This window comes from Streptomyces sp. NPDC101178, from assembly GCF_044767965.1.
GTDB lineage: Bacteria > Actinomycetota > Actinomycetes > Streptomycetales > Streptomycetaceae > Streptomyces.
The window spans coordinates 174,006-267,537 of the sequence record NZ_JBIWOZ010000004.1 but is presented as its reverse complement, the minus strand read 5'-3'; the positions used below and the strand labels follow the sequence as shown (position 1 = coordinate 267,537).

General features: G+C 73.0%; 87 protein-coding genes and 1 riboswitch (1 of these 88 running past the window's edge). Of the genes, 52 read left to right on the top strand and 35 right to left on the bottom strand.

Annotation, left to right across the window (positions count from 1 at the left end):
• Positions 1–196: 196 nt before the first annotated feature.
• Positions 197–1,462: a hypothetical protein gene (locus ACIRR8_RS13620; RefSeq protein ID WP_404063194.1), complete on the bottom strand. Its 1,266-nt coding sequence runs from the start codon at positions 1,460–1,462 to the stop codon at positions 197–199.
• A 173-nt stretch (positions 1,463–1,635) separates the two neighbouring features.
• On the opposite strand from ACIRR8_RS13620, the gene ACIRR8_RS13615 reads away from it, so the two are divergent.
• The 11 genes from ACIRR8_RS13615 to ACIRR8_RS13565 all read left to right on the top strand — a co-directional run bounded on the left by ACIRR8_RS13615 (position 1,636) and on the right by ACIRR8_RS13565 (position 14,817).
• Complete coding sequence (locus ACIRR8_RS13615; RefSeq protein WP_404063191.1) at positions 1,636–2,619, top strand: ABC transporter substrate-binding protein; 984 nt, start codon at positions 1,636–1,638, stop codon at positions 2,617–2,619.
• 65 nt (positions 2,620–2,684) lie between these two features.
• Entirely contained in the window at positions 2,685–3,740 is a 1,056-nt protein-coding gene (locus tag ACIRR8_RS13610; protein WP_404064304.1) for a FecCD family ABC transporter permease, read from the top strand.
• 59 nt (positions 3,741–3,799) lie between these two features.
• A complete protein-coding gene (locus ACIRR8_RS13605) occupies positions 3,800–4,795 on the top strand; it encodes a FecCD family ABC transporter permease (protein WP_404064301.1) in 996 nt (331 codons plus the stop codon).
• A 131-nt stretch (positions 4,796–4,926) separates the two neighbouring features.
• Positions 4,927–5,742: an ABC transporter ATP-binding protein gene (locus ACIRR8_RS13600; RefSeq protein ID WP_404064298.1), complete on the top strand. Its 816-nt coding sequence runs from the start codon at positions 4,927–4,929 to the stop codon at positions 5,740–5,742.
• 65 nt (positions 5,743–5,807) lie between these two features.
• Positions 5,808–5,942, top strand: coding sequence for a streptamidine family RiPP (gene amiA, locus ACIRR8_RS13595; RefSeq protein ID WP_018487574.1), 135 nt, complete (start codon positions 5,808–5,810; stop codon positions 5,940–5,942).
• 129 nt (positions 5,943–6,071) lie between these two features.
• Positions 6,072–6,911, top strand: a complete 840-nt coding sequence (locus ACIRR8_RS13590) for a hypothetical protein (RefSeq protein WP_404063188.1) — start codon at positions 6,072–6,074, stop codon at positions 6,909–6,911.
• Positions 6,912–7,024: 113 nt separating this feature from the next.
• On the top strand, positions 7,025–8,539 hold the full coding sequence (locus tag ACIRR8_RS13585) for a CocE/NonD family hydrolase (RefSeq protein WP_404064295.1): 1,515 nt from the start codon (positions 7,025–7,027) through the stop codon (positions 8,537–8,539).
• Complete coding sequence (locus ACIRR8_RS13580) at positions 8,536–9,903, top strand: YcaO-like family protein (RefSeq protein WP_404063185.1); 1,368 nt, start codon at positions 8,536–8,538, stop codon at positions 9,901–9,903. The genes ACIRR8_RS13585 and ACIRR8_RS13580 overlap by 4 nt, the downstream gene beginning before the upstream one ends.
• A gap of 14 nt (positions 9,904–9,917) precedes the next feature.
• Positions 9,918–11,270 (top strand): nitroreductase, encoded by a 1,353-nt coding sequence (locus ACIRR8_RS13575; protein WP_404063182.1) that lies wholly within the window; start codon positions 9,918–9,920, stop codon positions 11,268–11,270.
• The gene (locus ACIRR8_RS13570) at positions 11,267–13,006 is read left to right on the top strand and encodes an ABC transporter ATP-binding protein/permease (RefSeq protein ID WP_404063179.1); all 1,740 of its coding nucleotides are present in this window, start codon (positions 11,267–11,269) and stop codon (positions 13,004–13,006) included. Before ACIRR8_RS13575 ends, ACIRR8_RS13570 begins: the two co-directional genes overlap by 4 nt.
• Complete coding sequence (locus ACIRR8_RS13565; protein ID WP_404063176.1) at positions 13,003–14,817, top strand: ABC transporter ATP-binding protein; 1,815 nt, start codon at positions 13,003–13,005, stop codon at positions 14,815–14,817. The genes ACIRR8_RS13570 and ACIRR8_RS13565 overlap by 4 nt, the downstream gene beginning before the upstream one ends.
• On the opposite strand, the gene ACIRR8_RS13560 is transcribed toward ACIRR8_RS13565, so the two are convergent.
• The 3 genes from ACIRR8_RS13560 to ACIRR8_RS13550 form a co-directional block, all read right to left on the bottom strand.
• Positions 14,789–17,293, bottom strand: coding sequence for a SpoIIE family protein phosphatase (locus ACIRR8_RS13560; RefSeq protein ID WP_404063173.1), 2,505 nt, complete (start codon positions 17,291–17,293; stop codon positions 14,789–14,791). The genes ACIRR8_RS13565 and ACIRR8_RS13560 overlap by 29 nt on opposite strands.
• 241 nt (positions 17,294–17,534) lie before the next feature.
• Positions 17,535–18,785, bottom strand: coding sequence for a glycoside hydrolase family 26 protein (locus ACIRR8_RS13555; RefSeq protein ID WP_404063171.1), 1,251 nt, complete (start codon positions 18,783–18,785; stop codon positions 17,535–17,537).
• 123 nt (positions 18,786–18,908) lie between these two features.
• A complete protein-coding gene (locus ACIRR8_RS13550) occupies positions 18,909–20,189 on the bottom strand; it encodes a cytochrome P450 (RefSeq protein ID WP_404063169.1) in 1,281 nt (426 codons plus the stop codon).
• Between the two features lie 214 nt (positions 20,190–20,403).
• Here ACIRR8_RS13550 and ACIRR8_RS13545 point away from each other — a divergent pair, with 214 nt between their 5' ends.
• Positions 20,404–20,859: a tyrosinase family oxidase copper chaperone gene (locus ACIRR8_RS13545; protein WP_404063167.1), complete on the top strand. Its 456-nt coding sequence runs from the start codon at positions 20,404–20,406 to the stop codon at positions 20,857–20,859.
• Between the two features lie 55 nt (positions 20,860–20,914).
• Positions 20,915–21,778: a tyrosinase family protein gene (locus ACIRR8_RS13540; protein ID WP_404063164.1), complete on the top strand. Its 864-nt coding sequence runs from the start codon at positions 20,915–20,917 to the stop codon at positions 21,776–21,778.
• Positions 21,779–21,846: 68 nt separating this feature from the next.
• Here the strand turns inward: ACIRR8_RS13540 and ACIRR8_RS13535 are convergent, their stop codons facing one another.
• From ACIRR8_RS13535 to ACIRR8_RS13475, 13 genes are all read right to left on the bottom strand, one after another.
• The gene (locus ACIRR8_RS13535; RefSeq protein WP_237329165.1) at positions 21,847–22,128 is read right to left on the bottom strand and encodes a chaplin; all 282 of its coding nucleotides are present in this window, start codon (positions 22,126–22,128) and stop codon (positions 21,847–21,849) included.
• A 139-nt stretch (positions 22,129–22,267) separates the two neighbouring features.
• The gene (locus tag ACIRR8_RS13530) at positions 22,268–23,416 is read right to left on the bottom strand and encodes a GNAT family N-acetyltransferase (RefSeq protein ID WP_404063161.1); all 1,149 of its coding nucleotides are present in this window, start codon (positions 23,414–23,416) and stop codon (positions 22,268–22,270) included.
• Positions 23,413–24,111: a lipopolysaccharide biosynthesis protein gene (locus tag ACIRR8_RS13525; RefSeq protein ID WP_404063159.1), complete on the bottom strand. Its 699-nt coding sequence runs from the start codon at positions 24,109–24,111 to the stop codon at positions 23,413–23,415. The genes ACIRR8_RS13530 and ACIRR8_RS13525 overlap by 4 nt, the downstream gene beginning before the upstream one ends.
• Complete coding sequence (locus ACIRR8_RS13520; protein WP_404063156.1) at positions 24,108–25,244, bottom strand: glycosyltransferase; 1,137 nt, start codon at positions 25,242–25,244, stop codon at positions 24,108–24,110. Before ACIRR8_RS13520 ends, ACIRR8_RS13525 begins: the two co-directional genes overlap by 4 nt.
• Complete coding sequence (locus ACIRR8_RS13515; RefSeq protein ID WP_404063154.1) at positions 25,241–26,056, bottom strand: polysaccharide deacetylase family protein; 816 nt, start codon at positions 26,054–26,056, stop codon at positions 25,241–25,243. The genes ACIRR8_RS13520 and ACIRR8_RS13515 overlap by 4 nt, the downstream gene beginning before the upstream one ends.
• Positions 26,046–27,767 carry a murein biosynthesis integral membrane protein MurJ gene (murJ, locus tag ACIRR8_RS13510; RefSeq protein WP_404063152.1) on the bottom strand — a complete coding sequence of 574 codons (1,722 nt, stop codon included), beginning with the start codon at positions 27,765–27,767 and terminating at the stop codon, positions 26,046–26,048. The genes ACIRR8_RS13515 and murJ overlap by 11 nt, the downstream gene beginning before the upstream one ends.
• Positions 27,764–29,116, bottom strand: coding sequence for an O-antigen ligase family protein (locus tag ACIRR8_RS13505; RefSeq protein ID WP_404063149.1), 1,353 nt, complete (start codon positions 29,114–29,116; stop codon positions 27,764–27,766). The genes murJ and ACIRR8_RS13505 overlap by 4 nt, the downstream gene beginning before the upstream one ends.
• A gap of 2 nt (positions 29,117–29,118) precedes the next feature.
• A complete protein-coding gene (locus ACIRR8_RS13500; RefSeq protein ID WP_404063146.1) occupies positions 29,119–30,645 on the bottom strand; it encodes a sugar transferase in 1,527 nt (508 codons plus the stop codon).
• A complete protein-coding gene (locus ACIRR8_RS13495) occupies positions 30,642–31,817 on the bottom strand; it encodes a glycosyltransferase (protein ID WP_404063144.1) in 1,176 nt (391 codons plus the stop codon). Before ACIRR8_RS13495 ends, ACIRR8_RS13500 begins: the two co-directional genes overlap by 4 nt.
• A 307-nt stretch (positions 31,818–32,124) precedes the next feature.
• The gene (locus ACIRR8_RS13490) at positions 32,125–32,727 is read right to left on the bottom strand and encodes a cysteine hydrolase family protein (protein WP_404063141.1); all 603 of its coding nucleotides are present in this window, start codon (positions 32,725–32,727) and stop codon (positions 32,125–32,127) included.
• An 86-nt stretch (positions 32,728–32,813) separates the two neighbouring features.
• Positions 32,814–33,875, bottom strand: a complete 1,062-nt coding sequence (locus ACIRR8_RS13485; protein WP_404063138.1) for a polyprenyl synthetase family protein — start codon at positions 33,873–33,875, stop codon at positions 32,814–32,816.
• Positions 33,872–34,972, bottom strand: a complete 1,101-nt coding sequence (locus ACIRR8_RS13480) for a tetratricopeptide repeat protein (RefSeq protein WP_404063135.1) — start codon at positions 34,970–34,972, stop codon at positions 33,872–33,874. The genes ACIRR8_RS13485 and ACIRR8_RS13480 overlap by 4 nt, the downstream gene beginning before the upstream one ends.
• Before the next feature lie 246 nt (positions 34,973–35,218).
• Positions 35,219–35,584 (bottom strand): VOC family protein, encoded by a 366-nt coding sequence (locus tag ACIRR8_RS13475; RefSeq protein WP_404063132.1) that lies wholly within the window; start codon positions 35,582–35,584, stop codon positions 35,219–35,221.
• Positions 35,585–35,814: 230 nt separating this feature from the next.
• On the opposite strand from ACIRR8_RS13475, the gene ACIRR8_RS13470 reads away from it, so the two are divergent.
• Positions 35,815–36,933 carry a substrate-binding domain-containing protein gene (locus tag ACIRR8_RS13470; protein ID WP_404063129.1) on the top strand — a complete coding sequence of 373 codons (1,119 nt, stop codon included), beginning with the start codon at positions 35,815–35,817 and terminating at the stop codon, positions 36,931–36,933.
• On the opposite strand, the gene ACIRR8_RS13465 is transcribed toward ACIRR8_RS13470, so the two are convergent.
• Complete coding sequence (locus ACIRR8_RS13465) at positions 36,890–37,369, bottom strand: MarR family winged helix-turn-helix transcriptional regulator (protein ID WP_404063126.1); 480 nt, start codon at positions 37,367–37,369, stop codon at positions 36,890–36,892. The genes ACIRR8_RS13470 and ACIRR8_RS13465 overlap by 44 nt on opposite strands.
• 438 nt (positions 37,370–37,807) lie before the next feature.
• On the opposite strand from ACIRR8_RS13465, the gene urtA reads away from it, so the two are divergent.
• From urtA to ACIRR8_RS13425, 8 genes are all read left to right on the top strand, one after another.
• Positions 37,808–39,055: an urea ABC transporter substrate-binding protein gene (gene urtA, locus ACIRR8_RS13460; protein WP_404063124.1), complete on the top strand. Its 1,248-nt coding sequence runs from the start codon at positions 37,808–37,810 to the stop codon at positions 39,053–39,055.
• Positions 39,052–39,936, top strand: coding sequence for an urea ABC transporter permease subunit UrtB (urtB, locus tag ACIRR8_RS13455; RefSeq protein WP_404063121.1), 885 nt, complete (start codon positions 39,052–39,054; stop codon positions 39,934–39,936). The genes urtA and urtB overlap by 4 nt, the downstream gene beginning before the upstream one ends.
• Positions 39,933–41,069 (top strand): urea ABC transporter permease subunit UrtC, encoded by a 1,137-nt coding sequence (gene urtC, locus ACIRR8_RS13450; RefSeq protein ID WP_404063118.1) that lies wholly within the window; start codon positions 39,933–39,935, stop codon positions 41,067–41,069. Before urtB ends, urtC begins: the two co-directional genes overlap by 4 nt.
• Entirely contained in the window at positions 41,066–41,851 is a 786-nt protein-coding gene (urtD, locus tag ACIRR8_RS13445; RefSeq protein ID WP_404063116.1) for an urea ABC transporter ATP-binding protein UrtD, read from the top strand. Before urtC ends, urtD begins: the two co-directional genes overlap by 4 nt.
• A 5-nt stretch (positions 41,852–41,856) precedes the next feature.
• Positions 41,857–42,555 carry an urea ABC transporter ATP-binding subunit UrtE gene (gene urtE / locus ACIRR8_RS13440; protein WP_404063113.1) on the top strand — a complete coding sequence of 233 codons (699 nt, stop codon included), beginning with the start codon at positions 41,857–41,859 and terminating at the stop codon, positions 42,553–42,555.
• A gap of 84 nt (positions 42,556–42,639) precedes the next feature.
• On the top strand, positions 42,640–43,323 hold the full coding sequence (locus tag ACIRR8_RS13435; RefSeq protein WP_404063110.1) for an ABC transporter permease: 684 nt from the start codon (positions 42,640–42,642) through the stop codon (positions 43,321–43,323).
• Positions 43,320–43,991 (top strand): ABC transporter permease, encoded by a 672-nt coding sequence (locus ACIRR8_RS13430; RefSeq protein WP_404063108.1) that lies wholly within the window; start codon positions 43,320–43,322, stop codon positions 43,989–43,991. Before ACIRR8_RS13435 ends, ACIRR8_RS13430 begins: the two co-directional genes overlap by 4 nt.
• A complete protein-coding gene (locus ACIRR8_RS13425; protein ID WP_404063106.1) occupies positions 43,988–44,938 on the top strand; it encodes an ABC transporter substrate-binding protein in 951 nt (316 codons plus the stop codon). The genes ACIRR8_RS13430 and ACIRR8_RS13425 overlap by 4 nt, the downstream gene beginning before the upstream one ends.
• Positions 44,939–44,942: 4 nt before the next feature.
• On the opposite strand, the gene ACIRR8_RS13420 is transcribed toward ACIRR8_RS13425, so the two are convergent.
• Positions 44,943–45,839: a nitroreductase/quinone reductase family protein gene (locus ACIRR8_RS13420; RefSeq protein ID WP_404063104.1), complete on the bottom strand. Its 897-nt coding sequence runs from the start codon at positions 45,837–45,839 to the stop codon at positions 44,943–44,945.
• Positions 45,840–46,193: 354 nt separating this feature from the next.
• Between ACIRR8_RS13420 and ACIRR8_RS13415 the strand changes: the two genes are divergently transcribed.
• Both ACIRR8_RS13415 and ACIRR8_RS13410 read left to right on the top strand, forming a co-directional pair.
• Positions 46,194–46,490, top strand: a complete 297-nt coding sequence (locus ACIRR8_RS13415; protein WP_404063101.1) for a DUF2087 domain-containing protein — start codon at positions 46,194–46,196, stop codon at positions 46,488–46,490.
• Positions 46,491–46,528: 38 nt separating this feature from the next.
• Entirely contained in the window at positions 46,529–46,732 is a 204-nt protein-coding gene (locus ACIRR8_RS13410) for a hypothetical protein (RefSeq protein WP_404063099.1), read from the top strand.
• 105 nt (positions 46,733–46,837) lie between these two features.
• Here ACIRR8_RS13410 and ACIRR8_RS13405 read toward each other — a convergent pair whose 3' ends face one another.
• Positions 46,838–48,001: an ABC transporter ATP-binding protein gene (locus ACIRR8_RS13405; RefSeq protein ID WP_404063096.1), complete on the bottom strand. Its 1,164-nt coding sequence runs from the start codon at positions 47,999–48,001 to the stop codon at positions 46,838–46,840.
• Between the two features lie 143 nt (positions 48,002–48,144).
• Between ACIRR8_RS13405 and ACIRR8_RS13400 the strand changes: the two genes are divergently transcribed.
• Positions 48,145–49,440: an alpha/beta fold hydrolase gene (locus ACIRR8_RS13400; protein ID WP_404063094.1), complete on the top strand. Its 1,296-nt coding sequence runs from the start codon at positions 48,145–48,147 to the stop codon at positions 49,438–49,440.
• A 16-nt stretch (positions 49,441–49,456) separates the two neighbouring features.
• On the opposite strand, the gene ACIRR8_RS13395 is transcribed toward ACIRR8_RS13400, so the two are convergent.
• Positions 49,457–50,032: a rhodanese-like domain-containing protein gene (locus ACIRR8_RS13395; protein ID WP_404063091.1), complete on the bottom strand. Its 576-nt coding sequence runs from the start codon at positions 50,030–50,032 to the stop codon at positions 49,457–49,459.
• A 153-nt stretch (positions 50,033–50,185) separates the two neighbouring features.
• Here ACIRR8_RS13395 and ACIRR8_RS13390 point away from each other — a divergent pair, with 153 nt between their 5' ends.
• From ACIRR8_RS13390 to ACIRR8_RS13370, 5 genes are all read left to right on the top strand, one after another.
• Complete coding sequence (locus ACIRR8_RS13390) at positions 50,186–50,920, top strand: PIG-L deacetylase family protein (protein WP_404063088.1); 735 nt, start codon at positions 50,186–50,188, stop codon at positions 50,918–50,920.
• Between the two features lie 100 nt (positions 50,921–51,020).
• Entirely contained in the window at positions 51,021–51,620 is a 600-nt protein-coding gene (locus ACIRR8_RS13385; protein WP_404063086.1) for a helix-turn-helix domain-containing protein, read from the top strand.
• A 126-nt stretch (positions 51,621–51,746) separates the two neighbouring features.
• Positions 51,747–52,712, top strand: coding sequence for an NADPH:quinone oxidoreductase family protein (locus ACIRR8_RS13380; RefSeq protein WP_404063083.1), 966 nt, complete (start codon positions 51,747–51,749; stop codon positions 52,710–52,712).
• Positions 52,709–53,899, top strand: a complete 1,191-nt coding sequence (locus tag ACIRR8_RS13375; RefSeq protein ID WP_404063081.1) for an acyl-CoA dehydrogenase family protein — start codon at positions 52,709–52,711, stop codon at positions 53,897–53,899. Before ACIRR8_RS13380 ends, ACIRR8_RS13375 begins: the two co-directional genes overlap by 4 nt.
• Positions 53,896–55,038 (top strand): acyl-CoA dehydrogenase family protein, encoded by a 1,143-nt coding sequence (locus ACIRR8_RS13370; RefSeq protein ID WP_404063078.1) that lies wholly within the window; start codon positions 53,896–53,898, stop codon positions 55,036–55,038. The genes ACIRR8_RS13375 and ACIRR8_RS13370 overlap by 4 nt, the downstream gene beginning before the upstream one ends.
• 36 nt (positions 55,039–55,074) lie before the next feature.
• On the opposite strand, the gene ACIRR8_RS13365 is transcribed toward ACIRR8_RS13370, so the two are convergent.
• The 6 genes from ACIRR8_RS13365 to ACIRR8_RS13340 all read right to left on the bottom strand — a co-directional run bounded on the left by ACIRR8_RS13365 (position 55,075) and on the right by ACIRR8_RS13340 (position 61,403).
• Positions 55,075–56,001, bottom strand: coding sequence for a carbohydrate ABC transporter permease (locus ACIRR8_RS13365; RefSeq protein WP_404063075.1), 927 nt, complete (start codon positions 55,999–56,001; stop codon positions 55,075–55,077).
• On the bottom strand, positions 55,998–56,960 hold the full coding sequence (locus ACIRR8_RS13360) for a carbohydrate ABC transporter permease (protein ID WP_404063073.1): 963 nt from the start codon (positions 56,958–56,960) through the stop codon (positions 55,998–56,000). The genes ACIRR8_RS13365 and ACIRR8_RS13360 overlap by 4 nt, the downstream gene beginning before the upstream one ends.
• Positions 56,957–58,267 (bottom strand): ABC transporter substrate-binding protein, encoded by a 1,311-nt coding sequence (locus ACIRR8_RS13355; RefSeq protein ID WP_404063070.1) that lies wholly within the window; start codon positions 58,265–58,267, stop codon positions 56,957–56,959. The genes ACIRR8_RS13360 and ACIRR8_RS13355 overlap by 4 nt, the downstream gene beginning before the upstream one ends.
• 123 nt (positions 58,268–58,390) lie before the next feature.
• Positions 58,391–59,167, bottom strand: a complete 777-nt coding sequence (locus ACIRR8_RS13350) for a sugar phosphate isomerase/epimerase family protein (protein ID WP_404063068.1) — start codon at positions 59,165–59,167, stop codon at positions 58,391–58,393.
• Positions 59,164–60,186 carry a Gfo/Idh/MocA family protein gene (locus ACIRR8_RS13345; RefSeq protein ID WP_404063065.1) on the bottom strand — a complete coding sequence of 341 codons (1,023 nt, stop codon included), beginning with the start codon at positions 60,184–60,186 and terminating at the stop codon, positions 59,164–59,166. The genes ACIRR8_RS13350 and ACIRR8_RS13345 overlap by 4 nt, the downstream gene beginning before the upstream one ends.
• A gap of 86 nt (positions 60,187–60,272) precedes the next feature.
• Positions 60,273–61,403, bottom strand: coding sequence for a GntR family transcriptional regulator (locus ACIRR8_RS13340; RefSeq protein WP_404063062.1), 1,131 nt, complete (start codon positions 61,401–61,403; stop codon positions 60,273–60,275).
• Positions 61,404–61,524: 121 nt separating this feature from the next.
• Between ACIRR8_RS13340 and ACIRR8_RS13335 the strand changes: the two genes are divergently transcribed.
• From ACIRR8_RS13335 to ACIRR8_RS13290, 10 genes are all read left to right on the top strand, one after another.
• Positions 61,525–62,559, top strand: a complete 1,035-nt coding sequence (locus tag ACIRR8_RS13335) for an NAD-dependent epimerase/dehydratase family protein (protein WP_404063059.1) — start codon at positions 61,525–61,527, stop codon at positions 62,557–62,559.
• Positions 62,559–63,620: a dihydrodipicolinate synthase family protein gene (locus tag ACIRR8_RS13330; protein WP_404063056.1), complete on the top strand. Its 1,062-nt coding sequence runs from the start codon at positions 62,559–62,561 to the stop codon at positions 63,618–63,620. Before ACIRR8_RS13335 ends, ACIRR8_RS13330 begins: the two co-directional genes overlap by 1 nt.
• Before the next feature lie 36 nt (positions 63,621–63,656).
• Positions 63,657–64,562 (top strand): polysaccharide lyase, encoded by a 906-nt coding sequence (locus tag ACIRR8_RS13325; protein WP_404063054.1) that lies wholly within the window; start codon positions 63,657–63,659, stop codon positions 64,560–64,562.
• A gap of 83 nt (positions 64,563–64,645) precedes the next feature.
• Complete coding sequence (locus ACIRR8_RS13320) at positions 64,646–66,496, top strand: glycoside hydrolase (protein WP_404063052.1); 1,851 nt, start codon at positions 64,646–64,648, stop codon at positions 66,494–66,496.
• On the top strand, positions 66,493–67,605 hold the full coding sequence (locus ACIRR8_RS13315) for an acyltransferase domain-containing protein (RefSeq protein WP_404063050.1): 1,113 nt from the start codon (positions 66,493–66,495) through the stop codon (positions 67,603–67,605). The genes ACIRR8_RS13320 and ACIRR8_RS13315 overlap by 4 nt, the downstream gene beginning before the upstream one ends.
• A gap of 122 nt (positions 67,606–67,727) precedes the next feature.
• A complete protein-coding gene (locus ACIRR8_RS13310; protein WP_404063048.1) occupies positions 67,728–69,344 on the top strand; it encodes an ABC transporter substrate-binding protein in 1,617 nt (538 codons plus the stop codon).
• Positions 69,345–69,367: 23 nt separating this feature from the next.
• A complete protein-coding gene (locus ACIRR8_RS13305) occupies positions 69,368–70,333 on the top strand; it encodes an ABC transporter permease (RefSeq protein WP_404064292.1) in 966 nt (321 codons plus the stop codon).
• Positions 70,326–71,186 (top strand): ABC transporter permease, encoded by an 861-nt coding sequence (locus ACIRR8_RS13300; RefSeq protein WP_404063045.1) that lies wholly within the window; start codon positions 70,326–70,328, stop codon positions 71,184–71,186. Before ACIRR8_RS13305 ends, ACIRR8_RS13300 begins: the two co-directional genes overlap by 8 nt.
• 65 nt (positions 71,187–71,251) lie before the next feature.
• Positions 71,252–72,187, top strand: coding sequence for an ABC transporter ATP-binding protein (locus ACIRR8_RS13295; protein WP_404064290.1), 936 nt, complete (start codon positions 71,252–71,254; stop codon positions 72,185–72,187).
• Positions 72,180–72,854: an ABC transporter ATP-binding protein gene (locus ACIRR8_RS13290; RefSeq protein ID WP_404063042.1), complete on the top strand. Its 675-nt coding sequence runs from the start codon at positions 72,180–72,182 to the stop codon at positions 72,852–72,854. Before ACIRR8_RS13295 ends, ACIRR8_RS13290 begins: the two co-directional genes overlap by 8 nt.
• Positions 72,855–72,863: 9 nt before the next feature.
• Here the strand turns inward: ACIRR8_RS13290 and ACIRR8_RS13285 are convergent, their stop codons facing one another.
• Positions 72,864–73,382, bottom strand: a complete 519-nt coding sequence (locus tag ACIRR8_RS13285; RefSeq protein ID WP_404063039.1) for a GNAT family N-acetyltransferase — start codon at positions 73,380–73,382, stop codon at positions 72,864–72,866.
• A 193-nt stretch (positions 73,383–73,575) separates the two neighbouring features.
• Between ACIRR8_RS13285 and ACIRR8_RS13280 the strand changes: the two genes are divergently transcribed.
• The 6 genes from ACIRR8_RS13280 (at position 73,576) to ACIRR8_RS13255 (ending at position 76,603) form a co-directional block, all read left to right on the top strand.
• Entirely contained in the window at positions 73,576–74,484 is a 909-nt protein-coding gene (locus ACIRR8_RS13280) for a phosphatidylinositol-specific phospholipase C/glycerophosphodiester phosphodiesterase family protein (RefSeq protein WP_404063037.1), read from the top strand.
• Between the two features lie 117 nt (positions 74,485–74,601).
• Complete coding sequence (locus ACIRR8_RS13275) at positions 74,602–74,796, top strand: hypothetical protein (protein ID WP_015613051.1); 195 nt, start codon at positions 74,602–74,604, stop codon at positions 74,794–74,796.
• A gap of 80 nt (positions 74,797–74,876) precedes the next feature.
• Positions 74,877–75,623, top strand: a complete 747-nt coding sequence (locus tag ACIRR8_RS13270) for a hypothetical protein (RefSeq protein WP_404063034.1) — start codon at positions 74,877–74,879, stop codon at positions 75,621–75,623.
• Between the two features lie 47 nt (positions 75,624–75,670).
• Positions 75,671–75,889, top strand: a complete 219-nt coding sequence (locus ACIRR8_RS13265; RefSeq protein WP_404064360.1) for a hypothetical protein — start codon at positions 75,671–75,673, stop codon at positions 75,887–75,889.
• Positions 75,890–75,940: 51 nt separating this feature from the next.
• Positions 75,941–76,333 (top strand): hypothetical protein, encoded by a 393-nt coding sequence (locus ACIRR8_RS13260; protein ID WP_093687870.1) that lies wholly within the window; start codon positions 75,941–75,943, stop codon positions 76,331–76,333.
• 90 nt (positions 76,334–76,423) lie between these two features.
• Positions 76,424–76,603 (top strand): hypothetical protein, encoded by a 180-nt coding sequence (locus ACIRR8_RS13255; RefSeq protein ID WP_404063030.1) that lies wholly within the window; start codon positions 76,424–76,426, stop codon positions 76,601–76,603.
• Positions 76,604–76,813: 210 nt separating this feature from the next.
• On the opposite strand, the gene ACIRR8_RS13250 is transcribed toward ACIRR8_RS13255, so the two are convergent.
• A complete protein-coding gene (locus ACIRR8_RS13250) occupies positions 76,814–76,996 on the bottom strand; it encodes a DUF6480 family protein (protein WP_018512919.1) in 183 nt (60 codons plus the stop codon).
• A gap of 128 nt (positions 76,997–77,124) precedes the next feature.
• Between ACIRR8_RS13250 and ACIRR8_RS13245 the strand changes: the two genes are divergently transcribed.
• Together ACIRR8_RS13245 and ACIRR8_RS13240 are read left to right on the top strand one after the other, a co-directional pair.
• Complete coding sequence (locus tag ACIRR8_RS13245) at positions 77,125–78,330, top strand: aromatic acid exporter family protein (RefSeq protein WP_404063027.1); 1,206 nt, start codon at positions 77,125–77,127, stop codon at positions 78,328–78,330.
• Positions 78,331–78,417: 87 nt separating this feature from the next.
• Positions 78,418–78,609 carry a DUF6381 family protein gene (locus ACIRR8_RS13240; RefSeq protein ID WP_356753327.1) on the top strand — a complete coding sequence of 64 codons (192 nt, stop codon included), beginning with the start codon at positions 78,418–78,420 and terminating at the stop codon, positions 78,607–78,609.
• 87 nt (positions 78,610–78,696) lie between these two features.
• Here the strand turns inward: ACIRR8_RS13240 and ACIRR8_RS13235 are convergent, their stop codons facing one another.
• Together ACIRR8_RS13235 and ACIRR8_RS13230 are read right to left on the bottom strand one after the other, a co-directional pair.
• Positions 78,697–79,704, bottom strand: coding sequence for a PHP domain-containing protein (locus ACIRR8_RS13235; protein WP_404063024.1), 1,008 nt, complete (start codon positions 79,702–79,704; stop codon positions 78,697–78,699).
• A gap of 103 nt (positions 79,705–79,807) precedes the next feature.
• A complete protein-coding gene (locus ACIRR8_RS13230) occupies positions 79,808–81,106 on the bottom strand; it encodes a helix-turn-helix domain-containing protein (protein ID WP_404063021.1) in 1,299 nt (432 codons plus the stop codon).
• Positions 81,107–81,328: 222 nt separating this feature from the next.
• Between ACIRR8_RS13230 and ACIRR8_RS13225 the strand changes: the two genes are divergently transcribed.
• Both ACIRR8_RS13225 and ACIRR8_RS13220 read left to right on the top strand, forming a co-directional pair.
• Positions 81,329–81,943, top strand: coding sequence for a hypothetical protein (locus ACIRR8_RS13225; protein ID WP_404063019.1), 615 nt, complete (start codon positions 81,329–81,331; stop codon positions 81,941–81,943).
• Positions 81,944–82,229: 286 nt separating this feature from the next.
• Positions 82,230–84,836 carry a SpoIIE family protein phosphatase gene (locus tag ACIRR8_RS13220; RefSeq protein ID WP_404063016.1) on the top strand — a complete coding sequence of 869 codons (2,607 nt, stop codon included), beginning with the start codon at positions 82,230–82,232 and terminating at the stop codon, positions 84,834–84,836.
• Between the two features lie 45 nt (positions 84,837–84,881).
• Here ACIRR8_RS13220 and ACIRR8_RS13215 read toward each other — a convergent pair whose 3' ends face one another.
• Complete coding sequence (locus ACIRR8_RS13215) at positions 84,882–86,273, bottom strand: FAD-dependent oxidoreductase (RefSeq protein WP_404063013.1); 1,392 nt, start codon at positions 86,271–86,273, stop codon at positions 84,882–84,884.
• Between the two features lie 448 nt (positions 86,274–86,721).
• Positions 86,722–86,912: riboswitch (cyclic di-AMP (ydaO/yuaA leader) on the top strand.
• A 3-nt stretch (positions 86,913–86,915) separates the two neighbouring features.
• Here ACIRR8_RS13215 and ACIRR8_RS13210 point away from each other — a divergent pair.
• Together ACIRR8_RS13210 and ACIRR8_RS13205 are read left to right on the top strand one after the other, a co-directional pair.
• Positions 86,916–87,743: a transglycosylase SLT domain-containing protein gene (locus ACIRR8_RS13210; protein ID WP_404063010.1), complete on the top strand. Its 828-nt coding sequence runs from the start codon at positions 86,916–86,918 to the stop codon at positions 87,741–87,743.
• Between the two features lie 145 nt (positions 87,744–87,888).
• Positions 87,889–89,538, top strand: coding sequence for a GMC oxidoreductase (locus tag ACIRR8_RS13205; RefSeq protein ID WP_404063007.1), 1,650 nt, complete (start codon positions 87,889–87,891; stop codon positions 89,536–89,538).
• Between the two features lie 90 nt (positions 89,539–89,628).
• Here the strand turns inward: ACIRR8_RS13205 and ACIRR8_RS13200 are convergent, their stop codons facing one another.
• The 3 genes from ACIRR8_RS13200 to ACIRR8_RS13190 form a co-directional block, all read right to left on the bottom strand.
• The gene (locus ACIRR8_RS13200; RefSeq protein ID WP_404063004.1) at positions 89,629–90,108 is read right to left on the bottom strand and encodes a carboxymuconolactone decarboxylase family protein; all 480 of its coding nucleotides are present in this window, start codon (positions 90,106–90,108) and stop codon (positions 89,629–89,631) included.
• Positions 90,105–91,184: a dihydrodipicolinate reductase gene (locus ACIRR8_RS13195; RefSeq protein WP_404063001.1), complete on the bottom strand. Its 1,080-nt coding sequence runs from the start codon at positions 91,182–91,184 to the stop codon at positions 90,105–90,107. Before ACIRR8_RS13195 ends, ACIRR8_RS13200 begins: the two co-directional genes overlap by 4 nt.
• 111 nt (positions 91,185–91,295) lie before the next feature.
• Positions 91,296–93,532, bottom strand: the 3' portion of a protein-coding gene (locus ACIRR8_RS13190) for a CARDB domain-containing protein (RefSeq protein WP_404062998.1). The gene runs 715 nt beyond the window's last position; only the last 2,237 of its 2,952 coding nucleotides appear in the window; its start codon lies beyond the right edge, outside the window — the gene reads right to left on this strand; it ends in the stop codon at positions 91,296–91,298.

The following is a 93,532-nucleotide window of genomic DNA, read 5'->3' as shown; positions in this document are numbered from 1 at the left end:
CCCTGGGTTTCGGTTTGCGGTGGGGGGGGTGGGGGGGGGGGCCTTTTAAAACCCCGGCTCACGGGGGGGGTTTGGGGGGGGGCCCGGGGGGGGGGTGGGGGGGGTGGGGGGGGGGGGGGGGGGGGGGGGGGGCCGCCCCCCCCCCCCCCCCCACCACCCGCCCTTCTGTGTGCCCTGAGTGCCGTGGAGTGGCCGGTCACCGCCCCACCGGGTCGGCGTGCGCGCCGTCGCCCGGTGTGATCAGCGCCAGATGGCCGCCGTCGTCGAGCGGGGTCGGGAGGGCCAGGGTGGTGAGCTGCTCCGCCCGGTCGGCGTCGAAGACCTGCACCTCGCCGTGGCCGCCACGGCTGACCGCGACCAGCCCGGCGCCGGGGGAGGCGGCAATCGCCCGCCGCTGGACACCGTCCCACGGCGTGCCGCCACGCCGGGGCGCACCGGCCATCGCGGGCAGGGGGAGGCGGGCGGTGATGTGCGGCCGGGCCCCGGAGGCGGTCGGTGCGGCGAGCAGGATCAGCTCGTCGCCGTCCGGGTGGACCCGGGAGTACGCGATGTGCCGAGCGGTCACGGCGAGCCGGAACACCAGCCCGGGCCCCAGTTCCAGCCGCCCCGTGGTCTCCGTGTCGAGCTGGTGCCACCAGGCGTCGTTGGTCCACTCCGGCCACCGCCCCGGCGCGGTGGGCCCGCCGCGTACGCAGGACCAGAGGGTGCGCCGTACGGGGTCGAGCCGCAGGTAGTAGCCCCGGCCTCCCGTGCGTCCGTCGGCGGCCCACGGGAGCGGAGGCTCGGGCGTGAGTGCCTCGCCGTCGTGCCGGACGCGGTGCACGCCCGAGCCCGCCGCCGCGAACACCCGCCCGGTGAGCGGGTCGTAGGCGTCCCCGTGCCCGTCGTCGTCCGGCAGTCCGATGCGCCGGACGGGCTCCAGCGGCGGGCAGGAAGGCGGTGCGGCCATCAGGTCGCGGTGGCGGTGGACGAGGAGTTCGCCGGGCTCCCGGTGGCGCAGCACCACGAGCGACGACGGCCCGCCGAGGACCGTCACGCCCGGCTCGCCGGTGCGCCCCCGTACGCGTACGGCGACGGCTCCGTCCGGCGCGTCGAGGTCGATGGCTGTCAGCAGTCCGGTCCATGCCTCCTCGTTGCGCCCGAGACCGGTGGTCACCGCGAGGCGCCGGCCGTCCGGCGAGGCCGCCAGGTGTTCGGCGGGCGCGGCGACCGGTATGCGGCGCCGGATCAGCGGCCGGCCGGCGCCGGGGCCGTACGGATCGAGGACCAGCAGCTCGCCCGCCCGGTCGTCCACACAGGCGGCCAGGTCGTCCGGGAGGGCGAGGAAGCCGGCGTGCTCGGCGAGGTGCCGGTGGTGGAGGACCTCCCGTTCGTGGCCGTCCGGGAGGTCCAACAGGCTGATGGTTCCGGCGACTTGGTCGGCGACCAGGAGGCGAGGCGGCAGATGGGGAGGGTGAGGCACAGGAGGCTCCTGGGAGTGGTCGATGGATCCGGTGATGGAGCGGGCGGTCTTGGCGCACTTTATTGGAAATGATAATCATGTGTAAGGTTCCGCTCTGTGGCGGGGAGGGACCCGGGGCTCCGCCGTCGCACCTGTCTTCTCCCGGGGCCGTACAGAATCTGAGGGACGCGCCGATGCCACGCACCGCACTGAGAGTCCGCCGCTGGGCCGCGATCGCCGTACTGGGAGGGCTGCTGGCCGGCTGCGGTACGACGGGTGGCGGAGCAGAGCCCGACGCCGAACCGGCGGCCGGAGCCAAGGCCCGTACGAGCACCGAGGTGCGGCCCATCGAGGCCGCCACCCGGATCACCGACGCCAAGGGCGTCACGGTTTCGCCGGAGAAGCCGCCGCAGAAGATCGTCTGCCTGGTCGCCCTCTGCGACGACATCCTCGTCGAGCTGGGCATGGTCCCCGCCGCGACCAACTCCGCGGTGCTCGCGCACCCGGAGTTCCTGGGCAAGGAGAAGGCGGCGAGGGTGCCCGTCGTGCCCGGCGGCTTCCTCAGCCCCGAGGTCGAGGCGATCCTGTCCCACCGGCCCGACCTGGTGATCGGCCTGGAGGACACCCACGGCAAGCTCGCGCCCGCACTGAAGGGCGCCACCACCTTCTGGCCCGTCCAGCCCGGCTCCTGGCAGGACAGCGTCGGCTACCTGCGTGACCTGGCCGCGCTCACCGGCCGTACGGAGGAGGGCGAGAAGGCAGAGAAGACGTTCCGCGAGCGGCTGGCCAAGGCCGAGGAGGCCAGGAGCGACCAGACGTCGCTGATCATCTTCGGCAGCGACGAGAACTTCGGCGTGGCCGCTCCGGAGACCGATGTGGCTGCCGGACTCTTCCCGAAGATCTCCCACTACCCCTGGAAGAGCCGGGGAGTTGACGGCTCCTACAGCCTGGAGGAGATCCTCGCCCGGGACGTCGACGTCCTCTTCGTGGAGACGCTCTCCTTCGGTGCACCGGACGGCAGGCTCTCCGACAAACTCGCCGGGAACCCGCTCTGGTCGCGGATCCCGGCGGTGCGGAACGGCAAGGTCATCGAGGTCGACTCCGAGGTCTGGGCCAAGGGCCGCGGCACCCGGTCCCTGGGCGTCGTCCTCGGCGAGGCGACGGCCGCACTGCGGTGAGAGGACGCGTGATCAGCGGCCGCACCGCCAAGAGGGGGCACGGCACTGCGTCCGGACGGCCGGCCGTGGCGCCGGTCTGTCTGACGGTGGCGGCCGTGGCCGGCGCGGTGTGCGCGCTCAGCCTCGGTACGCCGTACGTCCCGCCGGCCCGGCTCCCCGCCACCCTCGGGTCCGACGGCCTCGCCGGTGTCGTCGTCACCGAACTGCGTCTGCCGCGCCTGGTGCTGGCCCTGGTCGCCGGTGCCTGCCTGGGCGCTGCGGGCCTGGTCCTCCAGGAGGCGCTACGCAATCCGCTCGCCGTCCCGGAGATGCTCGGCGTCTCCTCCGGGGCCGCGCTGGGGGTGGCGGCCCCTCTCGTGCTCGCCCTCTCCGTACCGCTCGGCCTCCAGCCCTTCCTGGCGCTGGCCGGGGCCGCGTTCGGCGGGCTGCTCACGCTGGTGGCCGCCGGATTCGGGCGCAGCCCGTCGTCCGTGCTGCTGACCGGGGCCGCCGTCGCCGCCGCGCTCCAGGCCGGACTGCTGGTGCTCATGGTCATGGCCGACCAGCTCGACCTCCAGCTCATCTACCGCTATCTGCTGGGCAGTCTGTCCGCCCGCACCTGGGACGACGTCACCGGTCTGCTGCCCTGGCTGGCCGTGGCGGTGCCCGCGCTCGTGCTCTGTGTGCCGGTGCTCGGCGTGCTGCGGCTCGGCGACGACGACGCCCGCGCCCTCGGCGTACGCGTCGAACGCGCCCGGGTCGCCGCGCTGGCCATCGCCGTCGTCCTGATCGCCCCGGTCGTGGCGGTCTGCGGACCGGTCGCCTGGGTCGGCTTCCTCGCACCCCACCTCGCCCGACGGCTCAAGCCGGACGGCGGGGCGGCCGCCTGGCTCGTCCGGTCCGCGTTGTGCGGGGCGGTCGTGGTGCTCTGCGCGGACCAGCCCGCGAGGCTGGCGCTCGCGCCGGTCGAGACGCCCGTCGGCGCGTGGACGGCCCTGGTCGGTGTGCCGGTCGGGGTGGTGCTGCTGAAGCGGGGGCGGCGGGTGGCTCGCCGGCAGGAGGTGGTGCCCGTGCCCGGCGTTCCCGACGTGCCGGTGCGGGGCGGGGAGTCCGTACCCCTTCCGCGGAAGGCGGAGCGATGAGCGTGTCGCAAGCGGTACGCGGAACGGCACGGCGGCCGTGGCGCTCACCCGGCCTCCGGATGGGCGCCCTGGCGGTGCTCGTGGCGGCCGTCGCCTGCGCGGACCTGTTCGCGGGGCGAGGGGTCACGGGCGAAGGAGTGCGGGCCGTACTCCTCGGCGGGGCCGACGATCCGATGGCCGAACACATCGTCCTCCAACTCCGTCTGCCCCGGCTGCTGGTGGCCCTGGTCGCCGGGGCGAGTCTGGGAGTCGCCGGGCTCGTCCTCCAGTCGGCCCTGCGCAATCCGCTGGCTGGACCCGAGGTCACCGGCGTCACCCCCGGCGCGGTCCTCGGCGCGGTCGCCGCCACCGGTCTCGGCCTGGCCGGCTGGGATTCGCCGGCGGCGGTCGTGGTGGCGGCCTGTCTCGGCGGCTTCGCGGGCGCGGGACTGCTGTGGCTGCTCGCCGGACGTGAGAAGAGCGACCCCGAGCAGACCGCCGTCTACGGCGTGCTGGTGTCGGCGGTCCTCGCCGGTCTCACCGCCGTCGTCCTCCTGGTGGCCCCGGGCGAACTCGGCAGCGTGGTGCAGTGGTTGATCGGCTCCACCGAAGGCCGGGTCTGGCCGCACTGGCATCTGCTGTGGCCGTGGGCGGCGGTGTGGGGTGCGGCCGCGTGGCTGCTCTCAACGCCACTGACCCTGCTGCGCTGCGGTGACGAGCAGGCGTCCGCCGCCGGCCTGGACGCCGGGCGGGGCCGGGCGGCCGCGCTCGTGTGTGCGGTGGCTCTGACGGCGGGGGCCGTCTCGGCCGTGGGGGCGCTCGGTTTCGTGGGACTGCTGGTGCCGCATCTGGCGCTGGCCGTCTTCGGGGCCGACCTGCGCATCGCCCTGCCCGGCGCCGCGCTGCTCGGCGCGGTGGTGGTGTGCGGTGCGGACGCGGCGGCCCAACTGCTCTCCCGGCTCCTGGTGGTGGCGCTGGAGGCGGACCGGCTGACCCTGCCGGTCGGCGCGCTGACCACGTTTGTCGGGGCCGGGCTGCTGCTGGTCGTGGCACGGCGACGGACGGACGAGAGATGACGGAGAGAGAGGGAGGGGCGAACATGGCAGCACGGACGAGGGCTCTCACGGCGGACACGGAGAACGCCGACGGAACCAACGGCGACGCGGCGAACGCCTGCGCGACGAACGGCACGGCGGATGCACCCGACATGGTCCGCGCGGAGCGGCTCAGCTTCGGCTATCCCGGGCGCGAAGTGCTCCGCGGGATCGACCTGAGCATCGGAGCGGGCGAGCTCGTCGCGCTCATCGGCCTGAACGGCTGCGGCAAGAGCACCTTCCTCAAGCTCGCCGCCGGCCTGCTCACCCCGAGCGAGGGCCGGGTCCTGCTCGACGGGGACGACGCGGCACGCCTGCCCCGACGGGCCGCCGCCCGCCGGGTGGCGCTGCTCCACCAGTCGGCACCGGCCGTACCGGCGCTGACCGTACGGCAGTTGGTCCGTCAGGGCCGTTACGCGACCCGGGGACCGATCGGGATGTTGCGGGACGGCGACGACGCGGTGACCGCCCGGGCCCTCGCCGATGTCGGTGTCACCGGCTGGGCGGACCGGCCGGTGGACGCGCTGTCGGGTGGCGAGCGCCAACGGGTGCGGCTGGCCATGGCGTTGGCCCAGGACGCCCCGCTCCTCCTCCTGGACGAGCCCACCACCTATCTCGATCTGCGGCACCAGCTGGAGGTGCTCCAGGCCGTCGTACGGCTGCGCACCGAACGGCGGCTCACCGTCGTGATGGTCCTGCACGACCTCAACCACGCCGCGCGGTTCGCCGACCGGATCGTCGCGCTGCGCGAGGGACGCATCGCCGCCGACGGCTCTCCCGGGGAGGTGGTCACGGCGGAGCTGCTGGCCGAAGTGCTCGGTGTGCGGGGGCGGGTGGGGACGGATTCCGAGGGCGGCTGGCCCGTCTGTTACCCAGATCACCCTCTCGACCCGCTCCAGCTATTGCGAAATGAAAACCATATTCATTAGTGTCTGTGGTGCGGCAAGGAACAGCGTCGCAACCAACCAACCGATCCGAATGGAGGCTTCAACTCATGGAGCAGAACAAGGTGTTCAGCCCGATCGCCGACCAGGGCCAGCTCGCCCACCTCTCCGCCACCCACTCGAACGCCCTCGTCGAGAACCCCTTCGACGACGCCGTCGAGGCCGACACCGCGGACGAGAAGTAAGCGGCACCTGCCGCTGAGGCAGGCTCCCGCTCCTCGCGTGGCGGGCCCGTCCGGGCGAACTCCCGGACGGGCCCGTCCCGTTCGCACCACCCGCTCACCCTCGTACCGCCACGTCCTCCGGAGGCCTCCGTGAACCGCAGTCGACTCGCTCCCGGTGCCGGGATCGTCACCGTCCCCGGTGCCCGGCCCGTACTCCGCACCACCGACGGGGAGTTCCTGCGCATCGACACCGGGAGCGTCGACCCGGTGGATCTGGTCGACCGGCTGACGGCGGGGGAGCGGCGGACGTCGTCGGAGGAACTCGACGCTCTGGTCTCGGCGTTCGAGCAGGCCGGACACGCGGTGGCCGAGCCCTGCCGCCCACCGCTCGCCGGACGGGCCGTCCACCTCCTGGGCGACCCCGTCCTCACGGAACCGCTCTCCCGGTTCGCCGCGGCGGAAGGGGCCGAGGTCCACGCCGCCACCGCCGACGACATGGCCGGGCTCGCGGGGGAACGGGACACCGCCGTGGTCTGGTGTCTCGACTCACCCGTCCCGACCGGCCTCTGGGACACCGCCGACCGGCTGCCCGACCGGCACACCGCCTGGCTCCGCTGCCACCGCGAAGGCGCCCACGCCTGGATCGAACCCCTCGCCTCGGCCCCCGGTGACGTCACCTCCGCCCACGTACGTCTGCGCAGACTCGCGGCGACGGCCGCCCACGGCGAACTCGCCGCCTACTGGGCCGGCCACCGCACCCCCGACACCGGACCGCACCCCACCGAGCCGTCCGCCGCCCTGATCGCCGCACTGCTCACCGCCGACCTGATCGCCTGGGCGGCCGGCGAGCCGCACCAAGCCCCCGGCCTCCCGCCCGGCCGCCGACTGCGCCGGATCGACCTGCGCCACCTCACGGTCACCGAACACCCCGTCCTCCCCGTACCGGAGGTCGCCCCGCTGCCCGTCCCCACCACGCGGACGGCGCCGTGAACACGGCGCCGAACGCGGCGGTGACCAGGGCCGCGAACGCGGCGGTGACCAGGGTGACGAACACGGCGACCGGCCCTGCGCCGAACACTCCGGCCGACACAGCGACCGTCCACATCCCCGCCCCCGACGGCACCCCACTCGCCACCGACCTCTGCCTCCCGGCCACACCGGGGCCCCATCCCGCGGTCGTCATCCGCACCCCCTACAGCCGTACCGCCCACCGCGCCGAGCTGCGCGGCTGGGCGGCCCACGGATTCGCCGCCCTCGCCCAGGACGTACGCGGCCGACACGGCTCGCCGGGCCCTTGGCGCCCCTACCGGGACCACGAGGAGAGCGACGGCGCCGCCACCATCGCCTGGGTGCGCGAGCAGGCGTGGAGCGGCGGCGGCCCGGTCGTCGCGGTCGGCTCCTCCTACGCCGCCCACTGCGCCCTCGTCGCCGCGCTCGGCCCACCCGGCGACGGCCGGCCGGACGCCGTCATCGCCGCCGTCCCCGCGCTCGGCCTCGCCGACACCGCACGCGAACCCGCAGGACCCGAACGGCTCCGGGCCCGCGCCGGCTGGTGGGCCGCGCACGGCGACCGCCCCGACTCCGCTCCCGACGCGCTGGCCCGCGCCCTCGCCGGCAACCCCCGGCTCCTGGAACACCTTCCGCTCACCCGGCTGCCCGACCACCTGGGCCGCCCCCTGCCTTCCTGGCCCGGACTCTGGGACCACCGCGTGCGGGGCAGGACCGTCCTGCGCGGCTCCGCCTCCCGCCTCCCGCTCCTCGCCGTCGGCGGCACCCGCGACCCGTTCGCCGAGGACACCGTGGAGCTGTGGCGCGGCTGGGGCGGACCGGCGCGCCTGCTGCTCGGCCCCTGGGGTCACCGCCTCACGGCGGACCGAACGGAGTTGGCCGCCGACCGCCTCAACCTCGGTGCGCTGTACGTACGGTGGTCCCGCGCCGCCCTCGCCGGACGGCTGGAGCAGGGTCGGCGCGGGGCCATAACCCTGGGTGGCAGCGGCCGTTGGCACGGCGTACGGCAAGGCGCCACCGGCGAAGGCTCGACGCGCGCCGCCACCTGGCCCTTCGACGCTCCGGCCGGTCTACGGCTGGTGCACGGCGCCGAGTTCACCGCAGACCCGGACCGCCCGGTGCGCTCCGACGACCTGAGCGTCCCGGCCCCGGCCCACGGGGTCCCCGCCGACCGCTGCCTCCTCCTCTCGCCGCCCCTGCCCCGCCCGCTCGACCTGGCCGGACCCGCCACCGCCCGCTTCCACGCCACCGCCGACACTCCCGCCGCCGACTGGGCCGTACGCCTCACCGCGCTCGACCCGGCGGGCCGCGCGGACCCGCTCGCGTTCGGCATCGTCCGGCGCAGCGGCCCGCCCGGCGAGGCCGTCGAGGTCTCCGTGCCGCTCGGCACGCTGGGCCGCCGGCTGCCCGCCGGGACCCGGCTGCGCGCGGAGATCGCCGGACACCACTTCCCCGCCCACGCCCGCAACCCGCACACCGGCGAGAACCCGGTGACCGCCACCCGCCTCGCCCCGTCCCGCAGAGCGGTCCGGGCCCCGGGAAGCGCCCTGCACCTGACCGTCGTCGCCCGGCGTCGCTACGTCGAGCCCGTACCGGAGATATGCCGTTGACCAGCACCTTGCCCATCGAAGCCCTGGTCGACCCCGTCTGCGGGTTGATCCGAGGTGTCGAGCCCGTCGAGCACCCGGCCGGGGCGCCGCCCCGGTACACCGCGATGACCGCCGAGGTCGCCGACGCCCGACGCCTCGGCGCCTGGCCCGCCGACCGGGTCTCGCTCGGCACCACCTTCGGCGACTCCCAGGGCGCCTGGATCGCCGCCGTCGCCGAGGCCGTGGAACGCTACTGCGGCAACCGCGTCCCGCCGCCCGGCCATCCCGCCGCACCGCGCCGGGCCACGGCCGCCGAGCTGGAGGCGGAAGGCCTGCGACTGTACGGACCCGGGGCGGTGCCCTCGTACGCCTCCTGGCAGCATCAGCGCCCCCGCTTCCCCTACGCCGAACTCACCGCGGAGACAACGGCCTTGTGGACGCGGGCCACCGAGAACGGGCGGCCCTGCTGGGCGCCCGTCGCCCTCACGCACCTCAACTGGCGCCAAGGCGAACTGCGTTCACTCCCGCGCACCCACCACCTCAACTACGCGGGGATAGCCACCGGTCAGGGCTTCGACGACGCCGTGGAGCGAGGGCTGCTCGAAGTCGTCGAGCGCGACGCGCTGGAGCTGTGGTGGCACCTGGACGGGCCGACCCGGGGCATCGACCCCGCGAGCGTTCCCGGCCTCACCGAAGACCTGGCCGGCGCCGAACTGGACGTCCATATCGTCGAGATGCCCTCCGAGTTCGCTCCCTGCGCGGCCGCGCTGGTCCACGATCCCCGGCGGGGCATCCACGCCGCCGGGTTCGCCTGCCGCTACGACCCGGCGGAGGCGGCGCGCAAAGCGGTGCTGGAGGCGGTGCACACCTGGGTGTTCACACAGGGCGCGGTGGAGGCCGACGGCTGGGTCCACCGCTCGGTGGAGGCGGGACTTTTCGCGCGGGGCCTGTACCTGGAGCACCGGGCCGACCGTCGCTATCTCGACGACTGCGGACCGCAGTTCGCCGCCGTACGCGATCTCGGCGCCCATGTGCAGGTCTGGCTCGACGACCGGATGACTCCGCTGGCCCGCCGCTTCACCGAACCGTCCGGCGGGGTCGTCCCCGTCACCGAGATCGCGTCCGGCAGCCGTTCCGCTCTGGACGCGGCGCTCGCCGCCGGCGGCCACCGGGTGATCACGGTCGACCTGACCACGGAGGACATCGCCGAAACCGCGCTGCGCGTCGCCCGCGTCCTGGTCTCCGGCCTCATCCCCAACGCCCCGGCCGCCTTCGGCTACTTCGGCTGCCCGCGCTTCACCGAGGCCGCGCTCGACCGGGGCTGGCGCACTCGACCCCCCATCGGACCGGCGGACTTCACCCTCGCGCCGCCGCCGCACATGTGAAGGAGCACGCCCTCATGACCCAGGCTCCTCCCGCCTCCTCGGGCCTGCTCTCCCGCGCCTTGGCGGAGGCCAGATCACCCCGTGTGCCGCGCACAGTTCCGTACGTACCGGAGCGTGCCTTCTCCTGGGGCGGCCCGGGGCTGCCCTTGGCCGGGCCGGGGGGAGCGGTGGACCTGGACCGGGCGCTGCGGCTGTCCCTTGCCGCGTCCTCTCCAGCAGGCGGCCGGCTGCGGCCCGCCCCTTCGGCAGGTGCGCTCCATCCCGTACGGGCGCACCTCCTCGTCGGCCCCGGCTGCTCCCTGCCGCCCGGACGGTACGCGTACGACCCGCGCGCCCACCGCGCCCACCCGCGCGGCCGGGCGCCCGCCGACGCCGCTGCGGGAGCCGTCGTGGTCCTCACCGTGGCCGCCGCCCGTACCGTCGCGCACTACGGACACCGCGCCTGGCCCCTGCTCCTGCTGGACGCGGGCCACGCGGCGGCCGCCTTGGCGCTCGCGGCGGACCCCATCGAGGCGCGGGTCTCGCTCGACGCGGACGGCGGTGAGCTGGCTGCGGCGGCGGGGCTGCCTCGTGCGGCGGATCGGCAGGGCCGCCTGCCCGGCTCGGAACCCGAACTCCCGCTCGTAGCGGTGTGGTTGCCTGCGGACGAGACGCCTTCGCGTCGGCGGGATCCACTGGCCGCGTGGGCCGACCTGCCCTGCGCCGTCAGCCCGGTCCCGCAGCCGGGTGCCGAGACCACTCCGCCGGGCGAACCAGCCGCTGCCCGGCACCTGTTGGAGTGCCTGACAAGAGATCCAGGCTCCACCTGGCAGCCCGCCCACCGCCCCGCCCCGGTGACCGACGACATCCTCCGTACGCGAAGAAGCGCGAACCCTTCCGACCTGACCCCGCCACCCGCTTCGGACCTGCTCGCCCGGGTCCTGGCCACCGCGCAGGACGCCCGGCCGGACGGCCCCGCCTGGGCCGCGGCCGTCGGCGGCGACACCCCGGGGCTCCGCACGACGGCCGGCCCTCTCGCCTCCGGCGACGCGCGCCCCACCCTCGCCCGCTGGGCGGCCGGCCAGCAGTGGATCGGCACAGCCGGCGCGATGCTGATCGCCCACGGCTGTCCCGCCGACGCGCCACCGGCCCTGATCCGCGGCAGCCACCTCGCCGCCGGTTACGCCGCCGGCGTCGCCCAGGCCCACGCCACCGCACTCGGCCTCGGCTCCCGCCCCATCGGCTCCTGGCAGCAGGCCGACCTCGGTGCCGCACTCGGCGACGCCCCGGAACAGGACTGGATCGTCCACGGCCTGGCCCTCGCCGGACCGGCCGACCCCACACGCCCCGCCCCACCGCCCCCGCAGGGCAAGGAAGAACGCTCATGATGCTCCACCCCGAACTCCTGCGCGCCGCCCGGACCGCCCGCCGCCCGCTCGGCGGCGCGACCGCGCTGCTCGCCGCGGTCACCCTCACCCACCTCGCCCAGGCCGTCCTGCTCGCCGTCGTCCTCTCCACCATCGCCCACGGAGACACGGACGGCCTGACCCCGCTCCTTCTCTCCGTGCTCGCCGTCGTCCTCCTCCGCGCCACGCTCGGCCGCGCGCAACGCCTGACCGCCGTCGCAGCGGGCGCCGCCGTCCGCATCCGGCTCCGCGACACCCTCCTGTCCCGCCTCGGTGAACTCGGCCCACCCGCCACCACAGGCGCGCGGGCCGGTGCCGTACGCGCGACGCTCGTGGACGGCGTCGAGGGCGTGGACGCGTACGTCTCCCGCTACCTGCCCCAGGCGCTCATCACCGCCGCCGTACCTCCTCTGCTGCTCGTCGCCGTCGCGTTCATCGAGCCCTACGCGGCCCTCGCCCTGGGCCTGGCCCTGCTGCTCGCGCTCTTCGGACCGCGCTGGTGGGACCGGCTGCTCGCCCGGCGCGGCAAGGAACACTGGGATTCCTACGAGGCCCTCGCCGCCGACTACCTGGAAGCCCTCCAGGGCATGGCCACGCTGCGCGCGGCCGGTGCGGTGGGCCGCGTACGGGAGCGGCTGGAGAAGCGGTCGGCGGCGCTCCACCGGGCCACCGTCGCCAAACTGCGGGTCTCGCTCGTCGACACCGGTCTCACCGACCTCGCCGTCCAGGGCGGCACCGCGGCCGCCGTCCTCGTGGCGTGCTCCTCGGCGGCCACCGGGCGCACCGCCACAACCGCGACGTACCTCCTGCTCATGCTCGCCTCCGAGTGCTTCCGCCCCATCCGTGACCTCTCCCGCGAATGGCACGCGGGCTACCTCGGCGTCTCCGCCGCCGACGGGATCGCCGCCCTGCGCACCGCAGAACCCGCCGTCGCGGACCGGGGCACGGTGCACGCGCGGTGGGCCACCGCTCCCGAAATCCGCTTCACGGACGTCCGGTTCACCCACCCGTCGAGCGAACGGCCCGCCGTGGACGGCGTCACCTTCACCGCGCCCGCCGGTCGCACCACGGCGATCGTGGGGCCCTCCGGCGCCGGGAAGTCGACCCTGCTCGGCCTGCTGCTGCGCCAGCGCGACCCGGACAGCGGCCGCGTCACCATCGCCGGTACGGAGACCGCCGCGTACAGCCTCGCCTCGCTGCGGCGCGGCATCGCCGTCGTCTCGCAGGAGACGTACCTCTTCCACGCCACGATCGCCGAGAACCTGCGCATCGCCCGTCCGGCCGCCACCGACGCCCAGCTCCACGACGCCGCCCGCGCGGCCGGCATCCACCAGGAGATCACCGCCTTCCCTCAGGGGTACGAGACCCTCGTCGGCGAACGCGGCGCCACGCTCTCCGGCGGCCAGCGCCAACGGCTCGCCCTCGCGCGCGCCCTCCTCGCCGACGCGCCGGTCCTGATCCTGGACGAGGCCACCAGCGCGGTGGACGAGCGCGGCGAGGCCCGGATCGTCCGGGAGCTGCCGGCGGTGAGCCGGGGCCGTACCTGCCTCGTCGTCGCCCACCGGCTCGACGCCGTACGCCACGCCGACCACATCGTCGTCCTCGACGGCGGCCGGGTCGAGGCGTCCGGCGACCACAGCGGCCTGCTGGCGGGCGGCGGCGTGTACGCCTCGCTCGTCGCGGCGGGCCGCACCGCCCAGGAGGAACACGCCGCATGACCCCGTCCACCGCTCCCGAGAGCGCCCCCACCCACGACACCGGCGCCCTCCGCTCCCTCCTCCCCGTCCTCGGCGCCCACCGCGCCACCGTCCTGCGCACCTGCCTCGCCGCCCTCGTCGACCAGGCGGCCCTCGTCGCCCTGGTCACCCTCGCCGCGCACACCGTCGGCACGGCGGTCATCGAGCAACGGGCCCCCTCGCCCGCCACCGTGGCTGTCCTCATCGGGCTCGTCCTGCTCCGGGCGCTCGCCACCTGGCGGGAGATGGACCTCTCGCACGACCTCGCCTACCGCGTCCTGGCCGAGCTGCGCGTACGGGTCTTCGACGGGCTCGCCCGTTCCGCACCCGCCCGGATCGCGGGCCGCCGCAGCGGAGACCTCGCCGCGACCGCGCTCGGCGATGTGGAGGCGCTGGAGTTCTTCTACGCGCACGCCATCGCCCAACTCCTCGCCTCCGGCGTCGTCTTCGCGGTGGCCGCCACCCTGCTCGGCCTCCTCGGGCCCTGGCTGCTCCTCGCCGTCGTCCCCGCCGCACTCCTGCTCCTGTGGTCGCCGCTGGTGGAGGCGCGCGGCCGGGCCGAGCGCGGGGCGCGGACCCGGGCCGCGCTCGCCGACCTCTCCGCGGAGAGCGTGGAGAGCGTGGACGGCCTCCGCGAGCTGCTGATGGCGGGCGCCCTGGACCGCACACGGGCCCGGCTGCGCTCCGGCGGGCGGCGCCTCGCCCGTGCCCAGCGCGCCGAGCAGTCCTGGGAGACGGGCGCCGGCGCGGCCCGCGACCTGCTCGTCGTCGCCGCCGTCATCGGGGTCGTCGCCGCGGCCGCGCACGCGGCGGGCGGCGGCCGGCTCGGCGGTGCCTGGGCCCCGGCGGGCATGGCCCTCGCCCTCGGTGCCCTGGCTCCGGTGGCCGAATCGGCGGCCGCACTGGGCCGGGCGGGCAGCCTGCGCGCCGCCGCCGCCCGGGTCCGCGCGGCGGTGCACGCGCCCGCCGGAGCCCCGGCCCCTGCCGCCCCCCAGCCCCTACCGCCCGGGCCACTGGGCCTGCGGCTGCGCGGCGTACGGTTCGGCTACGGCGCCGGGCCCGTCCTGGACGGCCTCGACCTGACCGTGCGACCGGGCGAGACGGTGGCCCTGGTGGGTGCGTCGGGTGCGGGCAAGAGCAGCGTCGCCCACCTCCTGGCCCGGTACTGGGACCCGCGGGAAGGCACGGTGGAGCTGGTGCCGCGGGCCCCGGCGGGAACCGCCCGTCTCGCAACCGCTGCCCACCCCGTCGGCCTGCGGGACCTCGCAGAGCATGACCTGCGGGCAGCCGTCTGCGTGGTCGGCCAGGAGGCGCCGCTCTTCCACGGCACCCTCGCCGAGAACCTCCGCCTCGCCGCCCCCCACGCCACCGACGAGGAGCTGGCCGCCACCGTCCGCACCTGCGGCCTCGCCCCCGTCGTCGAGGCCCTGCCGCACGGCCTGGACACCCCGGTCGGCGAACGCGGCGCCACCCTCTCCGGCGGCCAGCGCGCCCGGGTAGCCCTGGCCCGGGGGCTCCTCGGCCGGCCCCGGGTCCTCGTCCTGGACGAGACGACGGCCCACCTCGACCACCGGGGCGACGCGGAGGTGGCGCGGGCCCTCGCGGCGGACGCCCGGGCCCGTGCCCGTACGACGCTGATCATCGCCCACCGGCCCGCGACCGTCCGCCGGGCCGACCGCATCGCCGTCCTCGACGCCGGGCGCGTCGTGGAGGAGGGCACCTGGGACGAGCTGATCCGGGCGGGCGGCGCGCTGGCCCGGCTGCTCAGCCGGGAGGAGGCGCGAGAGGAGTGACCGACGGCAGATTCTGCTCCGCCCAGATGATCTTCCCCCGGTCCGTGTAGCGGGTGCCCCAGCGCCGGGCGAGCTGTGCGACGAGGAAGAGACCGCGCCCGCCCTCGTCCGTCGTCCGGGCGTGCCGCAGGCGCGGAGTGGTGCTGCTGGCGTCGGAGACCTCGCAGGTCAGCACGGACTGCAGCAGCAGCCGCAGCCGTACGGGACCGGAGGCGTACCGGATCGCGTTGGTCACCAGCTCGCTGACGATCAGCTCGGTCGTCATCGTCAGCTCGTCCAGACCCCACGCCTCCAGCTGGCGGGCCACGTTGCTCCGGGTGGCGCCGACGGCCGCCGGGTCCAGCGGCACCTCCCACGAGGCCACCCGGTCCGGGCGCAGCGCGTGGGTGCGGGCGAGGAGGAGGGCGATGTCGTCCGGCTGCGGGACGGGCAGCAGCTCCTTGACCACCGCCGCGCACAGCTCGGCCAGCGGCAGCCCGTCCCGCGAGACCGCCCGGCCGAGCCGGACCATGCCCTGCTCCCGGTCCTTGTCGGTGCCCTCGATGAGGCCGTCGGTGTAGAGGCCGAGCAGGCTTCCTTCGGGCAGCTCGACCTCCAGCGACTCGAAGGGGAGTCCGCCGAGGCCCAGCGGCGGGCCCGAGGGCAGGTCGGGGAAGCTGACCGAGCCCTCCGGGGTGACGACGACCGGCGCCGGGTGCCCGGCCCGCGCCATCGTGCAGCACCGGCTCGCCGGATCGTAGACGGCGTACAGGCAGGTGGCGCCCAGCACCGTCGTCCCGCCCCGCTCGGCCGTGCCGCCCGCCGGTTCCTCCTCGCTCAGCCGCATGACGAGATCGTCCAGCCGGGCCAGCAGTTCGTCGGGCGCGAGGTCCATGTCGGCCAGCGTCTGCACGGCGGTCCGCAGCCGGCCCATGGTCGCCGCCGCGCTGATCCCGTGCCCCACCACGTCCCCGATGACCAGCCCGACCCGGGCCCCGGACAGCGGGATCACATCGAACCAGTCGCCGCCGACCCCGTCCTTCGCGTCCGCCGGCAGGTACGAGGACGCCACGTCCAGCGCCGTCCCGCCGCGCAGAGTGTGCGGCAGCAGACTCTCCTGGAGCACCAGCGCGGCCGTGTGCTCCCGGGTGTAGCGGCGGGCGTTGTCCACGCACACCGCGGCCCGCGCCACCAGCTCCCGGGCCGGCGCCACATCGTCCTCGTCGAACGGGACCGGATTCTGCGAGCGCATGAACGTGGTGAGCCCGAGGACGGTGTCCCGCGCCCGCATCGGTACGGAGATCAGCGAGTGCAGCCCGAAGTCACGGATCCGGGCGGCCCGCTCCGGCTGCTCCACGGCCCACCCGTGGCTGTCCGGATCGAGCAGCGGCAGGAGGACCGGGTCACCGTCGAGAAGGAAGCGCACGTCGTGCGGCGGCGGTACGAAGTCGGCGCTCTCCCCGACCCGTACGACCGCCTCCGGACATCCCTCGCGCACCGAACTCATCCCCATCCGGCGCATCGGAGGCATGCCGCTCCGCAGCTCCGCACCGACCAGCGGCACGCCCGGCCGCTCCCGGCCCAGCGGGGTCTCCAGCAGGTCCACGAAGACGAAGTCGGCGAACCGGGGCACCGCGAAATCGGCCAGCTCCTGCGCGGTGCGCTGCACGTCCAGGGTCGACCCGATACTGGCCCCCGCCTCGTTCACCAGCGCCAGCAGCCGGCGCGCGTTCCACCGGTCGGTCACGTCCTGCACCATGTAGCCGATGCCGATCAGGTTCTCCCAGGCGTCCGCCAGCGGGAAGAACGAGCTCGAATAGGCCCGCCTGCGGTTCGGGTCGGACCAGCTCCAGCCCAGGTACTCGAAGTCGGTGACCGGTACACCGGTCGCCAGGACCTGCCGCATCAGCCGCTCGATGGGCGCGGCGAGCAGCCCGGGCAGCACCTCCGTCGGCCGGCGCCCCAGGCGCTGTTCCCGTGGAACCCCGCCGAACCGCTCCAGGGTGTCGTTGAGCCAGATGTAGCGCAGCTCCGGATCCATCACCGCCATGCCGACCGGCGACCGGGTCAGGAAGCCCTCCAGCACCGACCCCTCCACCGTCCACCGCGGGGTCCGCTCCCGTCCGGAGAGCAGGAAGCTCTCCCGCCCGGCGACCAGGAACGAGGCGGAGACGCGTACGTCGACGTCGATCTGCCGCTCGTCCCTGTCCCGCAGCGCGATCAGCCCGCTCCACCCGGATCCGCCGCGGCTGCGGGCGGCGATCGCGGCCGCACGGCGGGGATCCGGGGCGCCGGCCAGCAGCAGGGCCGCGGAACGCCCGACGACGTCGGCGGCCGTGTACCCGAGCAGCGCCTGAGCCCCACGGGTCCAGCCGATGACCGTGCCGTCCCCGGCGACCACCGCCACCGCGTCGTCGCTCAGCCGCGCGGGGCCCCGGGGATCCGCGGAAGGCAGCGGGCCGGGCCCTGCCGGGGGGCCCTCCTCGGCGGATGCCATGCACCTCACCACCATCTCTAGGTTTCCATGGTCGCGCGTCACCCCCGACTACGCAGCGGCCGCCTCCCGGCCGGGTGCCACCGCACGCGCTTTCGCCCGTTCGGCGGCGTGACGCGGCAGGCGGTGTCCCCGTTGGGGGAGTGACAAGCGGTTGCTTGCCCACCCGCCCCCGCGCTGGACCCGTGTGGGTGGACGGCTCCGGCTCCCCGAGCGAGGGCCGGAGCCGTTTCCATACGCCCGGTCAGTAGCGGAAGCAGATCCTGCGCTCCTTGATCCACGGGCCCAGCCAGTCCCCGAACGGCACGGTGACGCACCACCTGCGGTCGGCCGGCGGCTCGGGAGCGGTGGGCGTGGGCTGCACCGACGGGGTGGGGGAGGGCTGCACGGCCGGCGGAACGGTCGGCGTCGGAGTCGGGGACGGCGTCGGTGTGGGGCTCGGGGCCGTGGTGGGAGGCGCGCTCGGGGCGGGCTTCACCGGGGCGGCCATCTCGGCGAGCTTCGTCCGGAACACCCGCGAGGAGCGGGGATTGCTCTTGCACTGCCACACGCCGTGCGGACAGTAGTCCGTGATCGTCTGGTACAGCGGCTGATGCCGGTCGATCCAGTCGAGCATCCGCCGCATGTACTCCGGATTGTCGCCGTTGCGGAAGAGCCCCCACTCCGGGAACGAGATCGGCTTTCCGCGCTCCGCCGCGAAGTCGACATGCTTCTGGAGTCCGTACGGATCGTTGATCTGGTCGTCGAACGACTCGCCCGGCGGCTGGTCGTAGGAGTCCATGCCGATGATGTCGACGACGTCGTCACCCGGGTAGCACTCGGTCCAGGGCACCGCGTCCAGCCCCCGGCTGGGCGTGAAGTCGAATCGGAACTCCTGGCCCGGCACCGCCCGCATCGCCGTCACGATCCGCTGCCAGTACGCCTTCCAGGAGGCGGGATCGGGGCCGCAGCGATGGGTGTACGTGGTGCCGTTCATCTCCCAGCCGAGCACGATCACCGTGTCCGGCACACCGAGCGAGACCAAGCGCTCCGCGAGCCTGGTGAAGTGCTGGTCGTAGTCGCCCGCCGCCCCCGACCGCAGCAGCCGGCGTACCTGGGCGTCGGGGACGCGCTCTTCGTTCCGCTCCAGCATGGGCACGTTGAGGACGAACATCCGGTCCTCGTCCGCCTTGCGCCAGTCGGCCCAGGCGTCCAGGAAGTCGGGCGTGCCCTCGATGTTCACCCACAGATCGCCCGGCAGGTAGGTGTGGCCCACCCGCAGCTCCGCGCCGCCGAGCCAGCGCGACAGGTCCGCCATCCTGCGTACGCCGTCGGGACCGTAGTCCAGATACGCGCCGTGAGCGGTGGTGCCACCCCTGCTGCCTTGCGGTCCGGGGGCGGCGCTGTCCACGGAATCGGTGCCGGGCGACAGCTGGCCCGCGATGCCGCCGCCTGCCAGGAGACTGAGGACGGCCGCGGCGATGCACGTGGTGATGAGTCGGCGCTTGGCCGGCATGACTCCTCCTGGCTGCGATGAATTCCGGCCGATTCGGCCCGTTGGGGAGAGAGTTCCATCATCCTGCGCCATACGCGATCAGGGTGGTCCATTTAATCGTATTCGGCGTTGCGAACGAGCCGTTCAGGTGACGTCGGGTTCGACTGTGAACGGCAGGGAACCGACGCGGTTGTCGAAATTCGAATCGACCAGCCGAGGGTCGCCCGTCTGCCGGATGACGGTCCGTCGGGTGAGCAGTTCCCGGAACAGGGCCGTCATTTCGAGCCGGGCCAGGTGGGCGCCGAGGCAGTGGTGCGGGCCGCCACCGCCGTAACCGAGGTGCGGATTCGGCGACCGGGTGATGTCGAAGAGATCCGGACGGGTGAAAACCGATTCATCGCGGTTGGCGGACGCGTAGAGCAGTGCGACTTTCTCGCCGGGAACAAAGGTCCGGCCGCCCAGCTCGAATTCCGCGACGACGGTCCTGCGGAACTGGATGATCGGCGTCGAATGGCGGACGATTTCCTCGACGGCACCGCCGATGTACCGGTCGAAATCCGACCGCAGCAGCTCCCGCTGCTCCGGATGCCGGTCCAGCAGGGACAGTCCGTGCGCGATCGCGTTACGCGTGGTCTCCACCCCCGCCACCAGCAGCAGCGAGAAGAAGGCGCCGAGATCCCGCGAGGAGAGCGCCTCGCCGTCGATGTCCGCGCGTACCAGGGCCGAGACGAGGTCGTCCTGCGGGTGGCGGCGGCGCTCGTGCGCGAGGCGCGCCATGACGAGCTGCATCATCGCCAGCGAGGCGAGCCCCCGGCCGGGGATCCGCAGCCTGGCCCGCCCCCGGCGCTCGACGCCGACGTGCTCGGAGGCGTGGTCGATCTGGGCCGCGATCCGAGGCCGGTGCTCCGCCGGGATGCCCATCAGGTCGCAGATGACCTCCAGCGGCAGCCGCGACGCCGCCGACGGCATGAAGTCGTCCGGCCGCTCGGCGATCATCTCGTCCACCAGCCGCCCGGCCAGCCGGCCGATGTTCTCCTCGGTGGCGGCCAGCAGCCGTGGTGTGAACCGTCGCGAGATGATCCGGCGCAGCGCCGCGTGCTCGGCCCCGTCCAGGTTGACCATCGAGTTCCCGAACAGCGCCTTCGCCCAGCCGGCCGGCTCCGGCGTGGTGACCCCCGGCGAGCTCGCGAAGACCTTCGGCGTGCGGCTCGCGGTCAGCACGTCGGCGTGGCGCACCAGCGCGTAGAACGGCTTGCCGGAGGTACGGGCGGTGCCCGGCCGGGGCGTGAAGAGCACAGGGGCCTCCAGCTCCCGCAGCCGGGCGAAGGCGCCGAGCCTCTCCGGGCGCGGCAACTGCCAGAAACCCGGATCGGCGAGGTCGAAGCCCGCCGCACGGTCACCGGACACCTGATTCGGAACGGTCATGTCCATCCACCTCCACGAGTTCGCCCGGCCATCGTCCGGCCCGGTGCGCGCGGCGCCCCGCGCGACGCGGGCCCCCGGTGCGGATGGCCGCGCACGGTCACGCGTTTGACGGAACGCGGGCGACGCCGCGCCCACGAGAACCGATTCGGCGCCGCCTCGTTGCCACCATCGCGAGCAATATCCCGGGACGAGTCGACGAGAGAGGCAGTCACCCATGACCCGAACCACGGATCCGGGCGGCGCACCGCGTGGAGGACGCGGTACGTCGCGCCGGATCGTCCTGCGTACCGCCTTCACCGCGGCCGTGGCCACCGGCACCGCCGCGGTCCTCCTGCCGCTGTACGAGGACGAACCGGGCGCCGCGCCCGCCCCCGCCCAGGGGTCCGGTGGTGTGGAGGAGTTCGCCGAGATGTACCGGGGCCGGGAGATCAGCGGTTCGGTGACCGTCCTGGTCCCGGCCGGTGAGGCGGGCGGGGCCGGCCGGGGGGAGCCGGTCACCGAGATCCGTATCGACGGCCGCCCGCTGCACGTCATGCGGCGCGCGGACGGCACCTATCTGAGCGATGTCACGCACTACGAGTCGTTCCCCACGCTCCGCGAGACGGCCCGCGCCGCCGTGGACGAGCTCGGCACCGCCCGCCTCGCGCTCCGCGCCCCGCACCACAGGTGAGCGTCGCACCCCACGTGACCGCCCTACCGCACAGCAACCAGGAGGACCGGAACCGGTGTACACCCGCAAGAACCAGCGCGACCTCACGCGCACCGAGAAGCGGCGCCTCGTCGACGCGATCCTGAAGCTCAAGCGCTCGGGCCGCTACGACGACTTCGTCGTCATGCACCGCGAGTACTACGTCATGGACACCGAGAGCCGGCCACGCCCGGCCCACATGACCTCCTCGTTCTTCCCCTGGCACCGCCGCTATCTGCTGGAGTTCGAGCGGGCCCTCCAGACCGTCGACGCCGGCGTGAGCGTCCCGTACTGGGACTGGACGAAGGACCGCTCGCCCACCTCCTCGCTCTGGGCGGAGGACTTCCTCGGCGGCAACGGCAGGCCCGGCGACCGGCGCGTCACCACCGGCCCGTTCGCCTACGCCACGGGGAACTGGAGTGTCGGCCGCGGGGTCACCGACCAGAACTGGCTCACCCGCAACTTCGGCAGGCCCGGCAACAACCCGGTCTCCCTCCCCACCGCCGACGACGTGGCGCGAGCGCTCAAGGACCCGGTCTACGACACCGCGCCGTGGAACAGCATCAGCACCGAGGGGTTCCGCAACCGCATCGAGGGCTGGGGCATCCACCGGGTGCGCACGGTCGGCAACCACAACCGGGTCCACCAGTGGGTCGGCGGCCCGATGGCCGGGGCCGCCTCACCGGAGGACCCGGTCTTCTGGCTCCACCACTCGTTCATCGACCTGCTCTGGGACCGCTGGCGCGAGGCCCACCCCAAGTCCGCCTATCTGCCGGGCCGCAAACCCGCCTCACCCGGCCGGGACCGCGCCTACGTCTTCGGCCTCGACGACCCGATGCCCCCGTGGAACGTCACCCCGAAGGCCCTTCTCGACCACAGCAAGGTCTACCGCTACGCCTGAGCGCGCGCAGCACGACGGCCGGCCCCTCCGGGAAGGAGGGAGCCGGCCGTCGCGGTGTTACGGGGAGATCAGCGGCCGTAGCCGTAGTCGCCCTTGTCGTCGTGGCCACCGTCGGCGTTGACGCAGGTGTTGCCGAAGGCCGGGTTGAGCAGGCCGATCACGTTGATCGTGTTGCCGCAGACGTTGACCGGCACGTGGACCGGGACCTGGACGAGGTTGCCCGAGAGGACGCCGGGGGACCCGATGGCCGCACCCTGCGCACCGGCGTCGGCGGAGGCCATGCCGGCGCCGCCGGCGATGAGGGCACCGGTGCCCGCCATGACAGCGGCGACCTTCGTAATACGCGACATCAGAACTCCTTGTAAGGAAGGGGGGTTGCTGCGGAGCGCGAGGCCCGCATGCCCTGACAACGCGAGAGGCGCCGGACGGTAACGGATCTACCCGAAGGCGATGTTTCCGGTGTTGTCCCACGGCCTGTCGCGGCACGCCTCACCGCCCGATGACCGGAAGCGTGGTAAGCCGCTCGTGCCAGTCCCGCGCGGCGGGGAACCGGGTCTTGACCGTCTCCACGGCCCTTTCCCGTACCGCCACCTGCGACTCCCGCAGCCGCAGCAGCGGCTCCAGACCGGGCCGGGCCAGCAGCAGCCGCTGGTTGACGACCGTGACCGGCTGCCAGTGGTTCTTGTACTGCTCGGCGCCGCGCAGCAGGCTCAGCACCTCACGGCCGGTGTCCGACGCCTGCTGGGAGACCTCGCGCAGCAGCATGGTCGACACATCGACCTTCCGATCCCGCAGCCCCGGGTCCGCCCCGTACAGATAGCCGCCCGCCAGCTGCCCGGACTGCAGGGTCAGATTGGCCGCCACTACCTCGCCGCCCATCAGGAACTCGGTGACGGCGGCCGTGCCGTCGCCGACCATCCGCCCCACCGAGCGGATCAGGTGGTCCGAGAACCGGGCCCGCAGGTGCTCCGGGTTGACCCCGCGGTCCCGCCACTGGAGTTCGTGGAGCCGCAGCAGGGTGCCGATCGCCGCCGGCACCCCGTCCTGCGGGACCGTGCGGGCCTCCACGTCCAGCGCCTCGATCCGGCGCAGTTTGGCCCGCAGCCGCTGGCCCCGCGAGCCGGTCAGCCGACCCACCAGGTCGCCGAGCGGCCGGGCGGGCAGCTCCATGCACGTCGAGTCCGTGAGCCGGCTCCGCGCGCCCGGCCACCGGCCGAACAGCAGCTGCGCCGACGCGTCCGGCCGGACCTCCCGCAGGTCGACGACGGTGTGCCGGGCCGCCCGGTCCAGACCGCGCTGGAGCGCCCCGACCGCGTACCCGGCCTCCTCCTCGTCCAGCAGGATGTCGAAGAAGTCGGAGATCGCCCCGCCCATCGGCACCAGCAGCGGCATCGGCCGGTGCACCAGCATCAGCGGCGCCGCTCCGATCAGCCGCCCCGAGCGGCGGACCAGCAGGACGCGCAGCCTGCCCTCCTGGCCGTAGGAGAGCCACCAGGAGTGGAGCCAGGCGTGGCTCTGGAACGGGGTGGCGGTGGCGCAGCGGCGGTGCAGCGCGTCCCACTCCCCGGCGAGCGCGCCGAACTCCCCGAAGTCCCGGCAGAGCGTCACGGTGAGGCTGCCCACCCGGTCGGCCGTCATCGTACGAGCTCCCGGTCCTCGGTGGTGCTGTGGTCCTCGGCGGCGGTCGGCCCGGGCACCTGGGCGGAGACGCTCCAGCCCGCGCGCCGCGGCCGTACCAGCAGGACGAGCCCGCCGAGCAGACCACCCGCGGCCGCGCCCACGGCGGTGCCCAGCGGCACCGACGGCGAGACCGGCTGGTCCGGCTTCATCGCGTGCGTGAACTTGATCAGCTTCACCCCGGTGTCCTTGGAGACATGGCCGCTGCTCACGATGACGGCCTCGATCACCGCGTTGGCGATGTCGGCCGCCCGGCCCGGCTTGTCGGACGTCCCGGTCACCGCGATCATCGGCGAGTCGGGCGAGGTCTCGGAGCGCACCTGGGAACGGAGGGCGCGCATCCGCTCACCGGCCGCGCCCTGGGCGTAGGAGAGGGTGGCGTCACTGGTGACGAGGCGCCCGTAGGACTGCGCGTAGCCGAGCGCGGCCCCCGGGGCCGACTCCTCCTCGGCGACCGCCATGGCGTAGCTGGTGGCCTCGTACTGAGGCGTGGCGAGCAGCCCGTACGAGAGCCCGGAGGCGGTGCCGAGCAGCACGCAGACGGGCAGGGGCCACCAGTGGGGCAGCCGGGTGAGGGCGGTGCGCAGCTGGGCGGGGGCGTTGCTCAGCCGCTTCCGCAGGACGGCGGGTCGCTGCTGCGCGGGAGACTCGGTCATGGAAGGGCTCTCCGGTTCGGTGGGGCGGTGTCGAGGGCGTACGCGTACACATCCATCAGGCGCTCGCTGCTGCGCCGGATGTCGTAGTGGCCGACGGCCCGTGGCGGCGGGCGACGGTCCGGGCGGGCCTGTATCCGCTGCCGCAGCACGGCGGTCAGCTCGTCGGGGCTCCCGGCGATCCGGGTGGCGCCCGGGGCGTGGGCGGCGGACAGGTCGTCGATGGCCGGGCAGGCGTCGTGCAGCACGGGCAGCCCGGCGGCGAGCGCCTCCACCGCGGCCAGGCCGAACGACTCCTCGCGGGACGTCGATACGAAGGTGTCGACGGCGCTCAGCAGCGCCGGGACCCCGGGCACCGGGCCACCACCGCCCGCGCCGCACTCCCCGAGGAGCAGGATCCGGTCCGCCGCCCCCAGTTCGGCCGCCAAGGCCCGGAGCGCCCCGGCCTCCGGCCCGTCACCGGCCAGCAGCAGCCGGGCCTCCGGCAGCGCGGCGACCGCCCGTACCGCCACGTCGAAGCGCTTGCCGGGCACCAGCCGGCCCACCCCGCCGACCACGAACGCGTCGTCGGGGATCCCGAGCGCCGTCCGCACGGCGAGGCGCCGGTCCGGGTCGAAGCGGTAGCGGTCCGCGTCGATGCCGTTGGGCACCAGCCGGATCCGCTCGGCCGGCACCCCCCAGTCCCGCAGCCGCCCCGCGACGGTGGAGGAGACGGCGACGGTGGCCGCGCCCAGGCGTTCGGTGGAGAGGTAGAGGGCGCGGATGCCCCGGGTCAGCGGACGGCCCTCGATCTCGGCGCGCCCCAGGGAGTGTTCGGTCGCCACGGCCGCCCGGACACCCGCGAGGCGCGCGGCGATCCGCCCGTACACACAGGCGCGGTAGAGGTGCGTGTGGACCAGGTCGTAGCGGCCGTCGCGGATCAGCCGGGTCAGCCGGCCGACCGCCGACAGGTCCCGGTTGCCGCGCATCCCCAGGTGGACGACGCGCACTCCGTCGGCCCGCAGTCCGTCCGCCACCGGGCCCGGGTTGGTGAGCGTCACCACGTCGCACTCCACCGGCAGATGGCGCAGCAGCAGCCGCAACTGCTGCTCGGCGCCGCCGACCCCGAGCCCGGTGATGACGTGCAGCGCCCTCACCGCGGACCACCCGCCCGCACCGGAGAGGCGGTACGGGGACCGGCACCGGGCACGACCGCTCCGTGCCGCAGCCCGTGCCGCAGGTCCTTGGCCCAGAGCCGGACGCCCCGGTCGGCCTGGCTGATGTGGGTGCGAGGAAGGGCGAACCGGCTGATCAGCGGGCCGGGAGCCAGTGCGCAGCCGTACCCGTACCCGGCACGGCGGACCGCTTCCGCGACCCGCCGGTCGAACGTCCCGTACGGATAGCAGAAGCCCTCGGGCGGTGTGCCGGTGAGTTCGCCGATCGCCTTCCGGCTGCGGACCGTCTCCTGGCGCAGCTCCTGGTCCGTGAGCGTGGTGAGGTCTTGGTGGAGGAGGCCGTGCGAGCCGACCTCCATCCCGGCCTCGGCGATCCGCCGGATCCCGTCGTAGGTGAGCAGCGGCTTGCGCGGCCCGAGCGGATCCCACGCGTTGACGCCGCCCCGCCGTCCCGGCAGCACGAAGACCGTGGCGGTGCAGCCGTGGGTGCGGAGCACCGGCAGGGCCTCGTGGAGGAAGTCCGCGTACCCGTCGTCGAAGGTCAGCCCGACCAGCCCGCGCCGCCCCGCCGCATGAGCCCGCATCAGCTCCGCCACGCCCACTCCCCGCAGGCCTCTGCCGCGCAGCCAGGCCAGCTGCTCGCCGAGCCGCCGGGGGGAGACGGTGATGCCGTACGGGTCGTCGTCGGTGTCCGTCACCGAGTGGTACGTGAGGATCCACGGCTGACGGCGGGTGTGCGGGCGGAGCCGGGACGAGGGAGCGTCGGCGCAAGGCGCCGAGGGGTCAGCGGCCATCAGTGAACCTCCGTCGGATGAGTGCCAGCAGGGAGACGACCTCGGGCGAGCGCAGGGCCAGCCCGGTCAGGAAGAAGACGGCGGGGACGAGGACACATCCGGCGGCCAGGCTCACCACGGCTTCGGGGAGCAGCGGCGCCACCGCCCAGCCCGCCGCGCCGGCCACCAGCGCGGCGCCCGCGAGCCGGCCGAGCGACCAGGCGACCGCACGTGCCCGGATCGGGACCACCCGGGTGCCGAGCCCCATCAGCAGGAGGAGCGCGGTGGTGCTGATCCCGATCGCGTTGGCGGTGGCGATGCCGTCGACGCCGAAGCGGTACGTGAGCGCGTACCCGGCGCCCATCGTGACGAGGAGTCCGGTGCCCATCGCGAAGGCCGGGAACCAGGTGGGCCGGCCGGACGAGAAGAACGGGCGGCTCAGCGCGCCGACGAGACAGTGGCCGAGCAGCCCGGCCGCGTAGACCCGCATCACCTGGGCGGTGGCCTCGGTGTCGGCGGTGTCGAACGCGCCGCGCTGGAAGAGGACTTCGATAATCTGGGGCGCGTAACCGAGCACGACCGCCGTGCCGAGCAGCACCACCATTCCCGCCAGCGCGAGATCCCGCTCCACCCGCTGCCGGGCCTTCTCCCGCTGACCGTCGGCCATGGCCCGCGCGACGACCGGGAACGTCACCGTGCAGATCATCAGGGAGAGCACCATCGGCATCTGCGCGACCTTCTGCGCGTAGTTGAGATGCGAGATGGCACCGGCCGGAAGCGTGGAGGCCAGGAACCGTTCGACCAGCACCTGCGACTGGCGGCCCACCACGAACAGCACGACCGGCGCGAGGACGGTGAGGCCGAGCAGCGGAGCGGTGCGTGCGGCCCGTCGCTTCAGGCCTCCGAGGCGGGGACGCGCCAGGGGCAGGAGCCGGAGGAAGGTGGGGAGCTGGGTGAGGATCATGAGCAGGCTGCCGACGGCGACCCCCGCGGCGGCCGCCCGCACGCCCCACACCGAGTGCAGCGCCAGCGTCATGCCGATGATGCCGATGTTGTACGCGACGTAGACACAGGCGGGCGGCACGAAGCTGCGGTGGGCGCGCAGGGCGGCGCTGAAGTAGCCGGTGATGCCGAAGGTGAGCACGGTGACGGCGGTCAGCCGGGTGCAGTCGACCGCCAGGTCCGGATCGGCCAGCCCGGGCGCCAGGACGCCGACGACCCACGGAGCGCCCGCCATCAGCAGCGCCGCACCGGCCATGAGCCCGACGCAGAGCCGGGGCAGGGTGGCCGCCACCAGTTCGCGTACGGGGTCGGGGCCCGGCTCCCCGGTCTCCGTCCGTGCGGCACTCCCGGCGTCCGCGCGGCGGGTGAGGGCGAGGCTGAAGGCCGGGACGAGGAGCAGTGCCATCCCGTCCTCGATGAGGAGCGTGGCCGCCATCTCCGGCACGGTCCAGGCGATCAGGAACGCGTCACTGGCGTGGCTCGCGCCGAAGTACCGGGCGATCGCCTGGTCCCGTACGAGGCCGAGTACGGCTCCGAGGACGGTGAGGACCGCGGTGGCCGCCGCCGCCCGGGCGAGGAAGGAGCCGAGCCCGGGAGCCTCACCGCCCGTGGGTTCCGGTGCGGTGGCCGGGCCGGGGCCGGAGCCCGGGGGCTGGCCGGGGCCGGGGAGCAGGGCAGGAGCAGTCGCCTCGCGTGTCTCCGCCTCGGTGTCCGTGCCGGTGTCGCTCACGCCGTACCCGCCCTCTCCGGCTCGGCCAGCGCCCACCAGGCCGCGAGCCCCAGGACGACGCCGCCCAGCACGGTCGTGGGACCGCCGATGTCGGAGTACAGGAAGTTGACGCTCTGCCAGGCCATCAGCGCGACCGCAGCCAGACCGCAGTCCACGGCCGCGTCGCCGCGCGAGCGGGCCCGGACCAGCCGGCGTACGGCGCCGACCAGGATCGCCGCCCAGCCGCCGACGACCGCCGTCAGACCGATGAGGCCCTGTTCGCTGAGGATGAGCAGATACATGTTGTGCGGCGAGAGGAGCGCCTGCTTGCGGAACTCCTGGCCCGCGCCCGCCGTGTCGCTGCCGGAGGAGAGGCCGATCGACGCGTGGCCGTCGCGGTGGTCGGGGAAGCCCTTGAGACCGACTCCGGTCAGGGGCTGCTCGCGCCACATGGAGCCCGCCGCGCCCCACATCGTGTACCGGTCGTTCACCGACCGGTCGGGGGCCCGGGTCACCTCGGTCACGCTGGCGGCCCGGTCCGCGATCATCTCCGAGCCGATACCGAACCCGCCGATCAGGACCACCGCCGTGGCCCCCAGCACCGCCAGCGACGTCAGCGCCTGCCGGCGGCCCGTCAGAGCGAGAGCGACCAGGAGAGCGGCCGCCGTCGCGATCCACACGCCCCGGCTGAAGGAGAGCGCGAGCGGCACGATCAGCCCGACGGCCACGACGGCGGCTGCGGGGCGCAGCCACGCCGGAGCGGTACGCGGGGTCCGCAGCGCGCACGCGGCGGCGGCCAGCAGCCCGTACGCGACGACCGTGGCCATGCCCATGATGTCGCTCGGGCCGAACGTGCCGACCGCCCGGAGATCCTCGCCCATGTACGAGGCGCCGGTCCCGGTGACGTACTGGTCGACGCCCACCACGCCCTGCACGAGCGCCAGGAGCACCAGGGCCCCGGCGACGATCCGGAAGCCGTGGGCGTCCTTGAGCAGGAGGCAGACGGCGGCCGGGACCAGGACGAAGACCTGGAGGTAGCGGACCAGCCCCGGCAGCGCCGCGGCCGGATCGGCCGCCGTCACCGTCGCCACCGCGAAGCCCACGGCGGGCAGCCCCAGCACCAGGGCGGCGGCCGGGCTGAGCGGCCGCCGCCGGAGGTACAGCAGCCGTCCCCCGCAGACCAGGACCGCGACGCCGGAGGCGATGTCGGCCGGTCCCACGCCGCCACCGAGGGCGTACGGCAGCGCGGGCAGCAGCACGGTCGCGATCAGCGGGAGCAGCGGCCACCGGCTCCGCCACCCGCCCGGTCCGGGACGGGGAGCGGCGGGGGCCGGCGCCCCGGGCGCCGGGGCGGTCAGCGTGGCGGCCATGGTCAGCTGCCTCCGAGCCGGAAGAAGGAGCCCGCCGTCCGCGCCAGCACGCACGCGTCCTGCCACAGGGACCAGGTCTCGATGTACCGGTTGTCGAACCTGGCCCGCTCCTCGATCGAGGTGTCACCGCGCAACCCGTTCACCTGAGCCAGCCCGGTGATGCCGACCGGCATCCGGTGACGGGCCTGGTAGCCGGGGTGCGTCCGGCTGAACTGCGCGACGAAGAAGGGGCGTTCGGGCCGGGGGCCGACCAGGCTCATGTCGCCGCGCAGGACGTTCCACAGCTGCGGCAGCTCGTCCAGCGAGGTGCGGCGCAGCAGCCGGCCGACGCGGCTCATCCGCCCGTCGGAGGCCACGTTCCACCGGGTCGCGGACTCCTGGGCGTCGGCGGGCCGCAGCGTACGGAACTTGAGCAGCACGAACGGACGGCCGTGCCGGCCCACCCGCTCCTGCCGGAAGATGACCCCGGGGCCGTCCGAGAGCCGTACCGCCAGCGCGCACAACGCCATCAGCGGCGCCACCAGCACCAGGCCGACGCCCGCCAGCACCGCGTCCATCACCCGTTTCGCCGCGTGGCTGACGGGCCGGTGCGTGCCGTCCTGGAGCGGATGGGCGGCGAACCCCCACAGGTGGTCGGGGCGCACGCCGGCCGGGCGGGTGGCCACCGCGGTGTCGCCGGTGACCAGCCACACCCGGCAGCCGTGGCCGGTGAGCAGGGCGAAGAGGGCGGGGCCGTCGGGCATGGTCTCGGGCGGTGCGGTGAACACCGCGTGCCGCACGGTGTTCTGCACGACGGCCCGTCCCACCTCCTGCGGAGTGACCAGGACCGGCAGCTTCACGACGTCCGGCCGCGCCGCGGGCTCCTCGGCGGAGACGCCGGAGACGCCGGAGACTCCGGAGGCGGGGGAGGCGTCGGGACCGGCGGATGCGGCGACCCGGCCGACCGGGCGCAGCCCGTACTCAGGATGGTCGTGGAGCGCGGCCGTCACCTGCCGGGCGACCGGGCCGTGGCCGACGATCAGGGTGGAGAGCGGGTTGCGGACCGCCGACCGGTGGCGGACCCGGTGCACGACCGCGCGTCCGGAAGCGCACAGCACGGTCTGCGTGGCCGCCGCGTACGCCAGCACCGTCCAGCCGATCTCATGGGCCGGGGCCCAGGCCGCGACGACCTCCATGGTCACGTACCACTGGAGCAGCGCGAGGCCGAGGAGCGCGGGCACCTCGGAGAGCACCGAGGGGGAGAGGCCGAGCCGGTGGAGACCCCGGTACGCGTGGAGCAGCACCTGCGCCACCGCCTGCGCGGCGACCACGGGCCAGGGCCAGCCGGCCGGGGTGCACACCGCGAACGTGACGGCCAGCGCCGCCGCGTCGGCACCGAGGAGCTGTGCGGCGGGCGCGACCCGGGTGGCGCGGCGACCACCGCCGAGCACCCGCGTACCGCCGTCGCTTCTTCGCGGCGGATGAACCGTGTGAGCCTGTACGGCTGTGGCCTGGCCGGCGCCGGGGACCGGTGCACTCTCCATCGTCATCGCTCGGTGCGCTTCCTCATCGTGGGGCCGGACAGGGAGACAATTTCCTGGTAAAGACCGGCAACCGCCCCCGCGGTCCGTCGGACGTCGAACGCCGCCCGGGCATGGCGCAGGGCCCGGTGGGCCACCGCCTCGCGCAGCTCCGGATCGGTGAGCAGGGCGGTGAGCGAGGCCGCCAGCGCCGCGGGGTCCTCGGGCGGTACGAGGAGGTGGTGCTCGTCGCCCGGCGCCACGCTCTCCCGCGCCCCGCTCACATCGCTCATCACCACGGCCCGGCCGCAGGCCATGGCCTCCAGCGGGGCCAGCGCCATGCCCTCCCAGCGGGACGGCAGGACGACGAGGTCGGCCGCGTGGATCCACGGCCGTACGTCGGCGCTCGACCCGGTGAACAGGACGCCGGGCGGAGCCGCCTCCTCCAGGCCGGCGCGGTCGGGGCCGTCGCCGACGAGGACGAGGCGCGCTCCGGGGACCCGCAGCCGGCGCCAAGCGCTCAGCAGGACGTCCTGACCCTTCTGCCGGGTCAGGCGGCCGACGCAGACGACGAGCGGGGCCTGCGGATCCGTCCCGTCCAGTACCGGCAGCGCGGCCCGGGCCGCTGTGCGGTCGGCCTGGCCGCCGGGGCGGAAGCGGTCGAGGTCGATGCCGTTGTGGATCACCGACCAGCGGGCGGTGATGCCCGCCTCCTGTCCTGCGCGCCGCTCGGACTCGCTGACGCAGAGGATGTGGTCGGCCCAGCGCGCCCCGAACCGCTCCCAGTTCAGAGCCAGTTCGGCGGTCCGGCCGCGTACGGCCTCGAAGGACCAGGCGTGCGGCTGGAACACCGTGGGCACCTTGCCCCGTACGGCGATGCGGCCCGCGAGGCCCGCCTTGGCGCTGTGTGCGTGCACCACGTGCGGGCGGCAGTCGCGGACGATCTGCCGCGCCCCGGCGACCTCCCCGGCCAGCCGCGGACCCGGCGCCCGGGTGGCGGACCAGCCCCGGACCTGAGCTCCCGCGGCGGCCGCCCCGACGGCCAGCGGGCTGCCGGGCGGACAGGCCACCACGGGCCGCAGCCCGGCGACGGCCTGGGCCCTGACGAGATCGGTGACGACCCGGGCCACTCCACCGTCCACGGGCTGAACCAGATGAAGGACCGTCAATTGTCTTTCTTCGGCACGACGCATGTGCAGCACGTACGGCTCTCTTCGCTCAATCCGGTGAGTAAAGCCGAAGTGCACTTTGGCAGACATGTGGCGAAATCGTGCGCGTGACTCGCTCATACGACCACGTGAGGATTACCGGCACGATGCCGCTGATCAGGTGGTCCGCGCGGCCGCTCCGTGTCCTCGTGAACATGTTGGAATGCGTGTCGGATGAGTGGGTGCGGCGCAATTGCGGGAGCGGGCCGGAGGAATTGTCACGGGGAGGGGGTGACGCTGTTCGCCGCATCTCGGCGACGGCCGGTTGCCATGGTGGATGGCAGCACCATCTACATGGCGGTCACGCAGTTCTATTGTCGGTAAAGGGCTCCGCCCGGGTGGCCGTGAAGGTGACGTCCTCGGCACGGGCGACGACCTCCACCTCGTCGCCGAGGGCCCATTCCGCGACCCGGGACGCCATCGCCGCCGGAACGCGCTCGCCGATGCCCGGCGCGGCCGGGATGTCGTACGTGGCGTGGGCGTCGTGCGGCAGCACTACCCGGTACTCCAACTCCAGCGCCCGGCGTGCGGTGGCCAGGACGCACATCTCCGACATGACCCCGCACACGGCGAGCGAGGCGACCCCGGCGGCCGTCAGCCGGTCCTCCAGTGTCGTGGACTCGAAGCCGTCGTCCTCGGTCTTGCGGATCACGGTCTCGGCCGGTCCTGCGGCGACCGGAAGGTACAACTCCCAGCCGGGTGTGTACGGTTCGTCGGGTTCGCCGGCCGGCCCGTCGTTCTGCAGGTGGACGACGAGCGCCCCGGCCGCCCGGGCGCGGCGGACGAGGCGCTCGACCCGGTCCAGCAGCCGGCGCGCGTCGGGCACGGGGTTCTCGCCCGCGACGAAGGCCGCCTGGAGATCGACGACGAGCAGTGCCTGTACGGGCGGAGGGAGGGGAGACATGACGGCTCCGGCCTTCGGGGTGTGCGGGACTTCGGGGTGACCATCCTCGCAGCCGGCGGCCCGGGGAAAGGCCGCCGGCTGCGAGGTCAGCCGGTGCGGTCGACGAGGAAGGGGATCAGGGTCAGCAGATCGCCGCGCGCGCCCTCGTGCAGCTCCACTCCGTCCAGGCAGGCGCGGGCGGCCCGCAGGTGTTCCCGGGCCTCGGTAACCGTGGCCCGGCGGCCGCCGGCCTCGTCGACCAGCTCGGCCGCCCGGCGCAGGCCTGCCTCGTCGAGCGGATCGTCCCCGGTATCGGCCCCGGTGAGAAGGGCCTCCAGCCGTCGGGCCGCCGGGTGGCCGCAGGCCAGGACCGCCAGGACCGGGAAGGTCTTCTTCAGCCGCCGCAGATCGCTGTGCACCGGCTTCCCCGTCACCTGCGGATCGCCCCATATGCCCAGCAGGTCGTCCACCGCCTGGAACGCCACGCCCAGGTGCCGTCCCGCCCGGTCCAGCGCGTCGGCCGTGGCCGCCGGCGCCCCGGCCAGCACCGCGCCCAGCGCGGCGGCGCAGCCGAGCAGCGACCCGGTCTTCTCCGTGGCCATCGCCCGGTACTCGTGCGGCAGGACCGCGTCGGGCCCGGTCCACGGCCGCGACTCGAAAAGCAGGTCCTGAGCCTGACCGTGCACCAGATCGCCCAGCGCCGCCGACAGACGGCGCACCGCCGCCGCCCCCGTGGCGCCCGGGACCTCCGTGAGGGTCCGGACGGCCAGCGCGAACAGGGCGTCCCCGGCGAGGACCGCCGGACCGGTGCCGTACGCCTTCCACACGGTCGGGCGGCGGCGCCGGGTCTCGTCGCCGTCCATGATGTCGTCGTGGATGAGCGAGAAGGTGTGGACGAGCTCGACGGCGACCGCGCCGGTGACCCCGTCGCGGCCGCTGCCCCCGGCGGCCTCCGAGCCGAGTACCGCGAGCGCCTGGCGGACCCCCTTGCCCTGCGAGCCGGGGACCGGGGCGCCGTCCACGCCGCTCCAGCCCAGCGAGAAGGCGGCCGTCTCGGCGTGCCAGGGGTGGAGCCGGCGCACCGACTCCACCAGCGCGGGCCGGACGAGCTCACGGCACCGGTCGAGTATCTGCGGCGCCGGCGCCTGCCGGGTCGTGGACAGCGTCATCGGGCCCGGGCCTCCTCGTGCGGGGCAGTAAATCCGGTGGAGCGCCCGCCGCCCTCCTCGCCCTCCGCCGTCGGTTCCACCCCCAGTTCCGCGTACGCCTTCTCCACCATCTCCCGGGCGTTGAGCAGCCCGATCCGGCTCAGCCTGCCGCGCAGCTCGTCCAGCTCCGCCGCCGTGGCCGCGCGGTCCCGGCCCAGGCGGGCGCGTGCCTTGACCAGGCCCAGGGCCGCCAGCGCCTCGCCCCGCGGTTCGGTCATCGCGCGGAACTCCGTCAGCGCCTGCTCGTACACCTCGCGCGCCTCCTCGTACCGGCCGGCGCGGAAGAGCACGTTGGCGCGCATCTTGTGGTTGTAGGCGAGCGCGCTGGAGAGCTTCATCTCCCGGCAGGTGACCTCGGCCTCGGCGAGCAGGCCGAGCGCGCGTGCCGTGCCGCCCTCGCGGAGGGAAACGATGTCAGCGATGCCGCGCAGGGCCCATGCCCGGCCCCGCCGGTCGTCGGCGTTCCCGGCGAGGACGGCCGCCTCCTCGAACATCTCCAGTGCCGAGTCGAGCTGCCCGGTGTTGCGGTGGATCTGCGCGATCCCCTCCAGCGCCCACACCGTGTGACGCGCCTCGCCCCGGGCGCGGGCCTCGGCGAGCAGCTGTTCGTGGAGCGTGGCGACCGTCGCGTAATCGCCCTGGATGCGTCCGGTCTCGGCCAGTCCGGCGAGCGAGTAGCCGCGCGCCACCACGTCCCCGCCGCGCTTGCCCAGCTCGGCCGCGAGCCCCAGCAGCCGGAACGCGAGGCGCAGCGAACCCCGTTGACGCGCCAGCGTCCCACCGCTCCACAGCGCCCACGCCATCGCCCCGGTGGCCCCGGCCGAGCGCGCGGCCCGGTAGCTGGCCTTCCACGCCCGGTCCGCCTCCTCGACCTGCCCGAGCCGGCGGTGCGCCTCGGCCACCGCGAGCCCGGTCCGCGCCACCTCCTCCCGCGAGCCGGAGAGCTCGGCCTGTTTCAGATGCCGTACGCCCTCGGCCAGGACGTCGGTGAGGGAGGCGTTCACCGACATCTTGGTGAGAGCGCCCTGGTACTCGGGCGCCAGTGCCTTGGTCTGCATGGGTGCCTTCCGCGCGGTGTCCGGGCGGGACCGGCTCCACTATGCGCTCGGTGTATACAGGGAGCGCATAGTCGGCCGGTTTCCGGGGCCCGGTACAGGTGGGGGCGGACGCCGCTCGTCTCCGGGCGGCGAACCGTTCTGTCAGTGATCAAGACGGCGGCCGAGCCTCTGGGGTTGCTCGAACCGCGCAGGACGTTCTCCGGGACGTCCCCGTGCGGTGACCGAAGCCCTGGATGTCGGTCGATGTCAGTGGGCGCCCGGCGGTTCGTGCAGCCCGAACGGCGAGCCCTGGTCGTCGCGGCAGAGCCGGAACCTCCCGAACCGGGCCGCCGACGCGTCGTCCTCGCCCGGGTCCGTGCCGTCCACGCTGCCGCCCAGCTCGCGCACCTGCGCCACCGCGGCGTCCAAGTCGTCGACCCGGAAGAAGAGGTACGGGCCGCCGCCGGGGTCTGAACCGTGGACGCCTCCCTGCCCGCTCGGCGTCCCGATCGCGTAGCCGCCCTCGCCCGAAGGGCCCGGCTCGAAGTTCCACCCGAAGAGCGCGCCGTAGAACGTCCGGGCCCTCTCGGGATCGTCCACCCCGAGCTCGAAGAAGGAGATCTCACCGGCCATCGCGGGGCACCTGCCGTCTCTTGCCGTCCCTGTGGGGATGCGCAGCCGTCCGGGGGCGCATCCGTCCGGGTATGCGCACGCGTCCGTGGGAGCACGCCTCTTCCACCGTACGGCGACGATCCCGTCCGCGCAGGTGTCCGGCCCGGTGACCCGGGTGCGTACCTCTACGAATCGGTCTCGATCCCGGCCCTCGTCCGGACCCGGGGCGGGGGTGGCGCAATCATGAGGGCATGTCACGGTCTCCGGCGCGCCTGTCCGCCTCCGAGTGGTTCACGGTGGACGCGTCGGTGCTGAACGTGGCGCTGGTGTATCCGATGCAGGGGCCGGCGGGGATCTTCGGGCCCGGGTGCGCGGCGTGTGCGCGGCTGGCCGTGGAGGAGGTCAACGCGGCGGGTGGCGTGCTGGGGCGGGAGCTGCGGCTCCTGGAGGTGGACGGCGGCGCGGAGCCGTCGAGCGTCGCGGCGGAGGTCGAGGCGCTGGTGGCGGCCGGTGCGGTGCAGGGCGTCACCGGCTGGCACATCAGCTCGGTGCGGCAGGCGGTGGCGCCACGGGTGGCGCACCGGGTGCCGTACGTCTACACCGCGCTGTACGAGGGCGGTGAGCGGACCGAGGGCGTCTTCATGACGAGCGAGACACCGGCCGGGCAGCTGCTCCCGGCGATGCGGATGCTCGCACGGACCCGGGACGTACGCCGCTGGTTCGTCGTCGGCAACGACTACGTCTGGCCACGGCACACCGCCCGGGCGGCCCGCCGGTACGCGCGCGAGTCCCGGGGACGGGTCTGCGGAGAGGCGTATCTGCCGCTCGGCACGGACGACTTCGCCGATGTGCTGCGGCGCATCGAGCGGGCGGACGCCGACGCCGTGCTGATGCTGCTCGTGGGCAGCGACGCGGTCCGCTTCAACCGGGCGTTCGCCGCGGCCGGGCTGGACGCGCGCTGCCTGCGGCTGAGCACCTTGATGGACGAGAGCATGCTCCTCGGCAGCGGCCCCGAGGCAACGGTGGGCCTTTACAGCACGGCCGGCTTCTTCGCCTCGCTCGCCGACGGGTACAGCATGGACTTCCACGGCCGTTACGCCGCCCGCTTCGGCCCGGACGCGCCGGTGCCGGGCAGCCTCGGCGAGTCCTGCTACGAAGGGGTGCTGCTGCTCGCGGCGCTCATCGAGCGCGCCCGCACCCTGGATGTGTCCGCCATCGGCGCGGCCGCCGGACACGTCCGGTACGAGGGGCCGCGCGGCCTGCTCGGCCTGGACGGGCGGCATGTGCGCCAGCGCATCTATCTGGCGGAGGCCGACGGGCTCGACTTCACGGTGCTCGCCCAACTTCCGTCTCCACGTCACGTGTTGTGACACGGTCGCCGCCGCTCGCCAGCGCGTCGGACAGCTTGCCGAGCAGCGGCAGCAGCTGACTCTCCTCGTCCTCCGTGAGCCCCGGCGACGACGGTCCCCACTCCGCCTGTACCGCGCGGGAGAGTTGGCGGCGGCGCCGCAGGCCCCGAGGGGTGAGCTGGACGAGGACCCGGCGGCGGTCGGTCGGGTCGACACGGCGAAACACGAGGTTCTGGTCGACGAGTTGGTCGATGAGCTTGGTGAGGGTCGGCGCCGGCAGGACGGCGTCCTCGGCGAGAGCGGTCATGGTCCGGCCCTGGTCGCCGGAGAGCAGGCCGAGGACCCGCCACGCGTCGACCGAGCAGTCGAACGCGTCGAGCACCGCGTGCACGCGACGGGCGGCGAGACGCTCGGCCCGGGTCAGCAGGTGGAGCAGTTCCTGGGGCTGCCCAGCCATGGCACTCCTCGGGCTCACATCCGGCAAGGACCCCGCGGCGGGGGTGCGGTCGAGCCTACAACCGATCACCGCGCCCCTGTCCGGCCATTCGCCGATTCTGATCCTTTCCGATGGAAGTAATGCGGGCACACACCGGGAATCCGTTGCCCACCGCCCAGGTGACGTCGGCTCACATGGGTCCGGCCCGCGATTACTTCCGTCGGAAACTGTTCCTCAACTGCGCCGCAACGCACCGGAAACAGTTCCGCCGCAGGCTGTGGACCACTTCAGCGACCAGCCCGGAGGCCACCCCGGAACGGCTGGGACCCGTGCTGTCGAAACGGCCGCACCACACCGGAACAGGTGCTGACCCGTTCCCCGCCATTCCCTCGATTCCCTCCCGTTCCTCACCCAGAGGAATTCCCTCGTACCGCCCTTCGGGGCAAGGAGGTATGTGCCATGTCCGGGCTCATCACCAGGCGCGGTCTCCTGACCGGCCTCTCCGCCCTCGGCGCCGGCGCCGCGCTCACCGCTTGCGGCGCCAAGACCGGCAGCGACACGTCGAAGGCCGCCGGCGCCCAGGCCGACACCTCCGGCGACACCGTCAAGGTCGGCCTGCTGAACTCGCTCTCCGGCACCATGGCCATCAGCGAGGTCACCGTCCACAACGCGCTGCTGCTCGCGGTGAAGGAGATCAACGCCGCCGGCGGCGTTCTCGGCAAGAAGCTCAAGCCGGTCAGTCAGGACGGGGCCTCCGACTGGCCGACCTTCGCCGAGAAGGCGCAGGCGCTGATCACGGACTCCAAGGTCGTCGCCACCTTCGGCTGCTGGACCTCGGCCAGCCGCAAGGCGGTGAAGCCGGTCTTCGAGCGGAACAAGTCGCTGCTGTTCTACCCGGTGCAGTACGAGGGGCTGGAGCAGTCCCCGTACATCTTCTACTCGGGCGCCACCACCAACCAGCAGATCGTGCCCGCGCTCGACTACCTCAAGAAGCAGGGCCTCACCAAGCTCTACCTCGTCGGCAGCGACTACGTCTTCCCGCGCACCGCCAACAAGATCATCAAGACGTACGCCGAGGCCAACGGCATGGAGGTGCTCGGCGAGGACTACGCGCCGCTCGGCTCCACGGAGTTCGCCACCATCGTGAACAAGGTCAAGGGCGCCGGGGCCGACGCGGTCTTCAACACCCTGAACGGCGACAGCAACGTGGCGTTCTTCAAGGAGTACAAGTCCGCCGGGCTGACCGCGAAGAAGCTGCCGGTGCTCTCCGTCTCCATCGCGGAGGAGGAGGTCAAGAGCATCGGAACGCAGTACCTGGAAGGGCAGTTGACGGCCTGGAACTACTACCAGACCACGCCCGGCGCGGCGAACGAGAAGTTCGTCGCCGCGTATCAGGCGGCGTACGGCAGGGGAAAGCCCACCAGCGACCCGATGGAGGCGGCGTACATCTCCGTCCACCTCTGGAAGGCGATGGTCGAGAAGGCCGGCTCGTTCGACGTCGAGAAGGTGAAGGCCGCCTCGGACGGCATCACGTTCGACGCGCCGGAAGGCAAGGTGACGGTCGACGGGGCGACGCAGCACGTCCACAAGACCGCCCGCATCGGCAAGGTCACCGCCGACGGGCTCATCGAGGAGGTCTGGAACTCCGGCGGACCCATCAAGCCGGATCCGTACCTGAAGGGCTACGACTGGGCGGCGGACCTGTGACGGTCATCCTCAACCAGTCCTTCACCGGCGTCAGCATCGGCGCCGTGCTCCTCCTCATCGCTCTCGGTCTGACCCTCACCTTCGGTCAGATGGGCGTCATCAACATGGCACACGGCGAGTTCATCATGGCCGGCGCCTACACCACGTACGTACTCCAGAAGCCGATCGGCGACGCCGGGATCTCGCTCCTGATCGCCCTGCCGATCGCGTTCCTCGTGGCCGGATCGATGGGCGCGCTCCTGGAATGGGCTCTCATCCGGCGGCTGTACACCCGTCCGCTGGACACGCTGCTGGTGACCTGGGGCGTCTCGCTGATGCTCCAGCAGCTCGCGCGGGACGTCTTCGGCGCACCGAACGTCCAGACCAGAGCGCCGGATCTGCTGACCGGCAGCGTGTCGGTCGCCGGAGTGAACTTGGCCAACAGCCGGCTGTTCATCCTCGGGTTCGCGCTGCTGTGCGTGGCCGGCCTGGCGGTGACGCTGCGAACCACACCGCTGGGCCGCCGGATCAGGGCCGTGGTCCAGAACCGGGACCTCGCGGAGGTGTCCGGGATCGCGACGGAGCGGGTGGACCGCACGACGTTCTTCATCGGCTCGGGCCTGGCCGGCATGGCCGGAGTCGCGCTGACGCTGATCGGGCCGATCGGTCCGACGACGGGGACCAACTACATCGTGGACGCCTTCCTGGTCGTGGTCGTCGGCGGCATCGGACGGCTGAGAGGAGCGGTCATCACCGCGTTCGTGCTCGGACTGCTTCAGTCGGTCCTCGAGTACTCGACGACAGTGAGCGTGGCGAAGGTGGTCGTCCTCGTCGGGATCGTCGCCTTCCTGCAGTGGCGGCCGCAGGGCCTGTACACCGTGCGCACCAGGAGCCTGGTATGACGACGACGAGCACCCCCGCGACGACGACCGCCCCGGTCGCCGAACCGCCGGACGAACCGTTCCTGACCCGCTTCCGCACCCCCGCCGCCTTCCTGCTCGGCGCCGTGCTCCTGGTCGGTGTCGCACCGCTGGTCCTGTCGGACTTCCGGCTCGGACTGCTGGCCAAATACCTCTGCTACGGGATCGTCGCGATCGGCGTCAGCCTCGCCTGGGGCCGGGGCGGGCTGCTGGTCCTCGGGCAGGGCGTCTTCTTCGGCCTCGGCGGCTACGCCATGGCGATGCACCTCAAGCTCGCGGACGCGGCGGCGACGGGACAGACGCTTCCGGACTTCATGCAGCTGTACGGCACCGAGGGCGGCCTGCCCTGGTGGTGGCAGCCGTTCGCCAACCCGGCGTTCGCGCTGGCCATGACGGTGCTGCTGCCGATGGCCGTCGCCGCGCTGCTCGGTGTGCTGGTCTTCCGCCGCCGGGTGAAAGGCGCGTACTTCGCGATCCTCAGCCAGGCGCTGGCGGCCGCGCTGGCGATCTGGCTGGTCGGCCAGCAGACCACCACGGGCGGCACCAACGGCCTCACCGACTTCCAGGGCTTCTTCGGCTACGACCTGGGCGACCCGGTCAACCGGCGGATGGTGTACCTCGTCATCGCGGTCGCCCTGCTCCTCCTGATGGCCCTCGCCCGGCAGCTGTTCGTCAGCCGGTACGGCGAACTCCTCATCGCCGTAAGGGATTCCGAGGAGCGGGTGCGCTTCCTCGGCTACAACCCGGCCAACGTCAAGCTGGTGGCGTACGTGGTCGCGGCGGGCATGGCCGGACTGGCCGGCGCGCTCTTCGTACCGGCGGTCGGGATCATCTCCCCGGCGCTGATCGGGATCGTGCCGTCCATCGGCTTCGTCATCGGCGCGGCGGTCGGCGGCCGGGCCTCGCTGGTCGGCGCGGTGCTCGGAGCGATCGCGGTGGCCTGGGCGCAGAGCACGCTCTCGGACGCCTGGCCCGCCGGATGGACGTACCTCCAAGGCCTGCTGTTCGTCGTCGCGGTCGGCTTCCTGCCCGGCGGGCTGGCCTCGCTGCGGACGGTGCTGCGCAGGCGGCGGACCACCGACGGAGCCAGGACGACGAAGGAAGTGACCACATGAGCGGCGAGGGACTGACCATCCGCGATCTGCGGGTGACGTTCGACGGAGGCGTCACCGCCGTCGACGGCGTCGACCTGGACATCAGCCCGGGCGACCTCCGCTTCCTGATCGGGCCGAACGGCGCCGGCAAGACGACCCTGGTCGACGCCGTCACCGGCCTGGTCCGGGCCACCGGATCGGTCCGCTTCGGCGGTACGGAGATCCTCGGCGAACCCGTGCACCGCATCGCCCGCCGGGGCATCGGCCGCACGTTCCAGACGGCGACCGTCTTCGAGCAGCTCACCGTCGAGCAGAACCTCGACGTCGCGGCAGGCGCCGGCCGCAGCGCGCTGACCCTGCTCCGGCGGCGCAGGAACGTCCCCGAGCCGGTGGAGAAGGCGCTGGAGACCACCGGCCTCACCGCGCTCCGCCACCGCCCGGCCGGCGTACTGGCCCACGGCCAGAAGCAGAGCCTGGAGATCGGCATGCTGCTCGTCCAGGACGTGAAGCTGCTGCTGCTCGACGAGCCCGTCGCCGGGATGAGCCACGACGAGCGCGAGTCCACCGGAGCGCTGCTCCAGCGGATCAGCGAGGACCACACCGTCGTCGTCATCGAGCACGACATGGACTTCATGCGCTCCTTCGCCCGCAGCGTCAGCGTCCTGCACGCCGGCAAGGTGCTCAGCGAAGGAACGGTCGCACAGGTCCAGGCCGACGCCACCGTCCAGGAGGTCTACCTCGGCCGCGCCTCGGAACCCGAGCCGCCGCCCGTCCACCCCGTCCCCGTCCGCGAAGAGGTGTGAGAGCCGTGCTGGAGATCAACGGCGTACGCGCCGGCTACGACCGCACCACCGTCCTGCACGGCGTGACCGTGGCCGTGCCGCGCGACGGCGTCGCCGCCGTCCTCGGCCACAACGGCGCCGGCAAGAGCACCCTCCTGCGCACCGCCATGGGCCTCATCAGGCCGACGCGCGGCAGCGTCCTCCTCGACGGCGAGGACATCACCCGCCTCGCCCCGCACCAGCGCGTCGCCCGGGGCATGGCGTACGTCCCGCAGGGCCAGCAGTCCTTCCCCCACCTGACCACCGCCGAGAACCTCCGGCTCGTCGCCGACGGCTCGCCGCGCGGTGGCGGCCGCGAGGCCATCGACGAGGCCCTCGACCTCTTCCCCGTACTCCGCGAACTCGCCCACCGCAGGGCCGGCCTCCTCTCCGGCGGCCAGCGCCAGCAGCTCGCCATCGCCCGCGCCCTCGTCACCCGGCCCCGGCTCCTGCTCCTGGACGAGCCGACCGAAGGCATCCAGCCCTCCGTCGTCGCCGAGATCGAGACCACGATCCTGTCCCTGGCCGCACGCGGCGGCCTCTGCGTCCTCCTGGTCGAACAGCACGTCGGCTTCGCCATGCGGGCGGCGGAGCGCTACTACGTCCTGGAGGCGGGCCGGGTCACGTCGTCGGGGGAGGGGGGAACCGGAGCGGAGTGGACGGTCCGGGAGGCGCTGAGCGTGTGAGGGACCGGCCGGTGTCCGGAGGGCTACCCCCCGGACGGGCCAACAGGAGGGGCGGTTCTCCCGTGTCCGCGCTGGAATGGCCGGGTGACGGCACCTCCGGACGACTGCCTCGCACGCAACGAGTGGATCTGCGGCGCCTACCTCTCCAGCCGCCGGGAGATCCTTGTGGACGCCGCCCTCCAGCACCTCCAGCTGACCGCGCTCGCCGTGCTCATCGGCCTCGCACTCGCCGTCCCGCTGGCCCTCGCCGCCCGCCGCTGGCGCTGGGCGGCCGGTCCGGTGCTGGGGCTGACGACGGTCCTCTACACGATTCCGTCGCTGGCGATGTTCTCGCTGCTGCTGCCGGTGTACGGGCTCTCCGCCGCGCTCGTCGTCACCGGCCTCGTCCTCTACTCGCTGACCCTGCTGGTCCGCAACATCCTCGCCGGACTCCGGGCCGTCCCCGAGGAGACCCGGCAGGCCGCGCGCGGCATGGGGTACGGGCCGCTGCGCCTGCTGCTCGCCGTGGAACTCCCGCTCGCGCTGCCCGCCGCCATGGCCGGACTGCGGATCGCCACCGTCTCCGCCGTCTCCCTGGTCACCGTCGGGGCCATCGTCGGCTACGGCGGGCTCGGCAACCTCATCTACTCCGGCATGAACACCTACTTCAAGGCCCAGGTCCTCACCGCCTCCGTGCTCTGCGTCGTCATCGCCGTCGCCGCCGACCTGCTCCTCCTCGGCGCACAACGGCTGCTGACCCCCTGGACCCGGAAGGGGAGCCAGGCATGAACACGCTCTCCGAGACCTGGTCCTGGCTCACCACCGCCACCCACTGGTCGGGCCCCGACGGCATCGGGAACCGGCTCGGCGAACACCTCTACCTCACCGTCGTCTGCCTGCTCATCAGCTGCCTGATCGCGCTGCCCGTCGCGCTCGTCCTCGGCCACCTCGGCAAGGGCGGCGCGCTCGCCGTCAACATCTCCAACATCGGCCGGGCCGTCCCCACCTTCGCCGTCCTCGTCCTGCTGCTGCTCACGCCCGTGGGCACGTACGGCCAGTGGTCGACGATCATCGCGCTCGTGCTGTTCGCCGTGCCACCGCTGCTGACCAACGCGTACGTGGGGATGCGCGAGGTCGACCGCGATGTCGTGCGGGCCGCCCGGGGCATGGGCATGACCGGATGGCAGATGCTGTGGAACGTGGAGCTGCCGCTGGCCCTTCCGCTGATCCTCACCGGCGTACGGATCGCCGCCGTGCAGCTGGTCGCCACCGCCACCCTCGCCGCCCTGGCCGGCGGCGGCGGGCTCGGCCGGATCATCACCGCCGGGTTCAACCTCGCCTCCACCCCGCAGGTGGTGGCCGGGGCGGTACTGGTGGCGGTCTTCGCCCTCCTCGTCGAGAGCCTCTTCGAGGCGGGACAGCGGATGGCGCCCAGCCGGGGGAGGGAGGCGGCGTGATCCGTGCCCGCCGGGCTCTCGTCGGCCTCCTGCTGCTGGCCGCCACCGCCTGCACCACCGGTCCCAGCCTGGAGAACCAGGGCGAGGTCACCGCGCCCCCCGGCGACAGCAAGGAGCTGACCATCGGGTCGGCCGGATTCACCGAGAGCGACCTGCTGGCCCAGCTGTACGCCCTGCTCCTGGAGCGCGCCGGGTACACCGCCGACCTCATCTCCGTGACCAACCGGGAGATCTACGAACCGGCTCTGGAGAGCGGCCAGATCGACGTCGTACCGGAGTACGCGGCGACCTTCGCCGACTGGCTCAACGCCAAGGCCTACGGCGCCGACGCGGCCCCGGTCGGATCACCCGACCTCGCCGCCACCATGACGGCGCTGCGCAAGCTCGCGGCCCCGCGCGGGCTCACCGTGCTCGACCCCGGCCGGGCCGTCGACCAGAACGCCTTCGCGGTCGCCGCCTCCTACGCGAAGGAGTACGGCCTGAAGACCCTCAGCGACCTCGGCCGGGCGAAGCTCCCGGTGCGGCTCGCGGCGGGCGACGAATGCGTGAAGCGGCCCTACTGCGCACCCGGGCTGGAGAAGACGTACGGCATCGACATCGTCGCCGTCGATCCGAAGGGTGTCGGCACCACCCAGGCGAAACAGGCCGTCCAGAACGGCCAGGACCAGATGGTGCTGACCACCACCACCGACGCCACACTCGACCAGTTCGGGCTGGTGCTGCTGGAGGACGACAGGAACCTCCAGAACGCCGACTACGTGGTCCCCGTCGTCAACCGCGCCCGCGCCGGCGGCGCCGGGGTACGCGACGCCCTCGGCCGGCTCAACACCGTCCTGACCACCGCCGACCTGGCGTCGATGAACCAACAGGTCGACAGCTGGCGCAGGCTTCCCGAGGACGTCGCGCGCACCTACCTGGAGTCGAAGAAGCTTATCCCGAAGAGCTGAGCCCTCAGGGGCCGGGAGGCCACGGCACGTCCGCGAGCAAGGGCAGGATCTCGGCCTCCTCGTAATCGAGATGAGCGGTCAACCGCTGTGTCATGGCGGCCAGTTCGGTGCGGAAGCGGTCCGGCTCGGCGATCGCGGCACCGGCCAGCAGCGCCGCCAGTGCCGACCGCACGGCCGCGATGGACCGGTGCTCCTCCCGGAGCCGGTCGAAGACCGGGCGCAGGTGCGGGTGGTACCCCTCCATCACCGGCAGGACATGGCCGTCCTCGCCCGTGTGATGGAACTCCAGCGCCTGGCAGAACGCCAGGCATCGCTGCCGGATCTGGAGACCGAGACCGGGCGCGGGCGGTGCGCCCCCTCCTCGGTGGGCGGCGCGGGCGGCGAAGTGCGCTTCCGTCTCAGCGTGCACCTGGGCCAGTTGGCCGCGCAGCCAGGTGTGCACCTCGACGAGCTTGTCGGCCAGCGAGGTGATTTCGCGGACCTGCGCCTGCGGATCGGGGAGTCGGAGGACCACGACCGGCAACGCGCGGTCGGTCGCCGCCTGGTACTCGGCGTAGCCGGGAGCCTCGGCCACCACCCGGGCGAAGAGCTCCTCGCGCCGGGCCCCTTCGGCGGGTACGGCGACGGTCTCGAACTCCCGGTCGCCCAGCTCCACCCGGACGGCGGGGTGGGCCAGCAGGTTGTGGTACCAGTCGGGGTGGTGCGGGGCGCCGAGGTTCGAGCCGACGACCAACAGCCTTTCGCCGTCGCGGACATGGCCGAGCGGTGTGGTGTGCGGTCGCCCGGTGCGGGCGCCCGTGGTGGTCAGCAGGAGCAGGTCGGAGCCGGCGAAGGGGCCGCCGACCCGGCCCGCGTTGGCGCGGAACTCGTCGATGACGGACTGCTGGAAGGCAGAGGGCATGGGTGTTCTGGGTCTCCCGTGAAGAAGTGAGAAAGCGAAGATGTGCGGACACGGCGCGGTGCGGTCCGCGTACGCGGCCGAAGGGCGGCGATACACGCGGTCACGAAAGCGTCGGGTGGCAGAAAGCGCCCGAAGGCGTCAGAAGCAGCGGGCGGTGAGTGGACTCATCACGTCGTCCCTGGAAGAAGGTGCTGGCCCGACCGCCGGCCGGCCCAGATCTCTTTGGCCGGCGTCGCGCTGCACGCGGACCATTAGAACGAGGCGGTCCGGCCCTGTCAACGGGGGACGGGCCGCCGCGTCGGGCCGGACGGAAAACGCGTTGCCCGCCCGTCCGGCGCCTGCGACGCTCGGGCCATGCCTGAACAACAGACCCTTCCGCCGCAGCGGTCCGACCGCCGTACGCACCAGGTCACCGCCCTCTTCTCGCACGGCCGCCTGGTCACGATCCCGCGCAAGCAGGCCCGGCTGGAGCAGCTGCTGACGCATCTGGCCGAGACGCTGTTCGAGCGCGACCGTTCGTACACCGAGCGGGAGGTCAACGAGGCGCTGCTCACCGTCCACGAGGACTGCTCCGCCCTCCGCCGCCACCTGGTCGTCGCCGGGCTGCTCGTCCGACCCCGGGACGGCAGCAGCTACCGCCGCGGCAGGTGACCGCGCGCCCCGGCGGTCCGGGATGAGATCCTGGCCGGATGGGGATTCTGCGTAAGGCGTGCAAGCGCTGCAAGAAGCGGGGGCGGCTGCGGAGCGGTGTGTGCCGCCGGTGCCGGCTGAAGGAGCACGGGACCGATATGGCCGAGAGCGGTACCGATGTCGCGGAGGCCGCGGTGGAGGCCGGTGCGCTCGGTGCGGTGAGCCGCGTGTTCGGCGCGATCGTCCGCGCGATTCTCAACTGACAGGCTGGGCAGATTACTTGGCTGTGGCGGGCGGGCCCGCGCAGGAGACTTGCCGGTAGCGGCCGCGCCGGTACAAGAGACTCGCCGGTGGCGGGCCGTGACCGCTCACGCGTCCGCCACCGAGTCGAAGTCCACCTCCTCGCGCCCGACGCCCTGCGCGTCCGCGTCCACCGACCGGCGCAGCGCCTCATGGAGCTTCGCCGGTGTCAGGACCCCGAGGAACCGGTCCCCTTCCAGCACCGCCACCCACCCCGCGTCGTGCTGGAGCATCTCGCTGAACGCCTGCTTCAGCGGCGCGCCCACCGGCACCCACGCCTCCATCCGCCGGGCCAGCGCGCCCACCGTCCCCCGCTCCCCGGCCGACCGCAGCGCATCCGCCGAGACCCAGCCGTGCAGCTCGCCCGTCGCGCCCAGCACCACCGCCCACCGGGCCCCCGCCGCGCGCAGCCGGTCCGCGGCCGCCGCGGCGGGCTCGTCCAGCCGGGCCACCGGCGGCTCCTCCAGGTCCTCCGCCTCGATCGCGGTCACCGACAGCCGCTTCAACCCCCGGTCCGAGCCGACGAACCGGGCCACGTACGGGGTCGCCGGAGTGCCGAGCACGGCGGCCGGGGTGTCGAGCTGCTCGATGCGCCCGTCCCCGTACACCGCGATCCTGTCGCCCATCCGCACCGCCTCCTCGATGTCGTGGGTGACCATCAGGACCGTCTTGCGCACCCGTTCCTGGAGGGCCAGGAACTCGTTCTGCAGCCGCTCCCGCACCACCGGGTCCACCGCGCCGAACGGCTCGTCCATCAGCAGCACCGGCGGATCGGCGGCGAGCGCCCGCGCCACGCCGACCCGCTGGCGCTGGCCGCCGGAGAGCTGCGACGGGTAGCGCGAGCCGTACGTCCTCGGGTCCAGGCCGACCAGGTCCAGCAGCTCCGCCGCCCGCTCCCGGGCCCGCGCGCGCTTCCAGCCGACCAGCGCGGGGACGGTCGCGGTGTTGTCCAGGACCGTGCGGTGCGGGAAGAGGCCGACCTGCTGGATCACATAGCCGATGCGGCGGCGCAGCTTCACCGGATCGATCCCGGCGATGTCCTCGCCGTCCACCAGGATCCGGCCCGAGGTCGGCTCGATCAGCCGGTTCACCATCATCATCGTGGTCGTCTTGCCGCAGCCCGACGGCCCGACCAGCGTCACCAGCTCACCCTCCGCCACCTCGAAGGTGAGACCGTCGACCGCCGTCGTACCGTCCGGGTAGACCTTGCCGACCTGCTCGAACCGGATCATGTCCGCACAGTAGGAGCGCCCCGGGCGCGGCGCACACGGGCCGGGCCCGTCCGGGGCACCCGCCCTCCCGCCCTACCCGGCGGGTCATGTGCTGAACTGGCCCTTCCGCCAGGACCGCCCGGCCCCACGACCCAGGAGCACCCGTGACCAGCTACCGCCAGCCCGGCGTCGTCCTCACCGACCACCGCTTCACCGTCCCGCTCGACCACAGCGACCCCGGCGGTGAGCAGATCGAGCTGTACGGGCGCGAGGCCGTGGCCGCCGGGCGATCCGGCGAGGAGCTGCCCTGGCTGCTCTACCTGGAGGGCGGCCCCGGTTTCGGCGCCCGCAGGTTCATCGGTACGGAGGCCTGGCTAGGCCGGGCGCTGCGCGAGTTCCGGGTGCTCCTGCTCGACCAGCGCGGCACCGGCCTCTCCACCCCTGCCAATCGGCAGACCCTCCCGCTGCGCGGCGGACCGCGCGAACAGGCCGACTACCTCGCCCACTTCCGCTCCGACGCCATCGTCCGCGACTGCGAGGCCGTCCGGCAGCGGCTCACCGGCGGCGAGCCGTGGACAGTGCTCGGCCAGTCCTTCGGCGGCTTCTGCGCGGTCCGCTACCTCTCCTCGGCGCCCGAAGGCCTCGCGGCGGTCCTCATCACCGGCGGCCTGCCCTCGCTGGACGCGCACGCGGACGACGTCTACCGGGCCGCGTACCCCCGTATCGAACGGAAGGTCGCCGCGCACTACGCCCGCTACCCGCAGGACGTCGAGCGCGCCCGCGCCATCGCCGCGTACCTGGCCGAACACCGTCCCGAGAGCGCCGGCCACCGGCTGACCCCCGAACTCTTCCAGTCGCTCGGCATCCTGCTCGGCACCGGCAGTGGCAGCCACCAGCTCCACCACCTCCTGGAGAACGCGTTCGTCCGCACACCGCACGGCACCGAGCTCTCCGACACCTTCCAGGAGGCCCTGCGCTCGGCCACCTCGTTCGCCGGGCACCCGCTCTACGCCCTGATCCACGAGGCGATCTACGGCTACGGCGAGCGCCCCACCGCCTGGTCCGCCGAACGCGTACGCACCGAGTTCCCGCAGTTCGACGCGGCGGCGGCCCTGGCGGGCGACGGGCCGCTCCTCTTCACCGGTGAGACCATTCACCCCTGGCACTTCGACGTCGACCCGGCGCTGCGCCCGCTCCGCGAGACCGCCGAGCTCCTCGCGCAGCGCACCGACTGGCCCGCGCTCTACGACCCCGAGCGGCTCGCCGCCAACGAGGTGCCCGTCGCCGCCGCCGTCTACCACGACGACATGTACGTCGACACCGCGCACTCGCTGCGCACGGCCGCCGCGATCCGCGGGTTGCGCACCTGGGTGACGAACGAGTACGAGCACGACGGTGTGCGCGCCGGCGGACCGCGCGTCCTGGACCGGCTGCTGGCGCTGGTCAGGAACGAGATCTGACGGGAGGCGGCCGACGTCAGCGCTGGAGCGCCTCCAGCGTGGCGTCCAGGTCCGTGGTGCCGGAGCGCGACGCCTGGTTGTACGGCAGCTTCGACAGGGCCGAGGCCATCCCGCAGGTGTTGGTGACGGCCGAGAAGACCAGGCCCGAGCCGATACCGGCGGAGAGCCAGCGCGCGGCCGGGAAGCGGACGCCCGCCACCAGCCCGGCGACCACCAGCGAACCGGCCGCGAGCCGCACCTGCCGCTCCAGCGGCCAGACCGCGCGCGCTCCCTCCGGCCGGTCCAGACCGCGCCCGTCACCCTCCCACGCGGAGGTGCCACCGGTCAGCGTGGCCGCCTGGATGTCCGCGCCCGCCAGGATCTCGCAGGCCCGCGTCGAGCGGACCCCGGAAGCGCACACCACCAGCAGCGAACCACGGGCGGACGCCGACTTCAGCGCGGGCAGGGCCTCGGGCAGCTTGTCGAGCGGGATGTTCAGCGCGCCCGGCACATGGCCGGCGGCGTACTCGCCGGGAGCCCGTACGTCGATCACGGTGAACTCCTCCAGACGGGCTGCGGCCTGGGCGGGGGAGAGGGAGGCGGGGCTGGTCACGAGCTGAATCCTTTCGTCGACCGGGGCGGCGCGGGGAGGGCTGGGACTCTACACGTGTCTCCAGCGCCCCTGCGCCGACCCGCATTCCCTCCCGCGTACCCGGATCCTCTCCGCTCACGGCGTCCTGACGGTGATCGTCGGTAGCCTGCCGGTATGACGCAGCAGCCACTCGAACCCCTGCCCACCGACTGGCACCGCGCCCTGGCGGTGGTCGCCCACCCCGACGACCTCGAGTACGGCACGGCCGCCGCCGTGGCCGACTGGACCGACGGCGGCCGAGAGGTCGTCTACCTCCTCGCCAGCCGGGGCGAGGCCGGGATCGACACCCTGCCGCCCGAGGAGTGCGCGCCGCTGCGCGAGCGCGAGCAGCGGGCGAGCGCCGCCGTCGTCGGAGTCCGTACGGTCGAGTTCCTGGACCACCGTGACGGCGTGATCGAGTACGGGACCGGGCTGCGCCGCGACATCGCCGCCGCCATCCGGCGCCACCGCCCGGAGCTGGTCGTGACCCTCAACCACCGGGACACCTGGGGCGGCGTCGCCTGGAACACCCCGGACCACCGGGCGGTCGGCCGGGCCGCGCTGGACGCCGTGGCCGACGCGGGCAACCGGTGGATCTTCCCGGAGCTGACGGAACAGGGTCTCGATCCGTGGAACGGGGTGCGGTGGACCGCCGTGGGAGGCAGTGACCGGCCCACGCACGCGGTCGACGCGACGGCCGGGTTCGAACGTTCCGTGCGGTCCCTGCTCGAACACCGCACCTACATCGCGGCGCTGACCGAGGACGCGCCGGAGAAGTACTGCCGGGAGTTCCTGGAGGGCATGGTGCGGGCGGAGGCCGACCGGTTCGGCGGCCGCCCGGCGGTCACCTTCGAGGTCTTCGCCGGCTGACCGGGCCGCGCGCGGATGCGGCGGGATGGACGACCCCGTCCGGGCCGTGCGCGAACCCGGCGGGATTGACAAACCCGCTTGCTGATTCTGCAATGGCCTCATGAAGGAACACGACCGGGACGCCCTCGAACTCGACGCCGTACTCACCGGGGTCGGCCCCCGGCTGCGCCGTCTGCGCAAGGACCGCGGGGTCACCCTCTCCGCGCTCTCCGCCGCCACCGGGATCTCTGTCTCCACGCTCTCCCGGCTGGAGTCCGGCGGCCGCCGCCCGAGCCTGGAGCTGCTGCTCCCGATCGCCCGCGCCCACGAGGTCCCGCTCGACGACCTCGTGGGCGCGCCGCCCGTCGGAGACCCTCGGGTCCGGGCCAAGCCGATCGTGCAGCACGGCCGCACGATGCTGCCGCTGACCGCCCGTCCCGGCGGGCTCCAGGCGTACAAGATGGTGCAGGAGGCGGGCAGCGGCGAGGCGCCGGAGCAGCGCACGCACGAGGGGTACGAGTGGCTGTTCGTGCTCTCCGGAAGGCTGCGGCTGCTGCTGGCCGAGCATGATCTGGTGCTGGAGCCGGGAGAGGCCGCCGAGTTCGACACCCGGCTGCCGCACTGGTTCGGACCGGCGGAGGACAAGCCCGTGGAGTTCCTGAGCCTGTTCGGGCCGCAGGGTGAGCGGATGCATGTGAGGGCCAAGCCGAAGCGGGGGTGAAGCGCCGCCGGGGTGTTCCCATGCAGGCAAGCGACCGCTTAGTATGCGCCGGAGCAGTGGTTACGCGAGCAGTGGAAACGCCGACAGCGGCAGCGGTTGATGCCGACAGTGTTGTGGAGGCCCCTCATGCAGGCATGGCGAGTGCACCGGAACGGCGAGCCGGGCGAGGTGATGAGCCTGGAGGAGACGGACCGGCCCACGCCCGGTGACGGGCAGGCGCTCGTCCGGGTCGCCGCGGCGAACGTCAACTTCCCCGACGCCCTGCTCTGCCGGGGCCAGTACCAGGTGCGGCCGCCGCTGCCGTTCACGCCGGGCGTCGAGGTGTGCGGTACGACGGAGGACGGCCGGCGCGTCCTCGCCACCCCCGCTCTGCCGTACGGCGGTTTCGCCGAGTACGTCGTCGCGGAGGAGGCGGCCCTGCTGCCCGCGCCCGACGCCTTGGACGACGCGGAGGCGGCCGCCCTCCACATCGGCTACCAGACCGGCTGGTTCGGCCTGCACCGCCGTGCGAACCTCCAGGCGGGGGAGACCCTCCTGGTCCACGCGGCGGCGGGCGGGGTCGGCAGCGCGGCCGTCCAGCTCGGCAAGGCCGCGGGCGCCACCGTCATCGGTGTCGTCGGCGGACCGGAGAAGGCGGCCGTCGCCCGTGAACTCGGCTGCGACCTGGTCATCGACCGGCGCGGCGAGGACATCGTCGCCGCCGTGAAGGAAGCCACCGGCCAGCGCGGCGCCGACGTCGTCTACGACCCGGTCGGCGGCGAGGCGTACGCCAAGTCCGTCAAGTGCGTCGCCTTCGAGGGCCGCGTCCTCGTCGTCGGCTTCGCCAGCGGGAGCATTCCGGCCCCGGCGCTCAACCACGCCCTGGTGAAGAACTACTCGATCGTCGGGCTGCACTGGGGCCTCTACAACACCAAGGACCCCGCCGCCGTCCGCGCCTGCCACGACGAGCTGACCGAGCTGGCCGCGCGAGGCATCGTGAAACCGCTGGTCAGCGAGCGAGTCGGGATGGCCGGAGCCGCCGAGGCCGTCCAGCGCGTCGCCGACGGCACCAGCACCGGCCGCATCGTCGTCCTCCCCGGAGGCGCCCGATGACCCCCGCCGTCGACGCCACCGAGGTCCGCCGCCGCACCCGCGAGCTGCTCGCCGCGCACCCGCCCGCCACCACCGACCGCACCGACTTCCTCAAAGCCCGGTTCGACGCGGGCCTCGCCTGGGTCCACTACCCGGTGGGCCTCGGCGGGCTCGACGCGCCCCGCTCGCTCCAGCAGGTCGTCGACGCCGAACTCGCCGCCGCCGACGCGCCGGACAACGACCCGCGCCGCATCGGCATCGGCCTCGGCATGGCCGCGCCCACCATCCTCGGCTTCGGCACCGACGAGCAGAAGCAGCGCTTCCTGCGCCCGCTGTGGGTCGGCGAGGAGGTCTGGTGCCAGCTCTTCAGCGAGCCCGGCGCCGGCTCCGACCTCGCGGCCCTCGCCACCCGCGCCGTCCGCGACGGCGACGACTGGGTGGTCGAGGGCCAGAAGGTCTGGACGTCCAGCGCCCACCTGGCCCGCTGGGCGATCCTCATCGCCCGCACCGACCCGGACCTCCCCAAGCACCGGGGCATCAGCTACTTCATCTGCGACATGACCGACCCGGGCGTCGACGTGCGGCCGCTGCGCCAGATCACCGGCGAGGCCGAGTTCAACGAGGTCTTCCTCTCCGGCGTCCGCATCCCCGACAGCCACCGCCTCGGCCCCGTCGGCGACGGCTGGAAGGTCGCCCAGACCACGCTGATGAACGAGCGCGTCTCCATCGGCGGCTCCCGCATCCCCCGCGAGGGCGGCATGATCGGCCCGGTCTCACAGACCTGGCGGAACCGCCCCGATCTGCGCACCCACGACACCCACCAGCGCCTGCTCACGCTCTGGGTCGAGGCGGAGGTGGCCCGGCTCACCGGGGAGCGGCTGCGCCAGCAGCTCGTCGCCGGACAGCCGGGCCCTGAGGGCTCGGGCATGAAGCTCGCCTTCGCCCGCCTCAACCAGGAGATCAGCGGCCTGGAGGTCGAACTCCTCGGCGACGAGGGCCTGTTGTACGGCGACTGGACCATGGTCCGCCCGGAGCTGGTCGACTTCACCGGACGCGACGCCGGCTACCGCTACCTCCGCTCCAAGGGCAACTCGATCGAGGGCGGCACCAGCGAGGTCCTGCTGAACATCGTGGCCGAGCGCGTCCTCGGGCTGCCCGCCGAACCGCGCAACGACAAGGACGTCGCCTGGAAGGACCTGAGCCGATGACCGCACCCACCCAGCCCCCCGCCACCACCCCGGGACAGCCCTCCGCCACCCCCGACCTCCTCTACTCCCAGGACGAGGAGGACCTGCGCTCCGCCGTCCGCGCGCTGCTGGCCGACCGGGCCGACGCGCCGACGGTGATCGCGGCGACCGAGGCCGACACGCCGTACGACCTCCGGCTCTGGGAGGCCCTTGCCACCGGCATCGGCGCCGCCGGACTCCTCGTACCGGAGAAGCTCGGCGGCCAGGGCGCGTCCCACCGGGAGGCCGCCGTGGTCCTGGAGGAGCTGGGCCGCAGCGTGGCCCCGGCCCCGTACCTGACCAGCTCCGTCGTGGCCACGGAAACCCTGCTCGCGCTGGCCGGGGACGACGGACCGGCCGCCGCGCTCCTCACCGAGCTGGCCTCCGGAGCGCGTACGGCGGTCCTCGCCGTCCCCCTCGCCACGCCGCCCGCAGGCGCGCGGGCGGCCCTCGCCACGCTCGACGGCACCGTACGCGGCATCGCCGACGCGGCCGTGGCCGACGTCCTGCTGGTGCCGACCGCCGAGGGCCTGTACGCGGTCGAGGCGACGGCCTCCGGAGTGGCGGTGGAACCCCTCGTACCGCTCGATCTGACCCGTCCGCTCGCCACCCTCACCCTGACCGCCGCCACCGGGACCCTGCTGGCCACGCCGGAGTCCGGCGCCACCGCCGTGGCACGAGGCCTGCTCGCCGGGGCCGGACTGCTCGCCTCCGAACAGCTCGGCATCGCGGAGTGGTGCCTCACCGAGACCGTCCGGTACACCCGCGAACGCCACCAGTTCAACCGGCCCGTGGGCTCCTTCCAGTCGCTCAAGCACCGCATGGCCCAGCTCTGGCTGGAGGTCGTCTCGGCCCGCGCCGCCGCCCGCAAAGCCGCCGACGCGCTGGCCACCGACAGTCCCGACGCCCCGCTCGCGGTCGCGGTGGCCCAGGCGTACTGCTCCGGCGTCGCGGTCCACGCCGCCGAGGAGTGTGTCCAGCTCCACGGCGGGATCGGCATGACCTGGGAGCACCCGGCGCATCTCTACCTCAAGCGCGCCAAGGCGGACTCGATCGCGTACGGCTCGGCGGGCCGCCACCGTGAGGCCGTCGCCGAGCTGGTGGAGCTGCCGGCGCCGTAGAGCGCCGGTCGCCGGCGGCGGTCCGCTCTCCCGTGGCTACTTCACGCTGCCCGCCGTGAGACCGGACCGCCAGTACCGCTGGAGCAGCAGGAACGCGATCACCAGCGGCAGCAGCGCCAGCAGCGAACCGATCACCATCAGGGGGTAGTAGTCCGGATTGATGGGCGCGGCGGCGTTCCAGCTGTAGAGCCCCAGACTGAGCGGGTACAGCGACTCGTCCGAGAGCATGACCAGCGGAAGGAAGAAGTTGTTCCAGATGGCCGTGAGCTGGAAGAGGAAGATCGTCACATAGCCCGGGGCGATCATGCGCAGACCGACCGAGAAGAAGCCGCGCAGTTCGTTCGCCCCGTCCATCCGCGCCGCCTCCAGCACCTCGTCGGGGACGTACGAGGCGGAGAACATCCGTGCCAGATACACCCCGAAGGGATTGAACAGGACCGGGATCAGCACCGACCACACGGTGTTGGCCAGTTGGAGGTCGGAGGCGAGCAGATACATCGGCAGCGCCAGGACCGTGGCGGGGACCATCACGGAGACCAGGATCAGCGCGAACAGCGCCCGCTTCCCGGCGAACTCGAACTTGTCGAAGACATAGCCCGCCGCCGTGCTGATCAGTGCGCCGACGGCCGCACCGCCGACGGCGTACAGCAGGCTGTTGCCGTACCAGCGCAGATACGCGCCGTCGTCCTGGGCCAGGAGTGCCCCGATGTTGTCGAACAGCGCGAAGTTCGACAGGGAGAAGAAGTCCGACGCGAACAGCGCCTCCGAGTCCACCGTGGAGGCGGCGAGCAGCCACAGCAGCGGAAGCAGCGCGTAGAGCGCGCTGAGGCCGACGACGAGGTTGGCCGCGGTCCTGCCGTACCAACGGCCCCTCCGCACCGGTCGCGGAGTGCTGGGGCCGGCGGGTGCGGGGGTGGCCGGCGCGTTCGGCGCCGAGTGGATCGTGCGGAGCGGCGTACTCACGGGCGGGCCTTTCTCGATGAGGTGACTCGTGTCGTCCGCCGTGTGGAGCCGCGGGTCACGGCGAAGGACAGCGCGCAGCAGACGATCAGCAGGAGCACGGACGCGGCGGAGGCCAGCCCGTAGTTGTTGCGGGTGAACGCGGCGTCGAAGATGTACATGTTGGGCGTGTAGCGCGGGCTGATCAGCGGGGTCGCCTTCGCCAGCAGCATCGGCTCGGTGAAGAGCTGGAGCGCGCCGATGGTGGTGAAGATGGCCACCGTCGACAGCGTGGCCCGCACCAGCGGCACCTTGATGGTCAGCGCCGTGCGGACCGGTCCCGCGCCGTCCACCGCCGCGGCTTCGATCAGTTCGCGGGGGATGGCCTTGAGCGCGGCGAAGAAGATCACGGCGGTGTAGCCGAGGCCGCTCCACAGCGCGATGTTCACCAGCGACGGGATGATCATGGACAGACCGAGGAAGTCGATCGTGATGTCGACGCCCTGGAGCGCGTCCAGCACGGGGGAGATGCCCGGTGTGTAGAGGTAGAGCCAGATGACCGTGGCGATGATGCCCGGCACGGCGTGCGGGACGAACAGCAGCGTCTGGGTGAGCTGCCGGGCCCGGATCAGCCCCGAGTCGAACAGCAGCGCCAGCGCCAGCGCGCCCACCAGGACCAGCGGGATGAAGACCAGCGCGTACACGAGCGTGACGCCCACGCCCCGCACGAAGCTCGGGTCGGAGAGGACGGCCGCGTAGTTGCGCAGACCCGCGAACGACGTCTGTGCCGTGCCGAAGCCCAGCCCGCTGTGCGAGGTCGAGAAGAAGCTCAGGTACACCGCGTACAGCGTCGGGACCACGAAGACGCCGAACAGCAGGACGCCGAACGGGCCGAGCAGGGCGCCGACGGCCAGCCGCTGCGGACGGCGTGTCCGGCGGGAGGAGGCGGCGGGGACATGGGGAGGTGCGGTCGTGGTCGTCATGCCTGCCTCACGGAAAGGCCCAGGCTGCGCATGTCCGGCAGCGTCTCGGACTGGGCGGTGCGGAGCGCCTCGGTGATGGTGGTGCCGTACTCCAGCCGGGCCAGCCCCTGGTGCAGCGAGGTGGCGGTGGCCTGCATACGCGGCCCCCAGGTCCAGCCGGTGCGCAGCAGCCGCGCCTGGTCGGCGATGAGCCGGTAGACGTCCTGGCCGCCGAAGAACGCCGTGTCGAACTCGCGGGAGGCGTTAGCCACCAGGCTCGCGTCGGCGGGCAGGATGCTGGACCTGCCGCCGGAGAGCCGCGCGGTGATGGCCTCCGGCGAGGTGGTCATCCACTCCAGGAACCGAATCGCACGCCGCTTCTTGCGGCTGCCCGCCGTGATGGCGTGCACGGAGACCCCGTCGGTGCCCACCACGTCCTCGCCGCCGTCCCACCGGGGGAGGGGGGCCACCCGCCAGCGTCCGGAGGTGCCGGGCACGGACCGCACGAGGGCGGCGAGCCCCCACGGTCCGACCAGGTGCGAGGCGACCTGCCCCCGGGCCAGAGCGGACAGCCACTGCTGGCTGGAGCCTGGAGCGAACATGAGCCGCTTCCGGTCGACCAGGCCCTGCCAGAACTCCGCCACGCGCCGGGTGGGCCCGCCGAGGAAGTCCAGCACCCAGGTGTCGTCCTCGATGGCGAACCACTGCCCGCCGCTCTGCATGGTGTGCCCGGCCAGCACGTTGTACGCGTTGGGGTGGAAGGTCGTCAGATCGATGCCGGCGTCCTGCTTCAGCCGGCCGGCCGCGTCACCGAACTCCTCCCAGGTCGTGGGCGGTTCGATACGGTGTCGGGTCAGGATGTCCTCGCGGTAGGCGAACAGCATCGGGCCGAGGTCCACCGGAATGCCGTAGGTCCGGCCGCCCAGCACCCCGTTGGTCCACGCCTGCGGCCCGAGCCGCTCGCGCAGCCGGGGGGTGACGAGATCGGTGAGGTCCGCGCAGACGCCGTCGATGGCGAAGGACGGCAGGTCGGCGTCGACGAGCGTGACGATGTCCGGTGCGTTCCCGGCGCGCGCGGCGTTCGACAGCTTGGCGTTGCCGCCGGCCAGCCCGGAGGTCATCGGCGAGAAGTCGACGGGCTCCTCGGGGTGGAGCTCGTTCCAGGCGGCGACCAGGGTGTCCGTGCCGCGCAGCGCCGACCACAGGGTCAGCGGCCCGTCGGCGCCGCTCCCCACGTCGTCGGCGCACGCGGAGGCGGTGACGCCGGCCAGGGCGGTCCACAGCCCGGCCGAGAGGGCTCGGCGTCTGGTGATGCCCGGCCTAGCCATGGCGGGCGGCCGGTATGCGCGTGGTGGTGGGAGGGCGGTGGTGCATGAGAGGGCCTCATTTCGGGGGAGGGGAGAAGGAAGCCGGCGCCGGGGCAGCCGGGTCGTACGGAGACGGCGTCGGGATCAGCCGGCGTCGAGGACGCGGTGGAACGCGGGCAGCGCCTCGGCGAGCGGAGCCGCGTCCGGATACCAGGCGCGCTCCCACTCCAGGCTGATCCAGCCCCGGTATCCGAGGCGCCCGAGCTGTTCCAGGACCGCGGGGAGCGGCAGCACGCCGTGGCCCGGCACCACCGGACGCAGATCCGTCGGCGAGGCGACGTCCTTGAGCTGTACGTGGCGGAGCCAGGGGCCCAGCAGTTCGGCGGTGCGCTCCGGGCTCTCGCCGGCCCGCCACGGATTGACCGCGTCCCACACCGCACCGACGGCCGGCGAACCGACGGCCTCCAGAACCGCCGCCACCTCGGCACCGGTCAGGAGCGTGTCGTGGGTCTCCAGCGCCAGGCCGACCCCTGCGGCCTCGGCGATCGGCGCGGCGCGGGCCAGATGGCGTACGGCCCGCTCCCGCCGGCCGTCCGCCAGGTCGGCGCCGCCGCAGAAGACCCGCACCTGTGCGGCGCCGAGCCGGGCCGCGAGGTCGATGTGACCGGCCAGCCGCTCGACGACGCCGGAGTCGTCGGCGGCGACCTGGACGTACGAGGCGAGGGCAGGTACGGCCAGTCCCGCCCCGCCCAGTGCGGCGGCGAGCCGCCCGGCCTCCGCAGAGGGCATGCCCGGGTACGCCAACTGGCCTTCCGCGCATCGTAGTTCGACGCCCTTGCAACGGCCGGTGCGGGCGAGCGCCACGACCTCGTCCACGCTCGCACCGGGACAGCCCAGGGTGCTGAACGCGCGCCGGTTCACGGTGCCACCCGCTCGGCGGCCACATCGACCCGCTGCCCCAGCTCGGCGGACGCGTACACCGCGAGCGCGGCGGCGACGACACCGCGCCCGTACGCCCCGTCGACGTAGGCGCCGGCGCCCCCGCGCGCGGCGGCCACGAAGCCGTCCAGCTGGTCCCGGAAAGCCCGCTGCTGATGGCCGGGTTCGGCCTTGAGGAGGCGGGTGGCCTGTCCGTCGCGCAGGACGAACAGCCCTTCGGTGGCGGAGATCCGGAGCGTCGCCTCGTCGAGGACGACCTCGGTCTCGTCGACGTACGGCATGCCCCTGCTGGTGAGCGCGACGCTGGCGTTGATGCCGTTGTCGAGTTCGAGCAGGGCCAGCGCGTCGGTCTCCACCTCCAGTCCGGGCCGGCCGCGCACCACACCGCTGACGCGGCGCACGGTGGAGTCGGCGAACAGCTGGATGCGGTCGAGACCGTGAGTGCCGACGTTGAGGACGATCCCGCCGCCGGCCACCGCCCGGTCGAAGAACCAGGGCGGCCGGGAGCCGGGTTCGTAGTGCGAGGAACGCCGGTGGGTGATGAGCAGCGGCTCACCGTAGCGGCCGGAGGCGATGAGGGAGCGGGCCTCGCGTACCACCGGGTGGAAGTGGATGACATGGGCGACCGCCAGCAGTGTGCCGGCCTCCGCGCACGCCCGCTCCATCAGCGCGCAGTCCTCGGCGGTGGTGGCCATCGGCTTCTCCACCAGCACGTGCAGTCCGGCGCGCGCGGCCTCGACGGTCATCGGCGCGTGCAGGGCGTGCGGGGCGGCGACCACCACGGCGTCCAGGGCGGCTTCGGCGAACATCGTCCGGTGGTCGCTGTAGACGGGGATCGCCGCCGTGCCGGCGAGCGCCTGGGCCGTGGGGCGGTGCGTGTCGCAGATCGCCGCTATCTCGTACTCCGCGGCACCGGCGGCGGCGTGCACATGGGCCGCGCCGACCCCGCCTGCGCCGAGTACGCCGATACGGAACCGGCCGGGGGACGGTTCGGGAGGCATGGGTTCTCCTGGGGTCGCTGGATGAGGAAGGGGAAGGGCAGGGCCGCGCGTGGCCGGCTCCGTCCGACGGGTGGCCGTGGGCCGGGTCAGCCGTCGGGTGCCGCGCCGCAGGAGGCGCGGACGATCAGCCGGGGCTGGATGCGGACGCGGTGGGAGACCGCCCCGGGACCGGACTCCATCCGGCTCAGGAGGAGTTGGGCGGCGAGCGCGCCGACCTCCTCCTTGGGCGGCGAGACGGCGGTCAGCGGGACGTCGCCGACCTCCGCCACCTCGTCGTCGTACGCGACGACGGCGAACGCGTCCGGAACGGACAGGCCGTGCCGCCGTGCCGCCACCACCAGGGCCGCGGCGTCCCGGTCGCCGTGGCAGAACACCGCCGTGATGCCGGCCTCGGCGCAGTGCCGTACGTACGCCGTGATGCCCTCCTCGGTCCAGTTGTCCTGCCGGGCCACCGAGCCGTCCACCACCTCGACCCCGAGCAGCTCGGCGGCCTCGTCGAACCCCCGCGCCACGATGTCCGCCGTGCCGGTGCGCAGCCGGCCCAGGTGTCCGATCCGGCGATGACCGAGCGAGCGGAGGTGCCGTACGGCCAGGCAGACGCCGCCCGGGTGGTCGGTGGTGACGTAGGTGGTGGGGTCGTCCGGCGCCGGGGCGGGTGGGAACCGCTCCACCAGGACGTGGGGCACCGGGAGCCGGCGCAGCGCGCCCACGTGGGCCTGCGGGTCCTCCAGCAGATGCAGGTTGGGCACCAGCAGCAGGCCCTGCACACCGCTCTCGACCATCGCCCGCACCTCTTCGCGTTCGAGGGCGGGGTCGTACTTGGACGAGGCCAGCAGCACGCCGACACCGGCGTCCCGCAACACCCGCTGGATGCCGTCGACGACCCGCGGATAGTAGTACGTGGTGGAGGGCACGAGGACCCCCACGAGCCTTCTGCTACGGGGCTGTTCGCCCTCCTCGGCCGCAGCCTCGCCAGGCGGTGAGACGAATGTCCCCGCCCCCTGCCGACGCTGCACGATGCCCTCGTCCACCAGCTCGCTGACCGCCCGGCGCAAGGTGTTCACGCTGACCGCGAGCGTGCCGGCCAGCTCCTTCTCGACGGGCAGCTGCGTACCCGGCGCCCACGCACCGTCGGCGATCTCCCTGCGCAGACGCTCCGCGACTTGCAGGTATTTGGGACCTCGAAGGAATGAATCCCTCTCCTTTGCCGATTTCATGCTGGGGAGATTGCATCAATCCTCCTCTTGCGTCAACCACTTGCCGGTGATTTCGTAACCCCAGCGTCAAAGAATGCAGAAATTCATTCCTTATGAAGGAATGAATTGGGTGGGAGAATTCATGAAGGAACTCCGGTACGGCGTCGCGGAGCTGGAGCAGGAGCTCGGCCGCCCCGGCCAGGCTCTGGTGGCCGAGGCCGCCGACTGGCCGGGAGACGTGGTGGTCCTGGGGGCCGGCGGCAAGACCGGGTCCGGTATCGCCACGATGGCCCGCCGGGCACTGGACGCGGCGGGCCGGCGGGAGACCGGCGTCCTGGCCGTGTCGCGCTGGACGGACGCGTCGGCCCGGGCCGCCCTTGAGGGGCACGGTGTACGGACGGCCGTCGCGGACCTCGCCGACCCGGCGGCCCTGGACGCCCTCCCGGACGCGGCCGTCGTGATCCACCTCGTCGGCGCGAAGTTCGGGACAGCCGCCGCCCCGGAACAGGCGTGGATGACCAACACGGTGCTCCCCGCCTTCGTGGCCCGGCGCTACCGGGGCGCCCGCATCGTCGCCCTGTCCACCGGCAACGTCTACGGGATGACGGCCGCGGTGACCGGCGGATCACGCGAGGGCGATGCGCCCCGGCCCACCGGGGACTACGCCATCACCTGCCGTGGCCGCGAACAGGTCTTCACCCACGCCGCCCGTGCCGGCGGCACCCCCGTCGCCCTGATCCGCCTCAACTACGCGGTCGAACCCCGCTACGGCGTCCTCGCCGACCTGGCCCGCACCCTGCTCGCCGGAGAGCCGGTCGATCTCGGCGCGGGCGCGGTCAACGTCGTCTGGCAGCGGTACGCCAACGAGGTCGTCCTGCGCAGTGCCCCGCACGCCGCCGCGCCCGAGCCGTTCCTCCTCAACCTGACCGGACCCGAGACGGCCGGAATGCGGGGCATCGCCACCCGGCTCGCCGAACGCCTCGGCACCGTACCGGAGTTCACCGGGCAGGAGCCCGCCACCAGCCTCCTCGCCGACGCCACGCTCTGCCACACCCTCTTCGGCTATCCGGACCGCACGCTCGGCCAACTCATCGACCTCCAGGCCCGATGGATCACCGAGGGCGGCCAACTCTGGGACAAGCCGACCAAGTTCGCACGACGGGACGGACAGTTCTGATGGCCGCCACCCTGGCGGCCGAGACCGCCGCACTGCTGAACCGGGGCACCGTGATCCCCGCCCACCCGCTGGCCCTCACCGCCGACCGGACCCTCGACGAAGGGCGCCAGCGTGCCCTGACCCACTACTACACGGAGGCCGGCGCGGGCGGAGTCGCCGTGGGCGTGCACACCACCCAGTTCGCCATCCGCGAGCACGGACTGTTCCGCCCGGTCCTCGAACTCGCCGCCGAGGAGAGCGCGGCCGTCGCCGCCGAACGCCCCTTCCTGCGGATCGCCGGAGTCGCCGGGCCGGTCCACCAGGCCGTCGAGGAGGCCGCCACCGCCCGCGAACTGGGCTACGACGCCGTCCTCGTCTCGCCCGCCGGCCTCCCGCACGCCACCACCGACGACCTGCTGGACCGCAGCGCCGCCATCGGCGAGATCCTCCCGGTCATCGGCTTCTACCTCCAGGAAGCCGTCGGCGGCCGTGAACTGCCGCGCCCCTTCTGGCGCGCGCTGGCCGACCAGGAGTCCACCGTCGCCGTGAAGGCCGCTCCCTTCGACCGGTACCGCACGCTGGAACTGGTCCAGGGCGTCGCCGACTCCGGCCGCGGCCACGAGGTGGCCCTCTACACCGGCAACGACGACAACATCGTCGCCGACCTCCTCACCCCGTACCACGTGACCACCCCCACCGGCCCGGCCGTCCGCCGCTTCGTCGGCGGGCTGCTCGGCCACTGGGCGGTGTGGACCCGCTCCGCCGTCCGGCTGCTCGCCGACGTCCACGCGGCCGACGGCGGGGACGTGGCGGCCCGGCAGCGGGCGCTGGCCCGGCTCGCCGGGGACACCGACGCCAACGCCGCCGTCTACGACGTACGCGGCGGCTTCGCCGGAGTCATCGCGGGTGTCCACGAAGTACTCCGCCGCCAGGGCCTGCTCTCCGGCATCTGGTGCCTCGATCCCGCGGAAGGCCTCTCGCCCGGACAGGCGCAGGAGATCGACCGCGTGCACACCACCTACCCCTGGCTCACCGAGGAGGACGCGTTCGTCGCCGGCCTACTGCCGCGCCGGCCCGCCTGACATCACCCCGCACCCACCCCACAGGGAAGAGGAACGATGAAGAAGAAGACCCTGCTCCTGGCCACCGCCGCCGCAGCTCTCGTCCCCGCCGCCGTCCTGACCCCGCAGGCGGCAGCCGGAAGCGCGTCACCGGCCGCCGCCCCCACCTACAAGGTCAACACCTTCGAACGGCCCGCCGCCGGGAACTCCTACCCGCTCAGCCAGTGGGCCGCCGACGGCTGGAACGCGCCCTGGCAGCAGGGCATGGAGACCCGTGCCCGGATCGACAACACGACCCCCGCCCACAGCGGCTCCAAGTCCCTGCGCATCCACTACCCCAAGGGCAAGATCGGCCCCGAGGACTCCGGGGCGCAGGCCCCCTTCGCCCTCACCAAGGCACGCGAGTACTACCTGTCGTTCTGGGTGAAGTTCAGCGGCGACTTCAGCTGGGGCACCACCGAGTACGCCGGAAAGGTCGGCCTCGGACTGGCGGGCGGCGCCTCCTGCTCCGGTGGCCAGGTCTGCGACGGCAAGAACGGCTTCAGCTCCCGCATGATCTGGCGTCAGAACAACGGCCAGGCGGCGGTGTACTACTACCACATGGGCCACGCCGGACAGTACGGCGACTACGCCGTCCTCAAGAACAACGGCGCGGACATCCACTGGCCCAAGAACCAATGGGTGAACGTCGCCCAGCGCGTCAAGGTCAACACCGTCAGCAACGGCAACGCCAACGCGGACGGCGAGATCGAGGTCTTCTACAACGGCAGTTCCGCCGCCAAGGTCACCGGTCTGCGCTTCGTCACCAACAACGACCAGGTCGACCGCGCCTACTTCTCCAGCTTCGCGGGCGGCGCCACCCCGTCCTTCGCCCCGAACAACAACAACAGCTACATCTGGTACGACGACATCAAGGTCTCCACCGACCGCAACGACATCTGCGAACTCAGCTCCTGCCGCTGAGCCGAACCGCGCCGGGCGGCAGTGGCCACGCGCCACGCCGCCCGGCGCACCCGCCCACCCCGCACCCCATCCGGAGCCCCGCCGTGCCCGTCATCCCGTTCCCCGCCCCGCGCACCCTGACGACGACCCCGGGCGGCGCTCCCCTCGACGCGCCCGTCCGCACGCACCTCGACCCCGGCCTCCCGGTCCAGGGCTACCGCCTGCGCACCGGCCCCGAGGGCGTCGCCATCGACCACCGCGACGCCCTCGGTCTCCGCTACGCCCTGCACACCCTCGACCAGCTGCGCGCCGGGCAGGACTACACCGACACCGGCTACGACATCGGCGACCACCCGGACTTCCCGGTCCGCGGGTTCCTCCTCGACATCAGCCGCGACCGGGTCCCCACCCGCCGCACGCTGGCCCGCTGGATCGAGATCCTCGCTCTGGCCCGCTACACCCAGCTGGAGCTGTACACGGAACACACCTTCGCCTTCCGCGATCACCAGGAGGTGTGGCAGGACGCCTCCCCGCTCACCGCCGACGACCTGCGATGGCTGGACGGGCGGTGCGCCGCCGCGGGCATCGAACTGGTCGCCAACCAGAACACCTTCGGCCACATGGAACGCTTTCTGCGCCACCCGCGCCACGCCCACCGTGCCGAGAGCCCCGAGGGGTTCGAGCGCGGTGGCTTCCACCGGCCGCCCAGCACCCTGGAGCCCACCGACGACAACGCGGCCTTCGCCACCGCCCTGGTCGCGGAGGTCGCCCGCGAAGTCCGCTCCACACGCCTCAACATCGGCGCGGACGAACCCTTCGAGCTCGGCCGGGGCCGTTCGGCGGACCGGGTGGCCGGACGGGGGGCCGGAGAGGTCTACTTCGACTTCCTCACTCGCCTCATGGACCCCTGGCTCGCATCCGGTCACACCGTCCAGTTCTGGGCCGATGTCTTCGCCGGCCATCCCGAACTGATGGACCGCGTACCGCCCGGAGCCGTGCCGGTGGTCTGGCAGTACGACGGCCCCCGGCTGCTGTCGGAGGTGATCGACGGCGACACCCCGGAGGCCCGTACCTGGCAACGCCTCGGCGCGGACCTGGACAACCTGGCCGAAGGGTTCCGCTCACGCGGCAAGCTGCTCTCCGACGCCGGTGTGCCGTTCTGGGTCGCCCCCGGCGCGAGCAACTGGAACTCCCTGATCGGCCGGATCGACAACGCCGTGGACAACATGGTCGACGCGGCCGAGACCGGCCGGGAGAACGGGGCCGAGGGATTCCTCCTCACCTCCTGGGGCGACCACGGCCACTGGGACCCGCCGTCGGTGGCCTACGGCCCCGTGGTCTACGGCGGCGCGGTGAGCTGGTGCCTGGAGGCCAACCGGGACCTTGACATCGCCGCCGTACTGGACGGCCACGTCCTGCTGGACGAGGCGCGGCTGACCGGGGACGTCCTGATGCGCCTCGGCCGTGTCCATCGCGACCTGGAGGTTCCGCTGCTCAACGCCTCGCCGATCGCCCGAGCGCTCTTCCCGGACCCCGCCGTCCCCCTCCCGTCCATCCCGCCGCCCGAAGCCCTGGACCGGGTCGCCGCCACCCTCGCCGCCTGCCGGGACGACCTCGCCGCCGCCGCTCCGGCCGCCGCCGACGGGGACACCGTACGGCGCGAACTCCAGCACGCGATCAACGTCGCGGAGTTCGCCCTGGACGTGCTGCGCGCACGTGCCACCGCCTCCGCCGCCCTTGCCGGTGCCGCCACCGGGACGGGAGCGGAGACCGCGGTAGCCGGTGCCGACGCCATCGACGGACCGGCCGCCCGCCGCCTGTCGCGCCGGATCGAACCGCTGCTCACCGAGCAGCGCGCCTGCTGGCTCCTCCGGTCGCGTCCGGGCGGTCTGGAGGACAGCATCGGTGAGCTGGACCGGTTGCGCCACCAGTTGCTGAAGGCGGCCCACGCGTGAGCGGAGCGAGCGGCGGCACGCACGCACCCGGCGGGAGCCCGGTGAGCGCGGGTGCGGACACCACCGCGGACCGCCGCGCACCCTCCGGCGACGGCGCGACCCGGCACGGGGACCTGGCGGCCGGACGGCGGTGGCTCGACCTCCTGCGGGACCAGCCCGCCGCGCCCGCCCCCGACCCCGTACTCCCGTCCTCCGCCGACCTGTCCCGGCGGCTGGACCTGCTCGCCGTCCCCGGGCAGGACCGGAAGCCGCTGTACGAGGGCCTGATGGCGGCGGCGGAGGACCCCGCCGCCTGGGGGGCGTTGGTCCGCTGCCACCAGCGCCTCTTCGCCGACGGCCCCGGGGCCCCCACCGCCCCGCCCGCATGGCCCGACGCACCCGCCGGACTCGGCGAGGCCGGACGGTACTTCTATGCGCACCTCCTCGTCCTGGCCCTCCCGGCGGCCCTTGAGCGGCAGCGCGTCCTCGGCATCCCCGACGACGTGGTGGCCGCCACCTTCGCCGACCTCGGCGCCAAGCTCAGGAGCTACCGGCTCGCGCACGGCACCGGCGGCTTCGACCGGCAGCGGTGGATGGTCCGGCACTTCCGCGGGACGCTGCACCGGCTCGGCCGCCTCCAGTTCGAACGCGGAATCCTCGACGCGGAAGGCTGCGGCGGCGACGCCGGGGCGGCCGGCGGGCCCGCCCACGGAGATCCGGTCCTCCAGGTCCACATCCCCGAGGACGGTCCACTGTCCCGCGCCGGATGCGACGCGTCGTTCGCCGCCGCGGGACCCTTCCACGACCGGCACTTCCCCGAGACCCGCTTCCGGCACGCCACGTGCAGCTCCTGGCTCCTGGACCGGCAGTGGGCCGACCACCTCCCGGAGAGCTCCAACATCCTGGCGTTCCAGCGCCGGTTCCAGCCCTTCGGGGCGCTGCCCGCCGGTGACGACGACGTGCTGGAGTTCGTCTTCCACGTGCCGCCCGGCCGGGCCGACCTCGACCGCCTGCCGCAGGAGACGACCCTGCACCGCGCCGCCGTCGGCCACCTGCGAGCGGGTGGCCACTGGCGGATGACGCACGGCTGGACCTCGGTGCCGGGCCCGGGGACGGGGCGCGGGGTTTGAGCCCAATCGCGGCACCGCGGGTGGATCGACTGTCCGGGCGGGGTGTACCAGGGTCTTTTACATCCTGTTTAATTGCGTACTGTTCGCAATAACAGTCGATCTTGAACAGGGATGTGCAGAGTATGACGGCCCGATCGATAAGGGGGGCGGTCGCCGCCACGCTGGTGACCGCACTGTCCCTGACCGCGGCAGCCTGCTCCAACCCGGACAGCCCCAAGAGCGGCTCCGGATCCGGGACCACCTCGGCCGTCGTCGGCATCGCCTACGAGCCCGACAGCCTGAGCCCGCTGCTCGGCTACGGCAAGGACGGCAACTCCAAGATCTTCGACGGGCTGCTCACCCTGGACGAGGAGCTGAAGCTCCACCCGGCCCTCGCCACCGCGCTCCCCGAGATCAGCGACGACGGGCTGACGTACACGTACAAGCTGCGCCAGGGCGTGAAGTTCAGCGACGGCAAGCCGTTCGGCGCCAAGGACGTGGTCTTCACCTACCGGACCATCCTGGACGCGAAGACCAACAACCCCTCCCGCACCGAGCTGGACGCCGTCAAGGACGTCACGGCCCAGGGCGAGGACACCGTCGTCTTCACGCTGAAGTACCCCTACGCCCCGTTCGCCCAGCGGACCGTCCTGCCCATCGCCCCCGAGCACATCGCGGGCAAGCAGGACGTCAACACCGGCGCCTTCACCACCCGGCCCGTCGGCACCGGACCGTACGTCCTCACCAACTGGTCCAAGGGCGAGAAGCTCAGCTTCACCGCCAACCCCCACTACTGGGGCGGCGAACCCGAGGTGAAGAAGTTCACCATGGCGATCATCAAGGACGACGACGTGCGCGCCACCCGGCTGCGCTCCGGCGACCTGGACGGCGCGATCCTGCCGCCCAACCTCGCCAAGGGCTTCGCCGGCGACAAGGGCAAGAAGACGTACGCCGCGAACAGCTACGACTACCGCACGGTGACGCTGCCCACCAACAACAAGGTCGCCGGTGACACCGCCGTCCGCCGCGCCCTGGACGTGGCGGTCGACCGGCAGACCATGGTCGACGCCATCCTGAACGGCAGCGGCAAGCCCGCCTACGGGCCCGTCCCCACCGACAGCGAGTGGTTCACCAAGGGCACCGAGCGCACCCACGACGTCGCCGCCGCGAAGAAGATCCTGGACGAGGCGGGCTGGAAGCCGGGCAAGGACGGCGTCCGGGTCAAGGACGGCGTGCGCGCCACCTTCCCGCTCTGGTACCTCAGCGGCGACAAGCTCCGCCAGGAGCACGCCCTCGCCTACGCCTCCGACGCCAAGAAGGCCGGCATCGACATCCGTACCGAGGCCGGGACCTGGGAGGTCATCGAGCCCCGGATGAAGCACGACGCCGTGCTCGCCGGCGGCGGCTCGCCGGCCGACCCCGACTTCGACCAGTACACCCTGCTGAAGTCCTCCCTCGCGGGCGACGGCTTCAACAACATGGCCTGGTACGACAACAAGGCCGTCGACGCGGCGATCGAGGCCGGCCGCAGGAGCGGGGACAAGGCCGAGCGGAAGAAGGCGTACGACACCGTCCAGCGCGAGCTGGTGAAGAACCCGGGCTACACCTTCCTGACCCACATCGACCACCTCTACGTCGTCGACGACCGCTTCGGCCCCCTCACCACCCAGGTCGAGCCGCACGACCACGGCCTGGCCTCCGGCCCCTGGTGGAACGTCGAGAAGTGGAAGCCCGAGAGCGCCGGAGACACGAAGAAGTGAAGCCCCGCCTCCCCTGGGGGCCGATGGCGCGGATGACGGGACGGCGGGCCCTGTTCGCCGTCCCGGTCCTCCTCACCGTCACCTTCGGCGTCTTCGCCGTGGCCGCCGCGTCCCCCTTCGACCCCGTCAAGGCGTACGCGGGCACCGCGGGCCTCACCGCCTCGCAGGAGAACCTGGACCAGCTCCGGGCCAACCTCGGCGCCGACCAGCCGCTCGTCAGCCGCTGGTGGGAGTGGCTGACCTCCGCGCTACAAGGAGACCTCGGCGTCTCCAGCGTGATGCGCCAGCCGGTCACCGACGTGATCGTCGAACGCATGGGCTGGTCGGCTCTGCTCGCCACCTCCGCCTTCGTCATCGCCATCCTGCTCGGCACCGCACTCGGCGTTCTCGCCGCGCGCAGGCCCGGCGGCTGGCTCGACCGGGCCGTCAGCTCCGCCGCGTACACCCTGGAAGCCGCACCCGCCTTCTGGCTCGGCCTCCTCGCGATCTGGCTCTTCGCGCTGAAGCTGGACCTCCTTCCGGCGGGCGGCCTCACCGACGCGGGCAGCGATGTGGTCACCTTCGGCCAGGTCGCCTCGCACCTCGTCCTGCCGGCGGCCGTGCTAGGGATCTCCCAGCTGCCGTGGTTCTTCCTCTATGTACGCCAAGGGGTCATGGACGCACTCGCGGAAGACCCCGTGCGCGGCGCGCGCGCCCGCGGACTGAGTGAGCGTACGGTGCTCCTCGGCCACGGCCTGCGCTCCGGGATGCTCCCGATGCTCACCCTGATCGGCTCCCGCGTCCCCGAACTCATCACCGGCGCGCTCCTCATCGAGACCGTCTTCAGCTGGCCCGGCATCGCCGCCGCCACCGTGGAGGCCGCCACCTCGGTGGACTTCTCGCTGCTCGCCGCGCTCACGGTGCTCGCCACCGCCGCCGTCCTGCTCGGCAACCTCCTCTCCGACCTGCTCTACGGACTCGCCGACCCCCGGGTGGCCTTCGATGGCTGAGACCGCACTCGCCCCGCTGCCGGGCCGCACCACACGCCGCATCCGGGTCGCCACCTCCGTGACGATCGTCGTCGCCGTCGCGCTCGCCGTGCTGATCGTGCCGCCGCTGGCCCAGCTCGACCAGCAGGCCGTCGACCTGTCCAACAAGCTCCACCCGCCGTCCTGGGCCCACCCCTTCGGTACCGACGACGTCGGCCGCGACCTGCTGCTGCGCTGTGTCTACGGGCTCCGCGTCTCGCTGCTCGTCGGTCTGGTCGCGGCCCTCACCGCGACCGTGATCGGCACGGCGATCGGCGCGCTGGCCGGAGCGTTCGGCGGCTGGCCGGACCGGATCGTGATGCGGGTCGTCGACACCCTGTCCTCCATCCCGCATCTGCTGCTCGGCATCTTCATCGTCGCGATGTTCCGGCCCGGCGTCTGGCCGGTGATCGTCTCGGTGGCCCTCACCCACTGGATCTCCACCGCCCGGATCGTCCGCTCCGAGGTGCTCTCGCTGCGCTCGCGCCCCTTCATCGACGCGGCCGTCTCCGGCGGCGCGTCCCGGGGCCGGGTCATCGTGCGGCACCTGCTGCCCGGGGTGCTCCCGCAGGCCGGGCTCGCGGCGGTCCTCATGGTGCCGCACGCCATGTGGCACGAGTCCGCGCTCTCCTTCCTCGGGCTCGGCCTCCCGGCCCACCAGGCCAGCCTCGGCAACCTCGTCCAGTCCGCGCGCGGTTCGCTGCTCGCGGGCGACTGGTGGCCGACGCTCTTCCCCGGCCTCTTCCTGATCATCCCGACCCTCGCCCTGGCGGGGATCGCCGGAGCCTGGCGGGACCGGATCAACCCGCGCCGGAAATCGGAGCTGATGCTGTGACCGCCGACCACGCCGCGAACCCGGCCGCCGTCCTCGATGTCCGAGACCTCTCCGTACGCTTCCGGATGCGCGGCGGCCGGGACATCGCGGCCGTCACCGGCGCCCGGTTCTCCGTCGCGCCGGGCGAGTGCCTGGCGCTGGTCGGGGAGAGCGGCTGCGGCAAGTCCGTCCTCGCCTCCGCCCTGCTCGGCCTCCTCCCGGCCAACGCGCAGACCACGGGGAGCGCGGTGCTCGGCGGGGACGTCGACCTGCTGACGGCGGGGGAGCGGACGCTGGCCCGTACGGTACGGGGCCGGCGCATCGGCCTCGTACCGCAGAGCCCCGCCGCCCACCTCACACCCGTGCGCACCGTCCGGGCCCAGCTGGAGGAGACCCTGCGGGAGCTGACCGGGCTGCGCGGGGCGGCGGCTGTCCGGGAGGCGGCGGGTAAGGCGGCCGCCCGCGCCTCGTTCCCGGCCGACCATCTCGACCGCTACCCGCACGAACTCTCCGGCGGCCTCGCCCAGCGCGCCGCCACCGCGCTCGCCCTGATCGGCGACGCGCCGCTGCTGCTGGCGGACGAGCCGACCACCGGACTGGACCGGGACCTGGTCGAGCGGACCGTGGACGAACTGCGCCGCCACACCGACGAAGGCCGGGCGCTGCTGATCATCACCCATGACCTCGCGGCCGCCGAGCGGATCGCGGACCGGGTCGCGGTGATGTACGCGGGCCGGATCGTCGAGATCTCCGACGCCGGACCGTTCTTCGGCGCACCGGGGCCCCGCCACCCGTACGCCAAGGGCCTGCTCGACGCCCTGCCCGAACGCGACTTCGCCCCGATCCCCGGCCTGCCGCCCGAACTCGGCGCGCTCCCGGACGGCTGCGCCTTCGCCGCCCGGTGCGCCCGCGCGGACGCCCGCTGCACCGCCGAACGCCCGGCCTTCGACGACCGGCTCGCCTGCCACCACGGGCTGACCGGCCGCGCCCACTCCCTCGTGAAGGAGGCCGCCGATGCTTGAGCTGACCCGTATCACCGCCGGGTACGACCGCCGCGACCCCGTAGTCCGCGATGTCTCCCTGAGCGTCGGGCACGGCGAGGCGGTCGGACTCCTCGGCCCCAGCGGCTGCGGCAAGTCCACGCTGGCCAAGGTCGCGGCCCTCCTGCACCGCCCGGACGCCGGAACCATGACCCTGGACGGCACGGTCGTACGCGGCTGGCGCCACCGCGCCCCGCAGGAGCAGCGCACGACCGTGGGCGTCGTCTTCCAGCAGCCCCGCCTCTCCGCCGACCCCCGCCTCAGCCTCCGCGAACTCATCGCCCAGCCGCTGCGCTCCACCGGCCGCCGCCGGGAAGTCCCGGAGCGGGTGGCGGAGCTGGCCCCGCTGGTCGGCCTCTTCGCCGAACTGCTGGAGCGCCGCCCGCACGCGGTGAGCGACGGCCAGCTGCAGCGCGCCTGCCTGGCGCGGGCGCTGGTGCTGCGGCCGGGACTGCTGATCTGCGACGAGATGACCGCGATGCTGGACGCCTCGACGACCGCCGCGCTGGTCGCCGTGGTGGAGGCCTACCGCGCGGAGTCCGGAGCCGCCCTGCTGGCCGTCGGCCACGACCGGATCCTGCTGGAGCGCTGGTGCGACCGGACGGTCCGGTGGGGCGAGCGGAGCGTGGAGCGCGTACCGGTGGGATGACGGGAGCGGTCAGCGCGGCCGCGCGGCGGGCACGTGGAACGCGATCCACGCGTCCGGCGGCAGCTCCGGCCGGCCCGGCACCGGCCGGTGCTCCTCGGTCCAGGCGTCACCGGCCACCTCGCGGGCCACGCGGCGCCAGAAGCGTACGGCCGGGGCGTTGGCGTCCTGGAAGGCGATCTCCCACGGGCCGGGGTGCCGGGCGAGGACGTCCCGGACGGCCCGCAGTCCGACGCCCGCGCCGCGTGCTCCCCGTACGACGAAGAAGCTGTTCAGGATCCGGACCGGCCCGGCCAGACCCCGCACGAAGGCGAGGCCGGCCGGACGCTCGTCGGCCGTCAGCAGATAGGGGACCCGGTCGGCGTCGGTGAAGGCCGCTTCCAGGCGGTCGGTGCGGAACGTCCCGTCCGGGCCGGGCGTGAGAGAGCTGAACTCGGACATGTCGTGGCGGAACATCAGCCAGAGGTGGTCCATGAGGGGACGGTCGTCGGCTGTGGCGAGGCGTACGCGTACGCGTGTGTGCTGAGGCATGAAAAAAGCCTCCCCGGCGGATGTGGTTCCGTGCCGGGAAGGCTTGAGGAGTCGATGACAGCTTATCAAGCGCTGACCGCAGAGCGACGATCGGGCCAACTCTTGGCAGGTACCTGACGATCTGTCGCCGGTCGGCCCCATACTCGTCGCGTCCGGCCCGTCCCGGGCCCCGCCGACGCTTCAGGGAGCCTCCATGGCTGTACCGCCCGCCCCGACCCGCCGCCGCGCCCTCACCGTCACGCTCGCCACCGCCGCCGCCGTGGTCGCCGCTCCTGCCGGAGTGGCCGCCGCGTCCCCGGTCGTCGCCGGCCGCCCGTCCCCGCCCCGCCCACGCACCCGGCCCCTCCGCCACGCCCACGCGCACAACGACTACCTGCACCCGCGCCCCCTCCACGACGCCCTCGCGCACGGCTTCACCAGCGTCGAGGCGGACATCTTCCTGGTCGGCGGGGAGCTGCTCGTCGCCCACGACCCGGCCGGGCTCGACCCGCGACGGACGCTCGCCGGCCTGTACCTCGAACCGTTGCGCGCTCTGGCCGGGGCCGGACACGGCAGCGTGCACCCGCACCACCGCCGGCCCCTGCAACTCCTCATCGACATCAAGGCCGACGGCGTCGCCGCCTACCGCGAGCTCGACCGGCAGCTGAACCGCTACGGCTCCCTGTTCACCCGCTACCACCACGGCCGCGTCCGGCCCGGAGCCGTCACCGCCGTCATCTCCGGTGACCGCGCCGCCCGCGTGCCGATGGAGGCCCAGCGCACCCGTCTCGCCTTCTACGACGGCCGCCTCGACGACCTCGGAACCGCGTCGCCCGCCTCGTTCACGCCGCTGATCAGCGCGAACTGGACCCAGACCTTCAGCTGGCTCGGTGCCGGGCCCTTCCCCCGCGCCGAGCGCGACCGGCTCCGCACCCTCGTCGCCACCGCCCACCGCGAGGGCCGCCGCATCCGCTTCTGGGCCACCCCCGACCTGCCGGGGCCCGAGCGCGAGGCCGTCTGGAGCGAGCTCCTGGCCGCCGGGGCCGACCACCTCAACACCGACGACCTGGCCGGGCTCGAACGCTTCCTCCGCACCCGTGCCGGCGCCGCCCCGACTCCGTAACCCCCTACAGCGCGGGAGTACCCGTTCGGCGGACACGCCAGTGCGCCGAACGGCCGCCCCGCTGCGCCACACTGGCGGCCGAAAGCCGCAAATCCGGCGCGGCGGAGGAGGTTGGCCATGGTCATTTCGATCTCATTGGTGCTGCTGCTGACGGTCCTGGCGGTGATCTTCCTGCGCAACGGCGGGCTGAAGCTCTCGCACGCGATCGTCTGCGCCCTGCTGGGCTTCCTGCTGGCCAGTACGAGCATGGCGCCGACCATCCACGACGGGATCGGCGCCACCGCCAACCTGGTCAGCGGCCTGCATCCCTGACCTGCTTTTGTCCGGGACCTGCGTCCCTGACCTGTTCTGGACCGTCCACGCCGCGCCCGGCGATCCCGCACAATGGTCAGATGTCCTTTCCGCCCCCCGGACGGCATTCAGGCGCCGCCCACCACGAGTACTGCAACACCGGCCTGTGCTGCCGGTGCCAGATGCGTACCTGGACCACCAAGGCGGGCAACGAACGGCTCTGCGGGCCGTGCGCGGCCTGCTGCCAGGCGTGCGGCCGGGCGCCTGCGCCGCACCTGGACGGGCTCGACGGCGGGCTGTGCGCCGAGTGCCGCGGCCTCTGCGGCCGCTGCCACGCCCAGAAACGGCCCGACGGAAGCTGTGCCTGCGACCGCTGGCGGGAGAACGCCAAGAGCAACCCGCGCGGGTACGTCCTCCAGGCACTGCCGCAGCAGCTCCTCCAGGCGCTCGGCGGCCGGGTGCCGAGCACCGTCCACGACATGATCCACGACGAGCTGGCCCGCAATCGCACCGCCGGTCTCCTGCGCGAGCGCATCGAACGCCGCTGGAACCTGCGCTGGGCCCATGCCCTCAACGAGAAGGACGAGGACGGCCGCCGCCGGTGGAGCGCCCAGGACATCGCCGAACAGCTGCTGATGCCCGGTTCCTGCTCCGACCCGGAGTGCGAGGACGGCTACCTCGCCACCACCGACGCCCCGTGCACCCGCTGCCGGCAGCCGCTGCACCGGTTCGTCACCTCGGTCGCCGACCACACCGCGACCCCGGAGCACGCCCACGCGGCGGCGGCCCGGATCCGGCGGGCGATGCGGGAGAACCGCTCGCACAAGAGGCCCCCGCCGCGCGGATAGCCGGGCGGGACGCGGCACGGTGTGGCGCGGGCGTTGCCGCGTGTCACGTGGTGTTGCGGCGGTGTGTCAGGCCCGCGAAACCCACCCGACTCGGCCGGGTCGGCAAGGTCGGCCCGGAGACCTCCGTCATCCGGTCTGTCCGGCCGGCCGGTGAGGAGATCCAGAACTCCATCACCATCGGTCCCGACGGGACGGCCTACGCGGGGGTCTTCAACGGCATCGTCGCGGTCCGCGACTCCGGCCGAGGCACCGGGGCGGTGGGCTGATCTCCCCCAGAAGTGCACACCGGCGCACGTGGCGACCGGTGCGTACGGCCTATGCTCGCGGCCATGGAGCAACGGGAAGTCGTGAAGCGCGTGATCGGCATCCTCACAGAGGCGCGCGAAATGCAGCGCCTGCTGGAGGCGGACCTCGAACGGGAAGACCTGGACGCGGGAGCGGGTGCCGTCACGGCCCTGCTCAACGAGACGATGCCCCACATCGCCATCCCCGACGATTTCTCCGTCGAGGAGGTGGTGACCGTGGTAGGGCGTGAGGTGGGCGGCGCGGTCGAGCAGCTGGTGAGCGCCTTCACCCTCGCCTTCACGATGCTGGCGCAGGTGCACGACTCCGGGCAGACGGACGTCTCGTCGGCCGACGTCCTCCAGGACCTGGCGCTGCGCGTGGAGGCCGGCGGGCCCGAGGACGAGGACGACGGTCCGGTGATCTGAGCCGCCGTCGAAGGCCTCCTGCGTTGCGCAGTGTGCGAGGGCATGACGGAGAGGGAGAAGGGTGAATCTCCTCGCGGTACGGAGGCAGCTGTGGGCAAGAGCACCGACCTGGTCCGCGCCAAGGCGCACCGGCTGAAAGGCATGAAGAAGGAGTCGGACGGCATCGCGCTCGGCGACGAGCGGATGAAGGCCGAGGGACGCCAGGAGCAGGAGGCGGCCCGTCGGGAGGAAGAGCGGGCCCGCGCCCTGCCGGAGGCCTCCGGCGGCTGAGCCGGCGGAGCGTCCGTACCGTCACGTGCGGTACGGACGCTTCTTCGTGTGAGCGGCGTCCCTGGTGTGCTTCTCCAGCGCGCCCGTGCCGCCGCCGTGACCGCGTCCACGATGTCCTCAGCCGGAGGTCCGCCTCCTCGGCGTACGTCCGGCCGCACTCCTCCACCAGCGCGTCCACGACCCGGCGCGCCGGAGGCGGTTGCGTACCGCTCACGCCAGACCGAAGACCCGCGCGACGAAGAACCCGGCGACCAGCAGCGCCCCGAGCACGATCAGGCCGATCCAGACGGCCGGGTGCTCCCAGACACCTCCGTCCGGGCGCTCCTCGTGGGCTTCGCCGATGGAGCCCTCGGCGGGGGGCGTCTCTGTGGGGGGATTCACGAGAACAGCCATGCCTCCAGGGTCCCCCTCTCCTCGCTCCGGCGCACGCCGGGCCTTCTCCCGCCACCAGGACAGGGCCGTACGGAGGCACCCCGGGGCGCGGAGCGCTGTGCGCGGGGGAAACGGGGCACGGTCAGAGGATGCCCGCCGTTTCCGCGCCCGTCATCAAGCTCGTGCAGCGCACCACCGAACCCGCGGGGGTCCAGACGCTCCGCTCGACCGCGGCCGCCGTCATCGCCTACTCCGTGGCCGTCTGGGCGCTGCCCGAACCGGCTCCGCTGACCGCACCCCTCACCGCGCTCCTGGTCGTCCAGGTGACCCTCTACGCGACCCTCACCACCGGCATCCGCCGCGTGAACTCGGTCATCGTCGGCGTGCTCATCGCCATCGCCTTCAGCTCCCTGGTGGGGCTGAGCTGGTGGAGCCTCGGGCTGACCATCTTCACCTCGCTGCTGATCGGGCGGCTGGTGCGGGTCAACGAGTTCGTCCCCGAGGTGGCGATCAGCGCGATGCTCGTCCTCGGCGTCTCCCAGGTCGCCGACACCGCCTGGGACCGGGTCTGGGAGACGCTCATCGGGGCGGTGGTCGGGCTGCTGTTCAACCTGGTCTTCGCGCCGCCGGTCTGGGTCGCCTCGGCGGGCACCTCCATCGGCTCGCTGGCCGGCCGGATGAGCACGATGCTCCGCAGCATGGGCGAGGAGGTGGTGGGCAACAACCCCGTCTCCCGGGCGGCGGCCCGGCTCCACGAGGCCCGCAAGCTCGACCACGACATCGTCGAGGTCGACGCCTCGCTCCGCCAGGCGGAGGAAAGTCTCACCCTCAACCCCAGGGTGAGACAAGGGCTGCTCTACCGGGTCGTCCTGCGCACCGGACTCGACACCCTGGAGATCTGCGCGGTCGTGCTGCGGGTCCTGTCCCGCACCCTCACCGACCTGGCGAAGGCCCGCACGGAGGAGACGCTGTTCCCGGCCGATGTGGCGGGCCTCCTCCAGGAGCTCTTCGGCCAGCTCGCCGACGCCATCGAGAGCTTCGCCGTCCTCGTCACCACACCGCTCGCCGCCGACGGCGAGGCGGCCGAGGACCGGCTCGCCGAGGCGCTCGCCCGCAGCCGCGCCACCCGCGACCGGGTGGCCGACCTGCTGCTGGAGGACGTCCAGGAGCATCCGCGCGAGTGGCAGCTGCACGGGGCCCTGCTCGCCGAGATCGACCGGGTGCTCGCCGAACTCGACATCGACGAGCGGACCAAGCGGCTGGGCGAGGAGCTGGACCGGCGCTCGGCCGAGGCCCATGAACGCCACCCGCGGCTCCGCACCGTGGTGCGGCGGCTGAGCCGGACCGCCACGTGAAACCCTCCTGGTGGGGTGCGCGGGATGCGGAAGCCTCCGGTCACTGGTTCGCTGGAGGCAGTGGTTCCCCTGGCCCGAGGAGTGGTGATGAGCGGTTCGGACGAGCCCGCCGACCTGGCGCGGCAGATGCGTGAGAAGGCCCAGCAGCTCGCCGAGGCCGCGGAACGCGCGACAGACCCGCAGGAGCGCGAGCGGCTGGAGAAGAAGTCCCGGACGATCCGGGACCGGAGCGAGCAGCAGAGCGGGATGGCCGCGGGAGACATCTACCCGCAGAAGTAGACGCACGGTACGCGGCAGGGCGCCCGCCCCGGAACTCTTCCGGGGCGGGCGTCTCGTGTCCGTGCTCTCCCCGGCGTACGGAGGCGCTCACCCCGCCCACTTCAGCAGCCGCTCCACCGGCCAGCTGGTCACCACCCGGTCCGCCGGTACGCCGCACTCCTCGGCCCGCGCGCAGCCGTGGATCTGCCAGTCCAACTGGCCGGGCGCGTGGGCGTCGGTGTCGATCGCGACGAGAGCGCCCGCAGCCACCGCCTTGCGCAGCAGGTGGCGCGGCGGGTCCAGCCGCTCCGGCCGGCAGTTGATCTCGACCGCCGTGCCCGCCTCGGCACAGGCCGCGAAGACCCGGTCCGCGTCGAACCGCGACTGCGGCCGGCCGCGCCCCGACAGCAGCCGGCCCGTGCAGTGGCCGAGAACGTTCGCCTGCGGATGGCGTACGGCCGCCTCCAGACGCCGGGTCATCGGCGCCGCCTCCATCCGCAGCTTGGAGTGGACGGAGACCACCACCACGTCCAGCCGCTCCAGCAGCTCCGGTTCCTGGTCCAGCGAACCGTCGGGCAGGATGTCGCACTCGATCCCGGTCAGCAGCCGGAACGGCGCCCACTCCTCGTTGAGCCGTGCCACCACCGCCAGCTGCTCCCGCAGCCGCTCGGGCGACAGGCCGTTTGCCACCGTCAGCCGCGGCGAATGGTCGGTGAGCACCGCCCACTCGTGCCCCAGCTCCGCCGCCGTGAGGCCCATTTCCACGATCGGGCTGCCGCCGTCGGACCAGTCGGAGTGGAGGTGGCAGTCGCCGCGCAGCCGGGACAGCAGCTTCCGGCCCTTCTCGGGGGCCGGTTCGGCGGCCGCCTGCTCCTCCAGCCTCTCCAGATAGCCGGGGACCTCGCCCGCCTGGGCCTCCCGGATCACCTGCGCGGTACGCGGACCGATCCCGCTGAGCCGCTCCAGGGTCCCGGCGGCCACCCGTTCGGCCGCCTCCCCGGACTCCATCGCGTCCACCACCCCGGCGGCCGTCCGGAAGGCCTTCACCCGGTAGGTGGCGGCCTGCGAGCGCTCCAGCAGGAACGCGATACGCCGCAGAGCGGTGACGGGATCCATCGGCACCTCCACAGGGAACGTCGGCCGCCCCGCGGATCACGCCGTCCGGGCCGCCTGTCCCAGGATGGCCGCTGCGGGCCCCGGACGCCCACCGGGCGACCCGTCAGCCGGAGTCGGTCCGTCCCGGCTCCGCCACCCAGCGCCGGGTGGAGAAGTCGTAGTCGTGGACGGGCCGCCCGGGCGCCCCACTCGTACGGAACGGCCGCCCGCCGTCGTCGATCCGTACCGTCCCGCTCCGGCCCCCGCCGCTCCACCGCAGCTCCGCGACCCAGTCGCAGTCGCAGCGGGCCGCACGCGCGGTGACGAGGAGGACCTCCGGGTCCGAGGCCGAGACGCGGTACGGGAAGGAGACCGCCGGGATCGGCTCACCCGTGTCGTTCCCCGGTACGGACCGGGCCACGGGTCGCCTCACGTCGAGGTCGACGTCGAACATCCGCGGTGTGAGCGCTCCGCCGCACCCGGAGCTCATCCGGAGGACCCGCCCGTGCGCAGGCTCTCGCCGCTCGACGACCCGGACCCGTAGGGCCTCCAGCACGACCGCCCGCTCGTCCGCGCCCTGGAGGGTGATTCGTACGCCGGTCTCGCCCGCGTGCACCGCGCCGAGCGCCCGCGCCCAGGCCTCCGCGTCGGCCTCGGCGGGCGGGGCCGGGATCCCGGCGGCGGAACCGCCGACGAGGTAGGCGTGCCCGCAGCCGTACTTCCAGACGTGATCGTCGGTCGTCCAGGTGAACGGGGGAGCCACGGGCGGCGCGACGGACGGCTGCTGCCGGGGCCGCTCCGGTCGCGAGGGGTCGCTGAAGGCCGTGCTCAGGGCGAGGGCCAGGGCGACCACGGCGACGCAGACGACGAGAGCGGGCACCCACCGGCGTACGGAGGAGGTGCCGGAAGCCCGGGCTGCGGGCAGGGGCCGCCTCTCGTCGGGGAGTACCGGGGTGGGGGCTGCGGGCAGGGGCTGTTTCTCGTCGGGGTGTACGGGGGTGGCGGCGGCCGGAACGGGCCTGCCGGGCTCCTCCGTACGCGGCGTGTCCCCGCCCGGCCGGGCCACCGCCGGCTCCTGGACCTCACCCGGCTGAACCGCCCCCGCCTCCTGCCGCTCCACCCGTTCCGCGTCCGCGCTCAGCCACAGGCGGTGCAGGGCCTGCCGCTCCTCGCCCGTGCGGCCGCACAGCCGGGCCAGGCGCTCCACCGGGGCGAACTCCGCCGGGACCGTCCGGCCGGTGCAGTAGCGGTGGAGCGTCGAGGCGCTCACGCCGATGCGGCGGGCCAGGGCCGCGTACGTGCGGCCTGAGCTCTCCCGTAACTCCCGCAGCCGCTCCGCCAGCTCCTCCCGAGCAAAATCACCGCCCGCACCCGGCTCCTCCCCGATTCCCCGCTCGCCGTCCGTGCGCCGGCGGCCGCTCATGCCCCGCCCGCCGTCCGCTTCCCGTCCGTCCGACAACCCGCTCGACCTCCCCCGGCCGTCCCAGGGGCGTTCCACCCCACCGTGAACACCCACGTCACCGGGGGTGGGACGGTTCCGTGCCGGGCGGAAACCGTGTCGTCCTTGTCGCCGGCCCGGTGCCCGCCCCAGGCTGGTGCCGTTCCACCGACCGACCGCTCGACCACCTGAACGGGGATCACCACCATGCGCACCACCCGTACGATCCGCACCGCACTCGTGACCGCCGCCGCCGCGGGGCTCGCCGTCACGGCGCTGTCCACGGCACCCGCCTCCGCCGCGCCCGCCGCGCCGAAGTTCCTGGCCGCCGGGCAGTGGCCCGCCTCCCTCACGCCCTGGACCGCCGGTCCGGTGCAGAAGGGCCTGCCGGAGGACGGATCCTTCTGCACGGCCGGAACCACGCCGGCCGCGGGCACCCGCCACCGGGACTTCCGCACCGAGCTGGACACCGGCGCCCGGCAGACGATCACCGTCGCGCCCACCACCGCGAAGGCCAAGGCGCTCGCCGCCGAGCTGCGGACCGCGCTGGCGACCTGCCTGGAGCGGATGAAGGAGCAGGACCCGGGCATCGAGGGCGTCAGCCGTTACCACGGGCGGGTGAACGTGGAGGAGGGCGCGTACGTCTACAGCATCGACACGTCCTACCCGGAGGTCGGCTCCACCGACATCGGCCTCCACTCCGTCGGCCGCGACGGCCGCACGGTGACCGTCCTGGAGTGGGGACAGCTGGGTGACCTGGACGGCGCACCGCTGAAGGGGTTCAGGAAGACGACCGGAACCGCCGTCGCCAAGCTGCACTAGGAGGTGTCCGAGCAGTTCCGCGCGGGCGGGCGACGCCCGGCACGGCACCTCGCGGCGTTGCCGAAGAGTCCTGGTAGCTCCTTCCCCGAGCTCTCACCCGCGTGCGAGCAGGGGGGAACCCGTCCAAGGACTCTCCGGCGCCTTGCGATGCGCCGCACCTGACGCCGCCCGCTGATCCGCGCCGAACTGTCAGACACCCCCTACCTTGTCCGCGGACCGGCCGGCACGGGGTTCCGGCCGGTCCGCCGAAGTGCGCGGCCCCCTCTGCCGGGAGCATCCTGGCTGTGTGACCCGGCACGACGCGACCCGGCCCACCCCGCCCCCCGGAAGCGGGGCCGCGGCCGGGCGAGACGACTTCGGCCGAGTACCGGACGAGCTGTCCCTCGTACTCGCGCAGGGGGTCGTCAGCGCCGTCGAGTCCGCCGAGGGGTACGCGGGCGGTATCTACCTCCGCTCCGGGACGCCCGGCCTCCTGCGCCTCGCCGTGCTCGCCGGACTGCCGGGCCCGCTCTTCCGGCCCTGGTGGCGGATGCACGTGAACCGGCCGTTCCCGGTCTCCGAGGCCTTCCGCACCGGCCGGCCCGTGCTGCTCGCCGACGCGGAGGAGGGCATGCGGCGGTTCCCCCAGCTGATGGCGGGGCTGCCGTTCCCGTTCGGCTCGCTGTGGGTCCCGATCACCGGCCCGCAGGGCAGCATGGGCGTGATGGCCGTCCTGCGGGCCGCGACCCCGGGGGAGCAGATCGCTCCCGCCGACGGGGAGCGGCTGCTGCGCCTGGGCCACCGTCTCGGGGCCGCGCTCGCCGATCTGGAGTCGCGGTCCCTCCCGGTCGTCTGGGAGAAGGAGCCGATCCCCGTCCAGCTCCCGGCCGCCCCGGCGCCGCCCGTGCGGGTCGGCAGCTTCGACTGGGATCTGCACACCGGAGGCCTCACCGCCGACGACGACCTGTGCGCGATCTTCGGCACCGTGCCGGAGGAGTTCCCCGGCACCGTCGACGCGCTCGCCGGACGCCTCGTACCGGAGGACGTGTACGGGCTCTGGGCGCTGGCCCGGCAGGCGGTGGAATCCGCCGATCCGGTGGTGCGGAGGATGCGGCTGCGCGGCCCCGACGGCCGCTACCACCTGCTGGAACTCTCCGGCCGCTGGACCCACCCGGACGGCGGGAGCGCGGAGAGCCATCTGTCCGGCTTCGTCGTCGACTTCGGCGCGGGACCCGTCATCGCGGAGGCGGCGGACCGGCTGCCACGGGGGATCGTCTCGCTGGACCGGATCGGGCGCATCACGTACGCCAACGCCCTCGCGGAGGAGTTGCTCGACCTCCCCCGCGCCGAGCTGGTGGGCCACGTCGTGTGGGAGGTGCTGCCGTGGTTCGGGCATCCGGCGTACGAGGACCACTGCCGGGCCGCCCTGATCTCCGACGAACCCGTCCACTTCCTCGCCAGGCGTGGCCCGTCGCGCTGGCTGTCGGTCTCGCTGTACCCGGGCCACGACGGGCTGAGCGCGGTGTTCCAGGCCACGGAACAGCCCGCGTACACTCCCGGTTCCGTCGCCGCGCCCGGTCTGGGCATCGGCTCCACCGCCGACCGCTCCTCCGCCCTCTACCGCCCGGTGGCCCTGGCGATCGCCCTCACCGAGGCGGTCACGGCCCGCCAGGTCTCCGCCGTGGTCACCGAGGAGCTGCTGCCCGCGTTCGGCGGCCGGCAGCTCGCCATCTACCTGCTGAGCGAGCGTCACCTCCACCTCGCCTGGGAGACGGGGTTTCCGAAAGGGTTCCTCGACCGTTTCGACGGGGTCGGACTCGACGTCTCCATTCCTGGCGTGGAGACTCTGACCACCGGCCGCCCGCTCTTCTTCGAGTCCATGCAGCGGCTGGCCGACGCCTACCCGGGCATCCCGATGGAGACCGACATCGGGGCGCGGGCCTTCCTGCCGCTGATCGCCTCGGGGCGGCCCGTCGGCTCGTGCATCCTCGGCTTCGACCGGCCGCGCGGGTTCAGCCCGGAGGAGCGCACCGTCCTGACCGCCCTCGCCGGACTCATCGCCCAGGCCCTGCAACGCGCGCAGCGGTACGACAGCGAGTCGGCGCTCGCCCGGGGGCTCCAAGACGCCCTGCTGCCGCACCGGCTGCCGGAGGCCGACGGGGTCGACACGCTCGGGCGCTATCTCTCCGGCACCCAGGGCATGGACGTGGGCGGCGACTGGTACGACGTCATCGAGACCGGCCACGAACTGGCCCTGGTCATCGGCGACGTCCAGGGACACGGTGTCGCGGCGGCCGCCACCATGGGGCAACTACGCAGTGCGGTACGGGCGTTCGCGCTGAGCAACCACGATCCGCAGGAGGTGATGAGCGGCACCAACCGGCTCCTCATCGACCTGGACCCGGGACAGTTCGCCAGCTGCTGCTACATCGCCCTGGACCCGCTCACGGGACGCGCCCGTGCCGTACGGGCGGGCCATCCGCAGCCGGTGCTGCGGCATTCCGACGGCCGGACCGAGGTACTGGACCTGCCCGGCGGCATCGTCCTCGGCATCGACGGGCACGCGACGTACCCGGTCACCGACCTGCTGCTCGAACCGGGCGATGTGCTGGCCCTGTTCACCGACGGGCTCATCGAACGGCCCGGGACCGACATCGACGAGGGCATCGAGCGGCTGCGCTCCACGATCGCCGGGATCGGCTCGGTCCCGCTGGCCGAGATCGCGAACCGGGTGATCGGCGAGGCCCGGCGGGCCACGGACCGGCCCGACGACATCGCGCTCCTGCTCGCGGCCCGCTGGACGCACCTTCCTCAGAAGCCGCAGCCGCTGTCCCGCGACGCCGCCCCGCCGGACCTGTGGCGGACGTTCCGCGGGCCGGGCCGGGGCGGCACGAGCGCCCCGGCCCCGGACTGACGGGCGACAGCCCCGTACGCCTCAGGCGTACAGGGTCCGCCCGGCTCAGACCTCCGTGGCCGGCTCGGCCAGGGCGAAGGCGCCCGAGGCGTCCAGCATGCCCTCGCGCTCCACGACCTTGATCCGCTCACGGCCCTGGGCGACGCCGAGCGCCTGCTCGTGGGCGTCCAGCTTGTGCCAGCCCTCCCAGGTCGTGTACCGGACGTTGCGGCTCTCCAGGAAAGCCTCCACCGCCTCCGGTGCGGGCGTCGCCGGCTCGGACAGGCGGCCTGCGGCGCGGTCCTCCAGGAGGCAGGCGACCGTCTCGTTGGCGTCGCCCTTGGTGTGGCCGATCAGGCCGATCGGGCCGCGCTTGATCCAGCCCGTGACGTAGACCGAGGCCATGTGCTCGTCACCGGAGATGACGCGGCCCGCCTCGTGCGGGACCGTGCCGGAGGCCACGTCGAAGGGGAGCTTGGGCAGCTCCTCCGAGTAGTAGCCGACGGCCCGGTAGACGCTCTGCACGTCCCAGTCGGTGAACCGGCCGGTGCCCCGGACGTTGCCGGTGCCGTCCAGCTCGGTGCGCTCGGTGCGCAGCGCGGTGACCTCGCCGTCCTCGCCGAGGATCTCGACCGGCGACTCGAAGAAGTGCAGGAAGAGCTTGTGCGGGCGGTCGCCGACATCGCGGATCGCCCAGTTCTCCAGGGTCTGCGCGACCATGTTGGCCTGCTTGTTCTCCCGCCGGGTGGCGATGGAGCCCTCGTCGTACTCGATGTCCTCGGGGTTGACGATCACCTCGATGTTGGGGGAGTGGTCCAGCTCCCGCAGCTCCATCGGGCTGAACTTGGCCTGCGCCGGGCCACGCCGCCCGAACACATGCACCTCCAGCGCCTTGTTCGCCTTGAGGCCCTGGTACACGTTGTCCGGGATCTCGGTGGGCAGCAGCTCGTCCGCCGTCTTGGCCAGCACGCGGGCCACGTCCAGCGCCACGTTGCCGACGCCGAGGACGGCGACCTTCTCCGCCGTGAGCGGCCAGGTGCGCGGGACCTCGGGGTGGCCGTCGTACCAGGAGACGAAATCGGCCGCGCCGTAGGAGCCGTCGAGCTCCATGCCCGGGATGTCGAGAGCCCGGTCGGCCTCGGCGCCGGTCGAGAAGATCACCGCGTCGTAGAAGGACCGCAGGTCGTCCAGGTCGATGTCGTTCGGGTAGCTGACGTTGCCGAAGAGGCGGATCTGCGGCTTGTCCAGCACCTGGTGCAGCGCCTTGACGATGCCCTTGATCCGCGGGTGGTCGGGAGCCACGCCGTAACGGATCAGGCCGAAGGGCGCGGGCATGCGCTCGAACAGGTCGATCGAGACACCCGGGTCCTGGCAGACCTCGGATTTGAGCAGCGCGTCCGCAGCGTAGATACCGGCGGGGCCGGCTCCGACAATGGCGACGCGGACGGGGCGTGTCATGGCGTGGTGATCCTTAAGGCGGGCGAACGCGGGCAGGTACAGCGTACGTCGGAGGTAAGGGTTGGCTTACTAGTCTCCACCCCACACCGTAAGCCCTGACCCCGAGAGACCTCCGACCCGGCCTACGGAACCGCCCGATAAGTCCGTTTCGCTAGGTCGGTATGGGCGATTTTGGACATTTAGCCCTCTCTTCCGTAAAGGGGTTAATGGGATTCTTGGGCCCTTTTGGGTGTGCCCATTCCGGCCACCCCCGCGCGAAGTGGTGAGCGTCACGCCCGGGGGTGCGGACGTGGAAGTGGAGGCGTCGGTTCCCTTCTGTGCGAAGAAAGTTGACACCCTGACGGAACCGGCGCGACCGGGAATTCCGGAATTCGATCATGCGGAGAAAGAAGATCAGGAATTCGGGGCTTGTTCTGCCCGATGCTTTTCGCCTACGGTCACGGTCAATCCGGATGGAACGCCGAATCCTGCCGCCGTCCGGGAATCCGCAACCCACTCACGTACGGCAGGAGCGGGGGACCCAGGTATGCCGCCGATCCGGTATCCGGAACGGCTAGGGGTGAAGTCGCACGACCGTGCGGCCAGACATCTCCCGTCTGAACCCGACAGCTCACCTCGTAGGCGCCGGAGAGGAAATTCCCCATGCCCGCACAGGGTAAGCACCGCCGTTCCAAGTCCGGCTCGCTGAGCCGTGGCATCGCCGCCGTGACCACGGGTGGAGCCGTTCTGGCCCTCCCGGTGCTCGGCGCCACCACCGCCTCCGCCGCTCCCGCGCACTCCGTCGCCGCGGAAAAGGCGGTGGCTCCCGTCTCCGTGACCGTCCAGGCGAATTCCGTGACGAAGGCGGCACCCGCCAAGCATTCCGTGGTGTCCGGCGAAACGCTTTCCAAGATCGCCCGCGAGTATTCCGTCAGCGGCGGCTGGAAGAAGCTGTACGAAGGCAACCGCAAGGCCGTCGGCGAGAACCCGAACCTTATTCACCCGGGTATCACGCTGACCATCGGCGCCAAGGCTGCCGCCCCGTCAGACGCCAAGGCCGGCAAGGCTGCCAAGGCCGCCGAGCGCACCGCCACGGCGGAGCGCGCCGACCGCTCGGAGCGCACCACGGCCGCGCCCGCCGCCGCCCCGGCCGCCGCCCCCGCCACGTACACCAACGACCTCGACGGCTGGATCAAGGAGTCGCTGGCGGTCATGGCCCAGCACGGCATCCCCGGCAGCTACGAGGGCATCCACCGCAACATCATCCGCGAGTCCTCGGGCAACCCGAACGCCATCAACAACTGGGACTCCAACGCGGTCAAGGGCACCCCGTCCAAGGGGCTGCTCCAGGTCATCGACCCGACCTTCCAGGCCTACCACGTGCCCGGCACCTCGACCGACAGCTACGACCCGGTCGCCAACATCACCGCCGCGTGCAACTACGCCGCGGACCGGTACGGCTCGATCGACAACGTCTTCGGCGCCTACTGATCCCGTACGCGCTCACGCCGAGGGGCCCCGGACCATCTGGTCCGGGGCCCCTCGGCGTACCGGGAAGTTACCCCCAAGTTTCTAGTGACTTGCCACGCGATCGACAGTAGAACCTGTTGCACTCATCGAGAGTGAGGTAAGTCACATGAGCGACTCCATCCTGCACAAAGGCGCTCACAGAGGCGTCTCCCGTCGTAGATTCATCACAGGAACAGGTTCTCTTCTTGGCGTCGCGGCGCTCGCCGGACCCACCACACCGGTCTGGGCCACGCCCCGGGCCTCGGCTGCCCCGATCGGATCCGGTGCCCATGTGCCGGTGCTGATCATCGGCACCGGATACGGCGGCTCGGTCGCCGCCCTCCGGCTCGCCCAGGCGGGCACCGACGTCCACATGGTCGAGATGGGCATGGCCTGGGACACCCCCGGCGCCGACGGCAAGATCTTCGCCAACACCACCAAGCCGGACGACCGTTCCTTCTGGCTGCGCACCCGGACCAAGCAGCCGCTGAGCAACTTCCTCGGCTTCCCGATCGACAAGAGCGTCAACCGCTACACAGGCATCCTGGACGCCGAGGAGTTCGCCGGCATCACCGTCTACCAGGGGCGCGGCGTCGGCGGCGGCTCGCTGGTCAACGGCGGCATGGCCGTCACGCCCAAGCGGGAGAACTTCGCCACCATCCTCCCGTCGGTGAACGCCGCCGAGATGTACAGCACCTACTACCCGCGCGCCAACGCGGACCTCGGCGTCACCACCATCGACCCGGCCTGGTTCGACTCCGTCGACTGCTACCAGTACGCCCGGGTCGGCCGGAAGCACGCCCAGCGCTCCGGCTTCCCGTTCCTCTTCGTGCCCGCCGTGTACGACTGGGACTACATGAAGCAGGAGGCGGCCGGGACCGTACCGAAGTCCGCGCTGGACGCCGAGATCCTCTACGGCAACAACTACGGCAAGAAGTCGCTCCAGAAGACCTACATCGACCGGATCAAGGCCACCGGCCGGGTCACCATCACCCCGCTCCACAAGGTCACCCGCGTCTCCCCGGCCTCCGGCGGCGGCTACACGGTCCTCATCGACCAGCTGGACACCACCGGCCGGACCATCGTCACCAAGACGGTCACGGCGGACAGGGTTTTCTTCGCCGCGGGCAGCGTCGGCACCAGCAAGCTGCTCGTCGGCCTGAAGGCGACCGGAGCCCTGCCCGGCCTCAACAGCGAGGTCGGCAAGGGCTGGGGCGACAACGGCAACGTCATGTGCGGCCGGGCCAACCACCTCTGGGATCCGACGGGGAAGGTGCAGTCCTCCATCCCCACCGGCGGCATCGACAATTGGGACGCCGGCGGAGCCTTCGCCGAGGTCGCCCCGCTGCCCACCGGGATCGAGACCTGGGCCTCGTTCTACCTCTCGATCACCAAGAACCCCCACCGGGCCGAGTTCACCTGGAACGCGGCGGCGGGCAGGCCGGAACTGAACTGGCAGACGGCGTGGAAGCAGCCGTCCATCGACGCCGCGAAGACCATCTTCGACAAGATCAACAAGAAGGAGGGAACGATCTACCGCACGGATCTCTTCGGCACCTACAAGATCTGGGGCGACCACCTCACCTACCATCCGCTGGGCGGCGCGGTCCTGGACAAGGCCACCGACAACTACGGCCGGCTGCACGGCTACCCGGGCCTGTACGTCATCGACGGCGCCCTGATCCCGGGCAACGTCAGCGTCAACCCGTTCGTGACGATCACCGCGCTCGCCGAGCGCAACATCGAGCGGATCATCGCCACCGATCTGCGCCGCTGATCCATCGGACGTACCGATCTGCGCCGCTGAACCACCGGGCGAACGGAGAGCCCGGGGCCGGGAGTGCCAACCCGGCGGCCCCGGACTCCGTCAGTGACCCGGCAGAACGCACACCGCGTCGATCCCCAGCACATGGTTGAGCCGCCCGAAGGCCAGCCACGAGCCGATGCTCATCGACAGCTCCACGATCTCCACCTGGCTGTAGTGCGCGGTCATCCGCTTCCAGAAGGCGTCGTCGAGACCGTTGTGGTCCAGCGCGTACCGCTCCGCGTACTCCGCCGCCAGCCGGGTCCGCTCGTCGAAGGCGTCCGTCGTACGCCACTCGGTCACCGCTTGCGCGAACTCCTCCTCGACCTTCGCGCCGTCCCGCTCGGTCCGCCAGTCCAGGCAGAACAGGCACCCGTTGATCTGCGCGATCCGCAGCCGCGCCGCCTCGAACTCCCGCAGGCCCAGCGTCGTGTGCTCGTACACGGACATCGAGAAGGTGGCGGCGGCCATGCCGATGCCGGGGACCATCTCCCCCCACACGTAACCGATGGGCTCCTGGCCCTCCGGGATGTCGATGATCATGCCGTTCTCCTTCCCAGCCTGCCGACAGCGGGCCGCAGCGGGACGTCGAGTGCGTCGTACAGGCCCGGCTTGGCGTCCACCAGCCAGTCGATGGCCGAGACGAGCCGCCCGACGGCCGTGGCGTTCCCGCCCGCCGACCGGTTCTCGCCCTCGTCGGACGCCTCGACCGTCACCTCGATACGGGGACGGCCCTCGATCACCACCCGGTGCGCGCCCACACCGTCGGGCGGCGATGGCCAGTCCGGTGCGCACGAGGGATGGATGCGGGTGATGTGCTCGATCACGATGCGGGGCTCGCCGCCCACGATGCCCTGCACCTCGAACCGCACCGCGCCCTGCGTGCCCGCCGCGAACTCGCCCATCGTGCGTGTGGTCACGGTCGTCTCCAGCGCCCGGCGGTCCAGCGTCTCGCGGATCTCGTCCAGCTCGACGCCGAGCGCCCGGGCCATCAGCCGTATCTGACCGCCCCACACCATCGTCGGAACGCTCTCGGCGAGCATGAGCGGCTGGTAGTCCAACGGGTGGCCCATGCCGATCAGATGGCGTACCGACTCCTCCTGCTCGTATGTGGAGTAGTCGAAGATCTCCTGGCAGCGGATCACGTCCACCTCGGTGCCCAGACCGCTCACCAGCAGCGGCAGGACGTCGTTGCCCCAGCCGGGGTCCACCCCGGAGACGAAGAGGGAGCCGCCGCCCTCCGCGACGGCGGCCAGGACGGGATCCCGCAGCTCGGGCGGGGCGTTGCGCTGGTCGTAGAGGGGATAGAGGGACGGTGTGACGACGACAGCTCCGGCGCGGATCGCCCGGCCGATGTCGGTCAGCGCGTCGTCGGGCCGGATGTCGCCGGAGGCCGCGTAGACCACCGCGCGCGGGCGGCCGGCCAGGACGGCGGCGATGTCGTCGGTGGCCGCGACGCCGAGCGTGCGGCCGAGACCGCCCAACTCGCCCGCGTCCCGGCCTACCTTGGCGGGATCGTGGACGAGGACGGCGGTGAGTGTCAGTGCTGGATGGGCCTCGACGGCGCGGATCGCCGCGCGGCCGACGTTGCCGGTACCCCAGACAACCGTGGGAATCATGCGCGGAGGGTAGCGGCCGGACCTCGCACTTCCCAGAGCCGTGGCGAGGGAAAAAATGGGTGTTCCCGGGCCGGCGGGTGAACCGCCGGCCCGGGAACCGTACGGAGGTGACTACTGCTCGGCGCGGGCGGCGGTCGGGCTGCCGCTGATCGTGAACTGCGAGCCGGGCTCGATCAGTACATGGCCGTCACGCGAGTTGGTGATCGTCACGTTGGTCAGCGTCGCGTTGCCGCGTGCGCCGCCCATCGCGAGGATGCCGGAGCCGTTGTTGGACTTGTCGATCCGGACGTTCTGGATCTTCACGTCCGGCATCAGGCCGCCACCCGTCTTGAACTGGATGCCGTCGTAGGTGGAGTCGATGATGTCGGTGTCGCGGATCGTGACGCCGGGGATCGGCAGGTTCTGCGGGAAGAGCGTGATCGCGCCGAACTCCTGGTCCTCGTTCCAGAAGGCTCCGCCGGTGCGGTACAGGGCGTTGTTGGCGATCAGCGTCTGCCCGGAGAAGGGCAGCGGGTCGTGGTCGGTCGCCAGCATGATGGCCGGGTAGTTCATGGTGTCGGAGATGATGTTGTTCTCGATCTTGTTGCCGTAACCGCCGTAGATCGCGATGCCGTTGGCCCGCCACGGCAGCTGGATGGTGTTGTTGCGGAAGCTGTTGTCGTGGCCGATGTCGACGGACTGGTCCTTGACGTACTTGCTGGACCAGACGGCGAGAGCGTCATCGCCGGTGTTGCGGAAGGACGAGTTGTACACGGTCGAATTGCGGGTGCCGTTGGCGAAGTTGATGCCGTCGGCGTACGTGTTGCGGATCCGCATCCCGGTGAACTCGACGCCGTCGCCCGGGTTCCACAGGGACTGGATGTTGTCGTAGTCGCGGCCCGCCCAGACGCCCACGTTGGCGTGCTCGATCCAGACGTTGCTGATCTTCGTGTTCTTGCCGAACCGCCCGTTGAGCGCGACACCGCCCTCATGGTTTCCGTCACCGCCGCGGATCGTGCCGGAGCCGAAGATCGCGATGTCGGAAATTTTCGTGTTCTCGTCGATGTCGAAACCGAAGTTGCCCTCGTGCGGGTGGTTGATCCCGCCCGCCTCGTGCGGCGGGGTCAGCGTGTAGAGCTGGGAGTGCCACATGCCCGCGCCCCGGATCGTCACGTCACGGATGCCCACCTGGTTCCACTGACCCCGGTCCAGCGGGTCGTCGGTGAGGATCTTCTGCTCCTGGCGCCACTGGCCCGCCGGGATCCAGACGCAGCCGATCTGGCCGTTCTGGTTGGCCGTCACCGCGCGCTGGATGGCGGCGGTGTCGTCGATCCCGTCGTTCGCCACCGCGCCGTACGTCGTGATGGAGACGCAGCCCGAGGGCTGAGCGGTGGGCGGTGCGACCTGCTCCAGGTCGATCAGGTCGATGATGTAGAAGGCGGCGTTGTCGCCCGCGTCCCGCTGGAGCTTGAACTTGGTGCCGGCCGGATAGGTCTGCGCGAGCAGCGCGTGCGACTCGTCGAAGAGCCGCCGCGCGTCGCCGCCCGGCGTGTTGGTGAGTCCCTCCGGGCTGTCGGTGTTGCCGTACAGCCAGCTGTGCTTGGAGGAGAGGTCGAGCTTGCGGACGAACTGGCCGTTCGCGTAGAGACTGATGGTCGCCTGACGGCCGCCACCGCCCGCCGCGTCCGGGATCGAGTTGCGGACGACGATGGAATTCGACGCGTTGGTCGAGGTGAACTCGACATACTCACCGGTGGAGTTGAGCCGCACCGACTTGCGGCCCGAGGACTCGGTGGCGAAGTTGGTGTGGCCGAAGGTCCGCTCGGCGTCCGAGGTGAGCAGCGTGCCCTGGTACGCGGCGTCCTCCGCCTCGTACTCCGTGTACGGCACCGCCGCGCCGCGCCCGACGACGATGGAGCGGGCCAGCACGTTGTTGGTCTCGTTGGTCTCCGCGACCAGGTTCGTCGCGTCGGCCGTGGCCGTCAGGGTGGCTCCGCCGCTCGCCGCCGTCCAGCTGCCGCTGATCGGCACGTTCACCGTGGCACCCGCCGGGACGGCCGGGGTCGCGCCGTTGAGCGTGGTGGAGCCGACGGTCAGCCGGGTGATCGTGCCCGCGCTCACCGCACTGGTGCCGCGGTTGTGCACGGCCACGGTGAAGGTGACCGCCGCGCCGACGGCCGGGTTCGACGGGCTGGAGGTGATGGAGCGGACCTCCAGGTCCGGGCCGGGGCTCTGGCCGACCACCAGGGGCGATGCGGTGGTGCGGCTGTTGTTGGTGTTGTCCGACTCGACGATGGTGTCGGTCGGGTCGACCAGCGCCGAGACGGTGTACGAACCCTGCGGCCGCTTGCCGACCGCCACCGAGACCG

Excerpts from the sequence above, each read along its gene's own strand:
- ACIRR8_RS13615 (WP_404063191.1), top strand. The coding sequence starts at position 1,636 with ATGCCACGCACCGCACTGAGAGTCCGCCGCTGGGCCGCGATCGCCGTA.
- ACIRR8_RS13605 (WP_404064301.1), top strand. The coding sequence starts at position 3,800 with ATGGGCGCCCTGGCGGTGCTCGTGGCGGCCGTCGCCTGCGCGGACCTG.
- ACIRR8_RS13600 (WP_404064298.1), top strand. The coding sequence starts at position 4,927 with ATGGTCCGCGCGGAGCGGCTCAGCTTCGGCTATCCCGGGCGCGAAGTG.
- amiA (WP_018487574.1), top strand. The coding sequence starts at position 5,808 with ATGGAGCAGAACAAGGTGTTCAGCCCGATCGCCGACCAGGGCCAGCTC.
- ACIRR8_RS13575 (WP_404063182.1), top strand. The coding sequence starts at position 9,918 with ATGACCCAGGCTCCTCCCGCCTCCTCGGGCCTGCTCTCCCGCGCCTTG.
- ACIRR8_RS13570 (WP_404063179.1), top strand. The coding sequence starts at position 11,267 with ATGATGCTCCACCCCGAACTCCTGCGCGCCGCCCGGACCGCCCGCCGC.
- ACIRR8_RS13565 (WP_404063176.1), top strand. The coding sequence starts at position 13,003 with ATGACCCCGTCCACCGCTCCCGAGAGCGCCCCCACCCACGACACCGGC.
- ACIRR8_RS13560 (WP_404063173.1), bottom strand. The coding sequence starts at position 17,293 with ATGGCATCCGCCGAGGAGGGCCCCCCGGCAGGGCCCGGCCCGCTGCCT.
- ACIRR8_RS13555 (WP_404063171.1), bottom strand. The coding sequence starts at position 18,785 with ATGCCGGCCAAGCGCCGACTCATCACCACGTGCATCGCCGCGGCCGTC.
- ACIRR8_RS13550 (WP_404063169.1), bottom strand. The coding sequence starts at position 20,189 with ATGACCGTTCCGAATCAGGTGTCCGGTGACCGTGCGGCGGGCTTCGAC.
- ACIRR8_RS13545 (WP_404063167.1), top strand. The coding sequence starts at position 20,404 with ATGACCCGAACCACGGATCCGGGCGGCGCACCGCGTGGAGGACGCGGT.
- ACIRR8_RS13535 (WP_237329165.1), bottom strand. The coding sequence starts at position 22,128 with ATGTCGCGTATTACGAAGGTCGCCGCTGTCATGGCGGGCACCGGTGCC.
- ACIRR8_RS13530 (WP_404063161.1), bottom strand. The coding sequence starts at position 23,416 with ATGACGGCCGACCGGGTGGGCAGCCTCACCGTGACGCTCTGCCGGGAC.
- ACIRR8_RS13525 (WP_404063159.1), bottom strand. The coding sequence starts at position 24,111 with ATGACCGAGTCTCCCGCGCAGCAGCGACCCGCCGTCCTGCGGAAGCGG.
- ACIRR8_RS13515 (WP_404063154.1), bottom strand. The coding sequence starts at position 26,056 with ATGGCCGCTGACCCCTCGGCGCCTTGCGCCGACGCTCCCTCGTCCCGG.
- ACIRR8_RS13505 (WP_404063149.1), bottom strand. The coding sequence starts at position 29,116 with ATGGCCGCCACGCTGACCGCCCCGGCGCCCGGGGCGCCGGCCCCCGCC.
- ACIRR8_RS13500 (WP_404063146.1), bottom strand. The coding sequence starts at position 30,645 with ATGACGATGGAGAGTGCACCGGTCCCCGGCGCCGGCCAGGCCACAGCC.
- ACIRR8_RS13490 (WP_404063141.1), bottom strand. The coding sequence starts at position 32,727 with ATGTCTCCCCTCCCTCCGCCCGTACAGGCACTGCTCGTCGTCGATCTC.
- ACIRR8_RS13485 (WP_404063138.1), bottom strand. The coding sequence starts at position 33,875 with ATGACGCTGTCCACGACCCGGCAGGCGCCGGCGCCGCAGATACTCGAC.
- ACIRR8_RS13480 (WP_404063135.1), bottom strand. The coding sequence starts at position 34,972 with ATGCAGACCAAGGCACTGGCGCCCGAGTACCAGGGCGCTCTCACCAAG.
- ACIRR8_RS13475 (WP_404063132.1), bottom strand. The coding sequence starts at position 35,584 with ATGGCCGGTGAGATCTCCTTCTTCGAGCTCGGGGTGGACGATCCCGAG.
- ACIRR8_RS13470 (WP_404063129.1), top strand. The coding sequence starts at position 35,815 with ATGTCACGGTCTCCGGCGCGCCTGTCCGCCTCCGAGTGGTTCACGGTG.
- ACIRR8_RS13465 (WP_404063126.1), bottom strand. The coding sequence starts at position 37,369 with ATGGCTGGGCAGCCCCAGGAACTGCTCCACCTGCTGACCCGGGCCGAG.
- urtA (WP_404063124.1), top strand. The coding sequence starts at position 37,808 with ATGTCCGGGCTCATCACCAGGCGCGGTCTCCTGACCGGCCTCTCCGCC.
- urtC (WP_404063118.1), top strand. The coding sequence starts at position 39,933 with ATGACGACGACGAGCACCCCCGCGACGACGACCGCCCCGGTCGCCGAA.
- urtD (WP_404063116.1), top strand. The coding sequence starts at position 41,066 with ATGAGCGGCGAGGGACTGACCATCCGCGATCTGCGGGTGACGTTCGAC.
- ACIRR8_RS13430 (WP_404063108.1), top strand. The coding sequence starts at position 43,320 with ATGAACACGCTCTCCGAGACCTGGTCCTGGCTCACCACCGCCACCCAC.
- ACIRR8_RS13420 (WP_404063104.1), bottom strand. The coding sequence starts at position 45,839 with ATGCCCTCTGCCTTCCAGCAGTCCGTCATCGACGAGTTCCGCGCCAAC.
- ACIRR8_RS13415 (WP_404063101.1), top strand. The coding sequence starts at position 46,194 with ATGCCTGAACAACAGACCCTTCCGCCGCAGCGGTCCGACCGCCGTACG.
- ACIRR8_RS13410 (WP_404063099.1), top strand. The coding sequence starts at position 46,529 with ATGGGGATTCTGCGTAAGGCGTGCAAGCGCTGCAAGAAGCGGGGGCGG.
- ACIRR8_RS13405 (WP_404063096.1), bottom strand. The coding sequence starts at position 48,001 with ATGATCCGGTTCGAGCAGGTCGGCAAGGTCTACCCGGACGGTACGACG.
- ACIRR8_RS13390 (WP_404063088.1), top strand. The coding sequence starts at position 50,186 with ATGACGCAGCAGCCACTCGAACCCCTGCCCACCGACTGGCACCGCGCC.
- ACIRR8_RS13385 (WP_404063086.1), top strand. The coding sequence starts at position 51,021 with ATGAAGGAACACGACCGGGACGCCCTCGAACTCGACGCCGTACTCACC.
- ACIRR8_RS13380 (WP_404063083.1), top strand. The coding sequence starts at position 51,747 with ATGCAGGCATGGCGAGTGCACCGGAACGGCGAGCCGGGCGAGGTGATG.
- ACIRR8_RS13375 (WP_404063081.1), top strand. The coding sequence starts at position 52,709 with ATGACCCCCGCCGTCGACGCCACCGAGGTCCGCCGCCGCACCCGCGAG.
- ACIRR8_RS13370 (WP_404063078.1), top strand. The coding sequence starts at position 53,896 with ATGACCGCACCCACCCAGCCCCCCGCCACCACCCCGGGACAGCCCTCC.
- ACIRR8_RS13360 (WP_404063073.1), bottom strand. The coding sequence starts at position 56,960 with ATGACGACCACGACCGCACCTCCCCATGTCCCCGCCGCCTCCTCCCGC.
- ACIRR8_RS13355 (WP_404063070.1), bottom strand. The coding sequence starts at position 58,267 with ATGGCTAGGCCGGGCATCACCAGACGCCGAGCCCTCTCGGCCGGGCTG.
- ACIRR8_RS13345 (WP_404063065.1), bottom strand. The coding sequence starts at position 60,186 with ATGCCTCCCGAACCGTCCCCCGGCCGGTTCCGTATCGGCGTACTCGGC.
- ACIRR8_RS13340 (WP_404063062.1), bottom strand. The coding sequence starts at position 61,403 with ATGAAATCGGCAAAGGAGAGGGATTCATTCCTTCGAGGTCCCAAATAC.
- ACIRR8_RS13335 (WP_404063059.1), top strand. The coding sequence starts at position 61,525 with ATGAAGGAACTCCGGTACGGCGTCGCGGAGCTGGAGCAGGAGCTCGGC.
- ACIRR8_RS13330 (WP_404063056.1), top strand. The coding sequence starts at position 62,559 with ATGGCCGCCACCCTGGCGGCCGAGACCGCCGCACTGCTGAACCGGGGC.
- ACIRR8_RS13325 (WP_404063054.1), top strand. The coding sequence starts at position 63,657 with ATGAAGAAGAAGACCCTGCTCCTGGCCACCGCCGCCGCAGCTCTCGTC.
- ACIRR8_RS13310 (WP_404063048.1), top strand. The coding sequence starts at position 67,728 with ATGACGGCCCGATCGATAAGGGGGGCGGTCGCCGCCACGCTGGTGACC.
- ACIRR8_RS13305 (WP_404064292.1), top strand. The coding sequence starts at position 69,368 with ATGGCGCGGATGACGGGACGGCGGGCCCTGTTCGCCGTCCCGGTCCTC.
- ACIRR8_RS13300 (WP_404063045.1), top strand. The coding sequence starts at position 70,326 with ATGGCTGAGACCGCACTCGCCCCGCTGCCGGGCCGCACCACACGCCGC.
- ACIRR8_RS13295 (WP_404064290.1), top strand. The coding sequence starts at position 71,252 with ATGCGCGGCGGCCGGGACATCGCGGCCGTCACCGGCGCCCGGTTCTCC.
- ACIRR8_RS13290 (WP_404063042.1), top strand. The coding sequence starts at position 72,180 with ATGCTTGAGCTGACCCGTATCACCGCCGGGTACGACCGCCGCGACCCC.
- ACIRR8_RS13285 (WP_404063039.1), bottom strand. The coding sequence starts at position 73,382 with ATGCCTCAGCACACACGCGTACGCGTACGCCTCGCCACAGCCGACGAC.
- ACIRR8_RS13280 (WP_404063037.1), top strand. The coding sequence starts at position 73,576 with ATGGCTGTACCGCCCGCCCCGACCCGCCGCCGCGCCCTCACCGTCACG.
- ACIRR8_RS13275 (WP_015613051.1), top strand. The coding sequence starts at position 74,602 with ATGGTCATTTCGATCTCATTGGTGCTGCTGCTGACGGTCCTGGCGGTG.
- ACIRR8_RS13270 (WP_404063034.1), top strand. The coding sequence starts at position 74,877 with ATGTCCTTTCCGCCCCCCGGACGGCATTCAGGCGCCGCCCACCACGAG.
- ACIRR8_RS13260 (WP_093687870.1), top strand. The coding sequence starts at position 75,941 with ATGCTCGCGGCCATGGAGCAACGGGAAGTCGTGAAGCGCGTGATCGGC.
- ACIRR8_RS13250 (WP_018512919.1), bottom strand. The coding sequence starts at position 76,996 with ATGGCTGTTCTCGTGAATCCCCCCACAGAGACGCCCCCCGCCGAGGGC.
- ACIRR8_RS13245 (WP_404063027.1), top strand. The coding sequence starts at position 77,125 with ATGCCCGCCGTTTCCGCGCCCGTCATCAAGCTCGTGCAGCGCACCACC.
- ACIRR8_RS13240 (WP_356753327.1), top strand. The coding sequence starts at position 78,418 with ATGAGCGGTTCGGACGAGCCCGCCGACCTGGCGCGGCAGATGCGTGAG.
- ACIRR8_RS13235 (WP_404063024.1), bottom strand. The coding sequence starts at position 79,704 with ATGGATCCCGTCACCGCTCTGCGGCGTATCGCGTTCCTGCTGGAGCGC.
- ACIRR8_RS13230 (WP_404063021.1), bottom strand. The coding sequence starts at position 81,106 with ATGAGCGGCCGCCGGCGCACGGACGGCGAGCGGGGAATCGGGGAGGAG.
- ACIRR8_RS13225 (WP_404063019.1), top strand. The coding sequence starts at position 81,329 with ATGCGCACCACCCGTACGATCCGCACCGCACTCGTGACCGCCGCCGCC.
- ACIRR8_RS13215 (WP_404063013.1), bottom strand. The coding sequence starts at position 86,273 with ATGACACGCCCCGTCCGCGTCGCCATTGTCGGAGCCGGCCCCGCCGGT.
- ACIRR8_RS13210 (WP_404063010.1), top strand. The coding sequence starts at position 86,916 with ATGCCCGCACAGGGTAAGCACCGCCGTTCCAAGTCCGGCTCGCTGAGC.
- ACIRR8_RS13205 (WP_404063007.1), top strand. The coding sequence starts at position 87,889 with ATGAGCGACTCCATCCTGCACAAAGGCGCTCACAGAGGCGTCTCCCGT.
- ACIRR8_RS13200 (WP_404063004.1), bottom strand. The coding sequence starts at position 90,108 with ATGATCATCGACATCCCGGAGGGCCAGGAGCCCATCGGTTACGTGTGG.
- ACIRR8_RS13195 (WP_404063001.1), bottom strand. The coding sequence starts at position 91,184 with ATGATTCCCACGGTTGTCTGGGGTACCGGCAACGTCGGCCGCGCGGCG.